This is a genomic window from Pseudomonas delhiensis (assembly GCF_900187975.1).
In the GTDB taxonomy this organism is placed as follows: domain Bacteria; phylum Pseudomonadota; class Gammaproteobacteria; order Pseudomonadales; family Pseudomonadaceae; genus Pseudomonas; species Pseudomonas delhiensis.
In genome coordinates this window covers 1-115,343 of record NZ_FZPC01000002.1, presented here as the reverse complement: position 1 = coordinate 115,343, position 115,343 = coordinate 1, and the positions used below count along the sequence as shown (strand labels likewise).

90 protein-coding genes and 1 riboswitch (1 of these 91 running past the window's edge) are annotated in these 115,343 nt (G+C 68.3%); of the genes, 31 read left to right on the top strand and 59 right to left on the bottom strand.

What is annotated here, in order from left to right; genetic code table 11:
• A protein-coding gene (locus CHC02_RS02420; protein WP_089389927.1) for a 23S rRNA (adenine(2030)-N(6))-methyltransferase RlmJ crosses the window boundary here: on the bottom strand, nt 1-760 show its 5' portion. The gene continues 95 nt to the left of window position 1, outside the view; only the first 760 of its 855 coding nucleotides appear in the window; it begins with the start codon at nt 758-760; the stop codon falls past the left edge of the window.
• Between the two features lie 133 nt (nt 761-893).
• Between CHC02_RS02420 and CHC02_RS02415 the strand changes: the two genes are divergently transcribed.
• From CHC02_RS02415 to CHC02_RS02380, 8 genes are all read left to right on the top strand, one after another.
• Nucleotides 894-2,696, top strand: coding sequence for an acyl-CoA dehydrogenase (locus tag CHC02_RS02415; RefSeq protein WP_089389926.1), 1,803 nt, complete (start codon nt 894-896; stop codon nt 2,694-2,696).
• 461 nt (nt 2,697-3,157) lie between these two features.
• Nucleotides 3,158-4,900 carry a potassium/proton antiporter gene (locus CHC02_RS02410; protein ID WP_089389925.1) on the top strand — a complete coding sequence of 581 codons (1,743 nt, stop codon included), beginning with the start codon at nt 3,158-3,160 and terminating at the stop codon, nt 4,898-4,900.
• A gap of 92 nt (nt 4,901-4,992) precedes the next feature.
• Entirely contained in the window at nt 4,993-8,364 is a 3,372-nt protein-coding gene (mscK, locus tag CHC02_RS02405) for a mechanosensitive channel MscK (RefSeq protein ID WP_089389924.1), read from the top strand.
• 63 nt (nt 8,365-8,427) lie between these two features.
• Nucleotides 8,428-9,888: a protein adenylyltransferase SelO gene (gene selO, locus CHC02_RS02400; RefSeq protein ID WP_089390051.1), complete on the top strand. Its 1,461-nt coding sequence runs from the start codon at nt 8,428-8,430 to the stop codon at nt 9,886-9,888.
• A 122-nt stretch (nt 9,889-10,010) separates the two neighbouring features.
• Nucleotides 10,011-11,288 (top strand): bifunctional O-acetylhomoserine aminocarboxypropyltransferase/cysteine synthase, encoded by a 1,278-nt coding sequence (locus CHC02_RS02395; protein ID WP_089389923.1) that lies wholly within the window; start codon nt 10,011-10,013, stop codon nt 11,286-11,288.
• Nucleotides 11,289-11,340: 52 nt separating this feature from the next.
• Complete coding sequence (gene trxC, locus CHC02_RS02390) at nt 11,341-11,775, top strand: thioredoxin TrxC (protein ID WP_089389922.1); 435 nt, start codon at nt 11,341-11,343, stop codon at nt 11,773-11,775.
• A 104-nt stretch (nt 11,776-11,879) separates the two neighbouring features.
• On the top strand, nt 11,880-12,323 hold the full coding sequence (locus CHC02_RS02385; protein ID WP_089389921.1) for a PaaI family thioesterase: 444 nt from the start codon (nt 11,880-11,882) through the stop codon (nt 12,321-12,323).
• 76 nt (nt 12,324-12,399) lie between these two features.
• Nucleotides 12,400-13,209, top strand: a complete 810-nt coding sequence (locus tag CHC02_RS02380; protein WP_089389920.1) for a universal stress protein — start codon at nt 12,400-12,402, stop codon at nt 13,207-13,209.
• 24 nt (nt 13,210-13,233) lie between these two features.
• Here CHC02_RS02380 and CHC02_RS02375 read toward each other — a convergent pair whose 3' ends face one another.
• Nucleotides 13,234-14,001, bottom strand: a complete 768-nt coding sequence (locus CHC02_RS02375; RefSeq protein ID WP_089389919.1) for a ParA family protein — start codon at nt 13,999-14,001, stop codon at nt 13,234-13,236.
• An 89-nt stretch (nt 14,002-14,090) separates the two neighbouring features.
• Complete coding sequence (locus CHC02_RS02370) at nt 14,091-14,984, bottom strand: LysR family transcriptional regulator (RefSeq protein ID WP_089389918.1); 894 nt, start codon at nt 14,982-14,984, stop codon at nt 14,091-14,093.
• Nucleotides 14,985-15,168: 184 nt separating this feature from the next.
• Here CHC02_RS02370 and CHC02_RS02365 point away from each other — a divergent pair, with 184 nt between their 5' ends.
• Nucleotides 15,169-16,491, top strand: a complete 1,323-nt coding sequence (locus tag CHC02_RS02365) for an MFS transporter (protein ID WP_089389917.1) — start codon at nt 15,169-15,171, stop codon at nt 16,489-16,491.
• 261 nt (nt 16,492-16,752) lie between these two features.
• Nucleotides 16,753-18,147 (top strand): GABA permease, encoded by a 1,395-nt coding sequence (gabP, locus tag CHC02_RS02360; RefSeq protein WP_089389916.1) that lies wholly within the window; start codon nt 16,753-16,755, stop codon nt 18,145-18,147.
• A gap of 189 nt (nt 18,148-18,336) precedes the next feature.
• Here gabP and hemE read toward each other — a convergent pair whose 3' ends face one another.
• The 11 genes from hemE to CHC02_RS02305 all read right to left on the bottom strand — a co-directional run bounded on the left by hemE (nt 18,337) and on the right by CHC02_RS02305 (nt 34,127).
• The gene (gene hemE, locus CHC02_RS02355; RefSeq protein WP_089389915.1) at nt 18,337-19,401 is read right to left on the bottom strand and encodes a uroporphyrinogen decarboxylase; all 1,065 of its coding nucleotides are present in this window, start codon (nt 19,399-19,401) and stop codon (nt 18,337-18,339) included.
• Nucleotides 19,402-19,574: 173 nt separating this feature from the next.
• Nucleotides 19,575-20,993: an FAD-dependent oxidoreductase gene (locus CHC02_RS02350; RefSeq protein ID WP_089389914.1), complete on the bottom strand. Its 1,419-nt coding sequence runs from the start codon at nt 20,991-20,993 to the stop codon at nt 19,575-19,577.
• Nucleotides 20,994-21,103: 110 nt separating this feature from the next.
• Nucleotides 21,104-25,549 (bottom strand): glutamate synthase large subunit, encoded by a 4,446-nt coding sequence (gene gltB, locus CHC02_RS02345; protein WP_089389913.1) that lies wholly within the window; start codon nt 25,547-25,549, stop codon nt 21,104-21,106.
• 219 nt (nt 25,550-25,768) lie between these two features.
• Complete coding sequence (locus tag CHC02_RS02340; RefSeq protein WP_089389912.1) at nt 25,769-27,454, bottom strand: AAA family ATPase; 1,686 nt, start codon at nt 27,452-27,454, stop codon at nt 25,769-25,771.
• 6 nt (nt 27,455-27,460) lie between these two features.
• Entirely contained in the window at nt 27,461-28,567 is a 1,107-nt protein-coding gene (gene aroB, locus CHC02_RS02335; protein WP_089389911.1) for a 3-dehydroquinate synthase, read from the bottom strand.
• A 51-nt stretch (nt 28,568-28,618) separates the two neighbouring features.
• A complete protein-coding gene (aroK, locus tag CHC02_RS02330) occupies nt 28,619-29,137 on the bottom strand; it encodes a shikimate kinase AroK (protein WP_089390050.1) in 519 nt (172 codons plus the stop codon).
• An 8-nt stretch (nt 29,138-29,145) separates the two neighbouring features.
• Nucleotides 29,146-31,233 carry a type IV pilus secretin PilQ gene (locus CHC02_RS02325; protein ID WP_089389910.1) on the bottom strand — a complete coding sequence of 696 codons (2,088 nt, stop codon included), beginning with the start codon at nt 31,231-31,233 and terminating at the stop codon, nt 29,146-29,148.
• A gap of 56 nt (nt 31,234-31,289) precedes the next feature.
• A complete protein-coding gene (gene pilP / locus CHC02_RS02320) occupies nt 31,290-31,814 on the bottom strand; it encodes a type 4a pilus biogenesis lipoprotein PilP (RefSeq protein WP_089389909.1) in 525 nt (174 codons plus the stop codon).
• Nucleotides 31,811-32,467, bottom strand: coding sequence for a type 4a pilus biogenesis protein PilO (gene pilO / locus CHC02_RS02315; protein ID WP_089389908.1), 657 nt, complete (start codon nt 32,465-32,467; stop codon nt 31,811-31,813). Before pilO ends, pilP begins: the two co-directional genes overlap by 4 nt.
• Nucleotides 32,464-33,063, bottom strand: a complete 600-nt coding sequence (pilN, locus tag CHC02_RS02310) for a type 4a pilus biogenesis protein PilN (protein WP_089389907.1) — start codon at nt 33,061-33,063, stop codon at nt 32,464-32,466. Before pilN ends, pilO begins: the two co-directional genes overlap by 4 nt.
• The gene (locus CHC02_RS02305) at nt 33,063-34,127 is read right to left on the bottom strand and encodes a pilus assembly protein PilM (RefSeq protein ID WP_009613650.1); all 1,065 of its coding nucleotides are present in this window, start codon (nt 34,125-34,127) and stop codon (nt 33,063-33,065) included. Before CHC02_RS02305 ends, pilN begins: the two co-directional genes overlap by 1 nt.
• A gap of 185 nt (nt 34,128-34,312) precedes the next feature.
• Between CHC02_RS02305 and CHC02_RS02300 the strand changes: the two genes are divergently transcribed.
• Nucleotides 34,313-36,745 (top strand): penicillin-binding protein 1A, encoded by a 2,433-nt coding sequence (locus CHC02_RS02300; protein ID WP_089389906.1) that lies wholly within the window; start codon nt 34,313-34,315, stop codon nt 36,743-36,745.
• A gap of 947 nt (nt 36,746-37,692) precedes the next feature.
• Here CHC02_RS02300 and CHC02_RS02295 read toward each other — a convergent pair.
• From CHC02_RS02295 to tkt, 8 genes are all read right to left on the bottom strand, one after another.
• Complete coding sequence (locus CHC02_RS02295; protein ID WP_089389905.1) at nt 37,693-38,184, bottom strand: M48 metallopeptidase family protein; 492 nt, start codon at nt 38,182-38,184, stop codon at nt 37,693-37,695.
• Nucleotides 38,185-38,244: 60 nt separating this feature from the next.
• On the bottom strand, nt 38,245-39,015 hold the full coding sequence (locus CHC02_RS02290; RefSeq protein ID WP_089389904.1) for a class I SAM-dependent methyltransferase: 771 nt from the start codon (nt 39,013-39,015) through the stop codon (nt 38,245-38,247).
• Between the two features lie 43 nt (nt 39,016-39,058).
• Nucleotides 39,059-39,481 (bottom strand): hypothetical protein, encoded by a 423-nt coding sequence (locus CHC02_RS02285; RefSeq protein ID WP_089389903.1) that lies wholly within the window; start codon nt 39,479-39,481, stop codon nt 39,059-39,061.
• Nucleotides 39,482-39,549: 68 nt separating this feature from the next.
• Nucleotides 39,550-40,614: a class II fructose-bisphosphate aldolase gene (gene fba / locus CHC02_RS02280; protein ID WP_089389902.1), complete on the bottom strand. Its 1,065-nt coding sequence runs from the start codon at nt 40,612-40,614 to the stop codon at nt 39,550-39,552.
• Nucleotides 40,615-40,718: 104 nt separating this feature from the next.
• Nucleotides 40,719-41,060 (bottom strand): MliC family protein, encoded by a 342-nt coding sequence (locus CHC02_RS02275; protein ID WP_089389901.1) that lies wholly within the window; start codon nt 41,058-41,060, stop codon nt 40,719-40,721.
• 116 nt (nt 41,061-41,176) lie between these two features.
• Nucleotides 41,177-42,340, bottom strand: a complete 1,164-nt coding sequence (locus CHC02_RS02270; RefSeq protein ID WP_089389900.1) for a phosphoglycerate kinase — start codon at nt 42,338-42,340, stop codon at nt 41,177-41,179.
• A gap of 27 nt (nt 42,341-42,367) precedes the next feature.
• On the bottom strand, nt 42,368-43,414 hold the full coding sequence (epd, locus tag CHC02_RS02265; protein WP_089389899.1) for an erythrose-4-phosphate dehydrogenase: 1,047 nt from the start codon (nt 43,412-43,414) through the stop codon (nt 42,368-42,370).
• A gap of 51 nt (nt 43,415-43,465) precedes the next feature.
• A complete protein-coding gene (tkt, locus tag CHC02_RS02260; protein WP_089389898.1) occupies nt 43,466-45,463 on the bottom strand; it encodes a transketolase in 1,998 nt (665 codons plus the stop codon).
• Between the two features lie 326 nt (nt 45,464-45,789).
• Between tkt and CHC02_RS02255 the strand changes: the two genes are divergently transcribed.
• From CHC02_RS02255 to ligB, 3 genes are all read left to right on the top strand, one after another.
• Nucleotides 45,790-46,791, top strand: coding sequence for an ArsR/SmtB family transcription factor (locus CHC02_RS02255; RefSeq protein ID WP_089389897.1), 1,002 nt, complete (start codon nt 45,790-45,792; stop codon nt 46,789-46,791).
• Nucleotides 46,792-46,807: 16 nt separating this feature from the next.
• Nucleotides 46,808-47,998: a methionine adenosyltransferase gene (metK, locus tag CHC02_RS02250; RefSeq protein WP_089389896.1), complete on the top strand. Its 1,191-nt coding sequence runs from the start codon at nt 46,808-46,810 to the stop codon at nt 47,996-47,998.
• A 236-nt stretch (nt 47,999-48,234) separates the two neighbouring features.
• Nucleotides 48,235-49,884 carry an NAD-dependent DNA ligase LigB gene (ligB, locus tag CHC02_RS02245; RefSeq protein WP_089389895.1) on the top strand — a complete coding sequence of 550 codons (1,650 nt, stop codon included), beginning with the start codon at nt 48,235-48,237 and terminating at the stop codon, nt 49,882-49,884.
• Between the two features lie 4 nt (nt 49,885-49,888).
• Here the strand turns inward: ligB and CHC02_RS02240 are convergent, their stop codons facing one another.
• Nucleotides 49,889-51,190 carry a ferredoxin reductase family protein gene (locus tag CHC02_RS02240; RefSeq protein ID WP_089389894.1) on the bottom strand — a complete coding sequence of 434 codons (1,302 nt, stop codon included), beginning with the start codon at nt 51,188-51,190 and terminating at the stop codon, nt 49,889-49,891.
• Nucleotides 51,191-51,362: 172 nt separating this feature from the next.
• Here CHC02_RS02240 and CHC02_RS02235 point away from each other — a divergent pair, with 172 nt between their 5' ends.
• The gene (locus CHC02_RS02235; RefSeq protein WP_089389893.1) at nt 51,363-52,106 is read left to right on the top strand and encodes a metallophosphoesterase; all 744 of its coding nucleotides are present in this window, start codon (nt 51,363-51,365) and stop codon (nt 52,104-52,106) included.
• Here CHC02_RS02235 and CHC02_RS02230 read toward each other — a convergent pair.
• Entirely contained in the window at nt 52,085-53,074 is a 990-nt protein-coding gene (locus CHC02_RS02230; RefSeq protein WP_089389892.1) for a CE1 family esterase, read from the bottom strand. The two genes, CHC02_RS02235 and CHC02_RS02230, sit on opposite strands and share 22 nt — an antisense overlap.
• A 149-nt stretch (nt 53,075-53,223) precedes the next feature.
• Here CHC02_RS02230 and CHC02_RS02225 point away from each other — a divergent pair, with 149 nt between their 5' ends.
• Nucleotides 53,224-53,610 (top strand): DUF1090 domain-containing protein, encoded by a 387-nt coding sequence (locus CHC02_RS02225; RefSeq protein WP_089389891.1) that lies wholly within the window; start codon nt 53,224-53,226, stop codon nt 53,608-53,610.
• A 200-nt stretch (nt 53,611-53,810) separates the two neighbouring features.
• Here the strand turns inward: CHC02_RS02225 and CHC02_RS02220 are convergent, their stop codons facing one another.
• From CHC02_RS02220 to CHC02_RS02210, 3 genes are all read right to left on the bottom strand, one after another.
• Nucleotides 53,811-54,269, bottom strand: a complete 459-nt coding sequence (locus CHC02_RS02220) for a c-type cytochrome (RefSeq protein WP_089389890.1) — start codon at nt 54,267-54,269, stop codon at nt 53,811-53,813.
• 143 nt (nt 54,270-54,412) lie between these two features.
• On the bottom strand, nt 54,413-54,799 hold the full coding sequence (locus CHC02_RS02215) for an MAPEG family protein (protein WP_089389889.1): 387 nt from the start codon (nt 54,797-54,799) through the stop codon (nt 54,413-54,415).
• A gap of 99 nt (nt 54,800-54,898) precedes the next feature.
• A complete protein-coding gene (locus CHC02_RS02210; protein WP_089389888.1) occupies nt 54,899-55,729 on the bottom strand; it encodes an EamA family transporter in 831 nt (276 codons plus the stop codon).
• A gap of 155 nt (nt 55,730-55,884) precedes the next feature.
• On the opposite strand from CHC02_RS02210, the gene CHC02_RS02205 reads away from it, so the two are divergent.
• Nucleotides 55,885-56,499, top strand: a complete 615-nt coding sequence (locus CHC02_RS02205; RefSeq protein WP_089389887.1) for a LemA family protein — start codon at nt 55,885-55,887, stop codon at nt 56,497-56,499.
• A gap of 2 nt (nt 56,500-56,501) precedes the next feature.
• Entirely contained in the window at nt 56,502-57,392 is an 891-nt protein-coding gene (locus CHC02_RS02200) for a TPM domain-containing protein (protein ID WP_244161014.1), read from the top strand.
• 3 nt (nt 57,393-57,395) lie between these two features.
• On the opposite strand, the gene CHC02_RS02195 is transcribed toward CHC02_RS02200, so the two are convergent.
• The 5 genes from CHC02_RS02195 to CHC02_RS02175 all read right to left on the bottom strand — a co-directional run bounded on the left by CHC02_RS02195 (nt 57,396) and on the right by CHC02_RS02175 (nt 61,617).
• Nucleotides 57,396-58,172 carry an ABC transporter ATP-binding protein gene (locus tag CHC02_RS02195; protein ID WP_089389885.1) on the bottom strand — a complete coding sequence of 259 codons (777 nt, stop codon included), beginning with the start codon at nt 58,170-58,172 and terminating at the stop codon, nt 57,396-57,398.
• On the bottom strand, nt 58,172-58,978 hold the full coding sequence (locus CHC02_RS02190; RefSeq protein WP_089389884.1) for an ABC transporter permease: 807 nt from the start codon (nt 58,976-58,978) through the stop codon (nt 58,172-58,174). Before CHC02_RS02190 ends, CHC02_RS02195 begins: the two co-directional genes overlap by 1 nt.
• Before the next feature lie 60 nt (nt 58,979-59,038).
• A complete protein-coding gene (locus tag CHC02_RS02185) occupies nt 59,039-60,046 on the bottom strand; it encodes an ABC transporter substrate-binding protein (protein WP_089389883.1) in 1,008 nt (335 codons plus the stop codon).
• A 154-nt stretch (nt 60,047-60,200) separates the two neighbouring features.
• A complete protein-coding gene (locus CHC02_RS02180; RefSeq protein WP_089389882.1) occupies nt 60,201-60,608 on the bottom strand; it encodes an acyl-CoA thioesterase in 408 nt (135 codons plus the stop codon).
• Between the two features lie 100 nt (nt 60,609-60,708).
• Nucleotides 60,709-61,617 (bottom strand): LysR family transcriptional regulator, encoded by a 909-nt coding sequence (locus CHC02_RS02175; RefSeq protein WP_089389881.1) that lies wholly within the window; start codon nt 61,615-61,617, stop codon nt 60,709-60,711.
• A 214-nt stretch (nt 61,618-61,831) separates the two neighbouring features.
• Between CHC02_RS02175 and CHC02_RS02170 the strand changes: the two genes are divergently transcribed.
• From CHC02_RS02170 to rhlE2, 6 genes are all read left to right on the top strand, one after another.
• Entirely contained in the window at nt 61,832-63,013 is a 1,182-nt protein-coding gene (locus CHC02_RS02170; RefSeq protein WP_089389880.1) for an acyl-CoA dehydrogenase, read from the top strand.
• An 82-nt stretch (nt 63,014-63,095) separates the two neighbouring features.
• Nucleotides 63,096-64,316: a CaiB/BaiF CoA transferase family protein gene (locus tag CHC02_RS02165; RefSeq protein ID WP_089389879.1), complete on the top strand. Its 1,221-nt coding sequence runs from the start codon at nt 63,096-63,098 to the stop codon at nt 64,314-64,316.
• A 149-nt stretch (nt 64,317-64,465) separates the two neighbouring features.
• A riboswitch (S-adenosyl-L-homocysteine riboswitch) is annotated at nt 64,466-64,584 on the top strand.
• A gap of 22 nt (nt 64,585-64,606) precedes the next feature.
• Nucleotides 64,607-66,016, top strand: a complete 1,410-nt coding sequence (gene ahcY / locus CHC02_RS02160) for an adenosylhomocysteinase (protein WP_089389878.1) — start codon at nt 64,607-64,609, stop codon at nt 66,014-66,016.
• Between the two features lie 98 nt (nt 66,017-66,114).
• A complete protein-coding gene (metF, locus tag CHC02_RS02155) occupies nt 66,115-66,963 on the top strand; it encodes a methylenetetrahydrofolate reductase [NAD(P)H] (protein ID WP_089389877.1) in 849 nt (282 codons plus the stop codon).
• Nucleotides 66,964-67,032: 69 nt separating this feature from the next.
• A complete protein-coding gene (locus CHC02_RS02150) occupies nt 67,033-68,097 on the top strand; it encodes a hypothetical protein (RefSeq protein ID WP_089389876.1) in 1,065 nt (354 codons plus the stop codon).
• 247 nt (nt 68,098-68,344) lie between these two features.
• The gene (rhlE2, locus tag CHC02_RS02145; protein ID WP_089389875.1) at nt 68,345-70,339 is read left to right on the top strand and encodes an RNA helicase RhlE2; all 1,995 of its coding nucleotides are present in this window, start codon (nt 68,345-68,347) and stop codon (nt 70,337-70,339) included.
• 462 nt (nt 70,340-70,801) lie between these two features.
• Here rhlE2 and CHC02_RS02140 read toward each other — a convergent pair whose 3' ends face one another.
• From CHC02_RS02140 to pip, 7 genes are all read right to left on the bottom strand, one after another.
• Nucleotides 70,802-71,536: an amino acid ABC transporter ATP-binding protein gene (locus tag CHC02_RS02140; RefSeq protein WP_089389874.1), complete on the bottom strand. Its 735-nt coding sequence runs from the start codon at nt 71,534-71,536 to the stop codon at nt 70,802-70,804.
• Nucleotides 71,529-72,491: an amino acid ABC transporter permease gene (locus CHC02_RS02135; RefSeq protein ID WP_089389873.1), complete on the bottom strand. Its 963-nt coding sequence runs from the start codon at nt 72,489-72,491 to the stop codon at nt 71,529-71,531. Before CHC02_RS02135 ends, CHC02_RS02140 begins: the two co-directional genes overlap by 8 nt.
• 72 nt (nt 72,492-72,563) lie before the next feature.
• The gene (locus CHC02_RS02130) at nt 72,564-73,361 is read right to left on the bottom strand and encodes a transporter substrate-binding domain-containing protein (RefSeq protein ID WP_089389872.1); all 798 of its coding nucleotides are present in this window, start codon (nt 73,359-73,361) and stop codon (nt 72,564-72,566) included.
• Between the two features lie 236 nt (nt 73,362-73,597).
• The gene (gene mdoH, locus CHC02_RS02125) at nt 73,598-76,183 is read right to left on the bottom strand and encodes a glucans biosynthesis glucosyltransferase MdoH (protein WP_089389871.1); all 2,586 of its coding nucleotides are present in this window, start codon (nt 76,181-76,183) and stop codon (nt 73,598-73,600) included.
• Nucleotides 76,176-77,750 (bottom strand): glucan biosynthesis protein G, encoded by a 1,575-nt coding sequence (locus tag CHC02_RS02120; RefSeq protein WP_089389870.1) that lies wholly within the window; start codon nt 77,748-77,750, stop codon nt 76,176-76,178. Before CHC02_RS02120 ends, mdoH begins: the two co-directional genes overlap by 8 nt.
• A gap of 215 nt (nt 77,751-77,965) precedes the next feature.
• Nucleotides 77,966-78,403 (bottom strand): D-aminoacyl-tRNA deacylase, encoded by a 438-nt coding sequence (dtd, locus tag CHC02_RS02115; RefSeq protein WP_089389869.1) that lies wholly within the window; start codon nt 78,401-78,403, stop codon nt 77,966-77,968.
• Nucleotides 78,400-79,371, bottom strand: coding sequence for a prolyl aminopeptidase (gene pip / locus CHC02_RS02110; RefSeq protein WP_089389868.1), 972 nt, complete (start codon nt 79,369-79,371; stop codon nt 78,400-78,402). Before pip ends, dtd begins: the two co-directional genes overlap by 4 nt.
• Nucleotides 79,372-79,482: 111 nt before the next feature.
• On the opposite strand from pip, the gene CHC02_RS02105 reads away from it, so the two are divergent.
• The 4 genes from CHC02_RS02105 (at nt 79,483) to CHC02_RS02090 (ending at nt 81,416) form a co-directional block, all read left to right on the top strand.
• Nucleotides 79,483-79,917 carry a hypothetical protein gene (locus CHC02_RS02105; protein WP_089389867.1) on the top strand — a complete coding sequence of 145 codons (435 nt, stop codon included), beginning with the start codon at nt 79,483-79,485 and terminating at the stop codon, nt 79,915-79,917.
• Nucleotides 79,914-80,387, top strand: coding sequence for an NUDIX domain-containing protein (locus tag CHC02_RS02100; RefSeq protein WP_089389866.1), 474 nt, complete (start codon nt 79,914-79,916; stop codon nt 80,385-80,387). Before CHC02_RS02105 ends, CHC02_RS02100 begins: the two co-directional genes overlap by 4 nt.
• A gap of 44 nt (nt 80,388-80,431) precedes the next feature.
• Nucleotides 80,432-80,893, top strand: a complete 462-nt coding sequence (locus CHC02_RS02095) for a M23 family metallopeptidase (RefSeq protein ID WP_167364863.1) — start codon at nt 80,432-80,434, stop codon at nt 80,891-80,893.
• Nucleotides 80,894-80,984: 91 nt separating this feature from the next.
• Nucleotides 80,985-81,416, top strand: coding sequence for a hypothetical protein (locus CHC02_RS02090; protein WP_089389864.1), 432 nt, complete (start codon nt 80,985-80,987; stop codon nt 81,414-81,416).
• 695 nt (nt 81,417-82,111) lie between these two features.
• On the opposite strand, the gene hutG is transcribed toward CHC02_RS02090, so the two are convergent.
• From hutG to hutU, 8 genes are all read right to left on the bottom strand, one after another.
• Nucleotides 82,112-82,915, bottom strand: a complete 804-nt coding sequence (gene hutG / locus CHC02_RS02085) for an N-formylglutamate deformylase (protein WP_089389863.1) — start codon at nt 82,913-82,915, stop codon at nt 82,112-82,114.
• Nucleotides 82,908-84,116 (bottom strand): imidazolonepropionase, encoded by a 1,209-nt coding sequence (hutI, locus tag CHC02_RS02080; RefSeq protein ID WP_089389862.1) that lies wholly within the window; start codon nt 84,114-84,116, stop codon nt 82,908-82,910. Before hutI ends, hutG begins: the two co-directional genes overlap by 8 nt.
• Nucleotides 84,113-85,645 (bottom strand): histidine ammonia-lyase, encoded by a 1,533-nt coding sequence (gene hutH, locus CHC02_RS02075; RefSeq protein ID WP_089389861.1) that lies wholly within the window; start codon nt 85,643-85,645, stop codon nt 84,113-84,115. The genes hutI and hutH (CHC02_RS02075) overlap by 4 nt, the downstream gene beginning before the upstream one ends.
• Nucleotides 85,646-85,659: 14 nt before the next feature.
• On the bottom strand, nt 85,660-86,475 hold the full coding sequence (locus tag CHC02_RS02070; protein WP_089389860.1) for a quaternary amine ABC transporter ATP-binding protein: 816 nt from the start codon (nt 86,473-86,475) through the stop codon (nt 85,660-85,662).
• Nucleotides 86,472-87,326 (bottom strand): ABC transporter permease, encoded by an 855-nt coding sequence (locus CHC02_RS02065; RefSeq protein WP_043313138.1) that lies wholly within the window; start codon nt 87,324-87,326, stop codon nt 86,472-86,474. Before CHC02_RS02065 ends, CHC02_RS02070 begins: the two co-directional genes overlap by 4 nt.
• Before the next feature lie 60 nt (nt 87,327-87,386).
• Entirely contained in the window at nt 87,387-88,355 is a 969-nt protein-coding gene (locus tag CHC02_RS02060) for an ABC transporter substrate-binding protein (protein ID WP_089389859.1), read from the bottom strand.
• A 76-nt stretch (nt 88,356-88,431) separates the two neighbouring features.
• Nucleotides 88,432-89,847 (bottom strand): purine-cytosine permease family protein, encoded by a 1,416-nt coding sequence (locus tag CHC02_RS02055; RefSeq protein ID WP_089389858.1) that lies wholly within the window; start codon nt 89,845-89,847, stop codon nt 88,432-88,434.
• Between the two features lie 137 nt (nt 89,848-89,984).
• Nucleotides 89,985-91,661, bottom strand: a complete 1,677-nt coding sequence (hutU, locus tag CHC02_RS02050; protein WP_089389857.1) for a urocanate hydratase — start codon at nt 91,659-91,661, stop codon at nt 89,985-89,987.
• 534 nt (nt 91,662-92,195) lie between these two features.
• On the opposite strand from hutU, the gene hutH (CHC02_RS02045) reads away from it, so the two are divergent.
• Nucleotides 92,196-93,725: a histidine ammonia-lyase gene (gene hutH / locus CHC02_RS02045; protein ID WP_089389856.1), complete on the top strand. Its 1,530-nt coding sequence runs from the start codon at nt 92,196-92,198 to the stop codon at nt 93,723-93,725.
• 36 nt (nt 93,726-93,761) lie between these two features.
• On the opposite strand, the gene CHC02_RS02040 is transcribed toward hutH (CHC02_RS02045), so the two are convergent.
• Nucleotides 93,762-94,352, bottom strand: a complete 591-nt coding sequence (locus CHC02_RS02040) for a HutD/Ves family protein (protein ID WP_089389855.1) — start codon at nt 94,350-94,352, stop codon at nt 93,762-93,764.
• Complete coding sequence (gene hutC, locus CHC02_RS02035; protein WP_089390049.1) at nt 94,349-95,059, bottom strand: histidine utilization transcriptional repressor HutC; 711 nt, start codon at nt 95,057-95,059, stop codon at nt 94,349-94,351. The genes CHC02_RS02040 and hutC overlap by 4 nt, the downstream gene beginning before the upstream one ends.
• A gap of 257 nt (nt 95,060-95,316) precedes the next feature.
• On the opposite strand from hutC, the gene CHC02_RS02030 reads away from it, so the two are divergent.
• Complete coding sequence (locus CHC02_RS02030; protein ID WP_089389854.1) at nt 95,317-96,681, top strand: formimidoylglutamate deiminase; 1,365 nt, start codon at nt 95,317-95,319, stop codon at nt 96,679-96,681.
• Between the two features lie 264 nt (nt 96,682-96,945).
• Here CHC02_RS02030 and CHC02_RS02025 read toward each other — a convergent pair whose 3' ends face one another.
• The 7 genes from CHC02_RS02025 to CHC02_RS01995 form a co-directional block, all read right to left on the bottom strand.
• Nucleotides 96,946-97,500, bottom strand: coding sequence for a lipocalin family protein (locus tag CHC02_RS02025; protein WP_089389853.1), 555 nt, complete (start codon nt 97,498-97,500; stop codon nt 96,946-96,948).
• A gap of 1 nt (nt 97,501) precedes the next feature.
• Complete coding sequence (locus CHC02_RS02020; protein WP_089389852.1) at nt 97,502-97,756, bottom strand: hypothetical protein; 255 nt, start codon at nt 97,754-97,756, stop codon at nt 97,502-97,504.
• 69 nt (nt 97,757-97,825) lie between these two features.
• Nucleotides 97,826-98,434: a DUF924 family protein gene (locus CHC02_RS02015; RefSeq protein WP_089389851.1), complete on the bottom strand. Its 609-nt coding sequence runs from the start codon at nt 98,432-98,434 to the stop codon at nt 97,826-97,828.
• A complete protein-coding gene (locus tag CHC02_RS02010; protein ID WP_061563020.1) occupies nt 98,434-99,444 on the bottom strand; it encodes a class 1 fructose-bisphosphatase in 1,011 nt (336 codons plus the stop codon). The genes CHC02_RS02015 and CHC02_RS02010 overlap by 1 nt, the downstream gene beginning before the upstream one ends.
• Before the next feature lie 169 nt (nt 99,445-99,613).
• The gene (gene estP, locus CHC02_RS02005; RefSeq protein ID WP_089389850.1) at nt 99,614-101,527 is read right to left on the bottom strand and encodes an esterase EstP; all 1,914 of its coding nucleotides are present in this window, start codon (nt 101,525-101,527) and stop codon (nt 99,614-99,616) included.
• 134 nt (nt 101,528-101,661) lie between these two features.
• On the bottom strand, nt 101,662-103,026 hold the full coding sequence (locus CHC02_RS02000) for a DUF3999 domain-containing protein (RefSeq protein ID WP_089389849.1): 1,365 nt from the start codon (nt 103,024-103,026) through the stop codon (nt 101,662-101,664).
• Nucleotides 103,023-106,634 carry a DUF2339 domain-containing protein gene (locus tag CHC02_RS01995; protein ID WP_089389848.1) on the bottom strand — a complete coding sequence of 1,204 codons (3,612 nt, stop codon included), beginning with the start codon at nt 106,632-106,634 and terminating at the stop codon, nt 103,023-103,025. The genes CHC02_RS02000 and CHC02_RS01995 overlap by 4 nt, the downstream gene beginning before the upstream one ends.
• A 461-nt stretch (nt 106,635-107,095) precedes the next feature.
• On the opposite strand from CHC02_RS01995, the gene CHC02_RS01990 reads away from it, so the two are divergent.
• On the top strand, nt 107,096-107,335 hold the full coding sequence (locus CHC02_RS01990; RefSeq protein ID WP_167364876.1) for a hypothetical protein: 240 nt from the start codon (nt 107,096-107,098) through the stop codon (nt 107,333-107,335).
• Between the two features lie 112 nt (nt 107,336-107,447).
• Here the strand turns inward: CHC02_RS01990 and CHC02_RS01985 are convergent, their stop codons facing one another.
• From CHC02_RS01985 to CHC02_RS01980, 3 genes are all read right to left on the bottom strand, one after another.
• Nucleotides 107,448-107,840, bottom strand: coding sequence for a DUF2846 domain-containing protein (locus tag CHC02_RS01985; protein ID WP_176450307.1), 393 nt, complete (start codon nt 107,838-107,840; stop codon nt 107,448-107,450).
• Nucleotides 107,841-108,228: 388 nt separating this feature from the next.
• Complete coding sequence (locus tag CHC02_RS29815) at nt 108,229-108,531, bottom strand: hypothetical protein (RefSeq protein ID WP_139210267.1); 303 nt, start codon at nt 108,529-108,531, stop codon at nt 108,229-108,231.
• 919 nt (nt 108,532-109,450) lie between these two features.
• On the bottom strand, nt 109,451-115,343 hold a 5,893-nt coding region (locus CHC02_RS01980; RefSeq protein ID WP_176450305.1), incomplete at its 5' end, for a two-partner secretion domain-containing protein.

Genomic DNA, 115,343 nt, shown 5'->3' with positions numbered 1-115,343 from the left:
CGCGCAGTTCGTCCTCCAGCGGCCACGGCGGGTTGGCGATGGCCAGGCCGGAGCCGTTGAGGCGGTCGGCGCTGTCCGCCGGGTGCACCAGCAGCTCCACGCGCAGCAGCTTGGGCGCCTTGCTGCGTTCCAGGCCCTGGTAGAAGCGCTTGAGCTGGCGTTCGTCCTTGATCGGGTACCAGACCGCCACCACCGTCTGGCGCATGCGCCCGATGGCCTCTTCCAGGGCGATGACGCAGCGCTCCAGTTCGTCGGCCTCCTCGAAGGGCGGGTCGATCAGCAGCACCCCGCGTTTTTCCGGCACCGGCAGCAGGGCCCGCGGCAGCAGCCAGCCGTCGTTCTGGTGCACGGCGATGCGCCGCTCGCCGCCCATGTTGGCCTTGAGCAGGCGGCCGTCCTCCGGGTGCAGCTCGTTCAGGTGCACGCGGTCCTGGGAACGCGTCAGGCGCCGCGCCAGTTCCGGCGAGCCGGGGTAGTACTGCAGTTCGCCGTCGGGGTTCAGCGCGCGCACCACTTCCATGTAGTCCACCGCCAGTTCCGGCACCTCGTCGAGCTGCCACAGGCGGCCGATGCCCGCTTCCCACTCGCCGGTACGGCTGGCCTCGTCGCCCTGCAGGTCGTACAGGCCGATGCCGGAATGGCTGTCGAGGAAGGCGAAGGGCGTGTCCTTGCGTACCATCAGGGCGAAGATCCGCGACAGGACCAGGTGCTTGAGGACATCGGCGTGGTTGCCGGCGTGGTAGGCGTGACGGTAGTTCATGGACGGCAGACTCCTTGGGGGCGTGCAGTTTAGCTGCACCGGCATTGTTTTAGGCCTTTATCACGCTCGTCGATGTTGCTGTGCCCGCTTCATTCACCAGACTAGACTGCGGCCATTCCCCTGGAGGCCGACAATGTCCGAGACCCTGCTCAGCTCCCGCAACCTCGCCTTCGAGCTCTACGAAGTGCTCGACGCCGAGGCCCTGACCCAACGCGAACGCTTCGCCGAGCACAACCGCGAGACCTTCGACGCCGCCCTGGCCACCGCCCGCGGCATCGCCGAGGAACTCTTCGCCCCGCACAACCGCAAGAACGACGAGCACGAGCCGCAGTACGTGGACGGCGCCGCGGTGCTGATCCCCGAGGTCAAGCCGGCGGTGGACGCCTTCAACGAAGCCGGCTTCCAGAATGCCTCGCGCAGCTTCGAACAGGGTGGCATGCAATTGCCCCACCTGCTCTCGCGGGCCTGCTTCGCGCACTTCCAGTCGGCCAACATCGCCACCTCGTCCTACCCGATGCTGAGCATGGGCTCCAGCCACCTGATCGAGTCCTTCGGCGACGAGGAGCAGAAGCGCCTGTTCCTGCAGCCGATGATCGAGGGCCGCTTCTTCGGCACCATGGCCCTGACCGAGCCCCACGCCGGCTCCTCCCTGGCCGACATCCGCACCCGCGCCGAACCCCATGCCGACGGCAGCTACCGGATCAAGGGCAACAAGATCTTCATCTCCGGCGGCGACCACCCGCTTTCGGAAAACATAGTCCACATGGTGCTGGCCAAGCTGCCGGACGCGCCACCCGGGGTGAAGGGCATCTCGCTGTTCATCGTGCCCAAGTTCCTGGTGAACCCGGACGGCAGCCTCGGCAAGCGCAACGACGTGGCCCTGGCCGGGCTGTTCCACAAGATGGGCTGGCGCGGCACCACCTCCACCGCGCTGAACTTCGGCGACAACGGCGACTGCGTCGGCTACCTGGTGGGCAAGCCGCACCACGGCCTGGCCTATATGTTCCAGATGATGAACGAGGCACGCATCGGCGTCGGCATGGGTGCCATCATGCTCGGCTACGCCGGCTACCTGTACTCCCTGGAATACGCCCGCGAGCGCCCCCAGGGCCGCCCGGTGGACGCCAAGGACCCGACCTCGGCGCAGGTGTCGATCATCGGGCACGCCGACGTCAAGCGCATGCTGCTGACACAGAAGGCCTACGTCGAGGGCGCCTTCGACCTCGGCCTGTACGCCGCGCGCCTGGTGGACGACTGCGAGACGCTGCCCACCGAGGATGCGCGCAAGCAGGCCCACGAGCTGCTCGACCTGCTCACCCCGATCGTCAAGTCCTGGCCCTCGGAGTTCTGCCTGAAGGCCAACGAACTGGCCATCCAGATCCTCGGCGGCCACGGCTACACCCGCGAATACCCGGTGGAGCAGTACTACCGCGACAACCGCCTCAACCCCATCCACGAGGGCACCCACGGCATCCAGTCGCTGGACCTGCTGGGCCGCAAGCTGGCGCAGAACGGCGGCGCCGGCCTCAAGCAGCTGACCCGCCTGATCCACCAGGCCTGCGAGCGCGCCCGGGCGTACCCGTCGCTGGACGCCCTGCGCCAGCCGCTGGAGCAACTGCTGGCGCGCCTGTCGGAGGTGACCCTGGCGCTGCTCGGCGACCTGATGCAGGGCAAGGTGGCCCAGGGCCTGGCCAACTCGGCGCTGTACCTGAAGGTGTTCGGCCACACCGTCATCGGCTGGCGCTGGCTGGAACAGGCGATCCGCGCCGAGGAAGGCCTCGCAGCCGGAAACGCCGCCGACGAGGACTTCTACCGCGGCAAGCTGCAGGCCGCGCGCTACTTCCTGACCTGGGAGGTGCCGTCCTGCCACCACGAGCTGGCCCTGCTGGAGGCCCGCGACGATACCTGTTCCAGCATGCGGGACGCCTGGTTCTAGTCCCCATGTACCTTCGGGCCCCGGTCACGTCCGGGGCTTTTTTATGGGCGCGACAGCGAGCATGGCTTTCGTAGGATGGCGTTGAGCGAAGCGATACCCATCAGCGCCACTGCGGAGCCCAACCCGGAGCGGGCCTGAGGCCAAGGCCAAGCGGCGGATAACGTGGAACGTTATCCGCCCTACGCCAGGCCAACCCGTGACGTAGGGCGTATAACCGTTCGCGGTTATACGCCGCCACACCCATGTCGCGCCCGGCTTCCCGGCCAAGGCCGAACGACGGAGAAGCCCGAACGGTTACCCGCCCCGCACGGGCCGTTGAAAGCCTGCCGAAAGCTCCGTGGCGGCACTGCAATTAGCCTTTGACAGCCTTGCAAATCCGCAGGTTAGAATCCCTTGGCATGCGGCCTGCATCCGTTCCGTCAGCGCCGCCCCCCCCTCGCCCCGCCAGGAGCTCCGACACCTTGGATGCCGTCTCGATCAACACCTATTTCCTGGTCGGTGCGGTGCTGGTGGGCATGAGCATCCTGGTCAGCTCGCTGTCCTCGCGCCTGGGCATCCCGATCCTGGTCATCTTCCTCGCCGTGGGCATGGTCGCCGGCACCGACGGGCCCGGCGGCATCGGCTTCTCCAACTACCCCATGGCCTACCTGGTGGGCAACCTGGCGCTGGCGGTGATCCTCCTCGACGGCGGCCTGCGCACCCGCGTGGCGAGCTTCCGCGTGGCGCTCTGGCCGGCGCTGTCGCTGGCCACGGTGGGGGTGCTGATCACCGCCGGGCTCACCGGCCTGGCCGCCGCCTGGCTGTTCAAGCTGAGCTGGATGGAGGGCCTGCTGATCGGCGCCATCGTCGGCTCCACCGACGCCGCGGCGGTGTTCTCGCTGCTCGGCGGCAAGGGCCTGAACGAGCGGGTCACCGCCAGCCTGGAGATCGAGTCGGGCAGCAACGACCCCATGGCGGTGTTCCTCACCGTCACCCTGATCGACATGCTCGCCCACGGCCAGAGCGAGCTGAGCTGGAGCTTCTTCGCCCACTTCCTGCGCGAGTTCGGCATCGGCGCCGTGCTCGGCCTGGGCGGCGGCTGGCTGCTGCTGCAGGTGATCAACCGCATGCAGCTGGCCAGCGGCCTCTACCCGCTGCTGGCGATCAGCGGCGGCCTGCTGATCTTCGCCCTGGCCAACGCCGTGCACGGCAGCGGCATCCTGGCCATCTACCTGTGCGGCCTGGTGCTGGGCAACCAGCCGATCCGCTCGCGCCACGGCATCCTGCACATGCTCGACGGCATGGCCTGGCTGGCGCAGATCGGCATGTTCCTGGTCCTCGGCCTGCTGGTCACGCCCCACGACCTCTGGCCCATCGCCCTGCCGGCCCTGGGCCTGGCGCTGTGGATGATCCTCTTCGCCCGGCCGCTGTCGGTGCTGGTGGGCCTGGCGCCGTTCCGCGCCTTCCATGGCCGCGAGAAGGCCTTCATCGCCTGGGTCGGCCTGCGCGGCGCGGTGCCGATCATCCTCGCGGTGTTCCCGCTGATGGCCGGCCTGCCCAATGCCCAGCTGTTCTTCAACGTGGCCTTCTTCATCGTGCTGGTCTCGCTGCTGGTGCAGGGCACCAGCCTGCCCTGGGCGGCCAAGCTGCTGCGCGTGGTGGTGCCGCCGGACCCGGCGCCGATCTCCCGCGCCGGCCTGGAAGTGCACCCGACCAGCGAATGGGAGCTGTTCGTCTACCACCTGAGCAAGGAAAAGTGGTGCATAGGCGCGGCCCTGCGCGAGCTGAAGATGCCCGAGGGCACCCGCATCGCCGCGCTGTTCCGCGGCACCCAGCTGCTGCACCCCTCCGGCAGCACCATCCTGGAGGCCGACGACATCCTCTGCGTGATCGGCCACGAGCACGACCTGTCGGCCCTCGGCAAGCTGTTCAGCCAGGCCCCGGACCGCGGCCTGGGCGCGCGCTTCTTCGGCGACTTCGTGCTGGAGGGCGACGCCCAGCTCTCCGCGGTGGCCTCGCTCTACGGCCTCAAGCTCGACGGCGTCGACGGCGAGCAGAATCTCGGCCGCTTCATCGCCCAGCAGATCGGCGGCCAGGCGATCATCGGCGACCAGGTGGAGTGGAACGGCCTGACCTGGACCGTGGCCGCCCTGGACGGGAACAAGATTCGCAAGGTGGGGGTCAAATTCCCCGAAGGTCGCCCGGGCCCCGGGCTGTTCCTCTGAACCTGCCGAACGCCTGGCGGCGCCGCTCCCTCTTGCCGGCGCCGCCGGGCACACCTACCCTCACTGCAACTTATCGATAGCCGCCCGCGACCATGCCATTCCCGCTGCGCAACCTGCTCGCCGCCGTCCTGCTCGGCGGCTGCCTCGCCGTGCTCCCCGTGCACGCCGAGGACACCAACCAGCCACCGTCCGCCGAGGCCGTCCAGCAGAGCCTCGACGGCCTGGCCGATCGCAAGCTCGCCGACGCCGATGCCAAGGTCACCAAGGCCAGCCTGGAGCGCACCCTCAAGCTGCTAACCGCCCACGACGACAGCGAGAAGCAGTTGGCCGAGCTCAAGGCCGGCCTGGCCGACGCCCCCCGGCAGATACTGGAGAACCAGCGCAGCCTGGCGCGCCTGAAGGGCAGCAGCGAGAAGCCGGCGGCCCAGCGCTACGCCGGGGAGAACGTCAGCCGCCTGGAAATGCTGCTCAACGACCGCTCCACCCAGCTGGCCGACTGGCAGAAGCAGCTGACCGACGCGAAGAGCCTGTACATCACCGCGCAGACCCGCCCGGAACGCGCCCAGGCCGACATCAGCAGCGCCCAGTCGCGCCTGCTGGAGATCGGCAACATCCTCAAGGCCGGCAAGGAGACCGGCAAGGCGCTGGCCTCCGAGCGGCGCAACGAGCTGCTCGCCGAACAGGCCGCGCTCAACGCGCAGATCCAGCTGCTGCGCCAGCAGCTGGCCGGCAACAACCTGCTGCAGGACCTGGCCAGCAGCCAGCAGGACCTGCTCGGCGAACAGGTGGCCCGCGCCGAGCGCGAGACCCTCGAACTGCAGACCATGATCAGCGGCATGCGCCGCGAGCAGTCGGAGAAGACCGTCGCCGAACTGGCCCGCGACGGCAGCCAGGGCGCCGGCAGCGACAGCCTGCTGAGCCAGGAGAGCGCCGAGAACCTGCGCCTGTCCGACTACCTGCTGCGCACCACCGACCGCCTCAACGTGCTGACCCGCCGCAACCTCGAGGCCAAGCAGCACCTGGACAGCCTGAGCCAGGTCGACCAGACCCTCGACCAGCAGATCAACGTGCTGCGCGGCAGCCTGCTGCTGTCCAAGGTCCTCTACCAGCAGAAGCAGTCGCTGCCGAAGATCAAGACCGACCAGGAGCTGGCCGACGAGATCGCCGACCTGCGCCTGTACCAGTTCGAGCTGAACCAGAAGCGCGACGAACTGGCCAACCCGCAGCTGTACATCGACAACCTGCTCGCCCAGCAGCCCCAGGAAGCCGTCACCGCGCAGCTGCGCAAGGACCTGGCGAACCTGGTGGACACCCGCGGCGAGCTGATGGAGCGCCTCAACCACGAGCTCAACGCCGTGCTCAACGAGGCCATCACCCTGCAGCTGAACCAGAAGCAGCTCAAGGACACCAGCGACAACCTGCGCGCCACCCTCGACGAGCAGATGTTCTGGATCCCCAGCAACCGCCCGCTGGACCTGTCCTGGTTCAAGATGACCCCGATACTGCTGCAGCACCAGCTCTCCGAGGTGCCCTGGGGCTCGGCGGTGGTCGAGGTGGGCGAGGGCCTGGTGGACCGCCCGCTGCTGTTCCTGCCGCTGCTGCTGCTGATCGCCGGGCTGCTGTGGAAGCGCCGCTACCTCTACGACAAGCTCGCCTCGATCAACGACGACATCGGCCACTTCAAGCGCGACAGCCAGGCGCACACCCCGCTGGCCCTGCTGCTGGCGGTGCTGCTGGCGCTGCCCGGGACCCTGACCCTGGCCATCGCCGGCCTGGCCCTGATGCTCGACGCCCGCGGGCAGAACGCCACCCTGGGCGCCGCGCTGCTGCAGATGGCCGAGGTCTGGCTGGTGTTCTACACCGCGCACCGCATCCTCAGCCCCGGCGGCATCGCCGAGCGGCACTTCCACTGGAGCCAGGCCCAGGTGCGCTTCAGCAGCAAGCTGATCCGCCGCCTCGGCGTGGTGGTCATGGCCCTGGCCGCGGTGGTCACCGTGGCCGAGCGCCAGCCCGGCAGCCTGGCCGACGACGTGATCGGCATCGCCGTGGTGCTCACCGGCTTCGCGGTGATGACCTGGCTGATGGCGCGCATGCTCTTCGCCAGCCCCAGCACCAGCCGGCCGTCGGCGGTGAAGATGATCGTCGGCGCGCTCTTCACCGCGCTGCCGGTGCTGCTCTTCGTCGCCGTCTGCTTCGGCTACTACTACACCGCCCTGCGCCTGAGCGACCGGCTGATCGACACCCTGTTCCTGCTGATGGTCTGGGTGGTGATCGAGGCCACCTTCGTCCGCGGCCTCAGCGTGGCGGCGCGGCGCCTGGCCTACCAGCGCGCCCAGGCCAAGCGGCAGAACCCGCCCAAGGAAGGCCCCGACGGCGGCGAGACCGCGGAAGAACCGACCCTGGCCATCGAGCAGATCAACGAGCAGTCCCTGCGCCTGATCCGCCTGGGCCTGCTGATCGGCTTCGTGGTGGCGCTGTACTGGGTGTGGGCCGACCTGATCAGCGTCGCCGCCTACCTGGACAACGTCACCCTCTACCAGTACACCGGCGGCACCGGCGACAGCGCCACCAACCTGCCGATCAGCCTCGGCGACGTGCTCATGGCGCTGGTCATCGCCGCGGTGACCGTGGCCCTGGCGCGCAACCTGCCGGGCCTGCTGGAAGTGCTGGTGCTGCAGCGCCTGACCCTGGCCCAGGGCAGCGCCTACGCCATCACCACCCTGCTGTCCTATGCCATCAGCGGCGTCGGCATCGTCAGCGCGCTGTCCACCCTGGGGGTGAGCTGGGACAAGCTGCAGTGGCTGGTGGCGGCCCTCTCGGTGGGCCTGGGCTTCGGCCTGCAGGCGATCTTCTCCAACTTCGTCTCCGGCCTGATCATCCTCTTCGAGCGCCCGGTGCGCATCGGCGACACCGTGACCATCGGCAACCTGTCCGGCACCGTCAGCCGCATCCGCATCCGCGCCACCACCATCACCGACTTCGACCGCAAGGAAATCATCGTCCCCAACCAGACCTTCATCACCGGGCAGTTGATCAACTGGTCGCTGAGCGACACCGTGACCCGCGTGACCATCAAGATCGGCCTGGCCTACGAGAGCGACCTGGCCCTGGCGCGCAAGCTCATGCTCGAGGCCGCGCGGGCCAACCCGCGGGTGCTGCGCGACCCCGAGCCGTCGCTGTACTTCCTGGCCATCAGCGCCAGCACCTTCGACTACGAGCTGCGCTTCCACGTGCGCGAGCTGGGCGACCGCAACCCGGCGGTGGACGAACTGCTCACCGCCATCGCCCTGAGCTTCCGCGAGCACGGCGTGGACATGGCCTTCAATCAGCTGGACGTGTTCGTCAAGAACGGCGAGGGCAAGGAAATCCACCTGGCGCAGAACGTCACCCAGCTGCCCCTGGCGCTGCCCGGGGCGCCGGTGAAGGACCAGGACCCGCCGCTGCCGCCCGGCAGCAAGCCCTGAGTCTGGACGGCTCCGGACAAGTCCGAGCACAATGCTCGGACTTGCCGGAGCCCGCCTGTGACCGTGAAACAGCTCGACGAACTGACCTTCGACAACCGCTTCGCCCGCCTGGGCGACGCCTTCTCCACCGAAGTCCTGCCCGACCCCATCGCCGAGCCGCGCCTGGTGGTGGCCAGCCCTGCAGCGATGGCGCTGCTCGACCTCGACCCGGCGGTGGCCGGGGAACCGGTGTTCGCCGAAATCTTCTCCGGGCACAAGCTCTGGTCCGAGGCCGAGCCGCGGGCCATGGTCTACTCCGGCCACCAGTTCGGCGCCTACAACCCGCGCCTGGGCGACGGCCGCGGCCTGCTGCTGGGCGAGGTGGTCAACGACGCCGGCCAGCACTGGGACCTGCACCTCAAAGGCGCCGGGCAGACGCCCTACTCGCGCATGGGCGACGGCCGCGCGGTGCTGCGCAGCTCCATCCGCGAATTCCTCGCCAGCGAATACCTGCACGCCCTGGGCATCCCCACCAGCCGCGCGCTCTGCGTCACCGGCTCGGCCACCCCGGTGTGGCGCGAGCAGAAGGAAAGCGCCGCCATGCTGCTGCGCCTGGCCCCCAGCCACGTGCGCTTCGGCCACTTCGAGTACTTCTACTACACCCAGCAGCACGACAAGCTGAAGGAACTGGGCGAGTTCGTCCTGGCCAACCACTTCCCCGACTGCCTGGCGCAGGAGCGGCCCTATGCCGCGTTCTTCCGCGAAGTGGTGGAAAGCAACGCCGGACTCATCGCCCACTGGCAGGCCTACGGCTTCTGCCACGGGGTGATGAACACCGACAACATGTCGATCCTCGGCATCACCTTCGACTACGGCCCCTACGCCTTCCTCGACGACTTCGACGCCAGGCACATCTGCAACCACTCCGACGACGCCGGGCGCTACAGCTTCAACAACCAGGTGCCCATCGCCCACTGGAACCTGGCGGCCCTGGCCCAGGCGCTGACACCGTTCGTGGAAGTCGAGGAACTGCGCGAGGCCCTCGGCCTGTTCCTGCCGCTGTACCAGGCCCACTACCTGGACCTGATGCGCCGCCGCCTGGGCTTCACCACGGCGGAAGACGGCGACCTGGAGCTGGTGCAGAACCTGCTGCAGGCCATGCAGAGCGGCGCGGTGGACTACAGCCTGTTCTTCCGCCGCCTCGGCGAGCAGGCGCCGGAGGCGGCGCTGGCGGTGGTCCGCGAGGACTTCGTCGACCTCGCCGGCTTCGACGCCTGGGCCGCCGACTACCGCGCCCGCGCCGAACGCGAGGGCGGCAGCCAGGACGAACGCCGCGCCCGCATGCACGCGGTGAACCCGCTGTACGTGCTGCGCAACTACCTGGCCCAGGAAGCCATCGCCGCCGCCGAACAGGGCGACTACTCGGTGGTGCGCGAGCTGCACGAAACCCTCAGCCGGCCCTTCGAGGAACAGCCCGGGCGCGAGGCCTTCACCCGCCGCCCGCCGGACTGGGGCCGCCACCTGGAGATCAGCTGTTCCTCCTGAGCGGTTATAAGCTCAGCGAAAAGCGATCTAGCGGCGCCCGCCGGGCATTGCTCCGGGTCATTGACCCGGCCCCGCGCCGCTCGCATCCTCGGGCCTTTCTGCCCACCAAGGATGCACGCACGATGAAACTGGAAACCCTGGCCATCCACGCCGGCTACAGCCCCGACCCGACCACCAAGGCGGTGGCCGTGCCGATCTACCAGACCACCTCCTACGCCTTCGACGACACCCAGCACGGCGCCGACCTGTTCGACCTCAAGGTGGCCGGCAACATCTACACGCGCATCATGAACCCCACCAACGACGTGCTGGAGCAGCGCGTCGCCGCCCTGGAAGGCGGCGTGGGCGCGCTGGCCGTGGCCTCGGGCATGGCCGCCATCACCTATGCCATCCAGACCCTGGCCGAGGCCGGCGACAACATCGTCTCGGTAGCCAAGCTCTACGGCGGCACCTACAACCTGCTGGCCCACACCCTGCCGCGCTTCGGCATCCAGACGCGCTTCGCCCCCCACGACGACGTGGCCGCCCTGGAAGCGCTGATCGACGAGCGCACCAAGGCGGTGTTCTGCGAATCCATCGGCAACCCGGCGGGCAACATCGTCGACCTCCAGGCCCTGGCCGACGCCGCGCACCGCCACGGCGTGCCGCTGATCGTCGACAATACCGTGGCCACGCCCATCCTCTGCCGCCCCTTCGAGCACGGCGCGGACATCGTGGTGCACTCGCTGACCAAGTACATCGGCGGCCACGGCACCAGCATCGGCGGCATCGTGGTCGACTCCGGCAAGTTCCCCTGGGCGCAGCACAAGGACCGCTTCCCGCTGCTCAATACCCCGGACCCGTCCTACCACGGCGTGACCTACACCGAGGCCTTCGGCCCGGCCGCGTTCATCGGCCGCTGCCGCGTGGTGCCGCTGCGCAACACCGGCGCGGCGCTGTCGCCGTTCAACGCCTTCCTCATCCTCCAGGGCCTGGAGACCCTCGCCCTGCGCATGGAGCGCCACTGCGAGAACGCGCTGAAGGTCGCCCACTACCTGGAGCAGCACCCGCAGGTGGCCTGGGTGAAGTACGCCGGCCTGCCGGAGCACCCCGAGCACGCCCTGGCCAGGCGCTACATGGACGGCAAGCCGGCCTCGATCCTGTCCTTCGGCATCCAGGGCGGCGCCGAGGCCGGCGCGCGCTTCATCGACGCGCTGAAGCTGGTGGTGCGCCTGGTCAACATCGGCGACGCCAAGTCCCTGGCCTGCCACCCGGCCAGCACCACCCACCGCCAGCTCAACGCCGAGGAACTGGCCCGCGCCGGGGTGAGCCAGGACATGGTGCGGCTGTCCATCGGCATCGAGCACAGCGACGACATCATCGCCGACCTGGAACAGGCCCTGGCCGCCGCCGCGGCTTGATATCCGCCGGGCGCGGCTCCAGATTGGGGAAATCACCCGCTGGAGCCGCGCCATGTCCGACCCCCTGCTGATTCCCTGCCCGCATTGCGGCGGGCTCAACCGCCTGCCGGCCGCGCGCCTGGGCGACCACCCGCGCTGCGGCCGCTGCAAGGGCGATGTGCTGCCGGGCAAACCCTTCGCCGTCGACGAGGCCGGCTTCGCCGCCCAGCTCAAGGGCGACCTGCCGCTGCTGCTGGACGTCTGGGCCGACTGGTGCGGGCCGTGCAAGGCCTTCGCGCCGACCTTCGAGCAGGCCGCCGCGCGCCTCGCCGGGCGCTGCCGCCTGGCCAAGCTGGACAGCGAGGCCAACCAGCGCCTGGCCGGGCAGCTGGGCATCCGCTCCATCCCCAGCCTGATCCTGTTCAAGGGCGGCCGCGAAGTGGCGCGCCAGAGCGGCGCCCTGCCGCTGCCGCAACTGCTCGACTGGCTGGCCCGGCAGGGCCTGTGAGGCACCGCGACCGCTTCGGTCAGCGCGCCTGAGCGAAGCGGTCATTGCCCGACACGGCAGGGCGGCTAGGCTTGCTTGAACAACACAAGAAACGGAGCCGCCCGATGTCCTTTCCCGTCGAATTCGTCCGCCAGATGACCGAAGAGCACATCGCCTTCGTCAAGCGCTGCGGACTCAAGGCCGAAATCCTCGAACGCGGCCACGTGCGCCTGTGCATGCCGCTGCACGGCAACGAAAACCACCTGGGCAACATGTACGCCGGCGCGCTCTTCACCCTCGCCGAGCTGCCCGGCGGCGTCATCACCCTGACCAGCTTCGACAGCCACCGCTTCTACCCCATCGTCAAGGAGGCCGGCCTGCGCTTCCGCCGCCCGGCGGCCAGCGACGTGCGGGTGGAGGCGCGCCTGGACGAGGCCGAGCTCCAGCGCATCGCCGAGGAAGCCACGCTCAACGGCAAGGCCGAGTACGTGCTGGAACTGCAACTCAAGGACATCCACGGCGAGGTGGTGGCCGAGAGCCGCGCCGTCTATCAGCTGCGCAGCCGTTGATCCGCGGCCCTTGCGCTGCGTCAACATGGGCGCGCACGGCTGGGCCAGAGTGGTGGGACCGCCGGAGGACCCCACCATGCCCAAGCACATCCTGGTCGCCCACGACCTCAGCGTCGAAGCCGACGTCGCCGTGCGTCGCGCCGCGCAACTGGCCGCCGAGCACGGCGCCCGCGTCAGCCTGCTGCACGTCATCGAACAGCCCCTGGGCGCGCCGCTGCTGGCCAAGGCCCGGCAGAGCGCCGTCGCCGCGCTGCAGGACAGCGCCCGCAGCGCTGGCCTGGCGGATTACCAGCCGCTGGTCGCCGAGGGCCGCCCGGCCAGCGTGATAGCCGCCACGGCGGAGGAGCTGCAGGCGGACCTGCTGGTCACCGGCACCCACCGCCAGGCGCTGGTGGAACGTTTCGACGGCACCACCCTGGAGCAGATCCTGCGCTGCAGCCGGGTGCCCGCGCTGCTGGTGGCCGACGCGCAGCTACGCCCCTACCGGCGGGCGCTCAGCGCCCTGGACTTCTCCGTCGGCGCCTGCCACGCCTGGCGCAGCGCCTGCGCCTGGCTGGCACCGGGCGGCGAACTGCTGGCCCTGCATGCCTACGACGCCGGCAACGACCCCGCACGGCTGCGCGAGCGCCTGGACGAGCAGCGCGAACTGCTGGAGCAACTGATGCACGACGAGGGCCAGCAGGTGGGCGGCCCGCTGCCGCGGCTGGAGTGCCGGGTGAGTTCGATGGGGGTTCGCGAGGCGCTGGACCACAGCCTGGCCGACTGGCAGCCGCAGCTGCTGGTGCTCGGCAGCCGCGGCCGCGGCGCGCTGCAGCAGGCCCTGCTGGGCAGCACGGCGCGCCACTACCTGCGCCGGCCGCCTTGCGATTTGCTGGTTAGTGCTTGAAAAAGCGGCTGCAGGCTGCAAGTTTCAGGCTTCGAGCAGGCCGTGCAGTTCGACGAACTGTTGCGTCAGTTTGTGGCGGGGGTCCAGGTAGATCAGGGGGGTGCAGGCCTGGTGGGATTCGCGCATTTTCACCGAGCTCATCAGGTAGACGGGCAGCACCGGCATTTCCTCTTCCACCAGTTCGTCGAGCAGTTGCTGCGGCAGGCTGGCGCGCGGCTGGAACTGGTTGACCACTATGCCTTCCACCTCCAGGTCCTCGTTGTGGTCTTCCTTCAGCTCCTCGATCTCGCGCAGCAGGCCGTACAGCGCCTGGCGGGAGAAGCTGTCGCAGTCGAAGGGGATCAGGCAGCGGTCGGCGGCGATCAGCGCGGAAACGGTGTAGAAGTTCAGCGCCGGCGGGGTGTCCAGGTAGATGCGGTCGTAGTCCTCGGCCAGCTCGTCGAGCAGTTTGCGCAGCTTGTTGATCTTGTGCTTGGCCTCGAGCTTGGGCTGCAGGTCGGCCAGCTCGGCGGTGGCGGTGACCACGTGGAGGTTGTCGAACGGCGTCTCGTAGATGTCCACCTTGCCCTTGCGGGCGAAGGGGCCGCTGGCCAGCGTCTGCTTGAAGAAGTCGGCGATGCCCATGGGCACGTCCTCGCCGGTCAGGCCGGTGAGGTAGTGGGTGGAGTTGCCCTGGGCGTCCAGGTCCACCAGCAGCGTGCGGTAACCCTCGGCGGCGCTCACGGCGGCCAGGTTGCAGGCAATGCTCGACTTGCCGACCCCGCCCTTCTGATTGAAAACCACGCGACGCATGAGCACCCCTCCAAGCCGTTCAAGTGACACCGGATTCTATGCAATGCCCATGACGAGGGCGAGCACTTGCGCATGCCGCCGGGCGGCGGCTAGGCCGCCGCGCCGCGGGTGACCAGCTCGATGAAGGCGAGCGCCGCCGGCGAGCTTTCGCTGCGCCGCCGCACCAGCCACACCGAACTGGTCGCGCCGGGGTCCAGCAGGGTGCGGTAGACCACCCCGTCCACCCGCGTGCGGCGGAACGAGCCGGGCAGCATGGACACGCCCAGGCCCGCCGCCACCAGGCCGATGATGGTCATGGCCTCGCCGGCCTCCTGGCTGATGCGCGGGGTGAAGCCGGCCTGCCGCGCCAGCGCCTGCAACTGGTCGTAGAGGCCGGTGCCGTAGCTGCGCGGGAAGAACACGAAGGGCTCGTCGGCCAGCGCCGCCAGTTCCAGGCCTTCCAGCGATTCGCGGGCCAGCGGGTGGTCGGCGCGCAGCACCGCCACCAGCGGCTCGCTGAACAGCTCCACCGCCTCCAGCGAGGCCGGCAGTTGGAAGGAGCGGATCACGCCGACCTGCAGGCGCTCTTCCTGCAGCGCCTCGACGATCTGCCGGCTGCTCATCTCCTGCAGGTCCAGGTGCACCTCGGGGTAGGCCTGGCGGAAGGCGTGGATGCTGCGCGGGATGGCCGAGGTGAAGGGCGCCGAGGCGGTGAAGCCGATGCGCAGCTCGCCCAACTCGCCCTGGTGCGCACGGCGCGCCAGCAGCACCGCTCGGTCGACCTGGGCGAGCACCTGGCGGGCTTCGTCGAGGAACAGCCGGCCCGCCTCGGTCAGTGCCACCCGGCGGTTGGTGCGCTCCAGCAGGCGCGCGCCCATCTCCTCCTCCAGCGCCTGGATCTGCTGGCTCAGCGGCGGCTGGGAGATGCCCAGGGCCTCGGCGGCGCGGCCGAAGTGCAGTTCTTCGGCGACGGCGATGAAGTAACGCAGGTGGCGCAGCTCCATGGGGGCACCTCAATGATTCGAATTACATATCAAACGTGTCGATCAATATATTGGAAATAATAAAAGCCCTTCCCTATCCTTGTCACATAAGCCCAATAACGACTTTCCACTTTCTGCCAGCCTGGCTGCGCGGGCCGCTTTCGCTCGCCGCGAGGCGCACCCCTTCCCAGAATCGAGGTGAGTTGTGAGTCACTCTGCCGTGCGGGCTTCGTCGGATTCCGAACCCGCCTTGCTGCAGGCCGCCGAAGCGGCCAACCAGGCGCTGGCCGGCGCCGTGAACGACATCGAGAGCTACATCGAGAAAGGCACCCCGGCCTTCATGCGCACCTCGCTGGCGCTGTTCTCCGGCGGCTTCGCCACCTTCGCCTTGCTCTACTGCGTGCAGCCGATGATGCCGGTGCTGTCGCAGACCTTCGCCCTGTCCGCCGCCCAGAGCAGCCTGGTGCTGTCCATCGCGACCATCATGATGGCCCTCGGCCTGCTGGTCACCGGGCCGATTTCCGACGCCATCGGGCGCAAGCCGATCATGGTCGCCTCGCTGGCCTTCGCCGCCCTCTTCACCCTGGCCAGCGCGGTGATGCCCACCTGGCACGGGGTGCTGGCCATGCGCGCGCTGGTCGGCCTGTCGCTCAGCGGCCTGGCCGCGGTGGGCATGACCTACCTGAGCGAGGAAATCCACCCGCAGCACATCGGCCTGTCCATGGGCCTGTACATCGGCGGCAACGCCATCGGCGGCATGAGCGGCCGGCTGATCACCGGGGTGCTGGTGGACTTCGTGTCCTGGCACGCCGCCATCGCCATCCTCGGCGGCCTGGCGCTGCTCGCCGCCGTGGTGTTCTGGCGCATCCTCCCGGAATCGCGCAACTTCCGCCCCACGCCGCTGAACCTCCGGCAACTGGCCGACGGCTTCGCCTCGCACCTGCGCGATGCCGGCCTGCCCTGGCTGTTCCTCGAAGGCTTCCTGCTGATGGGCGCCTTCGTCACCCTGTTCAACTACATCGGCTACCGCCTGCTGGCCGACCCCTACCACCTGAGCCAGGCCGTGGTCGGCGTACTCTCGCTGGTGTACCTGGTGGGCATCTACAGCTCCGCCTGGGTCGGCTCGCTGGCCGACCGCCTGGGCCGGCGCAAGGTACTCTGGGCGGTGATAGTGCTGATGCTCAGCGGCCTGCTGCTGACCCTGCTGCCGGCGCTGCCGCTGATAGTCGCGGGCATGCTGCTGTTCACCTTCGGCTTCTTCGCCGCGCACTCGGTGGCCAGCAGCTGGATCGGCCGCCGCGCGCTGAAGGCCAAGGGCCAGGCCTCGTCGCTGTACCTGTTCAGCTACTACCTGGGCTCCAGCGTGGCCGGTACCACCGGCGGGGTGTTCTGGCACCACTTCGGCTGGACCGGCGTGGGCCTGTTCATCGCCGCGCTGCTGGCGGTCGCCGTGCTGGTGGCCCTGCACCTGGCGCGCCTGGCAGTGTTACCGCGCACCCTTCCCGCTTTGAGCGCTTCGCACAATTGAGTATTTTCTACACACTCAATTGAAGTCCTGTCGGTGACTGATATGCCAGTGTCGCCTCCAGATATGACATGCCCGTGAACACAACGCCCCTAACCTGGGGCGTTGTGGCGCTTCTACCCATGAATTTCGCGCCTACGACCAAGGTCGTAACAAAATATGGCGCACATCTTGCGTTCAGGAAAAGGAACACCTCGTTGGATTATCAAAACGGCTTCGGCTGCGCAGGACGCATTTCCTTCCTTTTCTCGCTGTAGGTAACGCATGAGCAGTACCCCATCCGCCGGTCTGGCCCAGGGCCTGAAGAACCGCCACGTCACCATGCTGTCCATCGCCGGGGCCATCGGCGCCGGCCTCTTCGTCGGCTCCGGCCACGCCATCGCCGAAGCCGGCCCGGGCGTCATGGTCTCCTACCTGGTCGCCGGCCTGCTGGTGGTCCTGGTCATGCGCATGCTGGCCGAAATGGCCGTCGCGCAGCCGGACAGCGGCTCCTTCTCCACCTATGCCGACCGCGCCATCGGCCACTGGGCCGGTTTCACCATCGGCTGGCTGTACTGGTGGTTCTGGGTGCTGGTGATCCCGCTGGAGGCCAACGCCGCCGCGGCCATCATCCACGCCTGGTTCCCCGGCGCGCCGGTCTGGGTGCTGGCCTTCGTGATCACCTCGGCACTGACCGTGACCAACCTGTTCAGCGTGAAGAACTACGGCGAGTTCGAGTTCTGGCTGGCGCTGATCAAGGTCGGCTCGATCATCGCCTTCCTGGTCCTGGGCTGCGCGGCCATCTTCGGCTTCTCGCTGAACACCGAGGTCAGCGGCATCAGCCACCTGTACGCCGAGGGCGGCTTCATTCCCAAGGGTTGGGGCGCCGTGCTGGCCGCCCTGCTGACCACCATGTTCTCGTTCATGGGCTCGGAGATCGTCACCATCGCCGCCACCGAGTCCAAGGACCCGGCGCAGCAGATCACCCGCGCCACCAACTCGGTGATCTGGCGTATTGCCCTGTTCTACCTGCTGTCGATCCTGATCGTGGTCTGCCTGGTGCCGTGGAACGACCCGCGCCTGGTGAGCATGGGCTCCTACCAGACCGTGCTGGACCAGCTGCACGTGCCCTACGCCAAGCTGATCGTCGACATCATCGTCCTGGTCTCGGTGACCAGCTGCCTGAACTCGGCGCTCTACACCGCCTCGCGGATGATGTACTCGCTGAGCAAGCGCGGCGACGCCCCGCGCATCGCCCAGGTGACCAGCGCCAGCCGCACCCCGGTGTACGCCGTGCTGCTGTCCACCGCCATGGCCTTCCTGTGCACCTTCGCCAACTACCTGGCCCCAGCCGAAGTGTTCAACTTCCTGCTGGCCAGCTCCGGCGCCATCGCCCTGCTGGTGTACCTGGTGATCGCCATCTCGCAGCTGAACATGCGCAAGAAGCTGCTCGCCCAGGGCCACCAGCTGACGCTGAAGATGTGGCTGTTCCCCTGGCTGACCTGGGCGGTGATCCTGTTCATCGGCGCCGCGCTGATCATCATGATGATCCGCCCGGACCACCGCATGGAGGTGGTCGCCACCGCCCTGCTGACCATCGTGGTCGTCTGCTCCGGCCTGTTGGTCTCGAACCGTCGCAAGGCCCAGCGCGCCACAGGCTACGCGGCCGACGCCGCCTGACGCACAGCGCCCATGAAAAAGCCCCGCCGATGGCGGGGTTTTTTGTTGGGTGCATGTTTTGTAGGAGCGCGCCCTGCGCGCGAATCGCGGGCAGGGCCCGCTCCTACAGGTTGGCAGCGAATTCCCGCCCAGTCCGTAGGGCGCATAACGCCTACGGCGTTATCCGCCGCCACCCCGGGCGCCGGGGCGTCAGTGATACTGCGCCGACAGTTCGTGCACCGCCTCGAAGAAGGCGCCGGCGTGGGCCGGGTCGACTTCCGGGGTGATGCCGTGGCCGAGGTTGAACACGTGGCCGCTGCCCTGGCCGTAGGCGCCAAGGATGCGCGCCACTTCGCGACGGATGGCTTGCGGGTTGGCGTAGAGCACCGACGGGTCCATGTTGCCCTGCAGCGCCACCTTGTCGCCGACGCGGGCGCGGGCGCTGCCGATGTCGCAGGTCCAGTCCAGGCCCAGGGCCTCGGCGCCGACCTCGGCCATGGACTCCAGCCACAGGCCGCCGCCCTTGGTGAAGAGGATCACCGGAACCTGGCGGCCGTCGTGCTCGCGGATCAAACCGTCGACGATCTTCTTCATGTAGGCCAGGGAGAACTCCTGGTAGGCCGCCGACGACAGGCTGCCGCCCCAGGAGTCGAAGATCTGCACGGCCTGGGCGCCGGCGCGGATCTGCCCGTTGAGGTAGCTGGTGACCGACTGCGCCAGCTTGTCGAGCAGCGCGTGCATGGCCTGCGGGTTGTCGTAGAGCATCGCCTTGGACTTGCGGAAGTCCTTGCTGGAACCGCCTTCCACCATGTAGGTGGCCAGGGTCCAGGGGCTGCCGGAGAAGCCGATCAGCGGCACCCGGCCGTTCAGCTCGTGGCGGATGGTGCGCACGGCGTCCATGACGTAGCCCAGGTCCTTCTCCGGATCGGGGATCGGCAGCGCCTCGATGTCCGCCAGGCTGGAGACCACCTTCCTGAAGCGTGGCCCCTCGCCGGCCTCGAAGTACAGGCCCTGGCCCATGGCGTCGGGGATGGTGAGGATGTCGGAGAAGAGGATCGCCGCGTCCAGCTGCGGGTAGCGGTCCAGCGGCTGCAGGGTCACCTCGCAGGCCAGCTGCGGGTTCATGCACAGGCTCATGAAGTCCCCGGCCTTGGCGCGGGTGGCGCGGTATTCCGGGAGATAGCGGCCGGCCTGGCGCATCATCCACACCGGGGTGACGTCGACGGGCTGCTTGAGCAGGGCACGGAGGAAGCGATCGTTCTTCAGGGCAGTCATGGCGGCATCCGGCAAAAAAGTGCGGGCATTTTCGCAAAGCCCAAAGCAAAAGGCACGGCGGACGCGGCATTCTGCCGCAGCTGCAAGCTGCAAGCTGCAAGCTGCAAGCTCAACAGCTTGCACCGTCGCGCTCTCGCTTGCAGCTTTAAGCTTGCCGCTTACAGCTGACGCAGTTAAACCCCCAGGTAATCGAGGATGCCTTCGGCCGCCGTGCGCCCTTCGAAGATCGCCGTCACCACCAGGTCGGAACCGCGGACCATGTCGCCGCCGGCGAAGATCTTCGGGTTGCTGGTCTGGTGCTTGAACTGCGCGGCGGCCGGGGCGATGACGCGGCCCTGGTTGTCGATCTCGACCTGGTGCTGCTCGAACCAGGGTGCCGGGCTCGGGCGGAAGCCGAAGGCGATCAGCACGGCTTCGGCCGGGATGATCTCCTCGGAGCCCGGGATCGGCTCGGGGCTGCGGCGGCCGCGGGCGTCCGGCTCGCCGAGACGGGTCTCGACCACCTTCACGCCTTCCACCCTGTCCTCGCCGACGATGGCGATGGGCTGGCGGTTGAAGAGGAACTTCACGCCCTCTTCCTTGGCATTCTTCACCTCTTTGCGCGAGCCGGGCATGTTCTCCTCGTCGCGGCGGTAGGCGCAGGTCACGCTCTTGGCGCCCTGGCGGATGGAGGTGCGGTTGCAGTCCATCGCAGTGTCGCCGCCGCCCAGGACCACCACGCGCTTGCCCTTCATGTCGACGAAGTCCTCGGGGGACTTCTCGAAGCCGAGGTTGCGGTTCACGTTGGCGATCAGGAAGTCCAGCGCATCGTGCACGCCGGGCAGGTCCTCGCCGGGGAAGCCACCCTTCATGTAGGTGTAGGTGCCCATGCCCATGAACACGGCATCGTACTCATCGAGCAGTTGCTCCATGGTCACGTCCTTGCCGATCTCGGTGTTCAGGCGGAACTCGATGCCCATGCCGGTGAAGACTTCGCGGCGGCGGCTGAGCACGTGCTTTTCCAGCTTGAACTCGGGGATGCCGAAGGTCAGCAGACCACCGATTTCCGGGTTGCGGTCGAACACCACCGGGGTCACGCCGTTGCGCACCAGCACGTCGGCGCAGCCCAGGCCGGCGGGGCCCGCGCCGATCACCGCGACGCGCCTGCCGGTGGGCTTGACCTTGGACATGTCCGGGCGCCAGCCCATGGCGAAGGCGGTGTCGGTGATGTACTTCTCCACCGAGCCGATGGTCACCGCGCCGAAGCCGTCGTTGAGGGTGCAGGCACCCTCGCAGAGGCGGTCCTGCGGGCACACCCGGCCGCAGACTTCCGGCAGGGTGTTGGTCTGGTGCGACAGCTCGGCGGCGGCCAGGATGTTGCCTTCGGAAACCAGCTTCAGCCAGTTGGGGATGAAGTTGTGGACCGGGCACTTCCACTCGCAGTACGGGTTGCCGCAGCCCAGGCAGCGGTGCGCCTGGTCGGCCGCCTGCTGCGGCTTGAACAGGTCGTAGATTTCCACGAACTCGCGCTTACGCTGGCGCAGCAGTTTCTTCTTCGGATCCTTGCGCCCGACTTCGATGAACTGGAAGTCATTGTTGAGACGTTCAGACATTTCAAGACCTCATTTACAGCGGCCGCAGGCTTCAGGCTGCGGGCCGCAGGCAAACTACAGGGTAAGGGCCAGGCCGGCCTGCAGCCTGTGGCCTGGCGCCTAGAGCGGCTTCACTGCGGGTTGGCACGGGTGCTGGTCAGCAGGGAACCGAGGCTGGCGGCCTTCGGTTTCACCAGCCAGAACCGACGCAGGTAGTCGTCGAGGTTCTCCAGCAGGTTCGCACCCCATTCGCTCGCCGTTTCCTCGACATATTCCACCAGGACCTTGCGCAGGTGGCTGCGCTGGGCCTCCATCGCCTCGCCGCTGATCCGCTGGATTTCCACCAGCTCATGGTTCACGCGGTCGACGAAGGTGTTGTCCATGTCCAGGACGTAGGCGAAGCCCCCGGTCATGCCGGAGCCGAAGTTGTAGCCGGTCTTGCCCAGTACGCAGACGAAACCGCCTGTCATGTACTCGCAGCAGTGGTCGCCGGTGCCTTCCACCACGGCGTGGGCGCCGGAGTTGCGCACGCCGAAGCGCTCGCCCGCGGTGCCGGCGGCGAACAGCTTGCCGCCGGTGGCGCCGTACAGGCAGGTGTTGCCGACGATGGCCGACTCCTGGGTCTTGAACGGGCTGCCCTTGGGCGGGGTGACCACCAGCTTGCCGCCGGTCATGCCCTTGCCCACGTAGTCGTTGGCGTCGCCTTCCAGGTACAGGTGCAGGCCGCCGGCGTTCCACACGCCGAAGCTCTGCCCCGCGGTGCCCTTGAAGCGGAAGGTGATCGGCGCCTTGGCCATGCCCTGGTTGCCGTGCACACGGGCGATCTCGCCGGACACGCGCGCGCCGATGGAACGGTCGCAGTTGCAGATGTCCAGTTCGTACTCGCCGCCCTTGGCGCCGTCGATGGCGCCGCGGGCCAGCTCGACCATCTTCTCGGCTAGCAGGCCCTGGTCGAACGGCGGGTTCTTCTCCACCTCGCAGAACTGCGGCTTCTCGGCCGGGATCAGGTCGCTGCCCAGCAGCGGCGTGAGGTCGAGGTTGCCCTGCTTGGCGGTTTCGCCGGGCAGGATTTCCAGCAGGTCGGTGCGCCCGATCAGCTCGGCGAGGCTGCGCACGCCCAGCCTGGCCAGCCACTCGCGGGTCTCGCTGGCGATGAAGGTGAAGAAGTTCGTCACCATCTCGACCGTGCCGATGAAGTGGTCCTTGCGCAGCTTGTCGTTCTGGGTGGCCACGCCGGTGGCGCAGTTGTTCAGGTGGCAGATGCGCAGGTACTTGCAGCCCAGGGCGATCATCGGCGCGGTGCCGAAGCCGAAGCTCTCGGCGCCGAGGATGGCCGCCTTGATCACGTCCAGGCCGGTCTTCAGGCCGCCGTCGGTCTGCACGCGGACCTTGCCGCGCAGGTCGTTGCCGCGCAGGGTCTGGTGCGCCTCGGCCAGGCCCAGTTCCCACGGGCTGCCGGCGTACTTGATGGAGGTGATGGGCGAGGCGCCGGTACCGCCGTCGTAGCCGGAGATGGTGATCAGGTCGGCATAGGCCTTGGCCACGCCGGCGGCGATGGTGCCCACGCCCGGCTCGGAGACCAGCTTCACCGACACCAGCGCCTGCGGGTTGACCTGCTTGAGGTCGAAGATCAGCTGCGCGAGGTCCTCGATGGAGTAGATGTCGTGGTGCGGCGGCGGCGAGATCAGCGTCACGCCGGGCACCGCGTAGCGCAGGCGGGCGATCAGGCCGTTGACCTTGCCGCCGGGCAGCTGGCCGCCCTCGCCGGGCTTGGCGCCCTGGGCCACCTTGATCTGCAGGACCTCGGCGTTGACCAGGTATTCCGGGGTCACGCCGAAGCGGCCGGTGGCCACCTGCTTGATCTTCGAGCTCTTCAGCGTGCCGTAGCGCGCCGGGTCCTCGCCGCCCTCGCCGGAGTTGGAGCGCCCGCCGAGGCGGTTCATCGCCTCGGCCAGGGCCTCATGGGCCTCCGGCGACAGCGCGCCGAGGGAGATGCCGGCGGCGTCGAAGCGCTTGAAGATCGACTCCAGCGGCTCGATCTCGTCGAGGCTCAGCGGCTGCGCGGCGGTCTTCACCTGCAGCAGGTCGCGCAGCATCGACACCGGGCGCTTGTCCACCAGCGCGGTGTATTCCTTGAACTTCTCGTAGTCGCCCTGCTGCACGGCGGCCTGCAGGGTGTTGACCACGTCCGGGTTGTAGGCGTGGTACTCGCCGCCGTAGACGAACTTCAGCAGGCCGCCCTGCTGGATCGCCTTGCGGTTGTTCCAGGCCTCGCCAGCCAGCAGCTTCTGCTCGTTCTCGATGTCGAGGAAGCGCGCGCCCTGGATACGGCTGGGCACGCCCGGGAAGCACAGGCCGGTGACCTCGTCGGACAGGCCGATGGCTTCGAACAGCTGGGCGCCGCGGTAGGAGGCGATGGTGGAGATGCCCATCTTCGACAGGATCTTCATCAGGCCCTTGGAGATGCCCTTGCGGTAGTACTTGAACACCTCGTAGAGGTCGCCCAGCACTTCGCCGGTACGGATCAGGTCGGCCAGCACCTCGTAGGCGAGGAACGGGTAGACCGCCGAGGCGCCGAAGCCCACCAGCACCGCGAAGTGGTGCGGGTCGCGGGCGGTGGCGGTCTCCACCAGGATGTTGGAGTCGCAGCGCAGGCCGGTCTGCACCAGGCGGTGGTGCACGGCGCCCACGGCCAGGGCCGCGTGCACCGGCAGCTTGCCGGGGGCGATGTGACGGTCGGACAGCACCAGCAGCACCTTGCCGGCGCGCACCGCTTCCTCGGCCTGGTCGGCGATGTTGCGCACGGCCGCTTCCAGGCCGACGGACTCGTCGTAGTTCAGGTCGATGTGGTGGCGGTCGAAGCCCGGGCGCTCCAGGTTCATCAGGCTGCGCCACTTCGCCGGGGAGATCACCGGGGTGGTCAGGATCGCCTGGTTGGCGTGGTGCGGCGACTCTTCGAAGATGTTCTGCTCGACGCCCAGGCAGGTTTCCAGGGACATCACGATCGCCTCGCGCAGCGGGTCGATCGGCGGGTTGGTCACCTGGGCGAAGACCTGGCGGAAGTAGTCGTAGGGCGAGCGGATGCGCTTGGACAGCACCGCCATCGGGGTGTCGTCGCCCATCGAGCCGACCGCTTCCTGGCCCTGCTCGGCGAGCGGGCGCAGCACCTGGTCACGCTCCTCGAAGGTGACCTGGAACATCTTCATGTACTGCTTGAGCTGGTCGCTGTCGTAGCTGGCCACGCCCTGGTCGTCTTCCAGGGTCGCCTGGATGCGCAGCGCGCTCTGGCGCAGCCACTGCTTGTAGGGGTGGCGCGACTTCAGGCGGTTGTCGATGTCCTCGGTCTGCAGCAGCTGGCCGGTCTCGGTGTCCACCGCGAGGATCTGCCCCGGACCGACGCGGCCCTTGGCCAGCACGTCCTCGGCCTTGTAGTCCCACACGCCGATTTCCGAGGCCAGGGTGATGTAGCCGTTGCGGGTGGTGACCCAGCGCGCCGGGCGCAGGCCGTTGCGGTCGAGCAGGCAGACGGCGTAGCGGCCGTCGGTCAGCACCACGCCGGCGGGGCCGTCCCACGGCTCCATGTGCAGCGAGTTGAATTCGTAGAACGCGCGCAGGTCGGCGTCCATGGTCTCGACGTTCTGCCAGGCCGGCGGAATGATCATGCGCAGGCCGCGGAACATGTCCATGCCGCCGGTGACCATCAGCTCGAGCATGTTGTCCATGCTGGAGGAGTCCGAACCCACGCGGTTGACCAGCGGGCCCAGTTCGTCGAGGTTCGGCATGAACTCGTTGACGAACTTGCTGCGCCGGGCCTGGGCCCAGTTGCGGTTGCCGGTGATGGTGTTGATCTCGCCGTTGTGCGCCAGCAGGCGGAACGGCTGGGCCAGCGGCCACTTCGGCAGGGTGTTGGTGGAGAAGCGCTGGTGGAAGACGCAGATGGCGGTCTTCAGGCGCTCGTCCGAGAGGTCCGGATAGAAGGCGGCGAGGTCCGCCGGCATCATCAGGCCCTTGTAGATGATGGTCTTGTGCGAGAAGCTGCAGACGTAGTGGTCGGCATCCGCGGCGTTGGCCACCGAGGAACGGCGGCGGGCGCAGAACAGCTTCACGGCGAAGTCCTGGTCGGACAGGCCTTCGCCGCCGACGAACACCTGCTCGATCTGCGGCAGGCGCTCCAGGGCCAGGCGGCCGAGCACGCTGGTGTCGATCGGCACCTTGCGCCAACCGACCAGCTGCAGGCCTTCGGCCTCGATCTCGCGGTTCATGTTCGCGCGAGCGGCCTCGGCCTTCACCGGGTCCTGGTTGAAGAAGACCATGCCCACCGCATACTGGGCGGGCAGGTCGGTCGCGAATTCGGCCTTGGCCACCGCACGCAGGAACTCGTCGGGCTTCTGGATCAGCAGCCCGCAGCCGTCCCCGGTCTTCCCGTCCGCGTTGATCCCACCTCGGTGGGTCATGCAGGTCAGTGCTTCGATGGCGGTTTGCAGAAGTTCATGGCTTGGCTCGCCCTGCATATGGGCGATCAGGCCGAATCCGCAGTTATCCTTGAACGTCTCAGGATGGTACAGACCTGCTTTCATAGGGAACTCTCACCGGCAAAACTTTTTTAATTCAGCGACTTCGCCTGTCTTCTCGCTCAAGCGGCAAGTTTCCGACAGGCAAAGGGAGGCCATTGTACATAGGTACAAGGCGCCTCACAAATTTTTGGCGAGAGGCTGAAACTGGATGTCGCATTCCTGAAAGAAAAAACCCGCCAGTCGTGCTTGTGACTGGCGGGTTTTCATTTTTGCGACAGCTCGTCAGCGGGCGCCGGCGATCTCCTGCTGGATGCTGGCGAAGGTGCGCGGCCAGGGCTTGCCGCCCTGGGCCTTGGCCGACAGGCTCTTCACCGCGGCCTGGGCGGCGGCGCGGCTGGGGAAGCTGCCGTAGGTCACCACGTAGAAGGGCTTGCCCTGCAGGGTCTTGCGGAAGTAGCGGTACTCGCCGCCACCCTGCTTGCTGATGTAGGCCTTGGCGCTGGCCTCGGAGCCGGTGCCCAGCACCTGCACAGCATAATTCCCCGCGGGCTGCGAGCGATACCACTGGCTGCCGGCACCACCGGCGGCGGCGCTGGCCTTGGCCGGGGCGGCGGCGGGCTTGCTCGGCGCAGCCTTGGCCACGGCCTTGGGCTCGGCCGCCTTGGCCGCGGGCCTGGCGGCCGGCTTGACCGGCTCGGCCTTGGCCACCGGCTTGCTGGCCGGCGCCGGCACGGGAGCCGGCGCCGAAACCACCGGCTGCGCCGGAGCGCTCGCCACGCTCGGCGCCGGCGGCACCGGGTTCAGCGGTTGCGGCGCGCTCTTGCCGGCCAGCGGCGCGAGCGGCGGTGCGGAGGTGGTCACGGTCGGCGGCACGCCGGGCGCGGGCATGGCGCCCTCGTCGGCGTCTTCCTGGCCACCAGCCTGGGCCATGGGCTCGCGGATCACCGGCTGGGCCTCGCCCACCAGCGGCAGCGGCACCGGCTGGCTGGAGCCGGCGAATTCCACCGAGGGGCCGGAACCCGGGGCCGGCGCCTGGGCGGCGCCCGGTTGCGCGGCGGAGCCCAGCGGCAGTTGCGCGGAAGCCTGGGTGGCGGCGCCATCCGGCTTGCTGGTGCGGCCCTGCATGAACCAGGCGGCGACCACGCCGATGGCCACCACGCCGAGGATCAGCAGATGCTTCTTCGGCAGGCGCAGGCCGGCGCCGGGGGCGGCCTTGCGGGCACCGCCACGGTCGGCCAGCATCGCCTCGATCAGGGCATCGCGGGCCACCTGGTTGATCGAGCCCGGCCAGCCGCCGGATTGCTCGTGGATGTCGGCCAGCAGGTCGTCGGAAATCAGCTCCGCGCCCTGGCCGGCGCCTTCCAGGCGCTGCGCCAGGTATTCGCGGGTCTCTTCCTCGCTGTAGGGCTGCAGTTCGATGGCGTGGAAGCGTTCCTCGCCCTCGGACAGCGCCTCCAGCCGCGACAGCAGCTCGGGCTCGCCGAACAGGAACACGTGCAGGCGCGCCTCGCTGTTGCCGGCGGCCAGCAACAGCAGCACTTCGAGGGCGCCGTCACGCAGCTGCTCGGCATCGTCCACCAGCAGGTAGACGTCCTGCCCGGTGATCGCCAGCTGGGCGACCTTGGCCAGGATGGCCTCGATGCTCACCTGGGTGATGCCCAGGCCCTGGGCCAGCTGGCGCATCAGGGTGGCCTCGTCGGCCGCCGAGCGGCCGGAGATCACCACGCTGGACACCGCGTCCTTGTTGGTGCTGGCCACCAGGGCCTGGCGCAGCAGGGTCTTGCCGCTGCCCAGGGGGCCGGTCACCGCCAGCAGCAGGTGGCTGTAGCGCGCCAGGTGGTGCAGTTGGCCCAGCACCGGCTTGCGCTGTGCCGGGAAGAACTTGAAGCCAGGAACCCGCGGAGCGAAGGGGTCGTGACTGAACTGGTAGTGGGCCAGGAAGGCCTCATCGGCATGCAAGCTGGACATGGGACCTCAATGTTCTCCTAACTGATCGACCAGGGCCTGGTAATCAGTACGCAGGGTTTCTTCCAGAATCTCGCGAGGGAAGTCCGCAGTGACCACCGCATCCCCCAGCCCTTTCAGCAATACGAGGCGCAGACGGCCGTCGAGCACCTTCTTGTCCACCGCCATGTGCTCGAGGAAGTCCCCGGCGCTCATTTCCTTCGGCGGCACCACCGGCAGTTTCGCCCGCTGCAGCAGGCGCACGCCACGATCGCGCTCGGCGGCGGTCAGCCAGCCCAACAGATGCGACATCTGCAGTGCCATCACGGTTCCCGCAGCCACGGCTTCGCCGTGCAGCCAGACGCCATAGCCCATGTGGGTCTCGATGGCGTGGCCGAAGGTGTGGCCCAGGTTCAGGGTGGCGCGCACCCCGGACTCCCGTTCGTCGGCGCCCACCACGCGGGCCTTGGCCGCGCAGGAGCGCTCGATGGCTTCGGCCAGGGCGGCGGAGTCGAGCGCCAGCAGCGCATCGACGTTGTCTTCCAGCCAGGCGAGGAAGGGCTCGTCGCAGATCAGGCCGTACTTGATGACTTCCGCCAGGCCGGCGGACAGCTCGCGGGCCGGCAGCGTACGCAGCGAGGCGGCATCGATGACCACCGCCTGCGGCTGGTAGAAGGCGCCGATCATGTTCTTGCCCAGCGGGTGGTTGATGCCGGTCTTGCCGCCCACCGAGGAGTCCACCTGGGACAACAGGGTGGTCGGCACCTGGATGAAGTCGACGCCGCGCTGGTAGCAGGCGGCGGCGAAGCCGGTCATGTCGCCGACCACGCCGCCGCCGAGGGCGATCAGGGTGGTCTTGCGGTCATGCCGCGCCTGCAGCAGGGCATCGAAGATCAACTGCAGGGTTTCCCACTGCTTGTAGGCCTCGCCATCGGGCAGGACCACGGCGATCTGCGCGTAGTCGGCCAGCGTCTTCTGCAGGCGCGCCAGGTACAGCGGGGCGATGGTCTCGTTGGTGACGATGGCGACCTGCCGCCCGCGGATATGGGGCGCGAAATGGCGCGGATCGTCCAGCAGCCCTTCGCCGATGTGGATCGGGTAGCTGCGGTCGCCGAGATCGACAGTGAGTGTGCGCATGAAGCCCCCAGACAGGAAAGGGCACTAGGATAACGCAGAACCGGGCGCCCTTTAATGGCGCTCCAGCCTGCGCAGGCGATCGAGTATCTCCAGCACCACCAGGCGCGGTGGCCGCTCGTCGGTTTCCACCACCACGTCGGCGACCTCCCGGTACAGCGGATCGCGCAGGGCCATGAGGTCGCGCAGGATCTGCCCCGGGTTGGGCTTCTGCAGCAGCGGCCGGTTCTTGTCGCGGGCGGTGCGGGCGATCTGCTGGTCGACCGAGGCGTGCAGGTAGACCACCTTGCCGCCGGCCTTGAGCGCGGCGCGGTTGGCCTCGCGCAGCACGGCGCCGCCGCCGGTGGCGATCACCACGCCATCGCCGTCGCAGAGCTCGGCGAGCATGGCGGTTTCCCGCTCACGGAAGCCGGCCTCCCCCTCGACGTCGAAGATCCAGGGGATGTTGGCTCCGCAGCGCTGTTCGATCTCCTTGTCGGAGTCCTTGAAGTCGAGGTGCAGCTCTTTGGCAAGAAGACGCCCGATGGTGCTCTTTCCAGCACCCATCGGGCCTACCAGAATCAAATTGGGCACGGCATTGATCAACGATCGATGGCAATGGCCTGATTATTCATGATCCGGGGAGTGAGGAAAACCAGAAGCTCGTTCTTGGTGTCCTGCACGTAGTCGTTCTTGAACAGGCGGCCGACGACCGGTACGTCGCCGAGGAAGGGTACCTTGGAGGTGGTCTTGGTCTGGGTGTTGGAGAACACCCCGCCGATGACGATGGTTTCACCGTCGTTGACCAGCACCTTGGCGTTGACCTCGTTCTTCTTGATCGGCGGTACACCGAGCACCGCGTTCTGGTAGTCGGGCTCGTCCTTGTTCACCTTGACCTGCATGATGATGCGGTTGTCCGGGGTGATCTGCGGGGTGACCTCCAGGGACAGCGCGGCCTCCTTGAACGACACCGAGGTGGCGCCGCTGGAGCTGGCTTCCTGGTAGGGAATCTCCGAGCCCTTGAGGATCTTCGCGGTTTCCTTGTCCGAGGTGACCACCTTGGGCTGCGACACCACTTCGCCGTTGCCGGTCTTCTCCATGGCGTTGAGCTGCAGGTCCAGGGTGGTGTTGTCGGTGACGAAGCCGATGCCGATGCCGGAGGTCGGCGTCGCGGTGGTCACGCCCAGGTCGACGAAGGCATTGCTCGTGCTGTTGGCGCCGCCGCTGATGTTGAAGTTGCCGCGGTTGTTCAGCGAACCGCCCCACTGCACCCCCAGCTCCTTGGTGTAGTCGACGCTGGCCTCGACGATGCGCGCCTCGATCATCACCTGGCGCACCGGGATGTCCAGCTGCGAGACGATGCGGCGCAGCTCGTCCAGGCGGTCCTGGGTCTGGTAGGCGATGATCGCGTTGGTGCGGTCGTCGACGGTGATGGAGCCACGGTTGTCGCTACCGGCGGCAGGCTGGGCGCCCGGACCGGAGCTGGTGCCGGTGACGGACTGGAACAGCTTGGCGATGTCGGAGGCCTTGGCGTAGTTCACCTGGATCAGCTCGCGGCGCAGGGGCGCAAGTTCGGCGATCTGCTTCTGCGCCTCCAGCTCCTGGCGCTCGCGCGCGGCGATCTCGTCGGCCGGCGCCACCAGCAGCACGTTGCCGACCTTGCGCTTGTCCAGGCCCTTGGTCTTGAGCACCAGGTCCAGCGCCTGGTCCCAGGGCACGTTCTGCAGGCGCAGGGTGATGTTGCCCTGCACGGTGTCCGAGGCCACCAGGTTGAGGTCGGTGAAGTCGGCGATCAGCTGCAGCACCGAGCGCACGTCGATGTCCTGGAAGTTCAGCGACAGTTTCTCGCCGGTGTAGGCGAAGCTGTCCTTCTTGCGCTTCTCGGCATCGCCGGCGGTCATCGGCTTGATGCTGACGGTCATGCGGTTGTCGGTCTGGAACACCAGGTAGTCGTACAGGCCGCTGGGCTCGATGACGATGCTGGCCTTGTCGCCGGCCGCCGAGGCGTTGACGAACTGCACCGGGGTGGCGAAGTCCTTCACGTCCAGGCGCACGCGCAGGCTGTCGGGCAGCTGGGTGCGCGGGAAGTCCAGGCGGATCTTGCCGCCCTGCTCCTGGATGTCGGGGCTGACGCTCGGGTCGGACAGGTCGATGACCACGTTGCCCTCGCCCTGCTCGCCGCGCTGGAAGTCGATGTTGCGGATCGCCTTGCCCACCGGCACGTAGGGCTTGGGCTGCACCGGGCGGGGCGCCGCGGCATAGGCCGGGGCCGCGGCTGGCGCGGAGCTGGCCGCCGCGGCCGGCGCGCCGCCGCCCTGGCCGACCAGGATGATCAGGTTGTTGCCCTGGGTACGGGTGGAGTACGGCACCAGGCTGGTCAGGTTGATGATCAGGCGGGTGCGGTCCTTGGCCTCGACCACGGTCAGGCTGCGCGCGTTGCCCACGCCCAGCTCGCGGTTCTTGCTGCCCAGCCTGTTCTGCACGCCCGGCAGGTCCAGCGCGATGCGCGCCGGCTGCTCGATGGTGTAGCCACGCGGCGCGGCCACCGGCTCGTCGAAGCCCAGCCTGAGCTCCACGCGATCCCCCGGCAGCGACGCCACGTCGACGCTCTGCAGGTTGGCGGCGAGCAGGCTCGGCGCGAAAAGGCCGGCCAACAGGGCGAGGCCCAGGCGGGTCATAGTTCTGTTCATCGTCGTCTGTATCCGTCGTGCAGACAGCAGTTTGTTATCCATGGTCATCCCCGCCCTTAGGAGCGCTCCTTGAGAGTCAGGCTGCGCGGACGTTCTAGCCAGCCACCCTCACCGTCAGGAACGATCTCGACTACATCGATCTTGCCTTCGCTGATGGAAACGATCTTTCCATCGTTGCGCCCCAGGTAATCGCCGACCTTGACCCGGTGCACCCCTCCTGCACCGCGGACCAGGGCGAACGTACCCTCCTGGTTGGACAGCGTCCCCACCATCTCGAAGGTCTCGATGTTGAAACCCTCGAGGAACTGCTTGACCCGCGTTTCGTCGGGCTTGACCACCTTGGAGCCCTTCTGCTTGATCGCCAGGTCGATCTTCACCGGCGGCTGGAACGGGCTGCGCAGGGACGAGGCGTTGTAGGTGAAGGCCTCGTAGGGCTGGAACTTGGGCAGGGGCTCGATGGCGCCCTTGGGCCGCGCACGGACCTCATCCATGTACGCCTGCAGGTCGGCGAAATCGCCGCCCGCGCCGCAGCCGTTCAGGCTGAGCAGCAACAGACCACAGAGCATCAGGCGCTTGTTCATTTCTTCGCCCCCGCCTTGTTGGCCGCCGGCTTGGCCTGCACGCCCTTGTCGTTGTAGCGGTAGGTCTTGGCCACGATGGTCATGCGCAGCTTGGTGGTACTGTCCGCACTCACGGGTTTGATCTCGAAGTCGTGCAGGGTGACGATCCGCGGCAGGCTGGCCACGCCGCTGACGAAGGTCGCCAGGTCGTGGTAGCCGCCGACCACGCTGATCTGTATCGGCAGCTCGATGTAGAACTGCTGGGCGACTTCCGGCAGCAGCTTGATCTCCTCGAACTCCAGGCCGCTGCCCAGGCCGGTACGGGTGATGTCCTCGAGCAGCCCGGGCACCTCGGTGTCGCTGGGCAGCTGGCGCAGCAGGGCGCCGAAGGACTCTTCCATCTCCTTCATCTGGTTCTTGTAGGCTTCCAGGTTGGCCGCCTGGAAGGCCTTGGTGCCGAACTGCTGCTTGAGCGTCTCTTCCTCGGCGCGGCGCTGGTCCAGCTCGCCTTGCAGGTCCTTGAGGTGGAACTGGTAGCCGAGCACCAGCACCAGCACCATCAGCAGCGCGCCGGCGATCACCTTGACCGCGGCGGGCCAGGAACCGACGTTGTTGAAGTCCAGCTCGTTGATGTCGATCTTGCGCAGGCTTTGCAGGGAATCGGCCAGGCTCATTTCTTGGCTCCTTGCGCGACTGTCTTCTTCTCCTGCTCCTTGGCCTTCTCGCCGGGCTGCGTCTGCTGCACGGTGAGCTGGAAGGTGTTGGCCTGGTCGACGGCGCCCTGGGTGATCGCCTTGACCTCGGTGAGGTTGGGCGCGGTCAGCCAGTCGGAGGCGTCCAGGTTGCGCATCAGGTTGGACACGCGGTTGTTGGACTCGGCGGCGCCGGCGATGGCGATGGTGTGGCCGTTCATCTTCAGGCCGGTGTAGTACACGCCGTCGGGCAGGGTCCGCACCAGCTGGTCGAAGACGCGCCCGATGATCGGCCGGTTGCCCTGCAGGTCCTGGATGATCTTCATCCGTTCCAGCAGTTGCTGGCGGCGCGTCTTCAGCTCGCTGATCTCCTTGATGCGGGCGTCCAGCACGGCGATTTCCTTGCGCAGGAAGTCGTTGCGCGCGCTCTGGTTCTCGATCGCCGAGCTGAAGTACTGGTCACCGAGGAAGACCAGGCCGCCGGACAGCAGCAGCACGCCGCCCAGGGCGACCAGGAAGCGCTGCTTGCGCTCCTCGCGCAGCTGCTCCCGCCATGGCAGTAGGTTGATGCGCGCCATCAGTCGAAACTCCTCATCGCCAGGCCGCAGGCAATCATCAGCGCCGGCGCGTCACTGGCCAGCGCCCCGGCATTCACCTTGTTGCTCAGCACCATGTCGGCGAAGGGGTTGGCCACCAGCGTCGGGGTGCCGATCTTCTGCTGGATGAGCCGGTCCAGGTCGGGAATCGAGGCCGTGCCGCCGGCGAGCAGGATGTAGTCGACGTCGTTGAACTGGCCCGCGGCGAAGAAGAACTGCAGGGAACGCGAGACCTGCTGCACCACCGCATCCTTGAACGGTTGCAGCACTTCGCTGTCGTAGTCATCCGGAAGACCGCCCTGCTTCTTGGCAAGGCCGGCTTCCTCCACCGACAGGCCGTAGCGGCGCTGGATCTCCTCGGTGAGCTGGCGCCCGCCGAACAGTTGCTCGCGGGTATAGATGGTGCGGCCGTGGTGCAGGACGCTGAGGGTGGTCATGGTGGCGCCGATGTCGACCACCGCGACGGTCAGCTCGTCGGCGTTGCCGCCCAGCTGGTCACCGAGCAGGCCGAAGGCGCGCTCCAGCGCGTAGGCCTCGACGTCCACCACCTTGGCGGTGAGCCCGGCCAGGGCCAGCGCGGCCTCGCGCACCTCGACGTTCTCCTTGCGGCAGGCCGCCAGCAGCACGTCGACGCGTTCGGCATTGCGCGCGGAGACGCCCTGGACCTCGAAGTCGATGGCGACCTCCTCCAGGGGGTAGGGAATGTACTGGTCGGCCTCGATCTTGAGCTGGTTCTCCAGCTCGTCTTCGGAAAGGCCGCCGTCCATCTCGATGGTCTTGGTGATGACCGCCGAGCCGGCGACCGCCACGGCAGCCGTCTTCACGCCGGTGCGCGCCTTGGCGACCACCCGCGACAGCGCCTGGCCGACCCCCTCCAGTTCGGCGATGTTCTTCTCGACCACCGAGTTCGGCGGAAGCGGCTCGACGGCGTAGGCCTCTACCTTGTAGCGCCCGCCCGAACGGCTCAACTCGAGGAGTTTGACCGAAGTCGAACTGATGTCGATCCCCAGCAGTGTGTTCGCTTTCTTAGTGAAGAGCCCTAGCACGACTGATTTCCTATCAGCATCCGAGACTTACGGACGATTTATGTTTTTTGACATTAGATACCAGACTTGACACCCGCGCAAATAGCTCGCCGGCAAAAAAACTGCTTATAATGTGATCAGCTTTTCCCTTTTCGCCGCGCCTTTCGCTTAACTCTCTCTTTTCCCTGGAAACCCAAGACCTGCCAATGCGCCTGCTGAAGTTTCTGTGGTGGACTTGCGTCACCCTTTTTTGTGGAGTGCTGCTCGGTTTAAGTGGCGCCTACCTGTACCTGAGCCCCAGCCTGCCTTCGGTCGACGCCCTGCGCAACGTGCAGCTGCAGATTCCGCTGCGGGTTTACAGCAGTGATAACAAATTGATAGCAGAGTTCGGCGAGATGCGCCGCACGCCTATCCGTTTCGCTGACATCCCCCCGGATTTCATTCACGCCCTTCTGTCGGCAGAGGACGACAATTTCGCCAACCATTATGGCGTGGACGTGAAGAGCCTGATGCGCGCTGCCGCGCAATTATTGTCGACCGGCCATATCCAGACCGGCGGTAGCACCATCACCATGCAGGTGGCGAAGAACTACTTCCTCACCAACGAGCGCAGCTTCTCGCGCAAGATCACCGAAATCCTCCTGGCCCTGCAGATCGAGCGCGAGCTGACCAAGGACGAGATCCTCGAGCTGTACGTCAACAAGATCTACCTCGGCAACCGCGCCTACGGCATCGAGGCCGCCGCCCAGGTGTACTACGGCAAGTCGATCAAGGAACTGAGCCTGGCGCAGATGGCGATGATCGCCGGCCTGCCCAAGGCGCCTTCGCGCTACAACCCGCTGGCCAACGCCAGCCGCAGCCTCGAGCGGCGCAACTGGATCCTCGAGCGGATGAACAAGCTCGGCTTCATCGACCAGGCCCGCTACCAGGAGGCCGTCGCCGAGCCGGTGGGCGCCTCCTACCACGTGGCCACCCCGGAACTGGCCGCCCCCTACATCGCCGAGATGGCCCGCGCCGAGATGGTCGGCCGCTATGGCAGCAACGCCTATACCGAGGGCTACCGGGTCTACACCACGGTGCACAGCGACCTGCAGCAGTACGCCAACGACGCCCTGCGCGAAGGCCTGCAGGAATACGACCAGCGCCACGGCTACCGCGGCCCCGAGGCGCGACTGCCGGGCAAGTCGCTGGACGCCTGGCGCCTGGCGGCGGCCCAGTTGCGCCCGATCGGCGGCCTGGAGCCGGCCATCGTCACCGGTGTGGAGAAGAGCGGCGTGATGGTCGTCACCCGCGACGGCAAGGACGACACCATCAGCTGGGACAACATGAAGTGGGCCCGCCCCTTCCTCAGCAGCAACAGCATGGGCCCGGTGCCACGCCAGCCCGCCGACGTGCTGCAGCCCGGCGACGTGATCCGCGTTCAGCGCAAGGACGACGGCGCCCTGCGCCTGAGCCAGGTGCCGGCGGCGCAGAGCGCGCTGGTCTCGCTGAACCCGGACAACGGCGCCATCATGGCCCTGGTCGGCGGCTTCTCCTTCGAGCAGAGCAGCTACAACCGCGCCGTCCAGGCCAAGCGCCAGCCCGGCTCCAGCTTCAAGCCGTTCATCTACAGCTGCGCGCTGGACAACGGCTTCACCGCCGCCAGCCTGGTCAACGACGCGCCCATCGTGTTCGTCGACGAGTACCTGGACAAGGTCTGGCGGCCGAAGAACGACACCAATACCTTCCTCGGCCCCATCCCCCTGCGCGAGGCGCTGTACAAGTCGCGCAACATGGTCTCGATCCGCACCCTGCAGGCCCTGGGCGTGGAACGCGCGCGCCAGTACATCAGCCGCTTCGGCTTCGACGCCCAGGAACTGCCGCCGAACCTGTCCATGGCGCTGGGCACCGCGACCCTGACGCCCCTGGAGATCGCCGGCGCCTGGAGCACCTTCGCCAACGGCGGCTACAAGATCAGCCCCTACGTGGTGGAGCGCATCGAAAGCCGCGACGGCCAGGTGCTGTACCAGGCCAACCCGCCCAGCGTGCCGGTGGAAGACACCCCGCAGGTCGCCGACAAGGAGGCCGCGCAGCCCGTCGCCGCGCCGGCGCAGGACGATGACCCGGCCCATGCGCAAACCACCCTCGAGCCGGCCCCGGCCGAGCGCATCATCGACGCCCGCACCGCCTACATCATGACCAGCATGCTGCAGGACGTGATCAAGCGCGGCACCGGCCGCCGCGCCCTGGCGCTCAAGCGCGACGACCTGGCCGGCAAGACCGGCACCACCAACGACTCCAAGGACGCCTGGTTCTCCGGCTTCAACGCCGACTACATGACCACCGTGTGGGTCGGCTTCGACCAGCCGGAAAGCCTCGGCCGCCGCGAGTTCGGCGGCAACGTGGCGCTGCCGATCTGGATGCGCTACATGGGCGCGGCGCTCAAGGACAAGCCCTCGCATACGCTGCCCGAGCCCTCCGGCCTGGTCAGCCTGCGCATCGACCCGCTCAGCGGCCGCGCCGCGCCGCCGGGCACGCCGGGCGCCTACTTCGAGCTGTTCAAGAGCGAAGACACCCCGCCGCCCATGAGCGAACTGGGCGGCGGCGCGCCGGGCACGCCGCTGCCGGCCGACGAAGGCGCGCCGATGGACCTGTTCTGATCGCGCACGCTGGCTTTGCGGGAACGCCGTTCTCCTGAAGAGGGGAACGGCGTTTTTTGTGGGCTGACGTTGGAAGCGGGCCTTGCCCGCCATTCGCGCGCAGGGCGCGCTCCTACATCGGAATGGCGCGGATGGGGCGGCGTAGGAGCGGATCTCATCCGCGAACCGCGCCGATACATCCGGCTATCGCGGACAAGGTCCGCTCCTACAGGAGGAATATCATGCCTCCCGGCAGCCTGTAGGAGCGGGCCCTGCCCGCGATTCGCGCGCAGGGCGCGCTCCTACATCGGAATGGCGCGGGTGGGGCGGCGTAGGAGCGGATCTCATCCGCGAACCGCGCCGATACATCCGGCTATCGCGGACAAGGTCCGCTCCTACAGGAGGAATATCATGCCTCCCGGCAGCCTGTAGGAGCGGGCCCTGCCCGCGATTCGCGCGCAGGGCGCGCTCCTACATCGGAATGGCGCGAGTGGGGCGGCGTAGGAGCGGATCTCATCCGCGAAACGCGCCGATACATCCGGCTATCGCGGACAAGGTCCGCTCCTACAGGAGGAATATCATGCCTCCCGCTAGCCTGTAGGAGCGGGCCCTGCCCGCGATTCGCGCGCAGGGCGCGCTCCTACATCGGAATGGCGCGGGTGGGGCGGCGTAGGATCTTATCCGCGAAACGCGCCGGAACCCTCGGCTATCGCGGACAAGGTCCGCCCAGTTCCAGGAAGCACCGGTGTAGGAGCGGACTCCGTCCGCGATTGGATTCGCTGGCCACTCCGGGCGCCCCGGAAACGGTTTTTGCCCCGAATGGGAAAAAATTCCGAAAAGACTGATGGCAATGTGCCAAGCGTTTTGATTACTCTCCGGGTGCGGCGGGGGAAGGCTCCTGTGCGGTCGACCCCCATCCGATCGCCGGGAGCTTCCCGCGGCATCCCGGCGCGCCAGGCGTCGGGGCCTCAGCCCAGTTCGCGCCAGGTCAGGTAGACGCGCAGGTCGAATTCCAGCTGGTGGTAGCCCGGCAGCATGTATTCGCAGAGCTGGTAGAAGGCCTTGTTGTGGTCGCGCTCGCGCAGGTGCGCCAGCTCGTGCACCAGGATCATCTTCAGGAACTCCGGCGCCGCGTCCTTGAACAGCGAGGCCACGCGGATCTCCTTCTTCGCCTTCAGCTTGCCGCCCTGCACCCGCGAGATCGCGGTGTTCAGCCCCAGGGCGCGCTGCACCACGTCCAGCTTGCTGTCGTAGAGCACCTTGTCCACCGCCGGCGCATTGCGCATGTGCTCCTGCTTGAGCTGCATGGCGTAGGCGTACAGCGCCTTGTCGCTCTGCACCTCGTGGCGAGCGGGATAGCGGCGCTGCAGGTACTCGCCCAGGCGGTCCTCGGCGATCAGCTGGCGGACCTGGTCCTGCAGCTGTTGCGGGTAGGCCTGGAGGTAGCGGAGCGGTTGCATGGAGGTCGGGTCGTGGTGACGGGCGCGCAGTCTAGCCGATCCGCGCGCCCCTTCGCAGGCTCAGTCCAGCACCACCGCCGAATAGGCTTCGGTGCGGTAGGGGAAGGCCACCTCGGCCTGGTCCTTGAGCGCCGGGTGGCTGGCGATCAGCTCGCGCAGGCGCTGCCCGACCCGCGCCTTCTGCTCCGCCGGCAGCGCGGCGATGAAGCTGATGGACAGTGTGCGCGCCACTATCACCTGCTCCGGCGGGCCGACGTGGCGGTAGCTGAACTCGCGCAGCTGCAGCGGGCCGAAGGGCGCGCCGGCGAAGGCGCGGCGCCATTCGCCGGTGTGGAAGCGCGGGGTGCTGCCCTCGTAGGGCGCGACTATGTGGGCCAGCTCGGCGACCCAGTCCACCCGCTCGTCGCGCACGTTCCACACCAGGCCCAGGTGGCCGCGCGGGCGCAGCACGCGGTGGATCTCGCGCAGCGCCTCGGGCTTGGCGAACCAGTGGAAGGCCTGGGCGCAGAGCACCGCGTCCAGGCTGGCGTCGGCCAGCGGCATGCCCTGGGCGGTGCCTTCCAGCACGCGCACGTCGGGCAGTTCCTGGTGCAAGCGCTCGCGCATGGCCGCCATCGGCTCGATGGCGGTCACTTCGGCGCCGGTGCGCAGCAGCAGGCGGGTGAACTTGCCGGTGCCGGCCCCCAGATCGGCCACCTTGCTGCCGGCATGGATGCCGAGGCTGCCGTCGAGCCAGCCGAGCAGTTCGTCGGGGTATTCGGGGCGCCCGTGGGCGTAGGTCTCGGCCTCCTGGCCGAAGCCCTGCTGGGCGCTGGCGTGAACGCTGTCCATGGAACGGCTCTCCTGTAGGGGATCGCCCTCCGGTATAGCACACTCAGCGCAGCCGGCAGGCCTTGCCTTCGAGGTAGTCGCGGTAGCAGGCGAGCAGCCTGGCCTCGCTGATCCGGCAGCGCTTCTGCCGGCACTGGCTGTGGAACTCGAAACGCCCGCCGTCGGGCTCGGCCAGCTGGATGCGCAGCGCCGGCCAGCCCCGGCTCTGCGCCTTCTCCGGGGTGCTCAGCAGGCGCCCTTCGCTGACCACCAGCGGCGCGCCGGCCGCGGCGTAGTCGAAGACGAACAGCAGCGAGCGCGAGGTCTTCAGCGTGCACTCGGTATGGCTCAGGCAGTTCTGCGCATCCACCGGCAAATCGAGCGTGGGCGCGCGCGGCGCGGGGGCTTCGGCGGGCGCAGGCGGGCCGGGCGGCTGCGCAGCGCAACCGGCGAGCAGGAGCATCAGCAGGGGAACGAGCCAACGCATGGCGGCCTCCGGAGGCGTGGATACGAAAGAGCCCCGCCGGGGCGGGGCTCTTCGGGGGCGGGGCCGGATCAGTTGATCTTCGGCTCCAGCTCGCCCTTGGCGTAGCGCTGGAACATGCCTTCCAGGGAGATCGGCTTGATCTTGGAGGCGTGGCCGGCGGTGCCGAAGGCTTCGTAGCGGGCGATGCAGACATCGCGCATGGCTTCGATGGTCTTGGCGAAGTACTTGCGCGGGTCGAATTCGCTCGGGTTCTTCGCCAGGAAGCGACGGATGGCGCCGGTGGAAGCCAGGCGCAGGTCGGTGTCGATGTTCACCTTGCGGACGCCGTACTTGATGCCTTCGACGATTTCCTCGACCGGAACGCCGTAGGTTTCCGGGATTTCGCCGCCGAACTCGTTGATGATCGCCAGCCAGTCCTGCGGCACCGAGGAGGAGCCGTGCATCACCAGGTGGGTGCCGGGGATGCGCGCGTGGATCGCCTTGATGCGGTCGATGGCGAGGATGTCGCCGGTCGGCGGCTTGGTGAACTTGTAGGCGCCGTGGCTGGTGCCGATGGCGATGGCCAGGGCATCGACCTTGGTTTTCTTGACGAAGTCGGCGGCTTCTTCCGGGTCGGTCAGCAGTTGGCTGTGGTCCAGCACGCCTTCGGCGCCGACGCCGTCTTCCTCGCCGGCCATGCCGGTTTCCAGGGAGCCCAGGCAGCCCAGCTCACCTTCCACGGACACGCCGCAGGCATGGGCGAAGGCCACAGTCTGCTGGGTCACGCGGACGTTGTAGTCGTAGTCGGCCGGGGTCTTGCCGTCTTCCTTCAGCGAGCCGTCCATCATCACCGAGGAAAAGCCCAGCTGGATCGAACGCTGGCAGACGTCCGGGCTGGTGCCGTGGTCCTGGTGCATGCACACCGGGATGTGCGGGAATTCCTCGATGGCCGCCAGGATCAGGTGGCGCAGGAAGGGCGCGCCGGCGTATTTGCGGGCGCCGGCCGAGGCCTGCACGATCACCGGGGAATCGGTCTTGTCGGCCGCTTCCATGATGGCGCGCATCTGCTCGAGGTTGTTGACGTTGAAAGCCGGGACGCCGTAGCCGAACTCGGCGGCGTGGTCCAGCATTTGGCGCATGCTGATGAGTGCCATGTTTTCACTTCTCCCAGGAAGTTGGGCTCGTTCTATGGTTCGACAGCCTGCCGCAGGGGCAGGCCGCATTCAAGTCTGTTGCGCCGCACGGCGCCATACAGGAGCTAGCGGGCGTGGCAGCCGCGGCCGATCAGGTCGTTGCTTTCCACCCAGTAGATCAGCCCCTGGTCGCCGGTGATGCTGAAACCGACCAGTCCGTCACTATAGAAAGCACCGGACCCGCCGGGTTCCTCCTCCAGGTGATGGACGACGTCGTCCTCGCCCAGGCGCAGGTCCACCACCGACGAGCGGGTGCCCTCGACGTAGCGCCAGATCACCACGGCGCCGCTGTCGCAGGTCCAGTGGCTCCAGCCGCCTTTGGCGGTGCCGGCGCCGCTTCCCGCCGGGTGGCTGGAGCAACCGGCCAGCAGGGCGCCCAGGGCCAGGGCGGCGAGGTAACGCTTCATCGGGCAATTCTCCCTCTCACGGCGATGCCGTATGTCCATTCAGCCCCGCGCCGCCCCAACGCCCCGGTTCAGGGGCATTTCACCGGCTTTTCGGTTGGGGGCGGACGCCGCCAGGCTTACTGCTTGGCGCGCTGCTCCAGCACTTCCACGGCCGGCAGGACCTTGCCCTCGACGAACTCGAGGAAGGCGCCGCCGCCAGTGGAAATGTAGGAGATCCGCTCGGCCACGCCATACTTGTCGATGGCCGCCAGGGTGTCGCCGCCACCGGCGATGGAGAACGCCGGGCTCTCGGCGATGGCCAGGGCCAGGGTCTTGGTGCCCTCGCCGAACTGGTCGAACTCGAAGACGCCCACCGGGCCGTTCCACAGGATGGTCTTCGAAGATTTCAGCAGCTGGGCGAATTGCGCGGCGGTCTGCGGGCCGATGTCGAGGATCATGTCGTCGTCGGCGACGTCGGCGATGGCCTTGACGGTGGCGGCGGCGCTTTCGGCGAATTCCTTGGCCACCACCACGTCCACCGGCAGCGGCACGCTGACCTTGGCCGCGATGGCCTTGGCGGTGTCGACCAGGTCGGCTTCGTACAGCGACTTGCCGACCTTGTAGCCGGCCGCGGCGAGGAAGGTGTTGGCGATGCCGCCGCCGACGATCAGTTGGTCGCAGATCTGCGCCAGGCTGTTCAGCACGTCGAGCTTGGTGGACACCTTGGAGCCGGCGACGATGGCCGCCATCGGCCGCGCCGGGTTGCCCAGGGCCTTGCCCAGGGCGTCCAGCTCGGCGGCCAGCAGCGGGCCGGCCGCGGCGATCTTGGCGAACCTGGCCACGCCGTGGGTCGAGCCCTCGGCGCGGTGGGCGGTGCCGAAGGCGTCCATGACGAAGACGTCGCACAGCGCGGCGTACTTCTGCGCCAGCTCGTCGGCGCTCTTCTTCTCGCCCTTGTTGAAGCGCACGTTCTCGAACAGCACCAGCTCGCCCGGCTTGACCTCGACGCCGTCGAGGTAGTCGCGCACCAGCGGCACGTCGCGGCCCAGGGCCTTGCTCAGGTAATCAGCGACCGGCTTGAGGCTGTTCTCCTCGGAGAACTCGCCCTCGGTGGGGCGGCCCAGGTGCGAGCAGACCATCACCGCTGCGCCCTTCTCCAGGGCCAGCTTGAGGGTGGGCAGCGCGGCCAGGATGCGGGCGTCGCTCTTCACCACGCCGTCCTTCACCGGCACGTTGAGGTCCTCGCGGATCAGCACGCGCTTACCTTGGAGGTCGAGGTCGGTCATCTTCAAAACGGTCATGACGTCAGTCCTGTATGGGCTGTGTGTTTAACGTTCACTGGCGGCGACCCGCAGGAAGTGCCCCGCGGTGTCGAGCATGCGGTTGGCGAAGCCCCACTCGTTGTCGAACCAGGCCAGCAGGTTCACCAGGCGCGGCCCGGAGACGCGGGTCTGGCTGCCGTCGACGATCGCCGAGTGCGGGTCGTGGTTGAAGTCGCAACTGGCGTGGGGCAGCTCGGTGTAGTCCAGCAGGCCCTTGAGCGGCCCGCTGCTGGCGGCCTCGCGCAGCACCCGGTTGATTTCCGCGGCACTGGTGTCGCGGGAAACCTGCAGGGTGATGTCCAGCGCCGAGACGTTCACCGTCGGCACCCGGATGGCTTTGGCCTGGATACGCCCGGCAAGTTCCGGAAGCAGGCGCTCGATGCCCCGCGCGAGCCCCGTCGAAACGGGAATCACCGACTGGAACGCCGAGCGCGTGCGGCGCAGGTCCTCGTGGTGGTAGGCGTCGATCACCGGCTGGTCGTTCATCGCCGAGTGGATGGTGGTGATCGACACGTACTCGATGCCCAGCGCCTCGTTCAGCAGCTTGAGCAGCGGCACGCTGCAGTTGGTGGTGCAGGAGGCGTTGGACACCAGCCTCTCGGCGCCGGACAGCTGCTGCTGGTTGATGCCGAAGACCACGGTGGCGTCGACGTCGGCCTCGCTGGCCATGGGCTGGGAGAACAGCACCCGCGGCGCGCCGGCGGCGAGGAAGCGCTCGCCATCGGCGCGGCTGTGGTAGACGCCGGAGCACTCCAGCACCAGGTCGACGTCCAGCGCGGCCCAGTCGATGGCCTCGGGCTCGGCCTGGCGCAGCACCTTCACGCAGTCGCCGCCGACGTGCAGGCAGCCGTCGGCCACGCTCACCTCGCCGGGGAAGCGGCCGTGGGTGGAGTCGAAGCGGGTCAGGTATTCCAGGCTCGGCAGGTCGGCCAGGTCGTTCAGCGCGACCACGGAGAAGCCGGCCTTGGCGCCGCGCTCGTGGAGGGCGCGGAACACGCAGCGGCCGATGCGGCCGTAGCCATTGAGGGCGACACGGTAAGGGCGCTTGGACATTGTTATCCCTTGGTTCGCCGGGGCGCGCGTAGCGCCCCGGCGTTCACGGCATCAGGCGTCGAGCAGCTCGGCGGCCACTTCCAGCACGTTCTCGACGGTGAAGCCGAAGTGCTCGAACAGCGCCGGGGCCGGGGCCGACTCGCCGAAGGTGGTCATGCCGATCACGCGGCCTTCCAGGCCCACGTACTTGTACCAGTAGTCGGCATGGGCTGCCTCGATGGCGATGCGCGCGCCGACCTGCACCGGCAGCACGGCCTGCTTGTAGCCAGCATCCTGCTGCTCGAAGACGCTGGTGGAGGGCATGGAGACCACGCGCACCTTGCGGCCTTCGGCGCTGAGCTTGTCGTAGGCCTGCACGGCCAGGCCGACTTCCGAGCCGGTGGCGATCAGGATCAGCTCCGGCTCGCCGGCGCAGTCCTTGAGCACGTAGCCGCCGCGGGCGACGTTGGCCAGTTGCTCGGCGTCGCGCGCCTGGTGCGGCAGGTTCTGGCGGCTGAAGACCAGCGCCGAGGGGCCGTCGTTGCGCTCGATGGCGTACTTCCAGGCCACCGCGGACTCGACCGCGTCGGCCGGGCGCCAGGTGTCCAGGTTCGGCGTCAGGCGCAGGCTGGCCAGCTGCTCGATGGGCTGGTGGGTCGGGCCGTCCTCGCCCAGGCCGATGGAGTCGTGGGTGAACACGTAGAGCACGCGCTGCTTCATCAGCGCGGACATGCGCACCGCGTTGCGGGCGTATTCCATGAAGATCAGGAAGGTCGCGCCGTAGGGGATGAAGCCGCCGTGCAGGGCCACGCCGTTCATGATGGCGCTCATGCCGAACTCGCGCACGCCGTAGAACACGTAGTTGCCGGAAGCGTCGGCCGGGGTCACGCCCTTGCAGCCCTTCCACAGCGTCAGGTTGGAGCCGGCCAGGTCGGCGGAGCCGCCCAGCAGTTCCGGCAGCAGCGGGCCGAAGGCGTTCAGCGCGTTCTGGCTGGCCTTGCGGCTGGCGATGGTCTCGCCCTTGGCGGCGACCTCGGCGACGTAGGCGGCGGCCTGCTCGGCGAAGTCGGCCGGCAGTTCGCCCTTGATGCGGCGCTGGAACTCGGCGGCCAGTTCCGGGTGGGCGGCCTGGTAGGCGGCGAAGCGCTGGTTCCACTCGGCCTCGCGGGCGGCGCCGGCTTCCTTGGCGTTCCACTCGGCGTAGATCTCGGCGGGGATTTCGAACGGGCCGTGGTTCCAGCCCAGGGCGGCGCGGGTGGCGGCGATCTCGTCGTTGCCCAGCGGCGCGCCGTGGCACTCTTCCTTGCCCTGCTTGTTCGGCGAGCCGAAGCCGATCACGGTCTTGCAGCAGATCAGCGTCGGCGCGTCGCTCTTGCGCGCGGTCTCGATGGCGGTCCTGATCTCGTCGGCATCGTGGCCGTCGACGTTGCGGATCACCTGCCAGCCGTAGGCCTCGAAGCGCTTCGGGGTGTCGTCGGTGAACCAGCCGTGGACCTCGCCGTCGATGGAGATGCCGTTGTCGTCGTAGAAGGCGACCAGCTTGTTCAGGCGCAGGGTGCCGGCCAGGGAGGCGACTTCATGGGAAATGCCTTCCATCATGCAGCCGTCGCCGAGGAAGGCGTAGGTGTAGTGGTCGACGATGCCGTGGCCTTCGCGGTTGAACTGCGCGGCCAGCACCTTCTCCGCCAGGGCCATGCCCACGGCGTTGGCGATGCCCTGGCCAAGCGGGCCGGTGGTGGTCTCCACGCCCGCGGTGTAGCCGTACTCCGGGTGGCCCGGGGTGCGCGAGTTGAGCTGGCGGAAGTTCTTCAGGTCCTCGATGCCCAGGTCGTAGCCGGTCAGGTGCAGCAGCGAGTAGATCAGCATCGAGCCGTGGCCGTTGGACAGCACGAAGCGGTCGCGGTCGGCCCACTGCGGGTTGCCCGGGTTGTGCTTGAGGTAGTCGCGCCAGAGCACTTCGGCGATGTCCGCCATGCCCATGGGGGCACCGGGGTGGCCGCTGTTGGCTTTCTGCACGGCATCCATGCTCAGTGCGCGGATGGCATTGGCTCGCTCACGACGGCTGGGCATCGCTGAATCTCCTGCGGGGGCTGCTTCGATAGATCGAAGGGATGAAAAAAGGCGGCCATTTTCGCCCAGCCGGCCATCGCGGGGCAATGACAATCGGGCGGCCGGTTCGGAAGCGGCAAGCCACAAGCCACAAGCCACAAGCCACAAGCTCAAAGCTCAAAGCTCCAAACTGCAAACTGCAAACTCCTGCGTTTGGCCCGCGCGCCCTCCCCGCCCTTGCTTGCGGCTTGCCGCTTGCCGCTTGCAGCTACCTTCCGTCTCCAATATCAAAACTTTTTGATACAGCCGTTGCCACCATCGCCGCGGGCCTCTAGACTCCGCCCCCTATGAGCCTGCGCATGCCCCTGATCCGCCACGATGCCTGCGACGAGCTGGCCGCGCTGTGCAAGGCCGGCGGCGACCCGCTGCGGCTGAACGTGCTGCGGGTGCTGGCCAACGATTCGTTCGGCGTGCTGGAGCTGGCGCAGATCTTCGCCATCCGCCAGTCGGGCATGAGCCACCACCTCAAGGTGCTGGCCCAGGCCGGCCTGGTGGCGACGCGCCGCGAAGGCAACGCGATCTTCTACCGCCGCGCCCTGCCCCAGGCCGACAGCCTCGGCGGCAAGCTGCACGGGGCGCTGCTGGCGGAAGTGGACGAGCTGGCGCTGCCGGCCGAGGTGGACGCCCGCGTCGCCGCGGTGCATGCCCAGCGTGCGGCGGTCAGCCGCGACTACTTCGCCCGCAGCGCGGAGAAGTTCCAGGCCACGCAGGACCTGATCGCGGGGCTGCCGCAATACCGCGAAAGCGTTCTGGCGCTGCTCGACGCACTGAGCTTCGCCCCCGGCGCCACGGCGCTGGAAGTCGGCCCCGGCGACGGCGGGTTCCTCCCCGAGCTGGCCCGGCGTTTCGCGCGGGTGACCGCGCTGGACAACAGCGTGGCCATGCTCGACCTGGCCCGCCGGCGCTGCCTGGAGGCAGGGCTGACGAACGTGCGGCTGGACCTGGCCGACGCCCTGCGCGACGCCGCCGAACCGGCCGACTGCGTGGTGCTGAACATGGTGCTGCACCATTTCGCGGCGCCCGCCGAGGCCCTGCGCCAGCTGGCGCGCCTGGTGAAGCCGGGCGGCAGCCTGCTGGTGACCGAACTGTGCAGCCACGACCAGAGCTGGGCCCGCGAAGCCTGCGGGGACCTCTGGCTGGGGTTCGAACAGGAAGACCTGGCCCTTTGGGCCGATGCCGCGGGGCTCGCCCCCGGCGAGAGCTTGTACATTGGTTTACGTAATGGCTTTCAGATCCAGGTGCGGCATTTCGCCAAGCCGGATTCGCGAAGCGTCCTCACCCACCGGTAAAGACAGGAACCGTTAGATGAGCGAATACTCGATTTTCACCTCCGAATCCGTATCCGAAGGCCATCCGGACAAGATCGCCGACCAGATCTCCGACGCGGTGCTCGACGCCATCATCGCCAAGGACAAGTACGCCCGCGTGGCCTGCGAGACCCTGGTGAAGACCGGCGTCGCCATCATCGCCGGCGAAGTCACCACCTCGGCCTGGGTCGACCTGGAAGAGCTGGTGCGCAAGGTCATCATCGACATCGGCTACAACAGCTCCGACGTCGGCTTCGACGGCGCCACCTGCGGCGTGCTGAACATCATCGGCAAGCAGTCCGTGGACATCAACCAGGGCGTCGACCGCGCCAAACCCGAAGACCAGGGCGCCGGCGACCAGGGCCTGATGTTCGGCTACGCCAGCAACGAGACCGACGTGCTGATGCCGGCGCCGATCTGCTTCTCCCACCGCCTGGTCGAGCGCCAGGCCGAGGCGCGCAAGTCCGGCCTGCTGCCGTGGCTGCGCCCGGACGCCAAGAGCCAGGTCACCTGCCGCTACGAAGGCGGCAAGGTGGTCGGCATCGACGCCATCGTGCTGTCCACCCAGCACAACCCGGAAGTCTCCTACGCCGACCTGCGCGAAGGCGTGATGGAACTGATCATCAAGCACGTGCTGCCGGCCGAGCTGCTGCACAAGGACACCCAGTTCCACATCAACCCGACCGGCAACTTCGTCATCGGCGGCCCGGTGGGCGACTGCGGCCTGACCGGGCGCAAGATCATCGTCGACTCCTACGGCGGCATGGCCCGCCACGGCGGCGGCGCCTTCTCCGGCAAGGACCCGTCCAAGGTCGACCGCAGCGCCGCCTACGCCGGCCGCTACGTGGCCAAGAACATCGTCGCCGCGGGCCTGGCCGAGCGTTGCGAGATCCAGGTGTCCTACGCCATCGGCGTGGCCCAGCCGACCTCCATCTCGGTGAACACCTTCGGCACCGGCAGGATCGGCGACGACAAGATCGTCCAGCTGGTCCGCGAGCACTTCGACCTGCGCCCGTACGCCATCACCAAGATGCTCGACCTGCTGCACCCGATGTACCAGCCCACCGCGGCCTACGGTCACTTCGGCCGCAACCCGTACGAGCTGACCTACGGCGACGACACCTTCACCGCCTTCACCTGGGAGCGCACCGACAAGGCCGCCGCCCTGCGTGACGCGGCCGGCCTGTAAGGTCCGCCCGACGAAGAGGCCCCGCTCCGGCGGGGCTTTTTCTTTGTAGGGCGCATAACGCCCAGGGCGTTATCCGCCGCCAGGCTTCGGCGCATCGGCCGACGGCGGATAACCGCGAACGGTTATTCGCCCTACGGTTCCAGGGCATCCCGGAAACCTCCCACAGCCCACCCGGCCCCTTCGCGGCAGCGGCGCGCCTAGCCTGGAACCCCTTCCAGGCGCAAGGAAGCCCGCCGATGAAAGCCCCGCTCACCACCTGCCTGCTGCTCGTTCCAACCCTGGCCACGGCCTGCCCCGACTGGCCGGAGGCCCACGCCCGCGAAGAACTGCTGGGCCTGCGCCAGCAACTGGAAGCCTGGGACCAGGCCTACCACCAGCGCGGCGCAAGCCCGATCGCTGATGAACTCTACGACCAGGCCCGGCAACGCTTCAGCCTTTGGCGCGGCTGTTATCCACAACTCGCCATCGAGCCGCCCCCCGCGCTTCCGGCCAGCCGCGGCAGGCTGCGCCACCCCGCGGCCCATACCGGCCTGGACAAGGCCGCCGACGCCACTGGCGTCCGCCGCTGGATGGCGGGGCGCGAGGACCTCTGGGTGCAACCCAAGGTCGACGGCGTGGCCGTGACGCTGGTCTACCAGGACGGCGAACTGCGCCAGGCCATCAGCCGCGGCGACGGCCTGCGCGGCCAGGACTGGACCGCCAACGCCCGCCGCCTGCCGGCCGTGCCGCAGCGCCTGCCCGGAGTGGGCCGGCGGGTACTGCAGGGCGAACTCTACTGGCGCCTGCCGGGCCACGTGCAGGCGCAACGGGGCGGCCTGGGCGCCCGCGGCAAGGTGGCCGGGCTGATGGCCCGCGGCGAGCCGGGCGCGGAGGTCGCGCAGGTCGGGCTGTTCGTTTGGGAACTGCCGTTCGGCCCGACGGACATGCCGGCCCGCCTGGCGCTGATGCGAGAACTGGGCTTCGCCGAGAGCGCCGCCCTTACCCTGCCGGCACCGGACTTCGAGACGATCCAGCGCCAGCGCGAGCACTGGTACCGCAGCCCCCTGCCCTTCGCCAGCGACGGCATCGTCGTCCGCCAGGGCCTGCGCCCCGCCGCGAATGCCTGGCAGGCCGGGGGCGCCAGCTGGGCGCTGGCCTGGAAATACCCCTACCGCCAGGCCCTGGCCGAGGTGCGCCGGGTGCATTTCCGCATCGGCCGCACCGGGCGGGTGACGCCGCTGCTGGAACTGCAGCCGGTGATGCTGGATGACCGCCGCATCGCCCAGGTCAGCCTCGGCTCGACGCAGCGCTGGCAGGCCCTGGACATCCACCCCGGCGACCAGGTGGCCATCGCCCTGGCCGGCCTGACCATCCCCCGCGTGGAAAGCGTGGTCTGGCGCTCACCCCGGCGCCTGCCCGTGCAACCGCCGCCGGCCGGGCGCTACCACGCCCTCAGCTGCTGGCGGGCGACGCCCGGCTGCGAGGAACAGTTCCTCGCCCGCCTCGCCTGGCTGGGCGGCGAGCAGGGGCTGGCCCTGGAAGGCGTCGGCCCCGGAACCTGGCGGGCCTTGCTGCGGGCTGGCCACCTGGAAGGGCTGCTGGACTGGCTGGAGCTCTCCGCGCAGAGCCTGCGGCAGGTACCCGGCGGCGAGGCCCTCCACGGCCAGTTCCGCGCCGCAAGGCAACGGCCCTTCGCGCGCTGGCTGCGGGCCCTCGGCGCGCCCCAGGCCGACGAGCTGCCGGCGAACGAGCGCTGGGCCGAACTGGCTGCCCGGCAGGCGGGCGACTGGCGCCAGCTGCCGGGCATCGGAGCGGTCCGCGCCCGGCAGCTGCAGGCCTTCTTCGCCGACGGCGAGGTGCGGCGCCTGGGCGAGCAGCTCGCCGCCGCCGGGGTGGAGGGCTTCTGAGCCCTCAGCGCATGCGGAAGGCTTCCTGGTGGAAATTGCGCGCCGGCATGCCGCGCCGGCCGAGGTCGCGGCGCAGCAGGTCGGCCAGGCCCTGGGGGCCGCAGAACCACAGGCTCGGCCAGCGGCCGTCGGCATCCGGCGCCATGCCCAGGTCGTCGCCGCGCAGGTAACCCTCCTCGGCGCTGTAGTGGACCTTCAGCGCGACGCTGGGCAGGCCGTCGCACAGCTCGCGCAGGCGCCCGGCGTAGATGGCGTCGGCGGGGCTGCGCACGCAGTAGTGCAGTTCCACCTCCGGCGCATCGGCCGGGTGCTGCTGCAGCGCCTCCAGCCAGGCCAGGAAGGGCGTGATGCCGATGCCGCCGGCGATCCACACCTGGCGCTCGCCGCCGCGGCGGAAGTCGAAGCAGCCGTAGGGCCCCTCGACCTTCACCGCATCGCCCACCGCCAGGGCGTCCTGCAGGCGCCGGGTGTAGTCGCCCAGGGCCTTGATGCTGAAGCGCACCTCGCCGTTGCCGCGGTCGGCGCTGGAAATGCTGAAGGGGTGCTGGCCCTCCAGGCGGTCGCAGGTGAGGAAGGCGAACTGCCCGGCCTTGTGCCGCCAGTTGCGGCCAAGCCGGCAGGTGACCTCCAGCATGCGCTCGCCGGGCCGCGCCACCGCCACCACCACGCCCCGGTAGGCGCGCCGCCGGCCGATGCGCCCGCTCAGGGCGATCAGCGCGCACACCGAGCCCACCGCCGCGCACAGCGCCAGCAGCCAGCCGAGCGGCTGCGTCCAGTAGCCGGCCGGCGCCAGCACCACGCCATGGAAGGCCAGCACCAGGTACACCAGCGCCAGCGCCTTGTGCACGTAGCGCCACAGGTGGTACGGGAAACGCTGCCAGAGCGTCAGCACCAGCATGGCGGCGAGCAGCCAGGCCGACCACTCGCCCAGTTCCTTGGCCGAGCCGCGGAAGACGTCGAGGAAGGTCTCCACCCGCGGCCCCTTCGCCGGCTTGGCGACGAACTCCGCCAGCAACGGCCCGCCCAGTTCCAGCAGGTAGTGCAGCAGGCTCAGGACGATGGCCAGGATGCCCGCCCACTTGTGCGCGCGGTACATGCGGTCGAGCCCGCCCAGCGGCCGTTCCAGCCAGACCGGGCGCACCGCCAGGAGCATGATCGCCGACATCAGCGCGAAGGCGGCGACGCCGCTGAGCAGAATGGCCTGCTTGCGCAGTACCCAGACATCGAAGGTGGCGGGCGGGTCGAGCACCAGCGCCAGCCCGAACGCCGCCAACACGGCGGCGAGAATGATCCAGACGAATTTCATGGGGCCTCCCGTGGATTGCCTTACCTGGCTCGAAGCTGACGGCGGGGCCTTAATCATCCCTGAATACTCTGTGGGAATTGTCCGTCGATCGAGCTTGCCATGACACAGGTCAAGCGCTGGGCAAGTCCGCGGGCCTGTCGCACAATGCCGGATCGAGCCAGGAGCCCCCGCCATGCGTATCCGCGTCCTCTCCGACCTGCACCACGAACACTTCGGCGGCCGCCGCGAGCTGCCCGCGGTGGACGCCGACCTGGTGGTGCTGGCCGGCGACATCCACGAACACCTGCAGGGCCTGCACTGGGCCCGCGAGGCCTTTCCCGACACCCCGGTGGTCTACGTCGCCGGCAACCACGAGTTCTACAACTCGGACCTGCCCGAGCTGACCCAGGCCATGCGCAACCTGGCCCGCGCCCTGGACATCCACTTCCTGGAGAACGACGCGCTGGTCATCGATGGCGTGCGCATCCTCGGCGCCACCCTGTGGACGGACTTCCTGCTCTACGGCGAGGAGAGCCTGCCGCTGACGCTGCAGCGCGCGCTGCGGCTGATGCCCGACTTCAGCTGCATCGACTGGTTCACCGCGCCCTTCACCCCGGCGCTCAGCCAGCAGCTGTTCGAGGCCTCGCGGGACTGGCTGGCGGCGCAGCTGGCCGAGCCCTTCGCCGGGCCGACCGTGGTGGTCACCCACCATGCGCCCAGCGCCCGCTCCATCCCGCCGCAATACGTCGGCGACAGCCTGTCGCCGGCCTTCGCCTCGGACCTGGAACAGCTGGTGCAGCAGTGCGACCTGTGGCTGCACGGCCACGTGCACGATGCCCTGGACTACCGCATCGGCCGTACCCGGGTGGTAGCCAACCCGGGCGGCTACCCGGGCGAAAGGGGCGGCTTCGATCCCTACGGCACCGTGGACGTCTGAGCCACTGGCAACTGGTTGAAGAAGCGCCAGATCTCCGCCGGCCCGTCCAGCTCGGGGTCGGCGATGCCGAGCAGGCGCGGCGGCCGATAACCCGGCTGCGACAACAGGTGGCCGCCGCCGTGCACGCTCACCAGCTCCACCGGCGGCAGCCCTTCGCCCTGCCACTGCCAGCGCTCCGACCAGACCGGGCCGGGGCGTGTCAGCGGCTCGCGCTGCGCCGCCGCGCCGATGCCGTTGCGCCGCGCCAGCTCGCCGGCCGAGGCCTCGCTGGAGAGCACCTCGCCGCGGTCGCCGAAGCCGAACAGCTTCACCCGCCCGCCGTCGTAGGGGTTGATCGGGTCGCGTGTGCCGTTCATCAACAGCGCCGCCACGGCCCGCTGCTGCGCCGCGCAGGCGTCGTTTTCCGCGCTCGGCAGGCTGGCCGCCACCAGGGCGATGCCGGCCAGGGGCAGTTTGGATTCCGCGGCCATGCGCAGGGCCATCTGCCCGCCGTTGGAGTAGCCGGCGAAGAACACCCGCTGCGGGTCCACCTGGCGCTCGCGCTGCACCCGGCGCACCAGCCGGGTGAGGAAGGCCACGTCGTCGACGTTGCGGGTCCGCGCGCTGTAGCTGGCGGCCTTGCGGCAGTCGTTCCAGTGGCCCTCGAAACCGTCCGGGTAGAGCACCAGGAAGCCGTCGCGGTCGGCCAGGGCGTCGAAGCCGAAGCCGCTGTCGCGGCGCATCAGCTGGCCGTTGCTGCGCGAGGCGTGCAGCACCACCAGCAGCGCCGGGTTCGGCGCCAGGCTGGGCGGCACGTAGAGCACGTAGCCGCGGCGCAGGCCGCCGGCGCGCAGGGAGCTGTCCTCGCTCACCCCGGTGAGCATCGGCGGGCGCAGCTGCTCGCCGGGCAGCAGGTACCAGGCGCCCGCCAGCAGGGCCGCCAGCAACAGCAGGATCAGCGCCTGAACCAGGCGAATCGCGATACGCATCCAGCCTCCCCCGCTCCGCCCGACGGAGCGTGCTCAACGGATCGACCAGGCCGCGGACTGCCGTGGGGCAACCCCCACGCGCGCACTTAATGGCAAACTCTAGACGTTCGCCAGCATCGATATCTCATTTGGTAACGCAGGACCCGAGAATGTTCCGAACCATTACCCTGACCCTCGCCGCACTGTTCGCCGCCAGCGCCTTCGCCGCGGAACCCGCGCAACCCCTGACCGGCTGCGCCGCCAAGCAGGCGGCCATCGCCAGCAAGCTGGAGGAAGCCCGCGCCCGCGGCGACAAGGGCGCCATCGCCGGCCTGGAGACGGCCCTCGAGCAGGCGAGGACCTACTGCACCGACGGCAGCCTGGCGCAGAAGCGCACCCGCCGCGTACTGGACGCCGAGCACGAGGTCAGCCAGCGCGAGAACGACCTGCGCAAGGCCATGAACAAGGGCGACGCGGAGAAGATCGAGAAGCGCAAGAACAAGCTGGCCGAGGCCCGCGCCGAGCTGGAGCAGGCCAAGCGGGAGCTGGAGGAGTAGCTGGCTGGCTACCTGTAGGAGCTTGCTCGCGAACAGTGCCTCCCGGCGGCAATGGCGCCTGGGATAAGTCCGCCCCTCTCCCTAACCCTCGCCCTTCAGGGAGAGGGTTAGGGAGAGGGAGCGGAGTCCATCCAATACACCGCGCCAACCGGTTACCACCATTCGCAAGCAAGCTCGCTCCCACGAAAGCCAAGCGCCCGTCAGAGCGCGCGGAATTTCTTGTGGCAGGCCTCGCAGGCGTCTTCCACCGCGGCCAGGTCCTTGCGCACGCCGTCGGCGGTCGGGGTGGCCTGGCGGGTGTTGGCCTCCAGCGCGGCGGCGGCCTGCTGGAAGGTCCTGGCGTCGGCCTGGAACTCCAGTTGGCGCTGCCACAGCTCATCCTTCGCGCGGCTGTCGCCGCCCTCGTCGGCCGGCTTGCTGGTGGGGAAGTACTGCCAGGGCTGGCTGGCCAGTTCGTTGAGCTTCACCGAGTTGGCGCGGAACTTCTCGGCGTCGAAGACGACGCGGCCGCGCAGCATGCCGCCCATGTCCTCGCTGGCGTGCAGCATCTGCTTGAAGATCGCCTGGCGCTTGGCCAGCGGGGAATTCGGGTCGAGGCGGTGGCAGCCGGCCAGGGCGGCACCGGCCAACAGCAGGACGAGCAGGGTCTTCAGCTTCATGAGCGGACTCTTGTAGGAACGGGCCAGACACGGGAGCGGCGGATTATCCGCCGCTGCCCGGCATTGATCCAGAGCCGGCGCGCCCGTCTGCGGCGATGCGCCGCAGCGATGCGCGAGCCGTTCAGCTGCGGTTCAGGCGCTTTTCATGCAGAGACCACGAAGAAAGCGGCGATCAGCGCCATGCCGACGAACCACACCAGCGAACGCAGCAGCGCCAGGTCGGCGAGGTAGAAGATCAGGTAGAGCAGGCGGCTGGTGAGCCAGGCGATGGCCAGGGTGTCGAGGGTCGCCGGTTCCGCATTGCCCACCACGTAGGCCACCAGCACGGCGATGGCGAAGGCCGGGGTGACCTCGAAGCTGTTCAGCTGGAAGGCGTTGGCGCGCTTGCGGTAGCCCTCCAGGCTGGCCAGGAAGGTGCGCGGGTCGTGGTTCTGCCGGGGGCCGAAGCCGCCGCCGGTGAACTTGGCGATGCTGGTGCCCAGGTAGGGCAGGAACAGGGCGATGAGGATGCACCAGAAGGCGATGGGCATGAACGGAGGTCTCGTCGGCTGGGAAGATGGCAGGTTGCTGCCAAGCATAGGCGAGTGTCTGTGGCCGCCAAGCGGATAGGCCCGCCATTGCAGCCAATATCAGAGTTTCATCACCAGCATTCCCGCCAGCACCAGGCTGCAGGCCAGCAGGCGCGGCAGGCCGAAGGGTTCCTTGAGGAAGCGCATGCCGAACAGCACCACCAGCACCACGCTGGTCTCGCGCAGCGCCGCGGCCTCGGCCACCGAGCCCAGCTGCATGGCCCAGAGCACCAGGCCGTAGCTGGCCATCACGCAGAGGCCGACGCTCAGGCCGAGCTTCCACTGCGTCTGCCAGAAGCGCGCGAAGGCGCGGGTGCGGGCGCCCAGGGCGAGCAGCGGGAAAGGCACGCCGGAGAGCAGCGTCAGCCACACCAGGTAGTCCAGTGGCTGCGGCCAGCGCTTGAGGGCATGGCCGTCGGTCCAGGTGTAGCTGCCGATGCACAGGCCCATCAGCAGCACGATGGGAAAGGCGACCCAGGGCAACCGCGAGCCGCCGCCGCCCTTGAGCAGGAACAGCATGCCCACGGGGATCAGCAGGATGCCCAGGACCTGCCGGTCGCTGAGCTGCTCGCCGCCCACCAGCAGGGTCAGGGCCAGCACCACCAGCGGCGACAGGCCGCGCATCAGCGGGTACACCAGGCCAAGGTCGCCGACCTTGTAGGCCTGGATCAGCAGCACCCGGTAGACCAGCTGCAGGGCCACGGCGCTGCCCAGCCAGGGCCAGACGTCGGCCGGCGGCAGGCTGATCCAGGGCAGCAGGGCGAGGGCCACGAGCAGGCCGACGACATCCATGCAGGCCACCACCAGCAGGCGGTCGGCGCTGAACTTGACGAGGGTGTTCCAGGCCGCGTGGAGCACGGCGGCCAGCAGCACCAGGGCGGTGGCGAACAAGGCGGGGACTTCCTGGTATAGACCAGTTTCGATTCTATCGCTTCATCCCCCATGCCCGGCAAGCCTCGGAAAGCCCTGAACCGTGCAGGCGACCCCGCACCGGGGCGCGTGGCTGGTCTAGACTGGGGGTTTCGCGATCGACAGAGTCCCCTGCCATGCCCCGAATGCTCAAGTTCCTGTGCTGCTACGTCCTCGTCTCCCTGCTCACCGGCTGCGGCTACAACGCCATGCAGGCCGGCGACGAACAGGTCAAGGCGGCCTGGTCCGAAGTGCTCAACCAGTACCAGCGACGCGCCGACCTGGTGCCCAACCTGGTCAACACCGTGAAGGGCTACGCCGCCCACGAGGCCGCCGTGCTCACCCAGGTCACCGAGGCCCGGGCCAGGGTCGGCAGCACCACCCTCAACGCCGACCAGCTCGGCGACGCGGCGGCCATGCAGCGCTTCCAGCAGGCCCAGGGCGAACTCAGCTCGGCGCTCTCGCGGCTGCTGGTGGTCACCGAGAATTATCCACAGCTCAAGGCCGACGGCCTGTTCAAGGACCTGCTGACGCAGCTGGAAGGCACCGAGAACCGCATCACCGTGGCCCGCGGCCGCTACGTCAAGGCGGTGCAGGACTACAACGTGCTGATCCGCCAGTTCCCGCAGGTGATCACCGCGAAGCTCTTCGGCTACCAGCCCAAGGCCAACTTCAGCGTGGAGAACGAGGCGGCCATCTCCACCGCGCCCAAGGTCGACTTCGGCACGCCGCAGCCGCAACCGGCGCAATGAGCATGCGCGCCTGGCTGCTGGCGCTGGCCCTGCTGTGCGGCGCGGGCCTGGCGCAGGCCGAGGTGGCCGTGCCGCCGCTGAGCGCGCGGGTCACCGACCTCACCGCCACCCTCGACGCCCAGCAGCGCGGCCGGCTGGAACAGCGGCTGGCGGCCCTGGAGCAGCGCAAGGGCGCGCAGCTGGCGGTGCTGATGATCCCCAGCACCGGCGAGGAGAGCATCGAGCAGTACGCAGTGCGCGCCTTCGAACAGTGGAAGCTGGGCCGCAAGGGCGTGGACGACGGCGTGCTGCTGGTGGTGGCCAAGGACGACCGCGCCCTGCGCATCGAGGTCGGCTACGGCCTGGAGGGCGCCATCACCGATGCCCTGGCCGGGCGCATCATCCGCGAGCAGATGGCGCCGCGCTTTCGCGAAGGCGACTTCGCCGGCGGCGTGCAGGCCGGGGTGGACAGCCTGGAAAAGCTGATCGACGGCGAGGCGCTGCCCGAGCCGCAGCAAGCCGCCCAGGGCGACGACCTGGGCCTGCCGGCCGGCAGCCTGCTGCCGCTGTTCGCCCTGCTGGCCGGCGTGCCGCTGCTGGGGCGCCTGCTGCCGCTGCCGTTCATGCGCCAGCGCAGCTTCGGCCGCTACGTGGCGTGCAGCGTCGCGGTCGGCGTGCTGGCCGGGCTGCTCAGCCTGGTGCTGACCTTCAGCTTCGCCGCGCTGGTCAACAACGGTGTCAGCGCCTTCGTCTTCGCCCTCATCGCCTACCCCTTCTTCCTCCTGCCGGCCGGCTTCTTCCGCGGCGGGCGCGGCGGCGGTTTCGGCGGCGGCGGCTTCGGTGGCCGGGGTGGTGGCGGCTTCGGCGGTGGCGGCGGTTCCAGCGGCGGCGGCGGGGCCTCCGGCCGCTGGTGAAGCTCAGAGCACGGCGGCGCCGGCCTCTTCCTCGCGGATCGAGCGCAGCACCTGGCGCTGCAGCTCGATGAACCCGGCGCTGCCGGCCATCTCCTCGCGGCGCGGGCGGGGCAGGTCCACCTCGAAGGTGGTCTTGATCCGCCCCGGGCCCAGGCCCATGACCACGATGCGGTCGGACAGGTAGACCGCCTCCTCGACGTCGTGGGTGACGAACATCACCGTCAGCCGGTGCGTCTCCCAGATGCGCGTGAGCAGTTCCTGCATCTGGTGGCGGGTCATGGCGTCCAGCGCGCCGAAGGGCTCGTCCATCAGCAGGATCTTCGGCCGGTAGGACAGCGCCCGGGCGATCGCCACGCGCTGCTTCATGCCGCCGGAAAGCTCCGTGGGGTAGGCGTCGGCGAACTTCTCCAGCCTCACCAGCTGCAGGTGCTCGGCGGCGATCTCGCGGCACTCGGCGCGCGAGCGGCCGGCGGCCTTGAGGGCGAACTCGACGTTCTGCCGCGCGGTCAGCCAGGGCAGCAGGGTGTAGGCCTGGAACACCACGCCGCGGTCCAGGCCGGGGCCGGCGATGGGCACGCCGTCGACCCTGACGCTGCCGCTGTCGAAGTCCTCGAGCCCGGCGGCGATGGACAGCAGGGTGCTCTTGCCGCAGCCGGAGGTGCCGACGATGGAGACGAACTCGTTGTCCGCCAGGGTCAGGTCGATGTCGCGCAGCACCTCGCGGCGCTGCTTGCCGACCTGGAAGCTCTTGTTCAGGCCGGAAATCTCCAGGGTCGCCATCAGCCGCGCCTCCGGTTGTAGCGGAACAGGACGCGCTCGGCGGCGCGCATGGCCTGGTCGGTGACCAGCCCCAGCAGGCCGAGCAGCAGGATGTAGCCGATGATGGTGTCGGTCTGGAAGAAGCGCTGCGACACCACGATGCGGTAGCCCAGGCCCGAGGTGGCGGCCACCAGCTCGGCCAGCACCAGCCAGGTCCAGGCCCAGCCGAGGCTGATCCGCAGGGCGTCCCAGATGCCCGGCAGGGCGCTGGGCAGGACGATCTTCAGGAGGATGCGCCGGTCCGGCATGCCCAGGGTCCGGCCGAGGCCGACGAAGTCCGGCGGCACGCGCTTGATGGCGTCCATCACCATCAGCACCTGCTGGAAGAAGGTGCCGATCCAGATGATGAGGAATTTCTGCAAGTCGCTGGTGCCGGCCCAGAGGATGCTCAGCGGCACGAAGGCCACCACCGGCATGTAGCGCACGAAGTCCACCAGCGGCTCGGTGGCGGCCTTCCAGAAGCCGTAGCAGCCGGCGAACACGCCGATGACGATGGACATCGCCGAGGAAATCGCGAAGGCCACCAGGATGCGGTAGACGCTGACCTTCAGGTCGGCCCACAGGGTGCCGTCGGCGGCCAGCCTGAGCATGCGCGCCCAGACGTCGCCGGGGGCCGGCAGGAAGATCTTCGGCACCGCGCCGCTGGCGCCGGCCGCCCACCAGGCCAGGGCCAGCAGGACGAACACGCCGCCGCCGATCAGCAGCAGGTGGCGGCGCGCCAGCGGCTTGCCGATGACGAACAGCGGGGAAGGTTTACGGGCGTTCATGCAAGGCTCGGGGTAACGGGGGTAGCGCGCGCCGGCCCTGCGGCCGGCGCGCGGGGTGCGTCAGAGCGCCTCGGCGAAGCGCGCGTCGACGGCCTGCTCCGGGGTCACCGGCTGCTCGATGATGCCGGCCTCGGTGGCGGCCTTCTGGATGTGCCCGAAGGACTCCTTGACGAAGGCGCCCTTGAGCTCGGCCTTGTTCTCGCCCAGGGAATAGAAGCGCACGCCGTCGAAGGCGCTCTGCAGCTCCGCCGGCTCGGCGCCGACGCCCTTGGCGATGGCCGCGCGGCCTTCGGCGGTGTGGGCCTGGTAGTGCTTCAGGCCGGCTTCCCAGCTCTTGAGCAGGGCCAGCACCTGGCCGGGGCGCTGCTTGAGCACCTCGTCGCGGACCACGAACACGTCGCTGATGATGCCCGGGTCGTCGGAGCCCTTGTACAGCAGGTTCACTTTCGGGTTCTGCTGCCTGGCCGCGCTCAGGTAGGGCTCGTAGGTCACCGCCGCCGGCACTTGGCCGGCGATCAGCGCGGAACCGGCGTTGGCCGCCGGCATCGGCACCGGCTGCACGTCGGCGAGGCTCAGGCCGGCCTTGCGCAGCGCGCTGTGCAGGAGGATGTCGCTGGTGGTGCCCTCCTCGAAGGCGACCTGCTTGCCCTTGAGGTCCTTCAGCGTCTTGATCGAGGGGTCGACGATGAGCGCGTCGGCGCTGGTGCTCTGGTCCAGCAGCAGGACGATCTTCACCGGCAGGCCGGCGGCGACCATGGCCATGGCGGTGTGGGTGGCGAGGTTGCCGCCGTCGATCTGGCCGCTGGCCAGGGCGGCGTTCATGTCCTTGTCTTCGGTGAAGTTGACCAGTTCGACCTGGTCCAGGCCGTTGGCCTTGAAGGCCCCGGCCTGTTCGGCGACGTACCACTGGCCGTAGCCCAGCCAGGGCTGCATGCCCATCTTGAAGGTGCCGGCCTCGGGCTTGAGGTCGGCCTTGGGCTCGGCGGCCTGGGCGGCGCCGCCCAGCAGGACGGCGCAGCAGGTGGCCGCGACGAGGCGGCGCAGCGTGGATGCGATGGGCGCTTGCATGGTGTCTCCCCGGTCTTCTTCTGTGGTGGTACGGCAGGGGAGCGCGTTGGCCCGCACCCGCCGTGGGCGGGCACAGGCTCACACGAAACCGCGCGGATGCAAAGCCTCCGGCGTCGCTGCGGGCCCGGAGGCAGGCGCCAGGCCGGGGCCCGGTTCAGGCCTCGTCGATGTCGTCGTCCTTGAACTGGTCCTTGATGTAGGTGATCTCGGTCTTGCCGTGGGGCGCCGGCAGGCCGTCCGGGCCCATGTTGACGAAGACCATCTTGTCGATGGTGAGGATGCTCTTGCGGGTGATCTTGTTGCGCACGTGGCAGGTCAGGGTGATCGAGGTGCGGCCGAAGTCGGTGGCGGTGATGCCCATCTCGATGATGTCGCCGGTGCGCGCCGAGCTGACGAAGTTGATCTCGGAGATGAACTTGGTGACCACGCGCTGGTTGCCCAGCTGGACGATGGCGTAGATGGCCGCCTCCTCGTCTATCCACTTCAGCAGGCTGCCGCCGAACAGCGAGCCGTTGGGGTTGAGGTCTTCGGGTTTGACCCATTTGCGGGTGTGGAAATTCATGGTGACTCCTTGCTGGTTGCGCCTCGTGAGCGCGATGACGGGCCGAGCCCCGCCGGCTGCGCAATTATCGCGCGGATCGCCGCTTCGCGCCCGCCCGGGGTCAGCCCAGGCCGGCCTCTTCGCGGTAGATGCGCGCCTGTTCCACCAGCCAGTCGCGGAAGGCGCGGACGATGGCGGACTCCACCTTGCGCTCGGGGATCATCAGGTAATAGGCGTTTTCGCTCAAATAGGCATGTTGCATCGCCACGATCAGCCGGCCCTCGGCCAGCTCGCGCTGGATCAGCATGGGCGGGATCAGCGCCACGCCCATGCCCAGCATGGCGGCCTGGGCGAGCATGGAGAACAGTTCGTAGCGGGTGCCGCTCATATCGTGGGCGACGCTCATGCCCAGGGAGCCGAACCACTGGCGCCAGGCGTAGGGCCGGGTGGTCTGCTGCATCAGCGGCAGCGCGGCGATTTCTTCGGCGCCGAGGCTGGCGCGGCCCTCGAGCAGCTCGGGGCTGCACACCGGCACCGGGTTCTCGCGCATGAGGAAGTGCTTCACGGTGCCGGACCAGGCGCCGTCGCCGAAGTACAGGGCGCAGTCGAAGTCGGTGTCGGCGAAGAGGAAGGGCCGGGTGCGGTTGGTCAGGTTCACCGTGACCTCCGGGTACAGGCCCTTGAAGGTCTTCAGCCGCGGCAGCAGCCACTGGGTGGCGAAGGTCGGCACCACGGCCAGCTCGATGCTGCCGCCGCCCTGCTGGCCCATCACCGCCAGGGTGTCGCGCTCCACCGCGTCGAGCCGCGCGGCGATGCGCCGGCTGTAGCCCAGCCCCGCCTCGGTGAGCTTGACGCCGCGCCGCGAGCGGCGGAACAGCTCGACGCCGAGGAACGCCTCGAGCCCGGCGATCTGCCGGCAGATGGCGCTCTGCGTCAGCGACAGTTCCTCGGCGGCCTTGGTGAAGCTTTCATGGCGCGCCGCCGACTCGAAGCTGACCAGCGCTGCGGTGGTGGGGATCTTGCGCCGCATCGAATGCCTCTTGGGAATCTCGTGATCCGCGAAGCCCGGGAAACAGGCCATTCAAACATTCGTTTCATGGGGCCCCGGCAATCACGGAGTGAGAAAATAGCACAACAGCGTGCGAATTAGTCGGTTGCCGCACCGGTCGGCGGCTGACTAGGATCGACCGCACTGCGTCCGCCTAAACTGGTCGGACACCCTGTCACTGCCCCGAGGTAACCCGATGGCCACCAAAGCAAGCTTCAACTGGGAAGACCCGCTGCTGCTGGATCAGCAACTCACCGAAGAAGAGCGCATGGTGCGCGACAGCGCCCAGCAGTTCGCCCAGGACAAGCTGGCCCCGCGCGTGCTGGAGGCCTTCCGCCACGAGCAGACCGACCCGGCGATCTTCCGCGAGATGGGCGAGACCGGCCTGCTCGGCGCGACCATCCCCGCCGAGTACGGCGGCAGCGGCCTGAACTACGTGTGCTACGGCTTGATCGCCCGCGAGGTCGAGCGCGTCGACTCCGGCTACCGCTCGATGATGAGCGTGCAGTCGTCCCTGGTCATGGTGCCGATCCACGAGTTCGGCAACGAGGCCACCCGCCAGAAGTACCTGCCCAAGCTGGCCAGCGGCGAGTGGATCGGCTGCTTCGGCCTGACCGAGCCGAACCACGGCTCCGACCCGGGCTCGATGATCACCCGCGCCAGGAAGGTCGACGGCGGCTATCGCCTGTCCGGCGCCAAGATGTGGATCACCAACAGCCCGATCGCCGACGTCTTCGTGGTCTGGGCCAAGGACGACGAAGGCCAGATCCGCGGCTTCGTCCTGGAGAAGGGCTGGGAAGGCCTGTCCGCCCCGGCCATCCACGGCAAGGTCGGCCTGCGCGCCTCCATCACCGGCGAGATCGTGATGGACAACGTGTTCGTCCCCGAAGAGAACGCCTTCCCCGAGGTGCGCGGCCTGCGCGGCCCGTTCACCTGCCTGAACTCGGCGCGCTACGGCATCTCCTGGGGCGCCCTGGGCGCCGCCGAGGCCTGCTGGCACACCGCCCGCCAGTACACCCTGGACCGCAAGCAGTTCGGCCGCCCGCTGGCCGCCAACCAGCTGATCCAGAAGAAGCTGGCCGACATGCAGACCGAGATCACCCTCGCCCTGCAGGGTTGCCTGCGCCTGGGCCGGATGAAGGACGAAGGCACCGCCGCGGTGGAAATCACCTCGATCATGAAGCGCAACAGCTGCGGCAAGGCCCTGGACATCGCCCGCATGGCCCGCGACATGCTCGGCGGCAACGGCATCTCCGACGAGTTCGGCGTGGCCCGCCACCTGGTCAACCTGGAAGTGGTGAACACCTACGAGGGTACCCACGACGTCCACGCGCTGATCCTCGGCCGCGCCCAGACCGGAATCCAGGCCTTCTTCTAAGGCAGCTACAAGCCGCAAGCTGCAAGCCATAAGCGAAAGCCGCTTTGCTTGCAGCTTGTGGCTTACCGCTTGAGGCTGACGTATGTCTGCTCTGTCCCATATCCGCGTTCTCGACCTTTCCCGCGTCCTGGCCGGCCCCTGGGCCGGGCAGATCCTCGCCGACCTCGGCGCCGAAGTGATCAAGATCGAACGGCCTGGCAGCGGCGACGACACCCGCGCCTGGGGCCCGCCGTTCCTCAAGGACGCCGAGGGCCGCGACACCAGCGAGGCGGCCTACTACCTGTCGGCCAACCGCAACAAGAAATCCCTCACCATCGACTTCACCCAGCCCGAGGGCCAGCGCCTGGTGCGCGAGCTGGCGGCCAAGGCCGACATCGTGCTGGAGAACTTCAAGGTCGGCGGCCTCAAGGCCTACGGCCTGGACTACGCGTCGCTGAAGCAGCTCAACCCGAAGCTGATCTACTGCTCCATCACCGGCTTCGGCCAGACCGGCCCCTACGCCAAGCGCGCCGGCTACGACTTCATGATCCAGGGCCTGGGCGGGCTGATGAGCATCACCGGGCGCTCCGACACCGAGGAAGGCGCCGGCCCGGTGAAGGTCGGCGTGGCGCTGACCGACATCCTCACCGGCCTGTATTCGGCCACCGCCATCCTCGCCGCCCTCGCCCACCGCGACGTCAGCGGCATCGGCCAGCACATCGACATGGCCCTGCTCGACGTGCAGGTGGCCTGCCTGGCCAACCAGACGCTGAACTACCTGACCACCGGCATCCCGCCGCGCCGGCTGGGCAACGCCCACCCGAACATCGTGCCCTACCAGGACTTCCCCACCGCCGACGGCGACATGATCCTCACCGTCGGCAACGACGGGCAGTTCCGCAAGTTCTGCGAGCTGGCCGGGCACCCGGAATGGGCCGACGACGAACGCTTCGCCAGCAACAAGGCGCGGGTCGCCCACCGCGACGTGCTGATCCCGCTGATCCGCCAGGCCACGGTGATGCGCACCACCGCGCAGTGGATCGCCGAACTGGAGCAGGCCGGCGTGCCCTGCGGGCCGATCAACGACCTGGCCCAGGTGTTCGCCGACCCGCAGGTGATCGCCCGCGGCCTGCGCGTGGACTTGCCGCACCCGCTGGCCGGGACCGTGCCGCAGGTGGCCAGCCCGATCCGCCTGTCGCAGACCCCCGTCGAGTACCGCAACGCCCCGCCGACCCTCGGCCAGCACACCGAGCAGATACTCGAGGATGTGCTCGGCCTGGACGCCGCCGCCATCGGCAAGCTGCGCGAGCAGGGCGTGATCTGAACCCGCGCGCCGCCGCGCCAGGGTATTCACGGCCCCTGGCGCGGCGCGGGCGGGCCCGGCGGACGACGGAAAACCTTTGGCTTGCCGCCCGGCATCGCTATAATCCGCAGGCTTCACCGGCCGGCTCCGCTCCGGCCGTTCCCGCCACCCGTTCCGAGGGGCGCTGCAGCAGGCCGGACCCGCACCGGGTTCAGCCTGTCAGGCTCGGACGGGGCGCGTCCCGGTCGGCGTCCGCCGGCCGTTAACGCATCAACGGCGCCCATTCGCAGACAACGAATGGAGAGTTACGCATGAGCGCTGTCATGACGCCTGCCGGTTTCACCGACTACAAGGTCGCCGACATTTCCCTGGCCGCCTGGGGCCGCCGCGAGCTGATCATCGCCGAATCCGAGATGCCGGCGCTGATGGGCCTGCGCCGCAAGTACGCCGCCAGCCAGCCGCTCAAAGGCGCCAGGATCCTCGGCTGCATCCACATGACCATCCAGACCGGCGTGCTCATCGAGACCCTGGTCGCCCTGGGCGCCGAAGTGCGCTGGTCCTCCTGCAACATCTTCTCCACCCAGGACCAGGCCGCCGCCGCCATCGCCGCCGCCGGCATCCCGGTGTTCGCCTGGAAGGGCGAGACCGAGCAGGAATACGAATGGTGCATCGAGCAGACCATCCTCAAGGACGGCCAGCCGTGGGACGCCAACATGGTGCTGGACGACGGCGGTGACCTGACCGAGATCCTGCACAAGAAATACCCGGCGATGCTGGAGAAGATCCACGGCATCACCGAAGAGACCACCACCGGCGTGCACCGCCTGCTCGACATGCTCAAGGCCGGCACCCTGAAAGTCCCGGCGATCAACGTCAACGACTCGGTGACCAAGAGCAAGAACGACAACAAGTACGGCTGCCGCCACAGCCTCAACGACGCCATCAAGCGCGGCACCGACCACCTGCTGTCGGGCAAGCAGGCGCTGGTGATCGGCTACGGCGACGTGGGCAAGGGCTCGGCGCAGTCGCTGCGCCAGGAAGGCATGATCGTCAAGGTCGCGGAAGTCGACCCGATCTGCGCCATGCAGGCCTGCATGGACGGCTTCGAAGTGGTGTCCCCGTACAAGAACGGCGTGAACGACGGCACCGAGGCCAGCGTCGACACCGCGCTGCTGGGCAAGATCGACCTGATCGTCACCACCACCGGCAACGTCAACGTCTGCGACGCCGGCATGCTCAAGGCCCTGAAGAAGCGCGCCGTGGTCTGCAACATCGGCCACTTCGACAACGAGATCGACACCGCCTTCATGCGCAAGACCTGGGCCTGGGAAGAGGTCAAGCCGCAGGTGCACAAGATCCACCGCACCGGCAAGGACGGCTTCGATCCGCACAACGACGACTACCTGATCCTGCTCGCCGAGGGCCGCCTGGTGAACCTGGGCAACGCCACCGGCCACCCGTCGCGGATCATGGACGGCTCCTTCGCCAACCAGGTGCTGGCGCAGATCCACCTGTTCGAGCGCAAGTTCGCCGACCTGCCGGCCAGCGAAAAGGCCAAGCGCCTGAGCGTCGAGGTGCTGCCGAAGAAACTCGACGAGGAAGTCGCCCTGGAGATGGTCAAGGGCTTCGGCGGCGTGGTCACCCAGCTGACGCCGAAACAGGCCGAGTACATCGGCGTTACCGTCGAAGGTCCGTTCAAGCCGGATACCTATCGCTACTAAGAGCAGCTGCAAGCTGCAGGCTGCAGGCTGCAAGCAGGGCTCGGCCCCGCTTGCAGCTTGTGGCTTGAGGCTCGCCGCTGAGAAGGGAACCTTCTCCTATGTCGTCTCAAGAACGCCGCTTCAGCTTCGAGTTCTTCCCCGCCAAGACCGAAGCCGGGCATGAAAAACTGCTGGCCACCGCGCGCCAGTTGGCCGGCTACAAGCCGGACTTCTTCTCCTGCACCTACGGCGCCGGTGGCTCCACCCGCGACCGTACCCTGGTCACCGTCCTGCAGCTGGACGGCGAGGTGGGCATACCCACCGCGCCGCACCTGTCCTGCGTCGGCGACACCAAGGCCGAGCTGCACGCCCTGCTCGCCCACTACAAGGACGCCGGCATCCAGCGCATCGTCGCCCTGCGCGGCGACCTGCCCTCGGGCATGGGCATGGCCAGCGGCGAGCTGCGCTACGCCAACGAGCTGGTGGAGTTCATCCGCGCCGAGAGCGGCGACCACTTCCACATCGAAGTCGCTGCCTACCCGGAAGTTCATCCGCAGGCTCGCAATTCCGAGCACGATCTGGCCAATTTCGTACGCAAGGTCAAGGCCGGGGCCGACAGTGCAATCACGCAGTATTTCTTCAACGCCGACAGCTATTTCCACTTCGTCGAGCGTGCACAGAAGTTGGGCGTCGACATCCCGATCGTCCCGGGCATCATGCCGATCACCAACTACTCCAAGCTGGCGCGTTTCTCGGATGCCTGTGGCGCCGAGATTCCCCGCTGGATCCGCAAGCAGCTGGAAGCCTATGGCGACGACATCGCCAGCATCCAGTCCTTCGGCGAGCAGGTGATCACCGAAATGTGCGAACGCCTGCTGGACGGCGGCGCCCCTGGTCTGCATTTCTATACGCTGAACCAGGCCGACCCCAGCCTGGCACTGTGGAAAAACCTGAAGCTGCCCCGCTAGCGCAACGGCGTTCCGCCGCCCGCAGCGGGCGGCGGTTCACCGGCCAGGACGCTAGAGGTTGCACATGGCATGGCACATGCCCCGTCCCTGATCTACCTGGTGTACGGTCGCCAGACCTACCACCAGGAAGCCCTGTTCAGCATCGCCAGCGCCATCGCCCGCGCGCGGGAAACGCCGCAGCTGCACCTGGACATCCAGGTCATCACCGATGACGGCGCCCCCTACGCCGGGCTGCCGGTGCGGGTGCGCCGCCTCGACGAGCGCACCCTGGCCGGCTGGTACGGGCCGCACCGCTACCACTTCCGCGCCAAGCACGTGGCCCTGCGCCAGGTGCTCGACGAAAGGCCCGCCGCCGTGCTGATCGACACCGACACCTTCTTCCGCGTATCGCCCGCCCGGCTGTTCGCCCGCGTGCGGCCCGGCGCCCTGCTGTGCAACGCCGTCAGCCACCTGCTGGGCGACTCGCCGGCTGCCGTCTACCGGCAACTGACCGAGCCCCTGAAGGCCCGCGGGCTGGCCGACGAACGGACGCCGATGATCAATTCCGGGGTGATCGGGCTGGCCCGCGAAGACGCCGGCGTACTCGACCGTTCGTTGGAATTGATGGATGACCTCTACCCAATTGCCCGCGCAGCCTATAATCTTGAAGAGTTCGTTCTGGCGATTGCGGCCTACAGACAACTGGAACCTGTCGGTTGTACCGACCTCATCCACCATTATTGGAGCCGCAAGCAGTTGTTCCGGGCGAAAGTCCAGGCCTGGCTGCACAAGCACCGAACGTCCCTTCTCAGCACCCCGGCTCTCGACGACACCCAACTGGTGACCGACCGCCTGCCGCGCCCACCACGGGCCGCGCGCTTGCTGTACAAGCTGAGAACACTGCCGTTGCCGGCCCCGATGCGCCAGTTCAGCCTGGAGCTGTTCTACGGGTGCCATGATTACGACAACGAGTTCGACCGGGCCTGCGGCCCCGTCTGGTGGGAAAAGGCCGCGACCAACGTCATCGAGCGCCACCCCGACCAGCCGGTGGAAGAACAGCTCGGTGAATGGCTGAACCACAAGGTGTTGCGTCATCTCCTCGGCCCAAGGCTCGAGGCGATACGCCGGCACCTACGCCAGCAGGACCTGCTCTGAACGGCAGGCCAGCGCTGGCAGCGCCTCTCGCCTTCCGGGGCCGGGCGCAAACCCAGGCCGGCGGCCTTCGCCGCCGGCCCCCGGAGGAGCCCGCGAGGGCCCCTGCCAGTAGCTCGGCCCTGGGTGCATACGCAGCGCCCCGCGCCGCCCCTCATCCCCGCCAGGGGACGAGGGCACAGAGGAGTTCGAAGAACTTGGTGACTTCACTTTCGCCGGCCAGCCGCCGGCCCATATAGGAATACCCCGCATGTCCTTTTCCTCCCTCGGTCTCTCCGAGGCGCTGGCCCGCGCAGTAGAGGCGGCGGGCTACAGCCAGCCCACCCCTGTCCAGGAGCGGGCGATTCCCGCCGTATTGCAAGGTCGCGACCTGATGGTCGCGGCCCAGACCGGCACCGGCAAGACCGGTGGCTTCGCCCTTCCGGTGCTCGAGCGCCTGTTCCCCGAAGGCCACCCCGACCGCGAACACCGCCACGGCCCGCGCCAGGCGCGCGTGCTGGTGCTGACCCCGACCCGCGAACTGGCCGCCCAGGTGCACGACAGCTTCAAGGTCTATGCCCGCGACCTGCCGCTCAAGAGCGCCTGCATCTTCGGCGGCGTCGGCATGAACCCGCAGGTCCAGGCCATGGCCAAGGGCGTCGACGTGCTGGTGGCCTGCCCCGGCCGCCTGCTCGACCTCATCGGCCAGGGCAGCGTCGACCTCTCCCGCGTGGAGATCCTGGTCCTCGACGAAGCCGACCGCATGCTCGACATGGGCTTCATCCACGACGTCAAGAAGGTCCTCGCCAAGCTGCCGCCCAAGCGCCAGAACCTGCTGTTCTCGGCGACCTTCTCGAAAGACATCACCGACCTCGCCAACAAGCTGCTGCACAACCCCGAGCGCATCGAGGTCACCCCGCCGAACACCACCGTCGAGCGCATCGAGCAGCGCGTGTTCCGCATCCCCTCGGCGCAGAAGCGCGCCCTGCTGGCCCACCTGGTGACACTGGGCGCCTGGGAGCAGGTGCTGGTCTTCACCCGCACCAAGCACGGCGCCAACCGCCTCGCCGAATACCTGAGCAAGCACGGCCTGCCGGCCGCCGCGATCCACGGCAACAAGAGCCAGAACGCGCGCACCAAGGCCCTGGCCGACTTCAAGGCCAACGACGTGCGCATCCTGGTGGCCACCGACATCGCCGCCCGCGGCCTGGACATCGACCAGTTGCCCCACGTGGTCAACTACGAGCTGCCCAACGTCGAGGAAGACTACGTCCACCGTATCGGCCGCACCGGCCGTGCCGGGCGCAGCGGCGAGGCCATCTCGCTGGTGGCCCCCGAGGAAGAGAAGCTGCTCAAGGCCATCGAGCGCCTGACCAGGCAGCAGATTCCCGCCGGCGACACCCAGGGCTTCGACCCCGAGGCGACGCTGCCGGAAGTGGCCCTGCCCGAGCCCAGGGAACAGCCCCAGCGCCAGCCGCGCAAGGACAAGGCCAAGCGCGAGCGCAAGCCCAGGGACAAGGAGCAGCAGGCACAACCCGCCGCAGCCATCACCCAGGCCGAAGACGGCGCCGAGCAGGGCGACAAGCCGGCCGGCAAGCGCCGCCGCCGTGGTGGCCGCGGCAAGAAGAAGGGCGACGTCCAGGCCCAGGGCGAGCAGCAGGGCCAGCAGGCCCCGCGCGGCGACAGCCAGCCCAAGCCACCCAGGCAACCCAAGCCGCAGGCCCAGGGTACGGACCGCGACCCCGAGGAGTTCCTCGACGACGACTACGACAACTTCGGCAACCGCGCCGACTACGTCAGTCCCTTCCCGGACAAGGACGTGGTCCGTGGCCAGCGCCGCCGTGGCGGCCAGGGCCAGCAGGCCCCGCAAGGCCAGCGCGCCCGCGGCCAGGGCCAGGGTCAAGGTCAGGGCCAAGGCCAGAAGCAGCAGGGCAAACAGGGCCAGAAAGGCACCGGCCAGGGTGGCCAGGCCGGCCGCGGCAAGAACGCCAACGGCCAGGCCCGCGGCGGCCAGGGTGGCAACGCCCAGGGCAAGCAGCGCGCCGCCCGCAAGCGCGGCGGCAAGGGCCAACCTTCGCTGATGAGCGATGCACCGCTGCGCGAGCCGAGCGAGTACGGCGCCGCCAAGCCGACCCGCCAGCCGGTGGTGATCAACAAGCGCGACCTGGTCCGCGGCGACCGCTTCCCCACCGCCGAGCAGCTGGAAGAACTGGAACCGCGCCGCGACAAGGGCGAACGCCCGGCTCTGCTGACGCGCAACCGCTGATAGCCAGCCGTTGAAGAAACCGCCCCCTGGGGCGGTTTTTTCTTGTGGGCGGGAAAGGTGGCGCCGGGATGCTTTCGTAGGATGGGTATCGCTTCGCTCCACCCATCCTACGGAACTTGCCCGTACGCAGGGCCTGTAGGAGCGAGCTTGCTCGCGAACCGTGTTTCCCTTTGGCAACTGCGTATCGGTTGAACGCAGCTCCCTCTCCCTAACCCTCTCCCTGAAGGGAGAGGGGACTGTTCGGCGTGAAGTGGTTCTTCAGTACTCGCCGGAAACAGCGGGCTTGCAGGATGACGCTGGACTTCTAAGCAACGCCAGACGGCTCCCTCTCCCTTCAGGGAGAGGGCTGGGGAGAGGGTGCTCTTGGCGAATGCCTGTGGTGAACACCATTCGCGAGCAAGCTCGCTCCTGCAGGTAATAAAAAAGCCGCCCCAAGAGGCGGCTTCTTCATTCACCAAACGCTCAAAGCACCTGCCGCAAAAAGCTCTGCGCCCGCGGGTCGGCCGGCTGTTCGAAGAACCGCGCGGGCGGCGCGTCCTCCAGCAGCCTGCCGTGGTCGAAGAACAGCACGCGGTCGGCCACTTCGCGGGCGAAGCCCATCTCGTGGGTGACGCAGACCATGGTCATGCCTTCCACCGCCAGGGCCTTCATCACGTCCAGCACCTCGCCGACCATCTCCGGGTCCAGCGCCGAGGTCGGCTCGTCGAACAGCATCACCTTGGGGTCCATGCACAGCGCACGGGCGATGGCCACGCGCTGCTGCTGGCCACCGGACAGGCGCGAGGGGTACTCGTTGGCCTTCTGGCCGATGCCGACCTTCTCCAGCAGCGCCCGGGCCTTCGCCTCGCGCTCGGCCTTGCCGCGCTTGCGCACCACCTTCTGCGCCAGGCACAGGTTCTCCAGCACGGTCATGTGCGGGAACAGGTTGAAGTGCTGGAACACCATGCCGACTTCGCGGCGGTAGGCGTTGATGTCGGTCTTCGGGTCGGCCAGGTCGAGGCCGTCGATGCTCACCGAGCCGGAGTCGAACTCCTCCAGGCCGTTGAGGCAACGCAGGAAGGTGGACTTGCCCGAGCCCGAGGGCCCGATCACCACCACCACCTCGCCCTTGTCCACGCGGGTGGTCACGTCGTCCACCGCGCGCACCACGTGGCCGCGGGTGTCGAACACCTTGGTCAGGTTGCGGACTTCAATCACTTTGCCCGAGCCTCCGTTCCAGCCGCCCGGCCAGGTGCGACAGCGGCAGGTTGATGACGAGGTAGAGCGCGGCCACGCAGAACCAGATCTCGAAGGTGGAGAACGAGGTGGTGATGGCCTCGCGGCCGCTCTTGGTCAGCTCGGTGATGGCGATCACCGAGACCAGCGAAGTGTCCTTGACCAGGCTGATGAACTGCCCGGCCAGCGGCGGCAGCACGCGCTTGAAGGCCTGCGGCAGGATCACGTGGCGCATCGACTGCGCCGCGTTCAGGCCCAGGGAGCGCGCCGCCTCGTCCTGGCCGCGGGCGATGGACTGCACGCCGGCGCGGACGATCTCGGCCACGTAGGCGCCGGTGAACAGCGCCAGCGCCGCCACCCCGGCGAACTCGCGGGACAGGTTGAGCACGGTGCCGATGAAGAAGTAGAAGATGAAGATCTGCACCAGCAGCGGCGTGCCGCGCACCAGCTCGACATAGAGCGTCGACAGGTCGTGCAGCGTGGGGTTCTTCGACAGCCGGCAGAGGCCGGTGAACAGGCCGATCGCAAGGCCGATGGCGCCGGACACGAAGGAGATCCACAGCGTGGTCCACAGCCCCCAGGCCAGCGGGCCGGCGGCCCAGTGGCGCTGCACGCCGACCACGTCGCCTTCGTCGACGTCGTCGTTCTCGGCGAACTGCAGGCTGTCGCCGGCCACGTTCAGCACCTGCCGGGTGCCTTCGTCGTCGACCAGGGTGACGCGGGCCTCGCGGCCGGAGTCCTCGATCTTCTCCACCCGCGACACGCTCTCGGCGCGCTGCGGCTCCTCCGCCTGGTAGGCGAAGTACTGGGGAACGCGGTTCCAGCGCCACTCGTAGGAGATCAGCGAGGTGGAATACCAGATGGCCAGGCCGATCAGCAGGAGGATCAGCGCGGTCAGCCCATGCCAGGGCCAGGTGGGGCGTTTGTTTCTAGTCACGTATCTTTACCGTGAAAATGCGAACGCGCAGGCCGGGGCCTGCGCGTCGGGTCGAACGGCTTGGGACGCGGATTATTCCATGTCCTTCAGCCAGTCGGTGCTCTTGAACCACTTGTCGTGCAGGCGATCGTAGGTGCCGTCCTCGTGGATCTGCTTGAGGAAGTTGTTGATGAAGTTGATCGAGTCGTAGTCGCCCTTCTTCAGGCCGAAGGCCAGCGGCTCGTAGGTGAACGGCTGGTCGAGGAACACCAGCTTGCCGGCGCCGAACTTGCCGACCGCCACCACGTTGTAGGGCGAGTCGTAGATGAAGGCGTCGGCCTTGCCGTTGACCACGTCCATGACCGCCTCGGGCTCGTTGTCGAAGCCGTGGTACTGGGCCTTGGCCAACTGCTTCTTGGCGACGAACTCGCCGGTGGTGCCGACCTTGGAGGTGATGCGGTACTTCGCATCGTTCAGGTCCTTGTAGGACTTGATGGTGCCTTCGAGTTCCTTGCGGATCAGCAGGGTCTGGCCGACCACGGCGAAGGGCTCGGTGAAGTTGATGCGCAGGTTGCGCTCCTGGGTCAGGGTCAGGCCCGAGCCGATCATGTCGAACTTGTCGGTCAGCAGCGCCGGGATGATGCCGTCCAGGCCGGTGGAGACCAGTTCCAGCTTGACGCCCATGGACTTGGCCATGGCCTTGAGCAGGTCGACCTCGAAGCCGACGATCTGGCCGCGCTTGTTGGTCATCTCGAACGGCATGTAGGTCGGGTCCATGCCCACCCGCAGGCTGCCGCGCTTGACCGCTTCGTCAATGGCGCCGGCCTGTGCCGCGGTCACGCCGACCAGGGCGCAGACGCCCGCCAGCAGCGATGCCAGATACTTTTTCATTCCCCACACTCCCAGACAGTCGAAATTGAATCGTGCGCACTCCGGCACGGCATCCAGTGGCGGTCTTTCTGCCGCGCAAAGCCTCGCCGGGCGCTCAAAGGTGCGAATCCTACCCTCTGTCGCCGTCCGTCGGGAGACTTTCTGGATCGATGGCGCAGGTTAGCAGCAGTCCGGCGCCGGGAAAACCGTTGCGACGACCTGCCACTCCCCGCCGGGCGGCGGGGAGTGGCACGCCCTCAGGACTGCGTGGCCGGCATGCCCACGCCGGCGCCGGCCGGCGGCGCCAGCGGCAGCGCCGGGCTGTGCGCGTCGGCCTGCACCGACTTGCGCCAGGGCTCCAGCCAGTTCTCGTGGCCGCCTTCCCACACCTGCAGGTGCAGGCGCGACAGCGCCACCGGGTCGCTCAGCAGGGCCAGTCGGGCCTCGCCGGCGACGGCCTGCGGGCCGCCTTCCAGGGCCTGCTGCACACGCCGCTGGCGCGCCGCCTCGATGGCCTCGGAGCGGGCGTGGCGGGCGGTGCCCATGGCGCAGGCCAGGGCGTTGAGCAGCGGGTCGGAAACGCTGCGGACGAAGCCGTCCTTCAGCGCCTGCCAGCGGTTCTGGTAGGTGTACTCGTCGGTGGAACGCAGCTCGCGCGGGGTGTCGTATTCCTCGGGGATGAGGAACAGCTTCTCGTCGCGCGAGGCCAGGCCCAGGTTGACGCGGCTGGTGATCACCGACACCGGGATGGACAGCATCAGCGAACCGACGATGGGCGACAGCCACCACAGGAAGCGCGGGTTCAGCCACACCACCAGCAGCGCCCAGGCCAGGCCCAGCAGGGTCTGCATGCCATGGCGGCGCAGCGCCTCGCTCCACGGCGTGGCGTCGTCGTCACGCTGCGGCGACTTCCACTGGGCTTCCCAGCCGAGGAAGGCGGCCAGCACGAAGCGGGTGTGGAAGAGCATGCGCACCGGCGCCAGCAGCACCGAGAAGAGCATTTCCAGGAGCATGCTCAGGGTGACCTTGATCACGCCGCCGTAGGCCCTGGCGCCCTTGGCCCAGATCAGCATGACGCTGAGCAGCTTGGGCAGGAACAGCAGGGTCAGGGTGGTGGAGAACAGCGCGATGGCCTTCTCCGGGTGCCACTGCGGCCAGATCGGGAACAGCTGCCGCGGCTCCAGGAAGTACTGCGGCTCCATCAGCTGGTGCACCGCCAGCAGCGCGGTGGACAGCACCAGGAAGAAGAACCACAGCGGCGCCGACAGGTAGGACATCACCCCGGTGAGGAACACCGCGCGGTGCACCGGGTGCATGCCCTTGACCAGGAACAGGCGGAAGTTCATCAGGTTGCCGTGGCACCAGCGGCGGTCGCGCTTGAGCTCGTCCAGCAGGTTCGGCGGCAGTTCCTCGTAGCTGCCCTCCAGGTCGTAGGCGATCCACACGCCCCAGCCGGCGCGGCGCATCAGCGCGGCCTCGACGAAGTCGTGGGAGAGGATGGCCCCGGAGAACGAGCCCTTGCCCGGCAGCGGCGCCAGGGCGCAGTGCTCGATGAAGGGCTTCATGCGGATGATCGCGTTGTGCCCCCAGTAGTGCGACTCGCCCAACTGCCAGAAGTGCAGGCCGGCGGTGAACAGCGGGCCGTAGACGCGGGTGGCGAACTGCTGCATGCGCGCATAGAGGGTGTCCATGCCCGAGGCCTTGGGCGCGGTCTGGATGATCCCCGCTTCCGGGTTGGCTTCCATCAGCCGCACCAGCTTGGCCAGGCAGTCGCCGCTCATCACGCTGTCGGCGTCCATCACCACCATGTACTTGTACTGGCTGCCCCAGCGCCGGCAGAAGTCGTCGATGTTGCCGCTCTTGCGCTTCACCCGGCGCCGGCGCCGGCGGTAGAACAGCTTGCCGAAGCCCTTGGTCTCCTGGCACAGCTCGATCCAGGCCTGTTCCTCGGCCACGGCGATGTCGGCCTGGTAGGTGTCGCTGAGGACGAAGAAGTCGAAGTGGTCCAGCTCGCCGCTGGCCGCCACCGACTCGAAGGTGGCGCGCAGGCCGGCGAACACCCGCGGCACGTCCTCGTTGCAGATCGGCATGACGATGGCGGTGCGCGCCTCGGGCGCGATCGGCTCGTTGCCGGCGCTGCTGCCGGAGATGCGGTAGCGGTCGCGGCCGCTGAGCAGCTCCCAGAAGCCCATCAGCGCGGTCCAGAAACCGGCCGAGACCCAGCAGAAGAGGATGGCGAAGAGCAGCAGCACGCCGAACTGGATCAGGTACGGCAGCACCTGCTGGAGGGTCTGCAGCCAGGTCTGGCGGTTGATCTCCTCGAGGTCGATCAGCGCCCAGCCCTGGTATGGCAGGATGCCCTTCATGTAGTAGGTGGCGATGCTGGTCTGGCCGAGCATCAGCAGCAGCAGGATCATCCGGCGCAGCGAGCCGACCCGCTGCCAGCGCGCCTTGGGCAGGTCGCGCACGGGCTTGGACGGGTTGCTGCGGCCGGTGAGGCGGCGCCAGCCGCGCATCAGCACGTTGGTCCGCCAGGGTTCGGGCAGCACCTTGGTGCGCTGGATCGGCGGGGCCGCCTTCAGGTAGGCGCGGCCGTTGTCGTCCAGGCCGAGCATGCCGGCTTCCTGCAGTTCCTGGCCGTGGCCGAGCAGCAGGCGCGGGCCGATGGAGCCCAGCGCCGCGTCGTCGGTGGCGACCGGCGCGGTGCCGGCCTCCTCCGCCAGGCGCTGGTGCAGGTCACTGAAGGAAGCGCTGCGCGCCAGGCGCTCGCGCCCTTCCGCGGTCAGCGGAAGGTGCTCGAGGTATTCGCCCAGCGAAGCCTCGTGGGTGGTGGTGTTATTCATCGGCAGGCAGCTGGTAGCTCCAGGTTTCGGACAGGGTCTGTCCATCTTTGACCAGGGCCGCACGCATTTCGGTCGGCTTCTTCGGATCCTTCACCTTGATCCGCAGGGTCAGGCGCCAACCCTGGGTCACCGGGTTGTAGCGCAGGTTGTTCTCCTTGACCTCGGCATTGTCGTCGGTGCTCACCTGGGTGGTCACCGCGGCGTCGGCCGGCAGGACCTTGAGGTTGGCGCCCTCGAAGTCCACCACCAGGGCGGTGCTGCCGTCGGGCTGGCGGATCAGGTTGGCCTGCTTGACGTCACCCACCGAGCGCAGGGTCTGCTTGACCTGGGCGACCTTCTGCGAATGCAGGGCATCCTCGTCCATGGTCCAGTGCATGCGGTAGGCGTACTCCAGCGGCTGGCCGGCTTCCGGGCGCTTCTCCGGGTTGAAGAAGGCGACGATGTTGTCGTTGGTCTCGTCCGGGGTGGGGATCTCGACCAGCTCGACGCTGCCCTTGCCCCAGTCGCCGCGCGGCTCGATCCACAGGCTCGGGCGCAGGTCGTAGCGGTCGTCCAGGTCCTCGTAGCGGCTGAACTCGCGGCCGCGCTGGAGCAGGCCGAAGCCTTTCGGGTTCTCCACCGCGTAGCTGCTCACCGAGAGGTGTTTCGGGTTGTTCAGGGGGCGCCAGATCCACTCGTCATTGCCGGCATGGATCTGCAGGCCGGTGGAGTCATGCAGCTCCGGACGGAAGTTGTGCTGCTCCGAGGGCTGGTTGGAGCCGAACAGGAACATGCTGGTCAGCGGCGCGATGCCGAGCTTGGTGACCTTGTCGCGCAGGAACACCTTGGCCTGCACGTCGACCACGGTGTCCTTGCCGGGGCGCAGGACCAGGCGGTAGGCGCCGGTGGCGCGCGGCGAGTCCAGCAGGGCGTAGATCACCAGGTGCTTGTCCTGGGGCTTGGGCTTCTCGATCCAGAACTCGCGGAAACGCGGGAACTCCTCGCCCGACGGCAGCGCGGTGTCCAGCGCCAGGCCGCGGGCGGACAGGCCATACACGTGGCCCTTGCCGACCACGCGGAAGTAGCTGGCGCCGAGGAAGGTGGCGATCTCGTCGAGCTTGTCGGCCTTGTTGATCGGGTAGAGCACGCGGAACCCGGCGTAGCCGAGGTCCTTGGTGGCATTGGCGTCGAACTGCAGCGAACCGAAGTCGAAGCGCGAGGGATCGTACTTGATCTCCTTGACGCTGGTGGCCGTCACCTCGTTGATCTTCACCGGGGTGTCGAAGTGCATGCCCTGGTGATAGAAGCTGAGCTTGAACGGCTCCTTCTCGTCGGCCCAGTAGGCCTTGTCCATGCGGAAGCGGATCTGCTGGTAGTCGGCGAACTTCATTTCGCTGAATACCGAGGGCAGGTTGCTGGCCGGCGCGCTGTACTTCTCGCCTGCCAGTTTCTTCGCCTCGCCGGCGACGTCGTCGATGTTGAAAGCCCAGGCGTGACTGGCGCCCAGGGCCAGGAAAGCGGAGCCGACCAGCATCAGGTCGCGCAGGAAATTACGGGAAGCGGTGTGTTGAACGGAACGAAAAATCACGAGTCCCCCTCGTCCGTGAACTTGAAAAAACCAAGGCCGGCCCTGGCAATGCCAAGGTGCCGGCGATTGAATTCCGACCCCGGTGAGCCCGAATGATTCCCCGCGATCGCGAAGAACCCTTGCCCGGCCTTGCGGCCTGGGCTTCCGGGGAGCCATTGTTCTAGTCGCATGCGAGTTGCCATCATCCTGCGGCCCGATTACGGACTGCCGCCTGTTCACGCCTCCAGAAGAAAGGTCACCGGCCCGTCGTTGACCAGGTGGACCTGCATGTTGGCGCCGAACCGGCCGGTAGCGACCAGCGGATGACGGGCTCGTGCCTGATCCACGAGATGTTCGAACAGCTCGGCGCCCCGGGCCGGCGGCGCCGCGCTGGAAAAACTCGGCCGCAGGCCCTTGCGGGTGTCGGCGACCAGGGTGAACTGCGAGACCAGCAGCAGGCCGCCGCCGATGTCGCCCAGAGAAAGGTTCATCTTACCTTCAATATCGGCGAACACTCGATAGTTAAGCAGCTTGTGCAGCAACCGCCGGGCGCTCGCCTCGTCGTCCCGGGGCTCGACCCCCACCAGTGCCAGCAGGCCCTGGTCGACGGCGCCGACGATTTCCCCGTCGACTTCCACCCGCGCGGCGCTCACGCGCTGGATCAGCGCCTTCATTCGGCCTCCGGGGGCAGGTTCAGCAGGCGCCGGCCGATCTCGTTGGTGGCGCGCACCAGGGCATCGGCGATGCCCGGCTCGCTGGCCGCGTGGCCGGCGTCGCGGACGATCTGCAGCTCGCTGTTCGGCCAGGCCTTGTGCAGCGCCCAGGCGTTGTCCAGCGGGCAGACCACGTCGTAGCGGCCGTGCACGATGACGCCGGGCAGGTGGGCGATGCGGTGCATGTCGCGCAGCAGCTGGTCCGGTTCGAGGAAGGCGGCGTTGACGAAGTAGTGGTTCTCGATGCGGGCGATGGACAGCGCGCGGTGCGGGTCGCTGAAGCGGTCGACCACCGCCGGGTTCGGCCGCAGCGTCGCGGTGCGCCCTTCCCAGGTGGACCAGGCGCGCGCGGCGTGCATCTGGGCGATCTGGTCGCTGCCCACCAGGCGCTTGCGGAAGGCCTGCATGAGGTCGTCGCGCTCGTCCGCCGGGATCGGCGCCAGGTAGTCCTCCCAGTAGTCGGGGAACAGCTGGCTGGCGCCCTCCTGGTAGAACCAGCGCAAATCCTGCGGGCGGCACAGGAAGATGCCGCGCAGGATCAGCGCGTGGACGCGCTCGGGGTGCGCCTGGGCGTAGGCCAGCGACAGCGTCGAGCCCCAGGAGCCGCCGAACAGCACCCACTTCTCGATGCCCAGGTGCTGGCGGATGCGCTCCATGTCGGCCACCAGGTGCCAGGTGGTGTTGTCGTCCAGGCTGGCGAAGGGCGTGGAACGGCCGCAGCCGCGCTGGTCGAAGGTGACGATGCGGTACAGGTTGGGGTCGAAGAAGCGCCTGGACAGGGCGTCGCAACCGGCACCCGGGCCGCCGTGCACGAAAAGCACCGGCAGGCCGTCCGGTATGCCGCTCTCATCCACGTAGAGGACGTGCGGTTCGTCGACGGCCAGTTGGTGCCGGGCGTAAGGCTTGATTTCCGGATACAAAAGCTGCATGGCGCACTCCTGAATCTTTACGTACGGTCCGTCCCTCGACCGGATACCATCCCTTGCGTGTCGGGCATGATACCTGTGCCCGCGCAAAACCGATAAAGGAGTTCACTCGGGATGCCGAGGAAGTTGTATCTTTGCCTGCTGTGCGTCATTTGTCTGCTGGGCGGGTGCAGCGGCGACTCCCCCCAGGACCAGTTGAACGACGCGGTGCGCCAGTTGCAGCGCAACCTCGACGAGCGCGCCACCAGCGCCGTGCTGGCGCAGCTGCACGAGGATTTCCGCGCCCAGGGCGAATACGACCGCGAGTGGGTGCGCCGGACCCTGGCGCAGGTATTCGTCCAGCAGCCGCGGGTGCGCTTCATCACCCTGGGCCGCAGCAGCCGCGTCGACCGCAACTACGCCGGCGTCGGCCATTCCCGGGCGGAACTGGCGCTGACCGGCGGCGACGGCCTGCTGCCCGAGCGCCGGCGCAAGCGCCCCTACAGCGTAAGCCTGGAATGGCGGCACGACGGTGACACCTGGAAGCTGGCGAGGCTCGACTGGCGATGAACCCACTGCAACACCGCATCCGCGCCGCCGGCCTGCTGGTCCGCGAGCAGAGCATCCTGCTGGTGCGCCACGAGGTGGCCGGCGACGTCTACTGGATCCCCCCGGGCGGCGGCTTCGAGTCGCAGTGCGACCGCTCGACGCGCGACACCGTGAAGCGCGAATGCCGCGAGGAAACCGGGCTGGAAGTGGAGGTCGGGCCACTGGTGTACGTCCGCGAATTCGCCGAGCCGCTGGCCGGGCGCTTCCACATGGAACTGTTCTACCGCGTCGACGCCTGGCGGGGCGAGCTGAGCCTGGACAACCTGCGCGGCCTGGGCGGCGACGAATTCGACATCCGCGAGGTGGCCTGGGTGCCGCGCGCCGACCTGGGCGCCCTGCCCTCCTTCTACCCCGCCGAGCTGCTCGACGACGTCTGGGAGCGCCTGGCCGCGCCGGCGCCGCTGATCCGCCACCTGGGCCTGCAGGTGTGAAACGCCGCTGGCTGCTGCCGCTCGCCGCGCTGCTGGCCCTGCCGATGCTGCTGCCGGAGCGGCCGGTCGTCCCGGTGCAGGGCGCCAGCCAGCGCGACTGGAACCGCCGCTCCTTCTGGTACGAGCCCTGGGGCATCTCCGGGGTGCACAAGGGCATCGACATCTTCGCCGACGCCGGCACCCCGGCGCTGGCGCCGGTCCCGGGGCTGGTGCTGTACCGCGGCGAGGTCGGCCTGGGCGGCAAGGTGGTGCTGATCCTCGGGCCGAAATGGCGCCTGCATTACCTGGCGCACCTGCAGGCCTGGAACGTGGCGCCGCTGCAGCCGGTGGGGCGCGGCCAGGCGGTCGGCGCGGTGGGCAGCTCGGGCAATGCCGCCGGCAAGCCGCCGCACCTGCACTACGCGGTGCTGTCGCTGCTGCCGCGGCCCTGGGCGGCGACCGACGAGACCCAGGGCTGGAAGAAGATGTTCTTCATCGACCCGGGCCGGTTCCTCCTGCCGCCCTGAGCGGCGAACTTTGGAAACATTCCCGGCGTGGCCGCAAGCCGCGCATCTGCGCTACGGTGCCGGGCTCCCCGTCCCTGAAAAGGAGTTCGACATGCTGGCCAGGATCCTCGCCCTGCCCCTGCTGCTGTGCCTCGCCCTGCTCGCCGGCTGCGGCAAGGACGACCCGCTGGCGGCGCTGGAAGCCGCCGTGCAACAGCTGCAGACGAACATCGAAGCGAAGAAGACCGGCGCCGTGCTCGACCAACTGGCCGGCGACTTCCGCGCCCAGCAGGTCAACGACCGCGACTGGGCCCGGCGCACCATGGCGGTCCTGTTCCTCCGCCACCAGAACATAGGCGTGCTGGCCCCGGCGAAGAACAGCTGGATCGACCCGGCGGTGTCGCGCCGCGGCTACACCGAGGCCAAGGTCGGCCTGACTGGCGCCGAGGGGCTGATCCCCGACAGCGCAAGGCTGTACGACGTGAAGCTGGAATGGTGGCTGGAAGACGGCGAATGGAAGCTGGCGCGGCTGGATTGGGAGTGACGCTCGCGCCGTCCCCTGCGCGCGAATCGCGTTTCCCGGCAGCCACGGTGCCTGGGGTTGGCCCCGCCCCTCTCCCCAACCCTCTCCCGCAAGCGGGAGAGGGGGCCGTCCTGAGCGGCTGGAAAATCAGGCGTCATCCTGACCCGTAGGGCGCATAACGCCTACGGCGTTATCCGCCGTTTTCATTGGCCAGCGGCTGGGCGCGGCCGAAGGAGCAAACCTTGTCCGCGATGGCCGGAGGTTCCGGCGCGATTCGCGGATGAGATCCGCGCCTACGCTGCCTCACCCACGCCATTCCGATGTAGGAGCGCGCCCTGCGCGCGAATCGCGTTTCCCGTCAGCCACGGTGCCTGGGGTTGGCCCCGCCCCCTCTCCCCAACCCTCTCCCGCAAGCGGGAGAGGGGGCCGTCCTGAGCGGCTGGAAAATCAGGCGTCATCCTGACCCGTAGGGCGCATAACGCCTACGGCGTTATCCGCCGTTTTCATTGACCAGCGGCTGGGCACGGTCGTAGGAGCAAACCTTGTCCGCGATGGCCGGAGGTTCCGGCGCGATTCGCGGATGAAATCCGCGCCTACGCTGCCCCACCCGCGCCATTCCCCTGTAGGAGCGCGCCCTGCGCGCGAATCGCGGGCAGGGCCCGCTCACAGTGAGCAACGGCGGATAACCACAAACGGTTATTCGCCCTACATCGGCATCAGCGGCCGTAGCGCTCGCGTCCCCAGGCCAGGAAGCTTTCCAGCATCCGCCGCAGCACCGCGGCGGTCGGGGCGGCCAGGTCTTCGCGGTAGGCGAAGGGCGCTTGCTCGTCCATGTAGTTGCACTGCGCGAGTTCCAGCTGCACCGCGTGCACGTCCTGCTGCGGCTGGCCGTAGTGGCGGGTGATGTGGCCGCCCTTGAAGCGGCCGTTGAGCACGTGGCTGTAGCCTTCGGCTTCTGCGCACACCGCCTGCAGGCGTTCGGCGAGGTCGGCCGGGCAGCTGTTGCCGGAGTTGGTGCCGATGTTGAAGTCCGGCAGGCGGCCGTCGAACAGGTGCGGGATGTGCGAGCGGATCGAGTGGGCGTCCCACAGCAGGGCATAGCCGAACTCGGCCTTCAGCCGCGCCAGTTCCTCGGCGAGCGTCCGGTGGTACGGCGTCCAGACTTCCGCCAGGTAGCGCGCGCGCTCTTCGGCCGAGGGCGCCTGGCCTTCGTGGAACAGCGGGCGGCCGTCGAACAGGGTGTCCGGGTACAGGCCGGTGGTGGCCGTGGAGTACAGCGGTTTGTCGTCGGCCGGGCGGTTGAGGTCGATGACGTAGCGCGAGTAGTTGGCGGCCAGGGTGCTGGCGCCCAGCTCGCGGGCGAAGTCGTACAGGCGCGGGATGTGCCAGTCGGTGTCGGCCAGTTCCCTGGCCTCGTCCACCAGGCCGTTCTCCACGGCCGGGGTCAGGCGGGTGCCGGGGTGCGGCATGCTCACCAGCAGCGGCACGCGGCCGCGGCTGAAGCTCAGTACGTTATCCACAGGAGACTTCCTCTGCGTGACGGATGATGCGCTTGGGCAGGTCGCCGCCGAGCCAGTAGGCCAGCTCGGCCGGGCGCTGGATGTCCCAGGCGACGAAGTCGGCGAGCTTGCCCGCCTCCAGGCTGCCGTGGTCGGCTTCCAGGCCCAGGGCGCGGGCGGCGTGCAGGGTGACGCCGGCCAGGGCTTCCTCGGGGGTGAGGCGGAAGGCGGTGCAGCCCATGTTGAGCATCAGGCGCAGCGACAGCGCCGGCGAGGTGCCGGGGTTGAGGTCGCTGGCCAGGGCGATGGCCACGCCGTGCTTGCGCAGGGCCTCCATCGGCGGCAACTGGGTTTCGCGCAGGACGAAGAAGGCCCCCGGCAGCAGCACCGCGACTGTGCCGGCCCTGGCCATGGCGATGGCGTCTTCCTCGGTCATGAATTCCAGGTGGTCGGCGGACAGCGCCTGGTAGCGCGCCGCCAGGCTGGAGCCATGCAGCGACGACAGTTGCTCGGCATGCAGCTTCACCGGCAGGCCCAGCGCCTTGGCGGCCTGGAACACCCGCTCGACCTGCGCCGGGGAGAACGCCAGGTGCTCGCAGAAGGCGTCCACCGCGTCCACCAGCCCTTCGTTCGCCAGCGCCGGGAGGATGTCCGAGCACACCCGCTCGATGTAGTCGTCCGCGCGGCCGGCGTATTCCGGCGGCAGGGCGTGTGCCGACAGGCAGGTGGCGCGCACCGTCACCGGCAGCACCTCGCCCAGGCGCCGGGCCACGCGCAGCATCTTGCGCTCGCTGGCCAGGTCCAGGCCGTAGCCGGACTTCACCTCCAGCACGGTCACGCCGTCGGCCAGCAGCGGCCGCGCGCGCTTGATGGCGCTGGCCAGCAATTCCTCCTCGCTGGCCTCGCGGGTGGCACGCACGGTACTGGCGATGCCGCCGCCGGCGGCGGCGATCTCGGCGTAGCTGGCGCCCTGCAGGCGCAGCTCGAACTCGGCGCTGCGGTCGCCGCCGAACACCAGGTGGGTGTGGCAGTCGATCAGCCCCGGGGTCAGCCAGGCGCCGCCCAGGTCATGGCTGCGCTGCACCTCGTGCAGCGGCAGCTGGGCATGGGGGCCGATCCAGTGGATGCGTGCGCCCTCGGTGAGGAGGGCGGCGTCCTCGATGATCGAATACTTGCCGCCGGCCATGGTGGCGGCGTGGCAGTTGTGCCAGAGCTGTTTCATTGCAGTCTCCCGATGCTCGCGCCGACGTTCTGCAGCGCCCGGCGGTCGGCCAGCAGCGCGGCGGCGCGGGCGATGTCCGGGGCCAGCCAGCGGTCGGTGTCGTAGGCCGGCACCTGTTCGCGCAGCAGCTCCCAGGCCCGCGTGGTGCCGGCGCCGAAGCGTTGCTCCTTGAGGAATTCGAAGGCCTGGGCGGCCAGCAGGTACTCGATGGCGAGGATCTGCTGGCAGTTGCCGATGCAGCGGCCGAGCTTGAGCGCGGCGCTGGTGCCCAGGCTCAGGTGGTCTTCCTGCAGGCCCGAGGTGACGTAGTTGTCCACCACCGCCGGCTGCGCCAGCTGGCGGTTCTCGCCGGCCAGGGCAGCGGCGACGTACTGCACGATCATCATTCCCGAGTTGACCCCCGGCTGGCTCACCAGGAATGCCGGCAGGCCGCTGACCAGGGGGTTGATCAGGCGGTCCAGGCGGCGCTCGGCGACGCCGCCCAGCTCGGCCACGGCGATGCACAGCAGGTCGGCGGCCATGGCCACGGATTCGCCGTGGGGGTTGGCCTGGGACACCACCCGGTAGTGCTCGGGCGTGCCCAGCACCAGGGGGTTGTCGTTGGCCGAATTCAGTTCGATCTCCACCTGGCGCGCGGCGTGGGCCAGCTGGTCGCGGCAGGCGCCGTGGATCTGCGGCATGGAGCGCATGCTCAGGGCGTCCTGGGTGCGGATGCCGCGGCTGCTGGCGAGCACTTCGCTGCCGTCGAGCAGCGCCCGCAGGTTCTCGCCCACCAGTTGCGCGCCGGGATGCGGCTTGAGCGCGAGGATTTCCGCGTCGAAGGCGTCGGTCTGCCCGCGCAGGGCCTCGAAGCTCATGGCGCCGATGACGTCGGCCCAGTGCGCCAGGCGCGTGGCGTCTTCCAGGGCCAGGCAGCACAGGCCGGTCATGCAGGGCGTGCCGTTGACCAGGCTGAGCCCGTCCTTGGCGCCCAGCTCCACCGGCGCCAGGCCTTCCTTGTCGAGGGCCTCGGCGGCGCTGACGGTGCGGCCCTGGTAGCTCACCTCGCCGATGCCCAGCAGGGCCACGCCGACGTGGGCCATGTGCGTCAGGTAGCCCACCGAGCCCTGGGCCGGCACCCGCGGGGTGATGCCACGGTTGAGCAGTTCCAGCAGCGCCTGCACCACGCGGCGGTGCAGGCCGGACTTGCCGAGGCTGTAGTTGGCGATGGCGACGCAGATGATCGCGCGGGTCTGCTCGTCCTTCAGCGCCTCGCCGACGCCGCAGGCGTGGCTGAGCAGGGTGTTGCGCGACAGCCGGGCCAGTTGCTCGCCTTCGAGCACCACGTTGCACAGGGCGCCGAGGCCGGTGCTGATGCCGTAGGCGCGTTCGCCGCGCTCGACGATGCGCTCGACGATGGCGCGGGCGTTGTCGATGCGCGCCCAGGCCGCCGCCGACAGCTCCAGGCGGGCGCCGTGGCGGGCCACGGCGACCACGTCCTGCCAGTGCAGGGGCGCGTCGCCGAAGGTGATGATGGAAGCGGAGGACATCGGGACTCCCGGAACTACAGGTTGGCCACGCGGCGCTGGACGAAGCGGTCGACGTATTCGTCGGCCGGCTGGTGGAGGATTTCCCGCGGCGCGCCGACCTGGATCAGCTGGCCGTCCTTGAGGATGGCGATGCGGTTGCCGATGCGCACCGCTTCATCCAGGTCGTGGGTGATGAAGACGATGGTCTTGTGCAGGGTCTTCTGCAGCTCCAGCAGCTGGTCCTGCATGTCCGCGCGGATCAGCGGGTCGAGGGCGCTGAAGGCTTCGTCCATGAGGATGATGTCGGTGTCCGCGGCCAGCGCCCGGGCCAGGCCGACGCGCTGGCGCATGCCGCCGGAGAGCTGGTGCGGGTAGGACTTCTCGTAGCCCTTCAGGCCCACGGTGGCGATCCAGTGCAGCGCGCGCTCCTGGCACAGCGCCTTGCTCTCGCCGCGGACCTTCAGGCCGTAGGCGACGTTGTCCATCACGCTCTTGTGCGGCAGCAGGCCGAAGCTCTGGAACACCATGCTGATCTTGCGCCGGCGGAAGTCCTCCAGCTGGCGCGCGTCGTAGCGCAGAATGTCCTCGCCGTCGACCAGTATCTCGCCGCTGGTGGGGTCGATCAGGCGGTTGAAGTGGCGCACCAGGGTCGACTTGCCGGAGCCGGACAGGCCCATGATGACGAAGATTTCACCGGCCTCGATGGACAGCGACAGGTCGTTCACCCCGACCACGCAGTCGGTGGCGGCCAGCACCTCGGCCTTGCTCTTGCCCTGGCGGATCATCGCCAGCGCGGCGTCGGCGCGGGCACCGAAGATCTTGTAGACGTTCTTGACCTGGATCTTGCTCATTTGCTGGCCTCGTGGTGACGCGAGCGGCCGTAGGCCTGGGTGATGCGGTCGATGACCACGGCGAGGATGACGATCGCCAGGCCCGCCTCCAGGCCCTTGCCGACGTTGAGGGTCTGGATGCCCACCAGCACGTCCTCGCCCAGGCCGCGGGCGCCGATCATCGAGGCGATCACCACCATCGACAGGGCCATCATGGTGGTCTGGTTGATGCCGGCCATGATGCTCGGCAGGGCCAGCGGCAGTTGCACGCCGAACAGCTGCTGGCGGCGGTTGGCGCCGAAGGCGGTGACTGCCTCCATGACCTCGCGGTCGACCTGGCGGATGCCCAGGTCGGTGAGGCGGATCAGCGGCGGCGCGGCGTAGATCACGGTGGCGAAGATCGCCGGCACCTTGCCCAGGCCGAACAGCATCAGCACCGGGATCAGGTACACGAAGCTGGGCATGGTCTGCATGATGTCCAGCAGCGGCAGCAGGATGGCCCGCAGGCGGTCGCTGCGGGCGGCGAGGATGCCCAGGGGGATGCCGATCAGCACCGAGATGATCGTGGCCACCATCATCAGCGCCAGGGTCTGCATGAGCTTGTCCCACAGGCCCACCGCGCCGACCAGGAACAGCAGGCCGGTGATCACCAGGGTCGGCACCAGGCGCCGCGTGGCGTGCCAGGCGATGCCGGCGACGATCGCCAGCATCAGCCACCAGGGCGTGGCGCGCAGCAGGCTCTCGAGGTTGACGATGGCCCACAGCAGGGTGTCGGAAATGTGCCGGAAGACGTCGCCGTAGTTGGTCACCAGGGCGTCGACCCAGCCGTTGACCACGTCGGCGATGGAGAAGGTGAAGCGTTCAGGGAACATGGCGCTTACTCGCAAGGGTTGGGCATCGCCGGGGGAGCGGGCTCCCCCGGCCCGGCGGCGTCAGAGCGCGGCCTGGATCTTCTTCGCGGCGTCCTCGCTGACCCAGGCGCTCCACACCTCAGGGTGCTCCTTGAGGAAAGCCTTGGCCAGCTGTTCGGACGACAGCTTCTCCTTGGCCATTTTCGCCAGGTTCTGGTTCAGCAGGTCGATGGGCAGGTTGACCTTCTCCAGCACCGCGACCAGCTCCGGGGCCTGGTCGTGGAAGGTGCGCGACAGGCCGACCTGGATCTTCACGTCCTTGTTCACCCCCGGCTCGTCCAGCTTGACCAGGTCGGCCTGGCCCATCAGCGGCGTCGGCGACCAGTAGTAGAAGAGGATCGGCTCCTTGCGCTTGTAGCTGGACAGCACCGCGGCATCCAGCGCCGGGCCGGTGCCGGGGCGGAAGTTGGTGTACTTGTCCTCCAGGCCGTACTTCTTGAGCATCTCGGAGTTCTCCAGCTCGCAGGTCCAGCCGGCCGGGCAGTTGTAGAAGCGGCCCTTGCCCGGCTCCTCCGGGTCGCGGAACAGCTCGGCGTACTGGCCCAGGTCGGTGACCGCCTTGAGGTTCGGCGCCTTGGCCTCGATGCCGCGGGCCTTGTCGCCCTCGATCACGAAGCGCGGCACGTACCAGCCCTCGGTGGCGCCGACGATGGGCGCGCCCACGCCGACCACCTTGTTGGCGGCGGCAGCCTTGTTCCAGGCGTCGCTGCGGCCGATCCATTCCTCGCTGAAGATCTGGATGTCGTTGTTGGCCAGGGCCTGCTCCATGGTGATGGAGTTGCCCGGCAGGCTGTCGGTGCTGCAGCCGTAGCCGTTCTTGAGGATGAACTGCATGAGGTCGGTGAGCAGCATGCCGCTCTCCCAGTTCAACCCGGCGAACTTCACCGGCTTGCCGCTCTCGCACCAGCCCGCCGCCTGGGCCGGGGCCATCGCGCCCAGCAAGCCGGCGGAAAGGATCAGGCCCAGCAGCGTCTTCTTGGAATTGTTCATCTGAGGCTCCTAAACGGGAAAATGAGGTTCGGCAGTGCAAGGGGCCGCGCCGCTGGCCGGGCGCGGCCGGGCCGGTTCAGGTACGGGCCGGCAGGATCAGCCGGTCCGGCACCGCCCGGCGGCTGTGCCGGGCGACCAGGTAATAGAGGACGGCGGGCACCACCAGGCCGATGATCCAGGAGATGTCCACCCCGCCCAGGTAATCCACCAGCGGGCCGGTGTAGAACTTGGTGGCGATGAACGGCAGCTGAACCAGCACGCCGACCACGTACACGCTGATCCCCGGCAGGTTCCAGCGGCCGTAGCGGCCGTCGGGGTCGGCCAGTGCCGGCACGTCGTAGCGCTCGCGGGTGATCAGGTAGTAGTCCACCAGGTTGACCGCGCTCCACGGGGTGAAGAAGGCCAGCAGGAACAGGATGAAGGACTTGAACGCGCCGAGGAACGAATGCTGGCCCAGCAGCGCGATCAGGGTGGCGGCGCCGACGATCACCAGCACGAACACCAGGCGCTGCAGGCGGCTCACCTCCAGGTGGCCGCGGAAGCCGCTGATGATGGTGGCGATGCACATGAAACTGCCGTAGGAGTTCAGCGTGGAGATGGTCACCTTGCCAAAGGCGATGCTGAAGTACAGCAGCGCAGCGGCCGCGCCGCTGCCGCTCAGGCCGACGATGTAGGCCACTTCGCGGCCGGCGAACTGGCCATCGGCCATGGCCGCGGCGAACACCCCGAGGGTCATCGCCACCTGCGAGCCGATCACCGAGCCGGCGCCGACGGCGAGGAAGGTCTTCACCGACGAGGTGGCGCCGGGCAGGTAGCGCGAGTAGTCGGCCACGTAGGGGCCGAAGGCGATCTGCCAGGAGGCCGCCAGGGACACCGCGAGCAGGAAGCTGCTCCAGCTGAAGTGGCGGATCTGCAGCAGCGCGCCGACGTCGGTCTGGCTCATCAGGCGGCTGAACAGGTAGAAGAAGGCGATCACCCCGACGACGCTGGCGATGCGGCCGATGTAGTGGATCACCCGGTAGCCGAGCACGGTGACCAGGACGATGACGCTGGCGAAGATCAGGATGCCGGCGCTGTCGCTGACGCCGAACAGCTGGCCCAGCGCCTGCCCGGAAAGCACCGTGCCGGTGGCGGTGAAGCCCAGGTACATCAGGCACACCAGCACGATCGGGATGGCCGCGCCGTAGACGCCGAACTGCACGCGGCTGGAGATCATCTGCGGCAGGCCCAGCTTGGGCCCCTGGGCCGCGTGCAGGGCCATGACCGCGCCGCCGAGCAGTTGGCCGATGAGCAGGCCGACCAGCGACCAGAACACGTCGCCGCCCAGCACCACGGCCAGGGCCCCGGTGACGATGGCGGTGATCTGCAGGTTGGCGCCCAGCCACAGGGTGAACTGGCTGTAGAGCTTGCCGTGGCGCTCGGCCTCGGGGATGTAGTTGATCGAGCGGCGCTCGATCAGGGGCTTGCTGGAACTGTCGCTGGCCTGGGACATCGCTTTTCTTCTCCACCCCGGCGCCGGGCCGGGGTTCTTGTAGTGTCAGAGAACGGATTGCGCTCGGCCCGACCGCCGCGCCCCCACCCGCGCGGCGGTTCCTCCCTGGCCCGGGGCGGCGGCGCCGCCCCTGTTCCTCACTTGCCGGTGATCATCGGCAGGTTCAGGCCCTGTTCCCTGGCGCAGTCGATGGCGATCTGGTAGCCGGCGTCGGCATGGCGCATCACGCCGGTGCCCGGGTCGTTGGTCAGCACGCGGGCGATGCGCGCGGCGGCCTCGTCGGTGCCGTCGCAGACGATCACCATCCCCGAGTGCTGGGAGAAGCCCATGCCCACGCCGCCGCCGTGGTGCAGCGAAACCCAGGTGGCGCCACTGGCGGTGTTCAGCAGGGCGTTGAGCAGCGGCCAGTCGGAGACGGCGTCGGAACCGTCCTGCATGGCTTCGGTCTCGCGGTTCGGGCTGGAGACCGAGCCGGAGTCCAGGTGGTCGCGGCCGATCACGATCGGCGCCTTCAGCTCGCCGCTGCGGACCATCTCGTTGAACGCCAGGCCGAGCTTGGCGCGCTGGCCCAGGCCGACCCAGCAGATGCGCGCCGGCAGGCCCTGGAAGCTGATGCGCTCCCTGGCCATGTCCAGCCAGCGGTGCAGGTGGGCGTCGTCGGGGATCAGCTCCTTGACCTTGGCGTCGGTCTTGTAGATGTCCTCGGCGTCGCCCGACAGCGCGGCCCAGCGGAACGGGCCGATGCCGCGGCAGAACAGCGGGCGGATGTAGGCCGGGACGAAGCCGGGGAAGTCGAAGGCGTTGGCCACGCCCTCTTCCTTGGCCATCTGGCGGATGTTGTTGCCATAGTCGAAGGTCGGCACGCCCTGCTTCTGGAACGCCAGCATGGCCTTCACGTGCACGGCCATGGACTGCTTGGCGGCCTTCACCACCGCGGCCGGCTCGGTCTGCGCGCGGTCGCGGTACTGCTCCCAGGTCCAGCCGATCGGCAGGTAGCCGTTGAGCGGGTCGTGGGCGCTGGTCTGGTCGGTGACCATGTCCGGGCGCACGCCGCGGCGCACCAGCTCCGGAAGGATCTCGGCGGCGTTGCCGTGCAGGGCGATGGAGATGGCCTTGCCCTCGGCGGTGTACCTGGCGATGCGCGCCAGGGCGTCGTCCAGGTCCTTGGCCTGTTCGTCGACGTAGCGGGTCTTCAGGCGGAAGTCGATGCGGCTCTGCTGGCACTCGATGTTCAGCGAGCAGGCGCCGGCCAGGGTGGCCGCCAGCGGCTGGGCGCCGCCCATGCCGCCCAGGCCCGCGGTCAGCACCCAGCGGCCCTTGAGGTTGCCGGCGTAGTGCTGGCGGCCGGCCTCGACGAAGGTTTCGTAGGTGCCCTGGACGATGCCCTGGCTGCCGATGTAGATCCACGAGCCGGCTGTCATCTGGCCGTACATGGCCAGGCCCTTGGCGTCCAGTTCGTTGAAGTGCTCCCAGGTGGCCCAGTGCGGCACCAGGTTGGAGTTGGCGATCAGCACGCGCGGGGCGTTGGCGTGGGTCTTGAACACGCCCACCGGCTTGCCGGACTGCACCAGCAGGGTCTCGTCGTCGTTCAGTTCCTTGAGGGTGGCGACGATCCTGTCGTAGCACTCCCAGTTGCGCGCGGCGCGGCCGATGCCGCCGTACACCACCAGTTCCTTGGGGTTCTCCGCGACTTCCGGGTCGAGGTTGTTCATCAGCATGCGCAGCGGCGCTTCGGTCAGCCAGCTCTTGGCGTTCAGCTGGGTGCCGCGCGGGGCGCGGATTTCGACGTCGCGGAATTTACTGGATTCGGTCACGGCAGGCTCCTTCAAGGCAGTCTTGGGCTCGGATGCGAAAGCCGGTGCGCTCGGCTTCCGGCAACGGGATTCGGGGTGGGCATCGGTGCAGGAAGCGGCGCCTCCCATCACGTATATGCTTGTACATACAAGTATAAGCAAAGGAAAGGCCAAGTCCCCCGCCGGGCGCTCTTGGCGTGGCGAGAAAAAATCTCAAGCAATTGATTTAAAAAGAATTAACCGAATAACCCAGCGCATCGCGCACGGCCGGCAAGGCCGCCGCGCCAGGCGAACGACTGCACCAGAACGGTGATCGGCTGCTCCATTTCGTAGCATTCGGTAACGCCTGGCCGTTACAGCTCACCTCATTTCCGGGGGCTGCCGGCGCCCTTCCTCATTCCCCGGCCGAGGACGTTCCGCCCGGCCCTCTCGCAGAGGCTGGCGCCGCCGCCCGTCGGCCGGGCGGGCTGGCTCGCTTATTGCTCATACTTGTATATACAGGAATAGATAGTCTCGCCGCCGAGCGCGGTAACACTCCGGAACACGGGAGCCGTCATGTCCGAAACCCTGCAGATCACCCCCGGCCAGTTTTCCCTCGACCAACTGCGCGCCATCCACCAGCGGCAACCCGCGCTGCAACTGGATGAAGCCTGCCGCGCGAACATCGAGAACAGCGCCCGCACGGTCAGCCAGATCATCGCCAACCAGCGCACCGTGTATGGCATCAACACCGGCTTCGGCCTGCTGGCGCGCACCTCCATCCCCGAGGATTCGCTGGTCACCCTGCAGCGCAACCTCATCCTTTCCCACTGCACCGGCACCGGCCCGCTGCTGGACGACGCCAGCGTGGCGCTGATCATGGCGCTTAAGATCGGCTCCCTGGCCCGCGGCTTCTCCGGCGTGGGCATGGCGGTGATCGACACCCTGCTCAAGCTCTACCAGGCGCGCGTCTACCCGTGCATCCCGTCCCAGGGCTCGGTGGGCGCCTCCGGCGACCTGGCGCCGCTGGCGCACATGTCCTCGACGCTCATCGGCGTCGGCCAGGTGCGCCACCAGGGCCGCGTCATGGAGGCCAGCGAGGGCCTGGCCATCGCCGGCTGCCAGCCGCTGGTGCTGGGGCCCAAGGAAGGCCTGGCGCTGATCAACGGCACCCAGGTGTCCACCGCCCTGGCCCTGCGCGGGCTGTTCGCGGCGGAGAAGCTGTTCGTCTCGGCGGTGGTCGCCGGCAGCCTGACGGTGGAGGCGCTCAAGGGCTCCTACGTGCCCTTCGACGCGCGCATCCAGGCGGTCCGCGGCCAGCCCGGGCAGATCGACGTGGCGGCCTTCTACCGCGAGCTGCTGCACGACAGCGCGATCAACCAGTCGCACATCGACTGCAAGCGCGTGCAGGACCCTTACTCCCTGCGCTGCCAGCCCCAGGTGATGGGCGCCTGCCTCGACCACCTGCGCTTCGCCGCCGGGGTGTTCCTGCGCGAGGCCAACGCGGTGTCGGACAACCCGCTGGTGTTCAGCGCCGACGGCGACGTGCTCTCCGGCGGCAACTTCCACGCCGAGCCGGTGGCCATGGCCGCCGACGTGCTGGCCCTGGCCATCGCCGAGATCGGCGCGCTGTCGGAACGGCGCATCGCCCAGCTGGTGGACCCGGCGCTGTCCGGCCTGCCGGCGTTCCTGGTCAAGGAAGGCGGCCTGAACTCCGGCTTCATGATCGCCCAGGTGACCTCGGCGGCCCTGGCCTCGGAGAACAAGACCCTGGCCCACCCGGCCTCGGTGGACAGCCTGCCGACCTCGGCCAACCAGGAAGACCACGTGTCCATGGCCACCTTCGCCGCCCGCCGCCTGCAGGACATGGCCGGCAACAGTTCCGCGGTGGTCGCCATCGAACTGCTGGCCGCCGCCCAGGGCGTGGAGTTCCACGCGCCGCTGCAGAGCTCGCCACAGTTGCAGGAAGTGCTGAAGATGATCCGCGCCCAGGTGCCGGCCTACGACCAGGACCGCTACTTCGCCCCGGACATAGCCGCGGCCCGCGCCTGGGTGGAGGAAGGCGCGCTCAGCCGCTGGCTGGACTACTCGCGCCTGTACGGCTGAAGAAGGAGGCGCCCGCCGCAACGGCGGGCGCCGGTTTCAGCGCGGCTCGAGCTCGATCAGGCAGACGTCCGCCGCGCCGGCGGACGCCAGGCGGTACTCGGCCAGGCAGCCATCGTTTTCCACCTGCAGGCAGTCCTGGCGCGCCAGGCTGCCCAGGGCCTGGCCATCGCGGCGCAGGGCCACGGCAGCCTCACCGGCATTGAACAGCAGGACCGTGGCGGCACTACCGAACAGCGCCAGCTCGCCCTGCACCCGCAGCCACTGCAGGCGCGCGCGGTAGCGCGCGGGCGAGTAGATCAGGTTGAAGTCGCGGATGGCGCCGCCGAGCAGCTCGCAGTCCACCGCGCTGGCGCCATCGAAGGCGAAGGCATCCAGGGCGCGCAGCTCGCGGGATGGCACGCCGTCCACGGTCAGGCGCATGCCCTGGCCTTCCAGCACGGTGATCACCCGCTGGTAGCCGGCGAAGGCGGAGAATGGCCCCGGCGCGCCGACGTCGGCGATGGACAGGCGCCAGCCGAAGCCCTCCAGGCCGTCGCCGGCGTCGCGGAGGATTTCGCGGGTGCTGCCCGCGCCGTTCTTCCAGGGCATCACCGGGTAGTCGGCGGCCCGCAACAGACGGTGGTTCATGACGAGAAGCGTCCTTCCAGGCGGTAGCGCGAGCCCGGGTAGAGCAGGCGCGCGCTGGTCACGGTGTTGCGCCCCGACCAGGTGCGCCGGCGGATCAGCAGGCAGGGCTCGTGGCGGTCGATGTTCAGCAGCCTGCAGTCCTCGGGGCCGGGCAGCACCGCCTCGACCACGTGCTCGCCCTCGCTGAGCGGCGCCACCTGGGTGAGGTAGGCGAAGGGCGTCTGCCCGGAGAAATCCTGCCTGAGGTAGTCCGGGGCCACCGCGGCGTTGACGTAGCGGTCCTCGATCTGCACCGGCACGTCGTTCTCGTAGTGCACGATCAGCGAATGGAACACCCGCTGGCCCTCGCGCACGTCCAGCGCCAGGGCGCGCTCGGCGCTGGCCTTCTCCTCTTCCAGGCGCACCACCACGCAATGGTGGCGGTGGCCGCGGGCCTCGATTTCCTCGGCTATGTTCTGCACCTGGAACAGCGCCGACTGGCCCTTGGGCTCGGCGACGAAGGTGCCCACGCCCTGCATGCGCACCAGCAGGCCGTCGTTGGTCAGCTCGCGCAGCGCGCGGTTGATGGTCATGCGGCTGACGCCCAGCTCGCTGACCAGTTCGCTTTCGGAGGGTACCCGGTGGTGCGGCGGCCAGGCGCCGGACTGGATCTGCTGGACGATCATCTGCTTCACCCGCGCGTACAGCGGGGCGGGCAGCTCGCCCATCTGCGAGGCCAGCGAGGAGCCCTCCGCGGGCGGGGTGGGCGTGGACGATGCGGGCACGGGAGTACTCCTTGTCGTGGCGACGGTGGGCAGTGGCGGGAAGGCAGCGGCGCGATGCGCTCTTGTCCTCCGGCATGTACCGGAATCGACCGGTGCATACAAGTCCCGCGGCGACCATCGGGCGCGTCTCGTAGTTTACGGCCATCCTAAACGTCTGTATATGTATATACAAATTCGAAGAGCCCTGCGAGGACCCCAGCATGCCTGCCCTGTTCGCCGAACGCGCCCTGCTCCCCAGCGGCTGGGCGCGCGATGTCCGTTTCGAGGTTTCCGCCGACGGCCTGCTGGCCCGGGTCGAGGCCAACGCCACCGGCGAGGGCGCCGAGCGCCTGCACGGGCCGGTGCTGCCGGGCATGCCCAACCTGCACTCGCACGCCTTCCAGCGCGCCATGGCGGGCCTGGCCGAGGTGGCCGGCAACCCCAACGACAGCTTCTGGACCTGGCGCGAGCTGATGTACCGCCTGGTCGGCCGCATCACCCCGGAGCAGCTGCAGGTGGTCGCCCGCCAGCTGTACATCGAGATGCTCAAGGCCGGCTACACCGGTGTCGCCGAATTCCACTACGTGCACCATGACCAGGGTGGCCAGCGCTACGCCGAGCCGGCCGAGCTGGCGCTGCGCATCAGCCAGGCCGCGCGCGAGGCCGGCATCGGCCTGACCCTGCTGCCGGTGCTCTACAGCCATTCCGGCTTCGGCGGCCAGCCGCCCAGCGAGGGCCAGCGCCGCTTCATCAACGGCACCGACGCCTACCTCGAACTGGTCCACGGCCTGCAGCCACGCCTGGCGGCGCAACCGGCGCAGCGCGTCGGCCTGTGCTTCCACTCGCTGCGCGCGGTGACGCCGCAGCAGATCACCGAGGTGCTGGAGTCCGACAGCAGCGAAAGCCCCATCCACATCCACATCGCCGAGCAGCGGAAGGAAGTCGACGACTGCCTGGCCTGGTCGAAGCGCCGGCCGCTGCAGTGGCTGTACGACAACATCGAGGTGGACGGCCGCTGGTGCCTGGTCCACGCCACCCACGCCGAGCCCGACGAGGTCGCCGCCATGGCCGCCAGCGGCGCGGTGGCCGGCCTGTGCCTGACCACCGAGGCCAACCTGGGCGACGGCATCTTCCCGGCGGTGGACTACCTGGCCCGCGGCGGGCGCCTGGGCATAGGCTCGGACAGCCACGTGTCGCTGAGCGTGGTGGAGGAACTGCGCTGGCTGGAATACGGCCAGCGCCTGCGCGACCAGAAGCGCAACCGCCTGTACCGCAGCGACCAGCCCAACGTCGGCCAGACGCTCTACGAAGCGGCGTTGAAAGGCGGCGCCCAGGCCCTGGGCCAGCCGGTGGGCGAACTGGCCGCGGGCCGCCGCGCCGACCTGCTGGTGCTCGACGGCAACGACCCCTACCTGGCCACCGCCACCCCCGACACCCTGCTCAACCGCTGGCTGTTCGCCGGCGGCGACCGCCAGGTGCGCGACGTGATGGTCAACGGCCAGTGGGTGGTGCGGGAGCGCCGGCATGCGCTGGAAGAGCGCAGTGCCGGGGAGTTCGCGGGGGTGTTGCGGGAGTTGTTGGGTTGATGGGGGGTGGCCGGTGACGAGGGCTGCCGGTGGTTTTATCTTTTGGCCAACCTCTTTTCCCTCTCCCCAGCCCTCTCCCTGAAGGGAGAGGGGGCTTGTCCGTGCCGAGAGAAGAAATGGTTTCAGCTGGAAACCACCGGAGCTGCCGGCTGACTCCTGAATCCCCAACCCTGCCCAACGGTCCCCTCTCCCTTCAGGGAGAGGGTTAGGGAGAGGGAGCGGAGGTGAAGTAGCGCGCCTACGTTACCGGCAGACACCGTCCCCTCAATTCCCCGCAATCGCGCTGTCCTTGCTCCGCCAGATCAGATCGCTGGTGTCGTAGCCATTGCGGTTGGCCTCAGCCAGCAAACGGCGCAACGTCGCCTCGGACAGGCTGGTCTGCCGCGCCAGCAGCCACAGGTGGTCGCGGTCGCGGTTGCCGACCAGGGCGGTCTGGTAGTCCGGGTCGACGTAGATCACCCGGTAGTCGCCGCGCACCACGCCGGGGAGCAGGCGCGATGCCCAGTTGTCGAAGTGCACCCAGAAGGCATCGGTGCTGCCCGGCACCTGCGGGGTGGCCGTGCCGGTCACCTGCTTCCAGCTGCCGTCGGCGGTGCGGCAGCGGTTGAGCAGGCCGATGCTGCCGTCGGCGCGCACGCGGTAGTGGGCCTCGGACTGCAGGCAGGCGCGCTGGAAGAACATCGGCTTGCGCGCCAGCTCGTACCAGGTGCCCGCGTAGCGCTGCGGGTCGACCTGCATGGTCTGCGGCCGCTCCCCGGCGTGCCCGGCGCCGCCGCCCAGCGCGAGCAGCGCCACGAGCACCCGCAGCGCGGCGTTCATCTCACTTGAGCCCCTGGCCGGAGAACATCAGCACCTTGTCGCCGGCGTACTGCACGCTGATGAAGGTCTTGTCATCGCCCCAGGTGCAGCTGGATACGCCCAGCGCGCCGGAACACTCGGTGGGCTTGCCGAGCAGGGCCTCCACCTCGGCCTTGGCCATGCCGGCCTTAAGCTTGGAATAGTTTTCCTGGTTGAGCTTGCTGCAGGCGGCCATGGCGATGCAGACGGCGATCAGGGCGATACGGCGGAAGGACATGGGCAACTCCATTGTCGGATGGTCCGTTGAACAAGCGTGGCACAGGCCACGCGAAACGCACCCTTGGAGTCAGAAACGCGAGCCGGGTTCCTTGAGGAAGGCGACTTCCGCGGCGCTGGACTCACGGCCGAGAATGGCGTTGCGATGGGGGAAGCGGCCGAAGCGCGCGACCACCTCGCGATGACGCTCGGCGTAGTCCAGGAAGTCGGCGAACAGCGCCTTGTCCACCTCATCGGCCCGTTCGTGCAGCGCGGCGAAGGCGGCCACGGCCTGTTCCTGCTGCGCCAGGTCCTCGGCGTGCTCCAGCACCAGGTAGACGAAGACCCGCTCGATCGGCTGCAGCTGGCGGTCCAGCCCGGCTGCAAGGCCGCGGCGCACCAGCGCCTGGGCGCGAGCGTCGCCGGCATAGGCGCGCGGGGTGTCGCGGAAGATCATCCGCGGCAGCTGGTCCAGCAGCAGGATCAGCGCCAGCCAGCCCTGGGCCGAGCCGGCCCAGTCGGCCAGAGCGCCATCCAGGGCCTGGCGCACCAGGCCGCCGAAACGGTTGTCCGAGGCCGTGTCCTCGCAGGCGCTCTTGCCGAACCACAGGCCGTTGCGCTGGGCGGCGACGTCGCTGGCGCGCAGGGCGTCGCCGAACCACCAGTCGAGCAACCCCTGCCAGGCGGGTAGCGCGCTCATCAGGCCTGGTGGTAGCCGGTGACGCGCTCGACCTCTTCCTTCGAACCGAGGAACACGGCCACGCGCTGGTGCAGCGACTCCGGCTGGATGTCGAGGATGCGCTGGGTGCCGTTGGTGGCGGCGCCGCCGGCCTGCTCGATGATGAAGGACATCGGGTTGGCCTCGTACATCAGCCGCAGCTTGCCGGGCTTCTCCGGCTCACGGGCGTCGCGCGGGTACATGAAGATGCCGCCGCGGGTCAGGATGCGGTGCACGTCGGCCACCATGGAGGCGATCCAGCGCATGTTGTAGTTCTTGCCCAGCGGGCCTTCCTTGCCGGCCAGCAGTTCGCTGACGTAGCGCTGCACCGGGGCTTCCCAGTGGCGCTGGTTGGACATGTTGATGGCGAACTCGGCGGTGCTTTCCGGCACGCGGATGTTGTCGTGGGTGAGCACGAAGCTGCCCAGCTCGCGGTCCAGGGTGAAGCCCTTGACGCCGTCGCCGAGGGTCAGCATCAGCATGGTCTGCGGGCCGTAGATGGCGTAGCCGGCGGCGACCTGCCTGGTGCCCGGCTGGAGGAAGGCCTGCTCGTTGAGGCTGTCGTTCTGGCTCAGGTGCTGCTCGGGGCAGCGCAGCACCGAGAAGATGGTGCCGACCGAGACGTTGACGTCGATGTTGCTGGAGCCGTCCAGCGGGTCGAACACCAGCAGGTAGGCACCCTTGGGGTACTTGCCGGGAATCTGGTAGGCGTTGTCCATCTCCTCGGAGGCCATGCCGGCCAGGTGGCCGCCCCACTCGTTGGCCTCCAGGAGGATTTCGTTGGACATCACGTCCAGCTTCTTCTGCACCTCGCCCTGCACGTTCTCGGTGCCCATGCTGCCCAGCACGCCGCCCAGGGCGCCCTTGGACACGGCATGGCTGATCTCCTTGCACGCACGCGCCACCACCTCGATGAGGAAGCGCAGGTCGGCCGGGGTGTTGTGGCTGCGGGTCTGCTCGATGAGGTAGCGGCTGAGGGTAACGCGGGACATGGAAGGGCTCCGGGGGAGAGGTAGGAAAAAAACTGCGCGCATTCTAGCGTGGAATCGACCGCGCCGCCTCCCGTACGGCGCGTCCGTCCTGAGCTTGGAGCGCGCCGCCGGTGGTCGGTTCCCTCGTCGCTGCGGCCGTCAGTCGCGGCGGTTTCCCGGCGGGCCGGGCCTAGAAGTCCAGGCTCAGCGCCAGGCTCACGCCCTGCTGCAGGTCGTCGTCGCTGCGGTGCGCGCTGTAGCCGCCGCGCAGCGAGAGTTCCGGGGTCAGCTTCTGGGCGAAGCCCAGGGTCGCGCGCTGCAGGTGGCTCTGCGGGGTGTAGCCCTGCAGGGTGAAGCCGTTGGCTGGCAGGCTGGTGAAGGCCATCCCGATGTTCTGGGTGTCGTCGGCGTATTCGCGCTCCACCGCCACTTCGCCGAACAGCTGGGTCTGCTCGCTGAGCGCGTACTTGCCCTGCAGGCCGGCGCCGAGGCGGCGGGAATAGCGCTTCTGCTCGTCGAACGACAGCGAGGTGGAAGCGTTGCCCTCGTCGTAGCCATCCACCTTCACCCGCGCCCAGTCGGCGCTGACGAAGGGCGACAGGTGCCAGGCCTCGCCGCCCTGGGCGATGTCGTAGCCGATCCGGCCACTGAAGGCGAGCAGGTTGCCGTCGGTGTCGCCCTTCTCCTCGACGGTGCGCGGGCCGATGGCGAACTTGCGGTTGGCCTCGTCGTAGTCGAGGTAGCCGCCGGTCACCGCGGCGTCGCCCCACCAGCGGTCCTGCTGGTATTGCACGAAGAGGCTGCCCAGGTAGCTGTTGAGCTTGTAGTCGGAATCCTCGGCGCCGGCCTCCAGCTTCTGCCGGTAGAAGCCGGCGGCGATGCCGGCGCGCCAGGCGTCGTCGATGCGGTAGCTGCCGCCCAGGCTCAGGTTGTAGCCGAAGCCATCGCCGCTGGCGGCGCTGTCCTGGTCGTCGTAGTCCAGGTGCTGGCCGCCGCCGGTGACGAAGCCGCGCCACTGGCCGACGCCCTGCCAGTTCTCCCAGTCGGCCAGCCACTGGCTGCGCAGCTCGTCCTGGTAGGCGCGCAGGGTGCCATGGGCCATTTCCGGCAGTAGCGTGGCCTCCCAGGGCGCGGACAGCACCGAGTAGGCGTAGTCTGCGATCAGCGTCTGGCCGGCGATGGTCGGGTGCACGCCATCGTTGAAGATCAGCTTGGTCGGGTCGGGGTTGCTGCCGTGGCGGCCATAGATCGGGTTTTCCGGGCAGCTGTTGCCGCTGAAGCAGGTACCCACCAGGTTCTGCCCGGTGGCCAGGCCGTAGGCGCCGGGGTCGGCGAGCACTTCCTGGAGCATCAGCGGGATGTTCAGCGGGATGACGTTGGCGCCGCTGCTGGCCAACTGGCTGACCAGTTCCTCGTTGAAGATGCCGCTGAGCTGGGTGCCGAAGCTCTGCAGGACGGTGCCGTTGGTCGCCGGGGTGAGCCCCAGGTCGGGTAGCAGCCAGACCACGATGTAGCGCGCGCCGGCCTGGCTCAGGGCCTGGGCGCTGTCCACCAGGCGCCCGGCGGCGGCGCGGGCGGAAGGGTCGTCGGTGATGCGGAACTGCAGGAAGTCGTTGCCGCCGCCGGTGAGGTAGTAGAGCGCGTTGGGGTCGGCGACGCGGCCGACCAGGTAGCCGTCGCGGGTACGGGTCTCGCCGCCGGAGCTGACCACCGAGCCGCCCGCGGCGGTGATGGAGTCGTAGATCTGGTCGGTGCGGTAGCCCCCCACCGCCCAGTTGTTACCGTCCGGCAGGCCTTCGGCGGCGTTCACCAGCGAGGTGGAAGGCCCGAGGTCGCCGGCGGCGACGCCCAGCTTGCCGCCGAGGATCATTGCCGCGGTGGGCCCGAAGACCTCGCCGCTGCCGTCCAGATAGGTCGGGCCCACGCGGTTGGTGAAGCGGGTGGAGGCGCCGGCGGGGCCACCGGCGTCGGGGAACTGGCCGGCGTCGCTGAGGCTGTCGCCGAACACCACCAGGGTCGAATACGGGGAAGGTGACGCGAGGGCTTGGCCGGCGATGCCGAGCAGGCAGGCGGCGGCCAGGGGTGAAAGCACCTGTTTGATCATGCGGCTGACTCCATGCTTTTTCTTATAGGTAGAGTGCAACGCCGTTAACAGTATCAGAACAATCGCGCAGAGTAGCGTTATTGACGCATTTCCCTACATAAGCTGGCGTGATTTCCCCTTTTCCCGGCAACCGCTCATTGGCCGGCGCGTTGCCCGCGCAACAGGCTGAAGGCCATCCCGCCCAGCAACAGCACCCCGCCCAGCAATACGGCCCACAGGCCGATGCGCTTCCAGTCGCCGGCGCCGGCCACGGCCGCTTCCGCCGGGGCGGCCTGCAGGGCCCCGTCCAGGCTGGCCTGGCCGATCCGCGCCGGCTTGTCCGGCTGGTAGCCGGGGATCAGCACGCCCAGCGGCAGGCTGGCCGAGGTGGCGTCGCGCTTGCCCAGGGCCAGCTGGTAGGGCGCGCTGCCGCGCACCAGGAACACCAGCTCGCGGGCGCGCAGGGCCACGCGCAGGTTCGGCGCCGCGCTGCCCAGGCCGGTACCGCGCGCGTCGGTGACCAGGCGCAGCTGGCGCACCGGCTGGCCGGCGAGGAAGAGTTCGTCCTGGCGCACCTGGCGGCCGTCCACCGGCAGGTCGTAGAGCACCCCGCGGGCCAGCGGGTACCAGTCGTCCCGGCTGCCCTGCCCCGTCGCAGTGCGCGCGGACAGCGCCACCGGCGCCATCAGGCGCTGCGCCGCGGGGTCCAGCTCGAAGCGTACCCGTTCCAGCGGCAGCGCCAGGGGCAGGTCCCAGCGGTAGCTGCCGTCCTGCTCGCGACGCCCGGCGATGGGCTCGGACCACACCAGCGGCGTGCTCGCGGCCTGGTCGGTGCGGCCCAGCAGGCGCGCACCCTTGAGCGTCACCGCCGTGCCGCCGCTCGGCCAGGACAGGCGCAGGTAGCGCGCCTTCCGCCCGGGCAGGGCCACGTCGCTGACGTCCATGCGCTCGCCGTTGAAGCTCAGCCGGGCGAGCTGGCCGTCGCCCCAGCTGCGCCAGTGCAGCAGGTCGTCGCTGGCCTCGATGCGGAAGTGCTGGAAGCCCTCGGCCTCGCGGCTCCAGTCCAGAGCCAGGCGCTCGAAGGGGAAGTCGGCCTCGCCGGCATCCAGCAGCCAGCCGCTGCGCCGCTCGCCCGTCGGCGTGGGGGCCGCGTCGGGCAGCACTTCCACCAGGGTGCCGGTGGTGCTGCGCTGGATGCGCAGGCCGGGCTGCTGGCCGGGGTCGGCTTCGGCGCCGTACAGCGGGAACAGCCGGGCCACGGCCTCATGGGCGGTGCTGCTGCCCTGCGCTGCCGCCGCGCTCAGGGCATAGGGCAGCGCCTCGCCCTCCTTGTCGAACACCCGCAGGTCGCGCAGGTCGGCATGGGCGGCGGCCAGTTGCACGCTCATCGGCACCTGCAGGCGGTACCAGGGGCCTTCGCCCTGCAGCCGCAGGGGCACCTGCCGCGGGTAGTCGGCGGGGTTTTCCGCGGCCTGGGCCAGCCCGGCGGCCAGGCAGAGGATGAGGGAAGCCAGCTTCATGCGGGGGGTTGCTCCTGTTGCCCTAGCCCGCGGTGCGGCGGCAGCGGGGCGAAATAGCCGACGACCAGCAGCAGCACGCCGACGCCGATGAAGGAAACGATGCGTTCCAGGCTGCCGCTGTTGCCCAGTTCGACGAAGAACAGCTTGACCACCACCACGCCGATCAGCGCCGCGCCGACCATCCACAGGTCGCGCCGCCCGCGCAGGTGGCCGCCGACCATCAGGCCCAGGGCGATCAGCGTCCAGACGATGGACAGCCCGGCCTGCACCAGCATCGACGCGCGCAGCGGCTCCAGGGCGAAGGGCACGCCGCCCCAGTGGTGCGCGGTGCGGCACACCGCCATGGTCAGCAGGGCAAACAGCGAGGCGCCCAGCAGCGCCTGGGCCGGCAGGCGCACCTGGTCGCCGGGCAGGCCCAGCGGCGGCAGCCCTTCGCGGCTCCACAGGAAGATCGCCGCCAGCACGATCAGCATGCCCAGCTCCAGCGGGTTGAGCAGCGGCAGGTAGGGCAACGGCTGCGCGGCGCCATCGCTGACCAGGTTGACCAGCCAGAACCAGCCGAGCAGCGCCACGGCCACCGGCGCCGCGGCCAGGGCGCGGTATTCGCGGGGGAAGGCCGCCACCGGCCAGGGCAGGCTACGGCGCGCGCCCATGAGGATCAGGTAGGCGCTCGGCACCAGCGCCCAGCCCAGCCAGCGCCAGGCGTTGTAGTGCTCGGCCAGGGCCAGGAACAGGTAGCGCAGCTGCAGCGCCAGCACCGCGAGCAACAGCCAGCAGCCGAGGACGTGGGCGCCGCGCAGGGGCAGCGCCGGCAGCACCGGCTCCAGGCGCCTGAGCGACCAGAAGTGCGCCACGAACAGCGCGCCCCAGCCCAGCCAGCCGAGTTCGCCCAGCGGCTGGTATTCCAGGTGCCAGGCACTGGCCAGCGCCAGCACGCCGGCCGGCGCCAGGGCCAGGCAGGCGAGCGCCAGGGCCCGCCACGGCTCGCGGCGGGCGACGAAGGCCCAGAGCATCACGCTGACGGCCGCCACCAGCAGGGCGACGTGCTCGCGCCGCGGCGCCGGGACGAAGCGGGCGATCTCGCACAGCGCGGTCAGCGCCCACCAGCCGGCGCCCCAGGCCAGCAGCAGCTGCGACAGCCGCTCCAGGGCCAGCGCCCCCAGTTGCAGCGCCTGCCCGCCCTGCCCCGCCCGGTGCAGGCGCCAGGCGCCCACCAGCGCCGCCAGGGCCAGCACCGCCGGGCACCAGAAGCCGCTGTGTGCCAGGGGCGTCAGGCCCTCGCCGGACAGCCCGGCGAACAGCGTCGAGCCGCCGAACAACAGCGCCGCGCCGCCCAGCACCTGCAGCAGCAGGCCGAACAGGAAGCTGGCGCGCTGCTGCAGGGCCAGGCTCAGCCAGAGGATCAGCAGGCCGCTGCCGGCCCACACCGCCGCGGCGCTGCGCCAGGGCAGGACGAACAGCACCGCCAGGTTGACGAAGGCCAGGCCGGCCAGCAGCACGGCGCTCAGGCCGAGCATCAGCCGGCGGTCGTCGCGCACCAGCGGGTCGCGCGCGGCGAGGATCATCCCGGCGATCAGCGCCAGGCCGATCAGGCTGGCGCCGAACAGGCCGGTCCAGCCGCTGCCGAGCACGCCGGCGCCGCCGTCGGCCGCCTGCAGGTCGGCGAGGAACAGCGCGCCGCCCAGCAGTTGCACGGCGAAGGCGCAGAACAGGAAGGTCCGCGAGCCCAGGCGCAGGCCGGCGAACACCGTGGCCAGGCCGGCCAGGGCCCATGCCATGGCGGTACCCGGCACGGCGAAGCACAGCGGCGCGATCAGGTACAGGAAGGCCAGGCCGCAGACCGCCAGCATCGGCTGGCAGCGCGGCTCCCAGGGCCAGAGGCCGGCGTCGCCGTGGCGGCGCAGCCGCCAGTAGCTGAACAGCAGCGCCACGCCGAGCATCAGGGCGCCCAGCGGCGCGCCGTCCAGCAGGTTATCCACACCCGGGCGCAGGCCCATCAGGAAGGCGATGGCCGCGCCCACCTGCAGCAGCAGGGCGAACATCCGCGCCAGCCGCCGCCCCTGGCGCAGGCCCAGCCAGTAGATGCCGGCACCCTCCACGGCCCAGGCCGCCGAGGTCCAGCGCGCATCCAGGCCCAGGGGAATGGCCAGGCTGCCGAACACCACGCCCAGCGTCAGGCAGGCTTCCACCAGCAGCAGGGCGCGGCCGGCGGTGCGCCCGGCCAGCAGGCGCGCCAGGCCCATGTAGAACAGCCCCAGGGCGAGGGCGCTGAACGCCGGACCGAACGCCAGGTGGCGGATCAGCGCGTACTGCAGGCCGAAGCCGATCAGCGGCGCGCCGAACAGCACGGTGCCGTCGACGTAGTCGGTCTGCCGCAGCGACCAGCGCAGCGTCTCGTCGCGCCCGGCGCCCTCCTCCAGCCCGGCGGCCTCGCGCAGGCGGCGGCGGGCGAAGAGCAGGCCGATGGCCACGTACATCAGGAAAAACAGCAGCAGGAAGGGCTCGGTGCTGGCGAACAGCTCCGGCGTGTAGGAACGCAGCCCCCAGGCGAAGCCGATGCCGAAGGTGCCGAAGAAGCCGATCAGGTTGAGCAGGCGCCAGGCGCGGAACCAGGCGATGGCGAAGATGCCGGCGTTGAGCAGGGCGAAGTAGCTGAACAGCGCGACGTGGTTGCCGGCGCCGGTGGACGTCAGGATGGGCGCGGCGAAACCACCCAGGGCCGCCGCGGCGGCAAGGCCGAGCGCGTCCTGCAGCACCGCCAGCACGGCGGAGAACACCGTCACCGCCACCAGCAGGCCGAGCGCCTGGCCGGGCGTCAGCAAGGGGTGCAGGCGCATGGCGGCGAACACCGTCAGGTACAGCACCGCGATGCCGGTGCCCTGCAGCAGCAGGCCGTAGGTCGCGCGCTTGTGCCGCAGCCACCAGCCCAGGCCCAGCAGGGCGATGGCGGCGGCAGCCACGCCCATGTAGCGCAGCTCCACGGGAACGACCACGCGCTCGGAGGCATAGCGCAGCAGGAAGGCCAGGCCGAGGAACAGCAGCAGCACGCCGACGCGCAGCACGGTATTGCCGCCGAACAGCCAGTCACGCGCCGCGCCAAGGGCACGGTCGAACCAGGTCGGGCCGGACGGCGCAGCCGGCTCGGCCTCCCAGGCCGAGGCTTCACGCGCAAAGGATGTTTCGACAGCGGGCGGGATCGGGGCTGGCGACGGTTCCCGGGGCTGCAACGACCAGTCCGGCGCAGCGGTGGCCGCGGCAGGCGCCGGCGCTTCGGGCAGCTCGATCTGCCATTCCAGCTCAGGCTCGGCAACGGCCGGCGCCTCGGGCACAACGACAGGCTCCACGGCCTCGGCAGGCGGCGAAACCGGCCCGCCCCCGCCCTGCTCCAGGCGCAACAGGCGCTGGTACAGCGCCTCGGTGCCCGCCTCGAACCGCTCGGAAAACTGCTCCAGCTGGCGGCGCAGCGCAGCGTTCTGCCGCTGCAGCCCATGCAGCGCCAGCGCCTGGCCGAACAACAGCCCGAGCCCGGCGCCCAGCAACCCATCGGTGATCGACTCGTCCCAGGCAGCGCCCAGCACCAGGCCGATCAGCATGAAAATCCATTGCATGCATTCACATCCTTGAAGGGAAACGCCCCCATCCAGCGGCGCGCAAGGCTCCGAGTATATAGCCCCACACGGCGCAGGCACCCTGATTCCACAGGATATGACGCCAGCGCCGGGCCGCCAGCCACAGACAAGGCAAAAGCAACGGCAGGCACCGGAAGTATCGGCTGGGCGAGAGAGTCGGGCTCGGAAAGATCGGCAAAGGCAATAAAGCGTCCCGTTTTCGAGGCATGCATCCACAGCCGATACGACCTCTCCTCTCTTTCTCGCCGCCGCCAATTGACGGCCCCAGAGCAGCCCCCCCGATGCTTGGCGCCTGGCATGGCTGTACCCGCGTTATGGGCGGGCCGTGCGGGGCATCTTCGGATGCGCCGGTTCCCTTGTCCCGGTACGCCAACCTGTACGGTCCGCCCTCCCTGATTGGCGTCAGGAGGCGGAAACCCCATCGACAAGAGGCCCACTCCATGAACCTTGCAGCCCAAGTGCGACCCCATCCCCTGACAAGCACCGCCCCATCGGAGCTCTACGACGCCGCGCAATCCCGCCAGGCGGCCCTGGTCAACCTGCTGCGCCTGCTGGCCAGCGCGCCGGACCTGGGCACTCCCACCGAGGAAGTGCTGGACGGCACCTTCAGTGCGCTGGAATACCTGGCGGCCGATGCCGAGCGGCTGTACGCCGCCGCCGAGCAACACAGCCGACCGTAGGGCGCATAACGCGAAGCGTTATCCGCCGTTACTGGATGACGCTTCGCTCCGCGACCCGCGCAGTTTCGGATCTAGAGCAGAAAGATGAATCCGCCTCTCTACTCCCTGCAGGTCATTTACGTTCCTTGGCCACGCTACCCAAGCTCGCATCCTTGACCAGGTAACGGCCCTCGGTATCGCCAAGCAGCACCAGGTTGTTGCGCGCCATCAGCATCCCGACTTCCACTTCCTGCTTGATGAACACCACTTCGCCGGCCCGCACCTCGAAAGACAGGTCCGCCCAGTTTTCCGCCTTGGAACTGATGGTGTGCTTGCCTGGCTCGACGTAGAAATAGATGTACTGATTGCCACGGTTGTAGCCCATCTCCGAGGCGTCTTCGCGGTCATCCAGGAACACGTTGAAGCGCACCAGGCCACCAGCGTTACTCGGCCGCACCACATAGACCAGCCCCTGGTCGGAAGTGGCAGCCTTGGGCAACTCGTACCCGGCAACTTCCGCCTGCATTTTCTCCATCGACGGCGCCGAGGCGCAGCCATAGATAAGCGCGATACTGGCCAGCGCAAGCAGTTTAAGCATTCTCACAACGACTTCTCCCTTTCCATTGGTTGTAGCCGCCGCCCTTTCTTCCAGAGGCAACGGCAGTGCCTGCCCTTGCCAATGCCGGCGCGTCGAAAGATCGACTCGGCAGTGATGGCAAAAGGCCAAAAACTTTACCCTGAATGCCGTCTGGAAGGCCACCTGAAAGACTCGATCGGATTCTAAAGAAGGAGGCTTCTCTCCTGAACTCTAATCCTGCCCGGCCAGTCGGCTTTAGAGCAGGAGAAATAAATCCACCCCCTTTCCGCCTCATCAACCAACACCACAAAACAATAACAAACACCCTTCCCAGTACTTACCACCAATCCCTGTCATAGCCATTAAATGCAAACATCAATAAATACATAAAAAGCGCCCCCACACCAACTAATAACCTAACCGCTCCCGGATAGTCTTTCTTGATACCACCTGGGGCCAAACGAATAGTCCTGCCCGCAATGTAACAATAAAACCCCTGACCAAAAAACGCCTGAACCGTGATAACAGCCCAAAAACCTTCCCACTCCCCGATAAACCTTAGAGAATTTACCCCACTACTTGCCAGCATAAGAAAAAGAATAACCATCCTATACTTATAAAGAAAATCAAGCCAAGCCATTTATATAGTTCTCACCCACCCAACACCAAGCCCCAAGCCCCAAGCCCCAAGCCCCGCCAAAACTACACCTAAAAATTTACTAAAATCTCAAGCAAGGACAGTTCATTTAACATACCAAAATCAACCTGCCAGCCTTATAAAACAGAAATTAGCATTCTCCCTTACACTTACCACCACTCCCTGTCGTAGCCATTAAATGCGAACATCAATAGATAAATAGATAACGCACCAATTCCAGCCAAAAACCTTATGGACCTTGGATGGTCAACCTCAATCATTCCTTGAGGACCATAATAAATAGGCTTATTTGCGATATAACAGTAAAACCCTCGACCAAATAGACACTGAGAAGCAACAACACTCCAGAAATTACTCCACTCACCTATAAATCTTAACGAGTTCAATCCACTGTACCCCGCCATAACGGCAACAGCAATGAATCTATATCTATACATAAACGCAAGAAATTTCATTTAAATACATCTCTTTCATTTTTAGATTTTTTCATTCCAAGCCCCATAACACCTAAAAGAAAAATGGGAAAGATTTATTTCCTGCACTTTAATTCTGCCCAGCCAACTACTTCTAATAAACATAACAGCTTTTTCTATCGAGAGACTCACGACGCCATGAACGTATAATTCCATCAGGAGAAACAAGTATGGAATATCGACAAAACGGCACAGTATAAGTTATATAATAGCGAACTCCTCCACTCTCAATCCTTGAATAGTCGACAGACCTTCTGCTGCTAACCCCCCTAACAAAATAAATTCGCTCTTTTCCCACTAATGACGCTTCAGGATCAAACTTCATTCCGACCAAAGTATCCCTACTTTTCTCCCAAGCATCATAGGACAGACATCCAGAGAGTCCGGTCAGCATAGAAGAAATTAAGAGCAAACCAGTTATCAACCTACTAATCACCGGAAACATCACGCACATCTTTTATCATCTCCCTGTATTTATCATACAGGGCCCCATAGTTAACCAACATTGCCGGCGGCATACTCCCTAAGTTCTCAATAATACTCATCCCACCTCCCTTAGATGCCTCCAAACTTATCATCCATTGATCATGCAAAGTCGCAAACGCGTTAAAGCCTGGAACTTGATTCAAAGAATTACTTATCGGCGTACCATGACAGATTGAGTAAAAGCTGGAGCATGCAAGATCATCCAGTGGCAGGTTTAACCCAATATTCTTTCCCTCTCGATCAAGAACCATCGGAACAAAACCAGCATCACTATCAAAGGCTGAACCGGTCGGACGATCAACACCAGGCCTTACGTCCGGACTTCGTCCGACCGAGTACTGATACAACTCCATCAACGCCCCTGTAGCAGCAATACTCAGCCACGTATCCTTGTCGCTCCCATTAAGGATGCCTTTTAGTGCAGTATTGGCAGCATAAGCCTTGATCCGGTCTCCATAGCTGATCAGTTTGTAGTTCCCCTCGGCAGTCAACTCCCTACCCCAGCCCTCCGTATAGCCAGCGCCGAATCCTGCGATGAGTGCCGCAGCGGCAAAACCTTTCAGGCTGTCCTCACTGGTGATGTCCTTGAGTGTTTGCCCCAGATCGCCCTTGTTCCCAACAAAACTGGCAGCCCCAGTTCCAGCGACAGAAGAAATAGCAGTCGCTGCCATGGCGTTCCCCCAACCGGCGGCAGCAGTGCCAACGGCAGCACCAGCCTCAACCATGGCGGCACTACCTGCAGCCGCCATCGTAGTTCCAGAACCGGCCCCAGCTCCTGCGGCCGAACCTATTGCGCCGGTCGCAGCGCCGTAAGTTGCAGCAGCAACGATGATGGCAATGGCAATTGCAGCTCCGGTACCAATGCCCGAACTGCTGTACTCCCAGCTGTCATGCACCTCCTGCACCCGCCGCCAATCCACATCCCCCCGCGCCTCGGCCTCCTTCAGCCAGGCCAGGTTGGGATCGGCCTGCACCATGGCGTCGATGGTCTGCCCGACGCTCTTCTGGTCGATGTGCCTGATATCGATCTTCAGCCCGTCCACGGCCTTGATCGCCAGTTCGCCCTGGGCGATCAGCTGGCTCTGGCGCAGCGTCTCGTCGGTCTGGCCCTTGCCCTTGGCGGACTGCCAGGCCAGGTTGCCCTTGCTCTTCTCGTGGCTTTCCTGGTGCAGGTCCTTGACCGCTTCGAAGGTCACCGCGCCGCCGCTGAGGATGGCGATGTCGTTGCCGCTTTCGAGCCTGGCGGCCTGGTAGGTCTGGTCGCCGCCGCTGAGCAGGGTGATGTCGCCGCTGGCGCTGACCTGGCTGCCCACCGCCTTCACGTCGGTGACTTCGTCGCGCTTGAAGCTCTTGCTGCCGAGGTTGCCCTTCTTCTGCTTCTGGTACAGCGAGTAGTCGCTGTCATGGCCGGCCAGCAGTTGGAGCTTGTCGCCAGCCACCAGGAACGCTTCCTTGCCGGCGCCCACCCGGCTCGCTTCGAGGGTCAGGTTCTGGCCAGCGCTGAGGGTGACGTCGCCGGCGGCGTCCAGTGTCGTGCCGCGCTGGCTGACGCTGCTGTCTTCGCGGTCTACCTTCTTGCCGCTGCGCCGGTAGTGGTATTCGCGGCTGCTCTGCTCCTGCGCGGCGCCCAGCAGCAGGTTGCCGGCGGCGGCCAGGTTGGCGTCGCCGCCGGCTTCCAGGTGGCTGGCCTGCACGCCGATATCGCGGCCGGCGCTGACCTGCAGGTCGCCGCCGGCCTGGACGCCGGCGGCGTGCTGGCGCACCTCGGTCTGTTCCCAGTGATGGCGCTTGTCGCGACGGGCATTGCCGTCGACGGACTCGACGGCGCCGATCAGCACGTCGCGCCCGGCCTGCAGCTGGATGTCGCCCTTGGCCTGCAGCTGGCCGCCCAGGTTGAGCAGGTCGCGCCCGCTGCTGATCGACAGGTCGCCGCCGGCCTCGACGCGCGCGGCGCTGTCGAGCAGGCTGGTCTGCAGGCTGGCGCCCCTGGCCTGGCCCTGCACCTGGGTCAATGTCCGTTCGTTGACGACGTCGCCGGTCAGCGCGGCGAGGCTGACGTCGCGCCCTTTGAGGATGCCGCCGGCGGCGTTGCGGATGCTTTGCGTGGCCAGCAGTTGCAGGTGCCGGTTGCTCTCCATCAGGCCGCTGTTGCCGATGTTGGCGGCGGTGGCGCCGAGGTCGTTGCTGGCGCGCAGGGTGCCGGCGTTGTTCAGCTCGCCGCCGCTGATCAGGGCCAGGTCCTGCCCCTGGATCAGCGCGCCGTTGGGCGCCAGGCGGTGCTCGGCCTGGGCCAGGTAGAGCACCGGCACCAGCACCTTCCGGCCGTTCACCTCGGCCTCTTCCAGCCAGACGATGTCGTGGGTCAACGCCGCCACCTGTTCGGCGCTCAGGGCCACGCCGACGCTCAGCCCGAGGCTGTCCTTGTGGGCGATGGCGTTGTCCATCAGGTACCTGAACAGCGCTTCGTCGCTGGAAAGCCCGGCGATGAAGCGCTGGCCGGTGCGCGCCACCAGGGCCTGGCGGATCAGCCGCTGTTCGTAGAGGCCGTCGCCCAGGCGCTGCTGCGCCCGGGCCGGGTCGTAGCCCAGCTGGGCCAGCAGGTAGTCGGAGCCGAGGAACTGCTTGAGCCCGGCCAGCGCCGGGTTGGTTTCGATCAGGTAGGGGTGGCCGCTGTCCGGGGCGTTGAGCCGGAACAGGCCGTGCTCGCCCTGGGGCAGGCGGAAGCCCGGCAGGGCGATGGGATTGACCGCCTGCTGGGCGAGGTCCGGTGGCAGCTGTGGATTGAGCACCACCACCAGGGGCTGCGACTGGCCGTCGACCTGCACGTCCTCGACCCGCGCCACCCCGCCGTCGTAGGTGATGCCGGGGTGGATGACGCCATTGTCCAGGCGCTCGCCGGCGCTGATCTCCACCGTGCCGGCCGCCTGGATGACGGCGTTGGCGGAGGGGCCGCCGCCCGGCCGGTATTCCCAGATGTCGCTGAGCAGGCCGAGGTCGTACAGCGCCGCTGGCAGTTCCATCAGGTTGTCCGGGTCGTAGTGGTTGGCCTGGTAGTCCGGCACGTGCAGCGGCCGGTAGAGGTTGCCATTGGCGTCTCGGTAGGCGTGCACGAGCAGCCCGCCGGGCAGTTCGAAGGGGCTCACGGTGCCCTGGTTGAGCCCGCCGATGAGGTTGTCCCAGTAGCTGAACACCGAGGGGTCGGCGTTGTTCGCCAGGTTGTAGGGCAGGACGTAATGGCCGACGAAGCGCTCGATGGTGCCGTCGGTGACCCGCCCGCTGTTGAATATCCGCGTGCGGATGCTCTCGCCGCCGCTGATGCCCTGGTTGACGAAGCTGGCGGCGCTGATGGCGATGTCGCCGCCGGCGGCCAGGGTGCTCGCGGTGTTCTCGAAGTCCTGGGCGTCCACCCGCAGGTTGCCGCCGGCCTGGATGAAGGCGGCCGGGGACGCCTCCTGCACCTCGCTGGCGTATACCTCCCGGGCGATGTAGTCGACGTTGTAGTGGTCGCCGGAACAGTCGTAGCAGCGCACGATGATTTCCCCGGAGATCAGCTTCTGCCCGAGGCGGAAGCCGTCCTGGGTGTTCTTCAGGCTGGCGCTGGCGATCGCCAGGTCGCCCTGCGCCTCCAGGGTGGCCGAGCGGTTCTCCACCACGCCGGCGCGCCCCTGCTGGTCGTCCGCGGCGATGTCCAGGGCGCCCAGGCTGTAGACGTCGGCATAGCGGTTGACGAAGCGCTGCACGCGCAGCGCCATGTCGCCGCCGCTGAACAGCAGGCCGTTTTCGTTGCGCAGTTCCGCGCTTTCGATCCGCAGGTTGGCGGCGCTGCCCAGGGTGCCGGTGTTGTTCAGGTTCGCCGCGCGGGCCAGCAGGTCGCCGGCCGCGGTGATGCGGCCGGCGTTGTCCAGATTGCCGCCGACGCTGATGCGGGTGGCGGCGCCGCCGGTGATGCTGGCGCTGCCATCCAGGGCGAGGCTGGCGGCGTCGAGGCCCAGCTCGCCCAGGCTGCTCAGTTGCCCGTTGCCGCTGTAGCGCCCGCCCAGGTGCAGTGCCAGGTCGCCGTCGCTGGCGATCAGGCCGGCATTGTTCCAGTCGCCGCCGCTGCCCTCGAGCTTTTCGCTGGCCAGCAGCCGTCCCCCGGCCGCCTGTTGCAGTTGGCCGATGTCCAGGGTCAGTTCGCGCGCCTGCAGGCTGCTGCGGTTGCTCCAGCTGGCCGCGCTCAGGCTCAGCGCGGCGTTGGTGACGAAGCTGCCGCCGGCCTGGCCGAGCTGCGCCAGGTCGATGCCGAATCCGCCGCTGCCCAGGTGGCGCACGCTGCCGCCATCGTTGTGCAGTTCGCCGCTGGCGAGCAGCAGGTCTACAGCGGCGCTTTCCAGCAGGCCGTCGCTGTTGTCCAGCAGGCCACCGATGCTCAGGCGCGTGGCGCCCTGCTGGCCGAGGGCACGCACGCGGCCCTGCGCGTTGGCCAGTTCGGCGGCGGCCAGGGTGAGCTGGTTGCCGGCCTCGATCAGGCCGTGGGCATTGTCCAGCGCACCGCGCAGGCTGAAGTCGATGTCCTGGGCGCCGACCTGGCCGCCGTGGTTGAGGAAGTCGCTGCCATGCAGGCTCAGGGCCTGGCTGGCGAAGAGGCCGCCGGAGCGGTTGTCGAAGCTGGCGCTGTTCACCCGGGCGTCGCCATGGGTGGCCGCCAGGTGCCCATCGGTGTTGGCGACGCTGTTGGCGTCGAGCAGCAGCGCGGCGCCCTGGGCGATGCCGTCGCGGTTGTCGAAGTGCCCGGCGGTCAGTTGCAGCAGGCCCCGGGCGCTGCCGAGAACGCCGCCGGCGGAGTTGTCCAGGCGGGTGGCGCGCACCCGCACACCATTGCCTTCCAGGCGCCCGCCGCGGTTGTCCAGCCTGGCGCCCAGGTCCAGCGCCAGCCCGGTCTCGGCGTATATCCGGCCGCCCCGGTTGTCGAGGCTCTCGCCTTGCAGTTCGACGGCCTGGGCGGTGATGCCACCCTGCTGGTTGTCCAGCCGGCCGACGCGCCCCTCGAGCCGCCCCTGGCTGCTCAGCAGGCCCTGCTCGCGGTTGTCCAGGCTGGCCAGGTCCAGGCGCAGGCCCTGTTCGGCGGCGAACAGGCCGAGGCGGTTGTCCAGGGCGCCGCCGCTGATGTGGATGTGCTGGCCGCCGATCTGGCCGTTGCGGTTGTCCAGGCGCTGCGCGGCATGGGCGTCCAGGCTGCGCGAGGCGATCAGGCTGCCGGCGTTGCGCAGGTGCTGCGCAGTGATCGAGAGGTCGCCGCCGGCGTTGCGGCTGCTGTCGGCGTTGACGCCGGCTTCGATCACGCCGCTGTTGCTGAGCTGGTTCGCCTTCAGTTCGAGGGTCGAGCCCGCGGCCAGGCTCTGCGCATTGCTCAACGTGCCGCTGGCCTGCACGCTCGCGCTGCCGCCGGCATAGGCCGGGCCGTTCAGGGCCACGACCTGGCCCTTCAGGGCGAGGTCGCCGCTGGCCGCCACCTGGGCCAGTTCCAGCTTGCCGTTGGCGTCGATGCGGATGTCGCCCGCGCTGGCCGCCATGTTGCCGGCCAGTTTCACGCCCACGCCCTGCTCGGTGCCCACCAGGCGGATGGTGTTGGCGTACATGCCGCCCAATGCCGCGCTGTCGATGGCCAGTTGCGGCTTGGCGCGGCCGTCGTCGGCCTTGGCGCTGGCGGCCAGGGTCTCGGCGTCCACCTGGTTGCGCCCGGCCACCACGGTCAGTTGCCTGGCGTACAGGTCGGCGTTGAGCCTGGCGCTGCGGGTGATCAGCTCGAAGCGGTCGAGGTTGCTGGCGTTGAGCCCGGCGCCTTCGACGGCGATC

What these genes read in the sequence shown, in the direction of transcription:
- CHC02_RS02060 (WP_089389859.1), bottom strand. Translation starts at nt 88,355, where the DNA reads ATGAACAATTCCAAGAAGACGCTGCTGGGCCTGATCCTTTCCGCCGGC.
- CHC02_RS02185 (WP_089389883.1), bottom strand. Translation starts at nt 60,046, where the DNA reads ATGCAAGCGCCCATCGCATCCACGCTGCGCCGCCTCGTCGCGGCCACC.
- tkt (WP_089389898.1), bottom strand. Translation starts at nt 45,463, where the DNA reads ATGCCCAGCCGTCGTGAGCGAGCCAATGCCATCCGCGCACTGAGCATG.
- CHC02_RS02325 (WP_089389910.1), bottom strand. Translation starts at nt 31,233, where the DNA reads ATGAACAGAACTATGACCCGCCTGGGCCTCGCCCTGTTGGCCGGCCTT.
- CHC02_RS01985 (WP_176450307.1), bottom strand. Translation starts at nt 107,840, where the DNA reads ATGCAGGCGGAAGTTGCCGGGTACGAGTTGCCCAAGGCTGCCACTTCC.
- CHC02_RS02150 (WP_089389876.1), top strand. Translation starts at nt 67,033, where the DNA reads ATGGCACATGCCCCGTCCCTGATCTACCTGGTGTACGGTCGCCAGACC.
- gabP (WP_089389916.1), top strand. Translation starts at nt 16,753, where the DNA reads ATGAGCAGTACCCCATCCGCCGGTCTGGCCCAGGGCCTGAAGAACCGC.
- hemE (WP_089389915.1), bottom strand. Translation starts at nt 19,401, where the DNA reads ATGACTGCCCTGAAGAACGATCGCTTCCTCCGTGCCCTGCTCAAGCAG.
- pilN (WP_089389907.1), bottom strand. Translation starts at nt 33,063, where the DNA reads ATGGCGCGCATCAACCTACTGCCATGGCGGGAGCAGCTGCGCGAGGAG.
- CHC02_RS02180 (WP_089389882.1), bottom strand. Translation starts at nt 60,608, where the DNA reads ATGAATTTCCACACCCGCAAATGGGTCAAACCCGAAGACCTCAACCCC.
- CHC02_RS02070 (WP_089389860.1), bottom strand. Translation starts at nt 86,475, where the DNA reads ATGAGCAAGATCCAGGTCAAGAACGTCTACAAGATCTTCGGTGCCCGC.
- CHC02_RS02415 (WP_089389926.1), top strand. Translation starts at nt 894, where the DNA reads ATGTCCGAGACCCTGCTCAGCTCCCGCAACCTCGCCTTCGAGCTCTAC.
- pilP (WP_089389909.1), bottom strand. Translation starts at nt 31,814, where the DNA reads ATGAACAAGCGCCTGATGCTCTGTGGTCTGTTGCTGCTCAGCCTGAAC.
- hutH (WP_089389861.1), bottom strand. Translation starts at nt 85,645, where the DNA reads ATGTCCTCCGCTTCCATCATCACCTTCGGCGACGCGCCCCTGCACTGG.
- CHC02_RS02340 (WP_089389912.1), bottom strand. Translation starts at nt 27,454, where the DNA reads ATGTCCAGCTTGCATGCCGATGAGGCCTTCCTGGCCCACTACCAGTTC.
- CHC02_RS02285 (WP_089389903.1), bottom strand. Translation starts at nt 39,481, where the DNA reads ATGCGTTGGCTCGTTCCCCTGCTGATGCTCCTGCTCGCCGGTTGCGCT.
- CHC02_RS02295 (WP_089389905.1), bottom strand. Translation starts at nt 38,184, where the DNA reads ATGCAACCGCTCCGCTACCTCCAGGCCTACCCGCAACAGCTGCAGGAC.
- CHC02_RS02385 (WP_089389921.1), top strand. Translation starts at nt 11,880, where the DNA reads ATGTCCTTTCCCGTCGAATTCGTCCGCCAGATGACCGAAGAGCACATC.
- CHC02_RS02015 (WP_089389851.1), bottom strand. Translation starts at nt 98,434, where the DNA reads ATGAGCGCGCTACCCGCCTGGCAGGGGTTGCTCGACTGGTGGTTCGGC.
- trxC (WP_089389922.1), top strand. Translation starts at nt 11,341, where the DNA reads ATGTCCGACCCCCTGCTGATTCCCTGCCCGCATTGCGGCGGGCTCAAC.
- fba (WP_089389902.1), bottom strand. Translation starts at nt 40,614, where the DNA reads ATGGCACTCATCAGCATGCGCCAAATGCTGGACCACGCCGCCGAGTTC.
- CHC02_RS02105 (WP_089389867.1), top strand. Translation starts at nt 79,483, where the DNA reads ATGCCGAGGAAGTTGTATCTTTGCCTGCTGTGCGTCATTTGTCTGCTG.
- mscK (WP_089389924.1), top strand. Translation starts at nt 4,993, where the DNA reads ATGCCATTCCCGCTGCGCAACCTGCTCGCCGCCGTCCTGCTCGGCGGC.
- CHC02_RS02225 (WP_089389891.1), top strand. Translation starts at nt 53,224, where the DNA reads ATGTTCCGAACCATTACCCTGACCCTCGCCGCACTGTTCGCCGCCAGC.
- CHC02_RS02025 (WP_089389853.1), bottom strand. Translation starts at nt 97,500, where the DNA reads ATGAACGCCGCGCTGCGGGTGCTCGTGGCGCTGCTCGCGCTGGGCGGC.
- CHC02_RS02230 (WP_089389892.1), bottom strand. Translation starts at nt 53,074, where the DNA reads ATGCGTATCGCGATTCGCCTGGTTCAGGCGCTGATCCTGCTGTTGCTG.
- CHC02_RS02165 (WP_089389879.1), top strand. Translation starts at nt 63,096, where the DNA reads ATGTCTGCTCTGTCCCATATCCGCGTTCTCGACCTTTCCCGCGTCCTG.
- CHC02_RS02205 (WP_089389887.1), top strand. Translation starts at nt 55,885, where the DNA reads ATGCCCCGAATGCTCAAGTTCCTGTGCTGCTACGTCCTCGTCTCCCTG.
- CHC02_RS02235 (WP_089389893.1), top strand. Translation starts at nt 51,363, where the DNA reads ATGCGTATCCGCGTCCTCTCCGACCTGCACCACGAACACTTCGGCGGC.
- rhlE2 (WP_089389875.1), top strand. Translation starts at nt 68,345, where the DNA reads ATGTCCTTTTCCTCCCTCGGTCTCTCCGAGGCGCTGGCCCGCGCAGTA.
- hutC (WP_089390049.1), bottom strand. Translation starts at nt 95,059, where the DNA reads ATGGGCGAGCTGCCCGCCCCGCTGTACGCGCGGGTGAAGCAGATGATC.
- CHC02_RS02010 (WP_061563020.1), bottom strand. Translation starts at nt 99,444, where the DNA reads ATGTCCCGCGTTACCCTCAGCCGCTACCTCATCGAGCAGACCCGCAGC.
- CHC02_RS02030 (WP_089389854.1), top strand. Translation starts at nt 95,317, where the DNA reads ATGCCTGCCCTGTTCGCCGAACGCGCCCTGCTCCCCAGCGGCTGGGCG.
- CHC02_RS29815 (WP_139210267.1), bottom strand. Translation starts at nt 108,531, where the DNA reads ATGGCTTGGCTTGATTTTCTTTATAAGTATAGGATGGTTATTCTTTTT.
- CHC02_RS02175 (WP_089389881.1), bottom strand. Translation starts at nt 61,617, where the DNA reads ATGCGGCGCAAGATCCCCACCACCGCAGCGCTGGTCAGCTTCGAGTCG.
- CHC02_RS02375 (WP_089389919.1), bottom strand. Translation starts at nt 14,001, where the DNA reads ATGCGTCGCGTGGTTTTCAATCAGAAGGGCGGGGTCGGCAAGTCGAGC.
- CHC02_RS02215 (WP_089389889.1), bottom strand. Translation starts at nt 54,799, where the DNA reads ATGCCCATCGCCTTCTGGTGCATCCTCATCGCCCTGTTCCTGCCCTAC.
- CHC02_RS02200 (WP_244161014.1), top strand. Translation starts at nt 56,502, where the DNA reads ATGCGCGCCTGGCTGCTGGCGCTGGCCCTGCTGTGCGGCGCGGGCCTG.
- CHC02_RS02000 (WP_089389849.1), bottom strand. Translation starts at nt 103,026, where the DNA reads ATGAAGCTGGCTTCCCTCATCCTCTGCCTGGCCGCCGGGCTGGCCCAG.
- metF (WP_089389877.1), top strand. Translation starts at nt 66,115, where the DNA reads ATGTCGTCTCAAGAACGCCGCTTCAGCTTCGAGTTCTTCCCCGCCAAG.
- hutI (WP_089389862.1), bottom strand. Translation starts at nt 84,116, where the DNA reads ATGAAACAGCTCTGGCACAACTGCCACGCCGCCACCATGGCCGGCGGC.
- pip (WP_089389868.1), bottom strand. Translation starts at nt 79,371, where the DNA reads ATGCAGCTTTTGTATCCGGAAATCAAGCCTTACGCCCGGCACCAACTG.
- CHC02_RS02300 (WP_089389906.1), top strand. Translation starts at nt 34,313, where the DNA reads ATGCGCCTGCTGAAGTTTCTGTGGTGGACTTGCGTCACCCTTTTTTGT.
- dtd (WP_089389869.1), bottom strand. Translation starts at nt 78,403, where the DNA reads ATGAAGGCGCTGATCCAGCGCGTGAGCGCCGCGCGGGTGGAAGTCGAC.
- epd (WP_089389899.1), bottom strand. Translation starts at nt 43,414, where the DNA reads ATGTCCAAGCGCCCTTACCGTGTCGCCCTCAATGGCTACGGCCGCATC.
- ligB (WP_089389895.1), top strand. Translation starts at nt 48,235, where the DNA reads ATGAAAGCCCCGCTCACCACCTGCCTGCTGCTCGTTCCAACCCTGGCC.
- gltB (WP_089389913.1), bottom strand. Translation starts at nt 25,549, where the DNA reads ATGAAAGCAGGTCTGTACCATCCTGAGACGTTCAAGGATAACTGCGGA.
- CHC02_RS01995 (WP_089389848.1), bottom strand. Translation starts at nt 106,634, where the DNA reads ATGCAATGGATTTTCATGCTGATCGGCCTGGTGCTGGGCGCTGCCTGG.
- CHC02_RS02290 (WP_089389904.1), bottom strand. Translation starts at nt 39,015, where the DNA reads ATGGACAGCGTTCACGCCAGCGCCCAGCAGGGCTTCGGCCAGGAGGCC.
- CHC02_RS02370 (WP_089389918.1), bottom strand. Translation starts at nt 14,984, where the DNA reads ATGGAGCTGCGCCACCTGCGTTACTTCATCGCCGTCGCCGAAGAACTG.
- CHC02_RS02020 (WP_089389852.1), bottom strand. Translation starts at nt 97,756, where the DNA reads ATGTCCTTCCGCCGTATCGCCCTGATCGCCGTCTGCATCGCCATGGCC.
- CHC02_RS02270 (WP_089389900.1), bottom strand. Translation starts at nt 42,340, where the DNA reads ATGACCGTTTTGAAGATGACCGACCTCGACCTCCAAGGTAAGCGCGTG.
- CHC02_RS02255 (WP_089389897.1), top strand. Translation starts at nt 45,790, where the DNA reads ATGAGCCTGCGCATGCCCCTGATCCGCCACGATGCCTGCGACGAGCTG.
- CHC02_RS02240 (WP_089389894.1), bottom strand. Translation starts at nt 51,190, where the DNA reads ATGAAATTCGTCTGGATCATTCTCGCCGCCGTGTTGGCGGCGTTCGGG.
- mdoH (WP_089389871.1), bottom strand. Translation starts at nt 76,183, where the DNA reads ATGAATAACACCACCACCCACGAGGCTTCGCTGGGCGAATACCTCGAG.
- CHC02_RS02195 (WP_089389885.1), bottom strand. Translation starts at nt 58,172, where the DNA reads ATGGCGACCCTGGAGATTTCCGGCCTGAACAAGAGCTTCCAGGTCGGC.
- aroB (WP_089389911.1), bottom strand. Translation starts at nt 28,567, where the DNA reads ATGCGCACACTCACTGTCGATCTCGGCGACCGCAGCTACCCGATCCAC.
- CHC02_RS02100 (WP_089389866.1), top strand. Translation starts at nt 79,914, where the DNA reads ATGAACCCACTGCAACACCGCATCCGCGCCGCCGGCCTGCTGGTCCGC.
- CHC02_RS02090 (WP_089389864.1), top strand. Translation starts at nt 80,985, where the DNA reads ATGCTGGCCAGGATCCTCGCCCTGCCCCTGCTGCTGTGCCTCGCCCTG.
- CHC02_RS02040 (WP_089389855.1), bottom strand. Translation starts at nt 94,352, where the DNA reads ATGAACCACCGTCTGTTGCGGGCCGCCGACTACCCGGTGATGCCCTGG.
- CHC02_RS02170 (WP_089389880.1), top strand. Translation starts at nt 61,832, where the DNA reads ATGGCCACCAAAGCAAGCTTCAACTGGGAAGACCCGCTGCTGCTGGAT.
- CHC02_RS02055 (WP_089389858.1), bottom strand. Translation starts at nt 89,847, where the DNA reads ATGTCCCAGGCCAGCGACAGTTCCAGCAAGCCCCTGATCGAGCGCCGC.
- ahcY (WP_089389878.1), top strand. Translation starts at nt 64,607, where the DNA reads ATGAGCGCTGTCATGACGCCTGCCGGTTTCACCGACTACAAGGTCGCC.
- CHC02_RS02130 (WP_089389872.1), bottom strand. Translation starts at nt 73,361, where the DNA reads ATGAAAAAGTATCTGGCATCGCTGCTGGCGGGCGTCTGCGCCCTGGTC.
- CHC02_RS02380 (WP_089389920.1), top strand. Translation starts at nt 12,400, where the DNA reads ATGCCCAAGCACATCCTGGTCGCCCACGACCTCAGCGTCGAAGCCGAC.
- CHC02_RS02275 (WP_089389901.1), bottom strand. Translation starts at nt 41,060, where the DNA reads ATGAAGCGTTACCTCGCCGCCCTGGCCCTGGGCGCCCTGCTGGCCGGT.
- CHC02_RS01990 (WP_167364876.1), top strand. Translation starts at nt 107,096, where the DNA reads ATGAACCTTGCAGCCCAAGTGCGACCCCATCCCCTGACAAGCACCGCC.
- CHC02_RS02220 (WP_089389890.1), bottom strand. Translation starts at nt 54,269, where the DNA reads ATGAAGCTGAAGACCCTGCTCGTCCTGCTGTTGGCCGGTGCCGCCCTG.
- CHC02_RS02095 (WP_167364863.1), top strand. Translation starts at nt 80,432, where the DNA reads ATGCTGCTGCCGGAGCGGCCGGTCGTCCCGGTGCAGGGCGCCAGCCAG.
- CHC02_RS02350 (WP_089389914.1), bottom strand. Translation starts at nt 20,993, where the DNA reads ATGTCTGAACGTCTCAACAATGACTTCCAGTTCATCGAAGTCGGGCGC.
- hutH (WP_089389856.1), top strand. Translation starts at nt 92,196, where the DNA reads ATGTCCGAAACCCTGCAGATCACCCCCGGCCAGTTTTCCCTCGACCAA.
- pilO (WP_089389908.1), bottom strand. Translation starts at nt 32,467, where the DNA reads ATGAGCCTGGCCGATTCCCTGCAAAGCCTGCGCAAGATCGACATCAAC.
- CHC02_RS02065 (WP_043313138.1), bottom strand. Translation starts at nt 87,326, where the DNA reads ATGTTCCCTGAACGCTTCACCTTCTCCATCGCCGACGTGGTCAACGGC.
- CHC02_RS02190 (WP_089389884.1), bottom strand. Translation starts at nt 58,978, where the DNA reads ATGAACGCCCGTAAACCTTCCCCGCTGTTCGTCATCGGCAAGCCGCTG.
- metK (WP_089389896.1), top strand. Translation starts at nt 46,808, where the DNA reads ATGAGCGAATACTCGATTTTCACCTCCGAATCCGTATCCGAAGGCCAT.
- CHC02_RS02395 (WP_089389923.1), top strand. Translation starts at nt 10,011, where the DNA reads ATGAAACTGGAAACCCTGGCCATCCACGCCGGCTACAGCCCCGACCCG.
- estP (WP_089389850.1), bottom strand. Translation starts at nt 101,527, where the DNA reads ATGATCAAACAGGTGCTTTCACCCCTGGCCGCCGCCTGCCTGCTCGGC.